This is a genomic window from Bradyrhizobium glycinis (assembly GCF_016031655.1).
Taxonomy (GTDB): Bacteria; Pseudomonadota; Alphaproteobacteria; order Rhizobiales; family Xanthobacteraceae; genus Bradyrhizobium; species Bradyrhizobium glycinis.
The window spans coordinates 57,672-147,654 of record NZ_JACCHQ010000021.1 but is presented as its reverse complement, the minus strand read 5'-3'; the positions used below and the strand labels follow the sequence as shown (position 1 = coordinate 147,654).

71 protein-coding genes and 15 pseudogenes (1 of these 86 running past the window's edge) are annotated in these 89,983 nt (G+C 58.7%); 21 read left to right on the top strand and 65 right to left on the bottom strand.

Annotation, left to right across the window (positions count from 1 at the left end; all coding sequences use genetic code 11):
* Positions 1-283: hypothetical protein (locus tag HZZ16_RS37015; protein ID WP_210342628.1), on the top strand; the 283-nt coding region annotated here is incomplete at its 5' end.
* A gap of 7 nt (positions 284-290) precedes the next feature.
* Here HZZ16_RS37015 and HZZ16_RS26550 read toward each other — a convergent pair.
* Positions 291-925, bottom strand: a pseudogene (locus tag HZZ16_RS26550) (transposase); the annotation flags it as partial.
* A 189-nt stretch (positions 926-1,114) separates the two neighbouring features.
* Between HZZ16_RS26550 and HZZ16_RS26545 the strand changes: the two are divergent.
* Positions 1,115-1,240, top strand: a pseudogene (locus HZZ16_RS26545) (IS5/IS1182 family transposase); the annotation flags it as partial.
* A gap of 396 nt (positions 1,241-1,636) precedes the next feature.
* Here the strand turns inward: HZZ16_RS26545 and HZZ16_RS26540 are convergent.
* Positions 1,637-3,493 (bottom strand): flavin-containing monooxygenase, encoded by a 1,857-nt coding sequence (locus HZZ16_RS26540; RefSeq protein ID WP_197952778.1) that lies wholly within the window; start codon positions 3,491-3,493, stop codon positions 1,637-1,639.
* An 83-nt stretch (positions 3,494-3,576) separates the two neighbouring features.
* On the bottom strand, positions 3,577-4,530 hold the full coding sequence (locus HZZ16_RS26535; RefSeq protein WP_197952777.1) for an SDR family NAD(P)-dependent oxidoreductase: 954 nt from the start codon (positions 4,528-4,530) through the stop codon (positions 3,577-3,579).
* A 609-nt stretch (positions 4,531-5,139) separates the two neighbouring features.
* Here HZZ16_RS26535 and HZZ16_RS37555 point away from each other — a divergent pair.
* From HZZ16_RS37555 to HZZ16_RS26520, 3 genes and pseudogenes are all read left to right on the top strand, one after another.
* Positions 5,140-5,253, top strand: a pseudogene (locus HZZ16_RS37555) (IS630 family transposase); the annotation flags it as partial.
* 90 nt (positions 5,254-5,343) lie between these two features.
* A pseudogene (locus HZZ16_RS26525) lies at positions 5,344-6,188 on the top strand (IS3 family transposase); the annotation flags it as partial.
* A 126-nt stretch (positions 6,189-6,314) separates the two neighbouring features.
* Positions 6,315-6,506, top strand: coding sequence for a hypothetical protein (locus tag HZZ16_RS26520; RefSeq protein WP_197952793.1), 192 nt, complete (start codon positions 6,315-6,317; stop codon positions 6,504-6,506).
* A gap of 11 nt (positions 6,507-6,517) precedes the next feature.
* Here HZZ16_RS26520 and HZZ16_RS26515 read toward each other — a convergent pair.
* The 4 genes and pseudogenes from HZZ16_RS26515 to HZZ16_RS26500 form a co-directional block, all read right to left on the bottom strand.
* A pseudogene (locus HZZ16_RS26515) lies at positions 6,518-7,788 on the bottom strand (IS66 family transposase).
* Positions 7,789-7,889: 101 nt separating this feature from the next.
* Complete coding sequence (tnpB, locus tag HZZ16_RS26510; RefSeq protein WP_197952775.1) at positions 7,890-8,243, bottom strand: IS66 family insertion sequence element accessory protein TnpB; 354 nt, start codon at positions 8,241-8,243, stop codon at positions 7,890-7,892.
* Positions 8,224-8,442, bottom strand: coding sequence for a hypothetical protein (locus HZZ16_RS26505; RefSeq protein WP_197952774.1), 219 nt, complete (start codon positions 8,440-8,442; stop codon positions 8,224-8,226). The genes tnpB and HZZ16_RS26505 overlap by 20 nt, the downstream gene beginning before the upstream one ends.
* A 75-nt stretch (positions 8,443-8,517) precedes the next feature.
* Complete coding sequence (locus HZZ16_RS26500; protein ID WP_197952773.1) at positions 8,518-8,670, bottom strand: hypothetical protein; 153 nt, start codon at positions 8,668-8,670, stop codon at positions 8,518-8,520.
* An 82-nt stretch (positions 8,671-8,752) separates the two neighbouring features.
* Between HZZ16_RS26500 and HZZ16_RS26495 the strand changes: the two are divergent.
* Positions 8,753-9,330: pseudogene (locus HZZ16_RS26495) on the top strand (helix-turn-helix domain-containing protein); the annotation flags it as partial.
* Between the two features lie 92 nt (positions 9,331-9,422).
* Here HZZ16_RS26495 and HZZ16_RS38585 read toward each other — a convergent pair.
* Positions 9,423-9,888: pseudogene (locus HZZ16_RS38585) on the bottom strand (transposase); the annotation flags it as partial.
* Positions 9,889-9,977: 89 nt separating this feature from the next.
* On the opposite strand from HZZ16_RS38585, the pseudogene HZZ16_RS37010 reads away from it, so the two are divergent.
* Together HZZ16_RS37010 and HZZ16_RS26475 are read left to right on the top strand one after the other, a co-directional pair.
* Positions 9,978-10,256: pseudogene (locus HZZ16_RS37010) on the top strand (IS3 family transposase); the annotation flags it as partial.
* Positions 10,257-10,287: 31 nt separating this feature from the next.
* Positions 10,288-10,424 (top strand): annotated as a pseudogene (locus HZZ16_RS26475) (transposase); the annotation flags it as partial.
* Between the two features lie 296 nt (positions 10,425-10,720).
* Here the strand turns inward: HZZ16_RS26475 and HZZ16_RS26470 are convergent.
* From HZZ16_RS26470 to HZZ16_RS26445, 5 genes are all read right to left on the bottom strand, one after another.
* Positions 10,721-11,506, bottom strand: a complete 786-nt coding sequence (locus tag HZZ16_RS26470; RefSeq protein WP_197952770.1) for an SDR family NAD(P)-dependent oxidoreductase — start codon at positions 11,504-11,506, stop codon at positions 10,721-10,723.
* A gap of 480 nt (positions 11,507-11,986) precedes the next feature.
* Complete coding sequence (locus HZZ16_RS26465) at positions 11,987-13,111, bottom strand: ABC transporter substrate-binding protein (protein WP_197952769.1); 1,125 nt, start codon at positions 13,109-13,111, stop codon at positions 11,987-11,989.
* Positions 13,112-13,808: 697 nt separating this feature from the next.
* Positions 13,809-14,321: a M24 family metallopeptidase gene (locus HZZ16_RS26460; RefSeq protein WP_197952768.1), complete on the bottom strand. Its 513-nt coding sequence runs from the start codon at positions 14,319-14,321 to the stop codon at positions 13,809-13,811.
* Positions 14,318-14,626 (bottom strand): hypothetical protein, encoded by a 309-nt coding sequence (locus HZZ16_RS26455; protein ID WP_197952767.1) that lies wholly within the window; start codon positions 14,624-14,626, stop codon positions 14,318-14,320. The genes HZZ16_RS26460 and HZZ16_RS26455 overlap by 4 nt, the downstream gene beginning before the upstream one ends.
* A gap of 663 nt (positions 14,627-15,289) precedes the next feature.
* Positions 15,290-15,640 (bottom strand): transposase domain-containing protein, encoded by a 351-nt coding sequence (locus HZZ16_RS26445; protein WP_246510451.1) that lies wholly within the window; start codon positions 15,638-15,640, stop codon positions 15,290-15,292.
* On the opposite strand from HZZ16_RS26445, the pseudogene HZZ16_RS26435 reads away from it, so the two are divergent.
* Positions 15,580-16,352 (top strand): annotated as a pseudogene (locus HZZ16_RS26435) (IS110 family RNA-guided transposase); the annotation flags it as partial. The gene HZZ16_RS26445 and the pseudogene HZZ16_RS26435 sit on opposite strands and share 61 nt — an antisense overlap.
* Before the next feature lie 89 nt (positions 16,353-16,441).
* Here HZZ16_RS26435 and tnpC read toward each other — a convergent pair.
* From tnpC to HZZ16_RS26395, 8 genes and pseudogenes are all read right to left on the bottom strand, one after another.
* A complete protein-coding gene (gene tnpC, locus HZZ16_RS26430) occupies positions 16,442-17,260 on the bottom strand; it encodes an IS66 family transposase (RefSeq protein WP_283815874.1) in 819 nt (272 codons plus the stop codon).
* Between the two features lie 96 nt (positions 17,261-17,356).
* Complete coding sequence (gene tnpA, locus HZZ16_RS26425) at positions 17,357-17,809, bottom strand: IS66-like element accessory protein TnpA (protein ID WP_197952765.1); 453 nt, start codon at positions 17,807-17,809, stop codon at positions 17,357-17,359.
* 43 nt (positions 17,810-17,852) lie between these two features.
* A pseudogene (locus tag HZZ16_RS26420) lies at positions 17,853-18,703 on the bottom strand (transposase family protein).
* A 230-nt stretch (positions 18,704-18,933) separates the two neighbouring features.
* Positions 18,934-19,434 (bottom strand): hypothetical protein, encoded by a 501-nt coding sequence (locus HZZ16_RS26415; protein WP_512699530.1) that lies wholly within the window; start codon positions 19,432-19,434, stop codon positions 18,934-18,936.
* A gap of 806 nt (positions 19,435-20,240) precedes the next feature.
* Positions 20,241-20,804, bottom strand: a complete 564-nt coding sequence (locus HZZ16_RS26410) for a carboxymuconolactone decarboxylase family protein (RefSeq protein WP_197952763.1) — start codon at positions 20,802-20,804, stop codon at positions 20,241-20,243.
* Between the two features lie 162 nt (positions 20,805-20,966).
* On the bottom strand, positions 20,967-21,335 hold the full coding sequence (locus HZZ16_RS26405; protein ID WP_197952762.1) for a hypothetical protein: 369 nt from the start codon (positions 21,333-21,335) through the stop codon (positions 20,967-20,969).
* A gap of 216 nt (positions 21,336-21,551) precedes the next feature.
* A complete protein-coding gene (locus HZZ16_RS26400) occupies positions 21,552-23,339 on the bottom strand; it encodes a thiamine pyrophosphate-binding protein (protein WP_283815873.1) in 1,788 nt (595 codons plus the stop codon).
* Positions 23,340-23,780: 441 nt separating this feature from the next.
* Positions 23,781-24,098 carry a carboxymuconolactone decarboxylase family protein gene (locus tag HZZ16_RS26395; RefSeq protein ID WP_197952760.1) on the bottom strand — a complete coding sequence of 106 codons (318 nt, stop codon included), beginning with the start codon at positions 24,096-24,098 and terminating at the stop codon, positions 23,781-23,783.
* Positions 24,099-25,646: 1,548 nt separating this feature from the next.
* On the opposite strand from HZZ16_RS26395, the gene HZZ16_RS26390 reads away from it, so the two are divergent.
* Positions 25,647-26,699, top strand: coding sequence for an amidohydrolase family protein (locus tag HZZ16_RS26390; protein ID WP_197952791.1), 1,053 nt, complete (start codon positions 25,647-25,649; stop codon positions 26,697-26,699).
* A 237-nt stretch (positions 26,700-26,936) separates the two neighbouring features.
* Here HZZ16_RS26390 and HZZ16_RS38440 read toward each other — a convergent pair whose 3' ends face one another.
* From HZZ16_RS38440 to HZZ16_RS26345, 11 genes and pseudogenes are all read right to left on the bottom strand, one after another.
* Positions 26,937-27,326 carry a hypothetical protein gene (locus HZZ16_RS38440; protein WP_376707597.1) on the bottom strand — a complete coding sequence of 130 codons (390 nt, stop codon included), beginning with the start codon at positions 27,324-27,326 and terminating at the stop codon, positions 26,937-26,939.
* Positions 27,275-28,756 (bottom strand): aldehyde dehydrogenase, encoded by a 1,482-nt coding sequence (locus HZZ16_RS26385; RefSeq protein WP_197952759.1) that lies wholly within the window; start codon positions 28,754-28,756, stop codon positions 27,275-27,277. The genes HZZ16_RS38440 and HZZ16_RS26385 overlap by 52 nt, the downstream gene beginning before the upstream one ends.
* Before the next feature lie 130 nt (positions 28,757-28,886).
* Positions 28,887-30,334: pseudogene (locus HZZ16_RS38435) on the bottom strand (transposase family protein).
* Between the two features lie 87 nt (positions 30,335-30,421).
* A complete protein-coding gene (locus HZZ16_RS26375) occupies positions 30,422-30,568 on the bottom strand; it encodes a hypothetical protein (protein ID WP_197952757.1) in 147 nt (48 codons plus the stop codon).
* Between the two features lie 396 nt (positions 30,569-30,964).
* Positions 30,965-31,756 carry an SDR family NAD(P)-dependent oxidoreductase gene (locus HZZ16_RS26370; protein ID WP_197952756.1) on the bottom strand — a complete coding sequence of 264 codons (792 nt, stop codon included), beginning with the start codon at positions 31,754-31,756 and terminating at the stop codon, positions 30,965-30,967.
* 250 nt (positions 31,757-32,006) lie between these two features.
* Complete coding sequence (locus tag HZZ16_RS26365) at positions 32,007-32,480, bottom strand: hypothetical protein (protein WP_197952755.1); 474 nt, start codon at positions 32,478-32,480, stop codon at positions 32,007-32,009.
* Between the two features lie 813 nt (positions 32,481-33,293).
* Positions 33,294-33,683, bottom strand: a complete 390-nt coding sequence (locus HZZ16_RS26360; RefSeq protein WP_246510449.1) for an RNA-dependent RNA polymerase family protein — start codon at positions 33,681-33,683, stop codon at positions 33,294-33,296.
* 194 nt (positions 33,684-33,877) lie between these two features.
* Positions 33,878-34,021 carry a group II intron maturase-specific domain-containing protein gene (locus tag HZZ16_RS38580; protein ID WP_446479848.1) on the bottom strand — a complete coding sequence of 48 codons (144 nt, stop codon included), beginning with the start codon at positions 34,019-34,021 and terminating at the stop codon, positions 33,878-33,880.
* Complete coding sequence (locus tag HZZ16_RS38575; RefSeq protein WP_446479847.1) at positions 34,014-34,703, bottom strand: reverse transcriptase domain-containing protein; 690 nt, start codon at positions 34,701-34,703, stop codon at positions 34,014-34,016. Before HZZ16_RS38575 ends, HZZ16_RS38580 begins: the two co-directional genes overlap by 8 nt.
* A gap of 812 nt (positions 34,704-35,515) precedes the next feature.
* Positions 35,516-35,788: a reverse transcriptase domain-containing protein gene (locus tag HZZ16_RS37550; protein ID WP_246510448.1), complete on the bottom strand. Its 273-nt coding sequence runs from the start codon at positions 35,786-35,788 to the stop codon at positions 35,516-35,518.
* Positions 35,789-35,953: 165 nt separating this feature from the next.
* Positions 35,954-36,084: pseudogene (locus HZZ16_RS26345) on the bottom strand (IS630 family transposase); the annotation flags it as partial.
* 422 nt (positions 36,085-36,506) lie between these two features.
* Between HZZ16_RS26345 and HZZ16_RS26340 the strand changes: the two are divergent.
* The gene (locus HZZ16_RS26340) at positions 36,507-36,833 is read left to right on the top strand and encodes a hypothetical protein (RefSeq protein ID WP_197952754.1); all 327 of its coding nucleotides are present in this window, start codon (positions 36,507-36,509) and stop codon (positions 36,831-36,833) included.
* Positions 36,834-37,280: 447 nt separating this feature from the next.
* Positions 37,281-38,120, top strand: a complete 840-nt coding sequence (locus tag HZZ16_RS26335) for an SDR family NAD(P)-dependent oxidoreductase (protein ID WP_197952753.1) — start codon at positions 37,281-37,283, stop codon at positions 38,118-38,120.
* A 609-nt stretch (positions 38,121-38,729) separates the two neighbouring features.
* Here the strand turns inward: HZZ16_RS26335 and HZZ16_RS37545 are convergent.
* Positions 38,730-39,257 (bottom strand): hypothetical protein, encoded by a 528-nt coding sequence (locus HZZ16_RS37545; RefSeq protein WP_246510447.1) that lies wholly within the window; start codon positions 39,255-39,257, stop codon positions 38,730-38,732.
* A gap of 51 nt (positions 39,258-39,308) precedes the next feature.
* Here HZZ16_RS37545 and HZZ16_RS37540 point away from each other — a divergent pair, with 51 nt between their 5' ends.
* On the top strand, positions 39,309-39,542 hold the full coding sequence (locus HZZ16_RS37540; RefSeq protein ID WP_246510446.1) for a hypothetical protein: 234 nt from the start codon (positions 39,309-39,311) through the stop codon (positions 39,540-39,542).
* A 37-nt stretch (positions 39,543-39,579) separates the two neighbouring features.
* Here HZZ16_RS37540 and HZZ16_RS37535 read toward each other — a convergent pair whose 3' ends face one another.
* The 5 genes from HZZ16_RS37535 to HZZ16_RS26310 all read right to left on the bottom strand — a co-directional run bounded on the left by HZZ16_RS37535 (position 39,580) and on the right by HZZ16_RS26310 (position 47,330).
* A complete protein-coding gene (locus tag HZZ16_RS37535) occupies positions 39,580-40,233 on the bottom strand; it encodes an IS4/Tn5 family transposase DNA-binding protein (protein WP_246510445.1) in 654 nt (217 codons plus the stop codon).
* 288 nt (positions 40,234-40,521) lie between these two features.
* Positions 40,522-41,721, bottom strand: coding sequence for a pimeloyl-CoA dehydrogenase small subunit (pimD, locus tag HZZ16_RS26325; protein ID WP_197952752.1), 1,200 nt, complete (start codon positions 41,719-41,721; stop codon positions 40,522-40,524).
* A 68-nt stretch (positions 41,722-41,789) separates the two neighbouring features.
* Entirely contained in the window at positions 41,790-42,977 is a 1,188-nt protein-coding gene (gene pimC / locus HZZ16_RS26320; RefSeq protein WP_197952751.1) for a pimeloyl-CoA dehydrogenase large subunit, read from the bottom strand.
* A gap of 1,062 nt (positions 42,978-44,039) precedes the next feature.
* Positions 44,040-45,173 carry a mandelate racemase/muconate lactonizing enzyme family protein gene (locus tag HZZ16_RS26315; RefSeq protein WP_197952750.1) on the bottom strand — a complete coding sequence of 378 codons (1,134 nt, stop codon included), beginning with the start codon at positions 45,171-45,173 and terminating at the stop codon, positions 44,040-44,042.
* A gap of 1,308 nt (positions 45,174-46,481) precedes the next feature.
* The gene (locus tag HZZ16_RS26310) at positions 46,482-47,330 is read right to left on the bottom strand and encodes an acyl-CoA thioesterase (RefSeq protein WP_197952749.1); all 849 of its coding nucleotides are present in this window, start codon (positions 47,328-47,330) and stop codon (positions 46,482-46,484) included.
* Between the two features lie 169 nt (positions 47,331-47,499).
* Here HZZ16_RS26310 and HZZ16_RS26305 point away from each other — a divergent pair, with 169 nt between their 5' ends.
* Positions 47,500-48,018: a hypothetical protein gene (locus HZZ16_RS26305; RefSeq protein WP_197952748.1), complete on the top strand. Its 519-nt coding sequence runs from the start codon at positions 47,500-47,502 to the stop codon at positions 48,016-48,018.
* A 317-nt stretch (positions 48,019-48,335) separates the two neighbouring features.
* Here HZZ16_RS26305 and HZZ16_RS26300 read toward each other — a convergent pair whose 3' ends face one another.
* Together HZZ16_RS26300 and HZZ16_RS26295 are read right to left on the bottom strand one after the other, a co-directional pair.
* Positions 48,336-50,129 carry an ABC transporter ATP-binding protein gene (locus HZZ16_RS26300; protein ID WP_210342627.1) on the bottom strand — a complete coding sequence of 598 codons (1,794 nt, stop codon included), beginning with the start codon at positions 50,127-50,129 and terminating at the stop codon, positions 48,336-48,338.
* 79 nt (positions 50,130-50,208) lie between these two features.
* Positions 50,209-50,640, bottom strand: a complete 432-nt coding sequence (locus HZZ16_RS26295) for a hypothetical protein (RefSeq protein WP_197952747.1) — start codon at positions 50,638-50,640, stop codon at positions 50,209-50,211.
* Between the two features lie 913 nt (positions 50,641-51,553).
* On the opposite strand from HZZ16_RS26295, the gene HZZ16_RS26290 reads away from it, so the two are divergent.
* From HZZ16_RS26290 to HZZ16_RS26280, 4 genes and pseudogenes are all read left to right on the top strand, one after another.
* Positions 51,554-52,948: an FAD-binding oxidoreductase gene (locus tag HZZ16_RS26290; protein WP_197952746.1), complete on the top strand. Its 1,395-nt coding sequence runs from the start codon at positions 51,554-51,556 to the stop codon at positions 52,946-52,948.
* A gap of 1,539 nt (positions 52,949-54,487) precedes the next feature.
* Positions 54,488-55,082, top strand: a pseudogene (locus HZZ16_RS38430) (IS66 family transposase).
* Positions 55,042-55,464: an IS66 family transposase gene (locus HZZ16_RS38425; RefSeq protein ID WP_376707596.1), complete on the top strand. Its 423-nt coding sequence runs from the start codon at positions 55,042-55,044 to the stop codon at positions 55,462-55,464. Before HZZ16_RS38430 ends, HZZ16_RS38425 begins: the two are co-directional and overlap by 41 nt.
* Positions 55,465-55,695: 231 nt before the next feature.
* Positions 55,696-55,977 (top strand): helix-turn-helix domain-containing protein, encoded by a 282-nt coding sequence (locus HZZ16_RS26280; RefSeq protein ID WP_197952745.1) that lies wholly within the window; start codon positions 55,696-55,698, stop codon positions 55,975-55,977.
* A 178-nt stretch (positions 55,978-56,155) separates the two neighbouring features.
* On the opposite strand, the gene HZZ16_RS26275 is transcribed toward HZZ16_RS26280, so the two are convergent.
* From HZZ16_RS26275 to HZZ16_RS26200, 16 genes are all read right to left on the bottom strand, one after another.
* Positions 56,156-57,499: an LLM class flavin-dependent oxidoreductase gene (locus HZZ16_RS26275; RefSeq protein WP_197952744.1), complete on the bottom strand. Its 1,344-nt coding sequence runs from the start codon at positions 57,497-57,499 to the stop codon at positions 56,156-56,158.
* A gap of 707 nt (positions 57,500-58,206) precedes the next feature.
* Positions 58,207-60,672, bottom strand: a complete 2,466-nt coding sequence (locus HZZ16_RS26270; protein WP_197952743.1) for a CaiB/BaiF CoA transferase family protein — start codon at positions 60,670-60,672, stop codon at positions 58,207-58,209.
* Positions 60,673-61,643: 971 nt separating this feature from the next.
* Positions 61,644-62,426, bottom strand: a complete 783-nt coding sequence (locus HZZ16_RS26265; protein ID WP_197952742.1) for an SDR family oxidoreductase — start codon at positions 62,424-62,426, stop codon at positions 61,644-61,646.
* 169 nt (positions 62,427-62,595) lie between these two features.
* The gene (locus HZZ16_RS26260; RefSeq protein WP_197952741.1) at positions 62,596-63,882 is read right to left on the bottom strand and encodes an 8-amino-7-oxononanoate synthase family protein; all 1,287 of its coding nucleotides are present in this window, start codon (positions 63,880-63,882) and stop codon (positions 62,596-62,598) included.
* A gap of 323 nt (positions 63,883-64,205) precedes the next feature.
* Entirely contained in the window at positions 64,206-64,364 is a 159-nt protein-coding gene (locus HZZ16_RS38420) for a hypothetical protein (RefSeq protein WP_197952740.1), read from the bottom strand.
* A gap of 39 nt (positions 64,365-64,403) precedes the next feature.
* On the bottom strand, positions 64,404-64,646 hold the full coding sequence (locus HZZ16_RS26250) for a hypothetical protein (protein WP_197952739.1): 243 nt from the start codon (positions 64,644-64,646) through the stop codon (positions 64,404-64,406).
* A gap of 727 nt (positions 64,647-65,373) precedes the next feature.
* On the bottom strand, positions 65,374-66,105 hold the full coding sequence (locus tag HZZ16_RS26245; RefSeq protein ID WP_197952738.1) for a hypothetical protein: 732 nt from the start codon (positions 66,103-66,105) through the stop codon (positions 65,374-65,376).
* Positions 66,106-66,659: 554 nt separating this feature from the next.
* Positions 66,660-67,550: a crotonase/enoyl-CoA hydratase family protein gene (locus tag HZZ16_RS26240; RefSeq protein WP_197952737.1), complete on the bottom strand. Its 891-nt coding sequence runs from the start codon at positions 67,548-67,550 to the stop codon at positions 66,660-66,662.
* A 41-nt stretch (positions 67,551-67,591) separates the two neighbouring features.
* The gene (ectB, locus tag HZZ16_RS26235; protein ID WP_197952789.1) at positions 67,592-68,854 is read right to left on the bottom strand and encodes a diaminobutyrate--2-oxoglutarate transaminase; all 1,263 of its coding nucleotides are present in this window, start codon (positions 68,852-68,854) and stop codon (positions 67,592-67,594) included.
* A 424-nt stretch (positions 68,855-69,278) separates the two neighbouring features.
* Positions 69,279-69,467 (bottom strand): hypothetical protein, encoded by a 189-nt coding sequence (locus HZZ16_RS26230; protein ID WP_197952736.1) that lies wholly within the window; start codon positions 69,465-69,467, stop codon positions 69,279-69,281.
* Between the two features lie 225 nt (positions 69,468-69,692).
* Complete coding sequence (locus HZZ16_RS26225) at positions 69,693-72,194, bottom strand: CaiB/BaiF CoA transferase family protein (protein ID WP_246510444.1); 2,502 nt, start codon at positions 72,192-72,194, stop codon at positions 69,693-69,695.
* Between the two features lie 523 nt (positions 72,195-72,717).
* The gene (locus HZZ16_RS26220) at positions 72,718-73,269 is read right to left on the bottom strand and encodes a hypothetical protein (RefSeq protein ID WP_197952735.1); all 552 of its coding nucleotides are present in this window, start codon (positions 73,267-73,269) and stop codon (positions 72,718-72,720) included.
* A gap of 541 nt (positions 73,270-73,810) precedes the next feature.
* Positions 73,811-74,260: a hypothetical protein gene (locus HZZ16_RS26215; RefSeq protein WP_197952734.1), complete on the bottom strand. Its 450-nt coding sequence runs from the start codon at positions 74,258-74,260 to the stop codon at positions 73,811-73,813.
* A 19-nt stretch (positions 74,261-74,279) separates the two neighbouring features.
* Positions 74,280-74,579, bottom strand: a complete 300-nt coding sequence (locus HZZ16_RS26210; RefSeq protein ID WP_197952733.1) for a hypothetical protein — start codon at positions 74,577-74,579, stop codon at positions 74,280-74,282.
* Between the two features lie 71 nt (positions 74,580-74,650).
* Complete coding sequence (locus tag HZZ16_RS26205; protein ID WP_197952732.1) at positions 74,651-74,902, bottom strand: hypothetical protein; 252 nt, start codon at positions 74,900-74,902, stop codon at positions 74,651-74,653.
* A gap of 355 nt (positions 74,903-75,257) precedes the next feature.
* On the bottom strand, positions 75,258-75,467 hold the full coding sequence (locus HZZ16_RS26200) for a hypothetical protein (RefSeq protein ID WP_197952731.1): 210 nt from the start codon (positions 75,465-75,467) through the stop codon (positions 75,258-75,260).
* A 197-nt stretch (positions 75,468-75,664) separates the two neighbouring features.
* Between HZZ16_RS26200 and HZZ16_RS38415 the strand changes: the two are divergent.
* A pseudogene (locus HZZ16_RS38415) lies at positions 75,665-75,943 on the top strand (hypothetical protein); the annotation flags it as partial.
* Between the two features lie 375 nt (positions 75,944-76,318).
* Here HZZ16_RS38415 and HZZ16_RS26195 read toward each other — a convergent pair.
* Positions 76,319-77,746, bottom strand: coding sequence for a hypothetical protein (locus HZZ16_RS26195; RefSeq protein ID WP_197952730.1), 1,428 nt, complete (start codon positions 77,744-77,746; stop codon positions 76,319-76,321).
* Between the two features lie 870 nt (positions 77,747-78,616).
* On the opposite strand from HZZ16_RS26195, the gene HZZ16_RS26190 reads away from it, so the two are divergent.
* Positions 78,617-79,183 carry a 3-methyl-L-tyrosine peroxygenase-related protein gene (locus HZZ16_RS26190; protein WP_197952729.1) on the top strand — a complete coding sequence of 189 codons (567 nt, stop codon included), beginning with the start codon at positions 78,617-78,619 and terminating at the stop codon, positions 79,181-79,183.
* Between the two features lie 325 nt (positions 79,184-79,508).
* Here the strand turns inward: HZZ16_RS26190 and HZZ16_RS26185 are convergent, their stop codons facing one another.
* Entirely contained in the window at positions 79,509-79,925 is a 417-nt protein-coding gene (locus HZZ16_RS26185; protein WP_197952728.1) for a hypothetical protein, read from the bottom strand.
* Between the two features lie 14 nt (positions 79,926-79,939).
* On the opposite strand from HZZ16_RS26185, the gene ybiA reads away from it, so the two are divergent.
* The gene (gene ybiA / locus HZZ16_RS26180; protein WP_197952727.1) at positions 79,940-80,440 is read left to right on the top strand and encodes a riboflavin biosynthesis intermediates N-glycosidase; all 501 of its coding nucleotides are present in this window, start codon (positions 79,940-79,942) and stop codon (positions 80,438-80,440) included.
* Between the two features lie 4 nt (positions 80,441-80,444).
* On the opposite strand, the gene HZZ16_RS26175 is transcribed toward ybiA, so the two are convergent.
* The 7 genes from HZZ16_RS26175 to HZZ16_RS26145 form a co-directional block, all read right to left on the bottom strand.
* Entirely contained in the window at positions 80,445-81,440 is a 996-nt protein-coding gene (locus HZZ16_RS26175; RefSeq protein WP_197952726.1) for a PfkB family carbohydrate kinase, read from the bottom strand.
* Positions 81,441-81,455: 15 nt separating this feature from the next.
* On the bottom strand, positions 81,456-83,384 hold the full coding sequence (locus HZZ16_RS26170; RefSeq protein ID WP_197952725.1) for a Cof-type HAD-IIB family hydrolase: 1,929 nt from the start codon (positions 83,382-83,384) through the stop codon (positions 81,456-81,458).
* Positions 83,385-83,503: 119 nt separating this feature from the next.
* Positions 83,504-84,619 carry a hypothetical protein gene (locus HZZ16_RS26165; RefSeq protein WP_197952724.1) on the bottom strand — a complete coding sequence of 372 codons (1,116 nt, stop codon included), beginning with the start codon at positions 84,617-84,619 and terminating at the stop codon, positions 83,504-83,506.
* A gap of 5 nt (positions 84,620-84,624) precedes the next feature.
* On the bottom strand, positions 84,625-86,532 hold the full coding sequence (locus tag HZZ16_RS26160) for a hypothetical protein (RefSeq protein ID WP_197952723.1): 1,908 nt from the start codon (positions 86,530-86,532) through the stop codon (positions 84,625-84,627).
* Positions 86,529-87,677, bottom strand: coding sequence for a phosphoribosyltransferase-like protein (locus HZZ16_RS26155; protein WP_246510442.1), 1,149 nt, complete (start codon positions 87,675-87,677; stop codon positions 86,529-86,531). Before HZZ16_RS26155 ends, HZZ16_RS26160 begins: the two co-directional genes overlap by 4 nt.
* Positions 87,678-88,625: 948 nt before the next feature.
* On the bottom strand, positions 88,626-88,979 hold the full coding sequence (panD, locus tag HZZ16_RS26150) for an aspartate 1-decarboxylase (protein WP_197952722.1): 354 nt from the start codon (positions 88,977-88,979) through the stop codon (positions 88,626-88,628).
* Between the two features lie 691 nt (positions 88,980-89,670).
* On the bottom strand, positions 89,671-89,983 hold the 3' end of the coding sequence (locus HZZ16_RS26145; protein WP_197952721.1) for a LysR family transcriptional regulator. The gene runs 575 nt beyond the window's last position; only the last 313 of its 888 coding nucleotides appear in the window; its start codon lies off the right edge, out of view; it ends in the stop codon at positions 89,671-89,673.

Below are 89,983 nucleotides of genomic sequence, written 5' to 3'. Positions count from 1 at the left end.
CGTCGTCGGCCCGACGCCTACACGCTCGCCAACCACGCGCGTCGAGAGCCCAGCCTCAAGGCTCAATCTCACAATCTCGCGCACCTGGCGCATGATAACCCTCCTCGTCGGCATCCAATTCTCCAAGCTGCTTCCAGCCAGAGAAATGGCCAACGATCAGGCCTCACACCATCCGAAACTGCGCGCGATCAAGTCGGAATGCTGCGCGGAGAATGCTCGGAACGCCGCGCGCGATCATTTCGGAACCCTGCGCGCCATCAACTCGGTACGGTGCGCGCGATGACCTCGGAATCGGCACGTTTGAACTGCTTGGCATGGGCGTAGCGCCGATGTTTGATCAGGGCGAACTTGCCCACCCTCAGAGGACTGCCGTAAACCCACCCCGGTGAGCTGCGCCAACCGCACCAGCTTCTCGCGCGCCCGGTTCAGAAGCTTGGCATCGGTCGGAAACATCACGTTCTTGGGCTGCACCCTCGTGTCGACGATCACCCGGGAGAACTCGGACTGTTTGATCGCCTTGGTCCTGACGGCAACCCACAGGCTCTCCTGCAGCAGCGCCTGAAGCCGCTCCTCCCCCATCCTGTTGCGCCAGCGCGTCAGCGACGAGCGATCGAACACCAGCCGGTGCTGGAAGAACTCCTCGCCGCAGAAGAGCTGGTAATAGGGGTTCTCCACTCGGCGCTCGCACAGCACCTCGTCGGACAGGTCATAGGTGTGCTTGAGGATCGCAAGCCCCGCCAAAGCGCGTCGGCAGCAGCGGCTGGCTGGGGCCGTCCGTGTAGACCGCTCCGAACTCCCGCTCCAGGAAACCCCAATCCACCGTACGCGCCAGCGTCACCAGCGAATGCTTCATGTCGATGATCTGATGGAGCTGGGAACGAAACAGATCCTGCTCGCCGGTCTCGCGCCGCGCCCGTGGCCGCATCCAAACCTCCGCACATGCGCTCTGACGAGCAGAGAATCACGACCGCTGATTCGACGGAATCCCTCATCCGATTCTGCAAGGAAATCGGCCCCGCCATCGCGATTTCCGGCGAAATCAATCGCCGGCATTCTTCGAATTTGCGCGTAACTTTAGACTGTTCGCGTTACTTCACGGGCGACTGCCTAGCACCATTTCGTCGAATGCCGCTTCTCAAAGCTCGAGCATTTCCGCCGTGTCGCAACCCGCTTCGAAAAGACCGTTCGAAATCATCGAGTGGTCGTCGCCCTGGCAGACATCATTCTCTGGTTGCGGTAATTGTCTGCACTACCTAGGAGAGGACACTTATATCCATCGGTTGCCGAAGCCGGCTAGACGTCCTTGCTTAATGAGGTTGGCGTTCAGCATTATGAGGTCGATCCGCCCGATCTGCGCCCGTGCTCACATCATGAAGGGGGGCCGCGCTGTGATCATCGACGACCTGGCGCCGAAAGCCGACATTGCGCGTGCCATCGGTGCCGAATGCTCCATATTGACAAGCGCTTGGCAGGTCGGAAGGCAAGCAATTTGGCGCGAGGGGAAGACCGCTCACGCTGCCGATGACCGGCGCCACCTGATAATCGCCGCGCAATTCCTTTACCGAGAATCATTTCCCACTTAGATGCTCTGAATGATAACTTGCCGGTTTACCGTGCAGGTTGGTGCGACGTGCTTTCATCTGGAGCGTAGGACTTCGACACCCTTCACCTCACTTGCCTTCGCCCATTCGGAGAGGACGGAGAGATACGCGATCGAACCCTTGCCGTAGCCTTCGCGCCTGAAGTCGCGCCGCTGGTCGAAGCTCCTGCCTTCATGGTTGTAGTAACCGGGCGTACAGTCATCGCCTTTGGTGCCGAGAGGTACGGCAAAGTCCTGCGCGCCGGCTTCGATCTGCTGCCCGATCCAGTCGTCCTCGGCTTCGATCGTCGGATGGATGCTGTGGCCATTGTCGAGCAACCTTCTGATCAGGCCCGCGATGACTTGCGCCTGCGGGTCGAGCGTCGAGCAATAGTTGATGCTCAGCGAGAACGTGAACAGACCGCCTACGAAGAACATATTTGGGAAGCCATGCGTCATTAGGCCCAGCAGCGTCCGCATGCCTCCGCGCCAATAGTCGTAAATCGAGACGTTATCACGCCCGTAGATCGGTATGCCGATGCGCTTGTGGAAATCACTCGTGATCTCGAAGCCACTCGCGTAGACGATGACGTCCAGGGGATATTCGACGCCGTTTGCCACCACACCGTTTTCAGTAATCCTTTCGACCCCCTGCGTGGCGCTGACGTCAACGAGTGTGACGTTGGGCCGATTGAATGCCTCGAGGTATTCATCGTTGAAGGTAGGCCGCTTGCAGGTGTAGCCGTACCAGGGCTTCAGCTTTTCGGCGGTCTTCGGATCCTTTACCACCGTATCAACATGGTTTCGAATCTCTTCCATGATAATGTGATCGGCGATCTCGCGGAGCTCGGCGAGTGCCGGGGGCGTCATAGTGGCAATATTGACCTCTTTCATGAGTCGATGCATGATCGCCAAGAAACGCATCGACGTGTCTTCCTCGAGAAGCTTGGGATTGTCAGCCTTCATCTCCCGCACAGCATCGAAATTCGCGATCATATCACGCTGCCAGTTGGGACCGCGTGTCCTTGCCCATTCGGGATCCGTATAAGCGTTGTTGCGACCTGCGACTGTTGATGGCGTGCGCTGGAAGACGAAGGTTTCTTTCGCGCTTTCAGCTACCTTGGGGATCACCTGTACGCCCGTGGCCCCCGTGCCGATGATTCCGACGCGCTTATCCGCAAGGCCGGTCAAGTTTCCGTCCGGATCGCCGCCCGTGTAGCTGTAGTCCCAGCGGCTGGTGTGAAAGGAATGTCCTTTGAAGGTCGTGATGCCGGGAATGCCGGGAAGACGGGGACGAGACGCCGGCCCCGTGGCCAAGGCGACTGAGCGTGCTCGCAACGTGTCGCCGCGATTGGTCGAGATAACCCAGCGCTGCCCATCCTCGTTCCACCGCATCTCGGTTACCCATGTGCCGAAAATTGCCTTCTCATACAGACGGAAATGTTTCCCGATCCGCTGCGCGTGCTCGAAGATCTCGGGGGCATAGGAGAAGCGCAACTTCGGAACGTAGCCGGTCTCTTCCAACAGCGGCATGTAGAAATAGGACTGCACATCGCATTGGCAACCCGGATACCTGTTCCAGTACCACGCTCCGCCGAAATCGTGGCCGGCTTCGACGATCCGGAAGTTGTCCAGCCCGGCATCGCGCAGCCGCGCTGCAATGATCAGACCAGCCCACCCGCCACCAATCACTAAGGTGTCAATGTCATCCTCAATCGCGCCACGCGTCGCGAGCGGCTCGCCGATGTGATCGTCGGTGAGGAAATGGGAAAGGTCGCTTCGTTCCGTCGCGACCTCGACGAACTGATCCTCCGCATCCTTGCGAACGCGCTTGTCGCGCTCACGCTGATAGCGCTGCTTGTTCTTCTCGATATCGAAACCGAGGTAATTCGGATCACGAAGGCGGCGTGGCAAGCGCATATTGATCCCTAAGAGGCAATTATGCTGGGGAATGGCTAAACCATTCTGCGAGGTGATACAGATCTATTGCTGTCTGCCTACCAGGCAAACCAGCCAACATCTTCAGCGACCTTCTTGTAGACCTCAGCCGCGTATGCGTTCTCCGGGCCCCGCCGAATATGTCCATCAATCTTCTGCGCGTCGGCACCAGCAAAAATGCGCCATTTCCCAGCTCTAACTCCCTCAAGGATCATCTTGACAGCCTGTTCAGCCGTGTTTGGGGCATCGTCAATGAATTTTCGAGCGCGCTCACCAGAAAACCTTCGAAGCACATCTGGAGACATATTATCGATTTGGACTCCAGCCATACGCAGACGAGCGACAACATCATCCATTAGTCTGTCAGCGCCGCCATGCACCTTTCTTGAATTACGGACTATCATCTCAGTGCCGATATAGCCTGGCATTACGACCGAACATTTTATGTGCGGCGCATTGAGACGAAGGTCGTTGATCAGCGCCTCAGTGAACCCTTTTACCGCGTGTTTTGCTGTGACATAGGCGGGTTGGGACGCATTTCTTCCGGCGGACGTTCCCCAAAAACCGGCTACGATCGACGTGTTGATGATATGACCTTCCTCCGCGTTCATTAGCAGAGGCAAAAAGATTCGAACGCCCAGGTACAGACCACCCCAGCAAATATCAAAGGTTCGTTCCCAGTCCTCGCGCGCGCTGGTAAAAAGGCTTCGACCGCCACTGACGCCGGCGTTGTTGAACAAGAGATGGATCTTGTCAGTGTCGTGCTGCTCCGCAACTTCTTGTCTAAAACGCTTGAGCTGGTCTTCCACTGACACATCAGCGAGGTGTGTGGTGATACACACAGCCTCATGCGGTCTCTCGAGTTGGGACAGCCTCTTGGTCTCAGCCATTCCGTCCGGAAAGACGTCACAAATCGCGACGTTACAACCCTCGGCAACCAACTGGTGCACGAGTTCGCGCCCAATTCCTGCCCCGCCGCCCGTGATCACTGCGGTTTTTCCGGCAAACTCCATTCGATTCCCCTTGGTGACGTGCTCGATCCTCTTGCCCGCCCCATCTCTGTTGGCGTGCAAGGTTCGATCGGGTGCAAAGTCGCTGCAGGAATTTTATCGGCGTTCCCACATCAGGTTCGTGCAAATTAGGGCCTATGAATACAGAAACGCTGCACTCGAGCGGGTTTAGGAGTGGGTTTTCACTGTCCGCCATGCGGGCAGTCGGCAGCGATCACGAGACCACCTTTTCACGATTACCGTGACGGGCATGTTTTTCAAAGCCGCAGAGATTCGGCGGGCGTATTTGCAGCAATTCTGCATTGAGCGAGGGCTTTGCATGAGTTTCGACGTGCTGCCTCACACTAGATATCGCCGAACTAGGCAAAATTGACTCGATATGAAAGCCGTCTTGCTGCACCCAGACCGCGCTGCTCGCAACTTCCGGTGCTCAACCACGCTCCGCCGCTTGATTTTGCATACTCCTTGCCGCCGCAAGGCGGCGGATTGCCTAGGCGTCGCGTATGAGTGCAAGTACCTGCAGCTCGCGGTAAGCAGAAGGAAAGCACTCTTGCTAGGGATCGCTTTGGCGGGCGTGCCGAGTGGGCAGCGTCTTGAAGCATCTGCGCTTCTGGCCAGTGGAAGACCATGACCTTCATCGCAGCGCTGTGCCACGACCGAATCAGCGCGCCCTGGGTCATCGGGGTCATTAACGGCGAGCTCTTCACGCTCTATCTCAAAGGGGTTAGCGCCCAGCTTGGAAAACTCAAGGTCGTTGAGCTGCTGCCGGTTTGATGGACACCGAGATTGGGTGTTTTATGAAGCCGGAGGTGGGCGATGAAGAGACGGAAGTTCAGTCGCGAGTTCAAGATCGAGGCGGTCAAGCTGGTGAGGGAGCGTGGGGTGTCGGTGGCGCAGGCCGGGCGCGACCTGGATGTTCATGAGAACGTTCTGCGCAAATGGGTGAAAGAGTTCGGCTCCGATCCGGTGCAGGCCTTTCCCGGCCACGGGCAGATGAAGCCGGAGCAGCAGGAGATCGAGCGGTTGCGCCGTGAGGTCGCCAGGTTGAAGGCCGAGCGGGATATCCTAAAAAAGGCCGCAGCCTTCTTCGCGAAGGAAGCGATATGAAGTTCGTCTTCATCGCGAAGCACCGGGCGATCTGGCCGGTGGCATGGCTATGCGATGCGCTGGGGGTGTCGCGGTCGGGCTTCCATGCCTGGCTGAATCGCTCGCCCAGCGCCAGATCCCGCAGCGACGAAGAGCTCGGCGGCAAGGTGAAGGCCAGCTTCGTGGCGAGCGACCGCACCTATGGTGCGCGCCGGGTGTGGCGTGATCTGCTCGCCGATGGGGCGGACTGTGGCCCGCACCAAATCGAACGGCTGATGCGCCTGCAAGGCTTGCGGGCGCCGCCGCGACGCCGGCGCTTGCCGAAGGACAGCGGCGATCGACAGCTCGAGACCGTGCCGGCGAACCTCCTTGACCGGCAGTTCCCCGCCGAGCGGCCGAACCAGAAGTGGATCGCCGACTTTACGTATCTCTGGACGGCCGAGGACTGGCTCTACGTCGCAGCAGTGATCGACCTGTTCTCACGCCGGGTGGTGGGCTGGTCGATGAGCGCCGCCATGACAGCTCAGTTGGGGACCGATGCCCTGCTGATGGCCATCTGGCGACGCGGCAAGCCGCTGTAGAAGTTTCGACTTAATCTGACGGCAAGGTGGAACTGGCGGGGAATGAAGCTGCGGGCGAGCAGGAGCGCTCACCCAAAGGGCGCTCCCGCGCAGCCGCAGCGTCTCACAGGAGACGTTACCATGACCCAGGAACAGAAGGTCATTCGCGCGAAAGTCGGAATGCTGGAATTGGCCAAGCAGCTCGGCGATGTCAGCCAGGCTTGCCGGATGATGGTAAGCGCGCATTTTACTGCACAGGCTGCGCGCAGGTGGCGGCGGCGTGGTGTGACGACGGGCCGCGGCGCGATCATCGGAACGGCTTGGTTGACCTGAGCGTTCGAACGTCAGCCGTTGTTCGCAGCTGGCAGTTGTTTTTGAGCGGTGCAGTTGAACGGCAACAGATCTTCGATATCGGCGTCGGGCGCACGCTGAGGCAATTCAGTGAGCGCGTGACGTAGCCATGCATAGGGATCGACGTCGCATGCCCGGCATGTCAGCACCAAACTGTAGATCACGGCGCTTGCCTTGGCGCGGCAACGGTGTCGCTGAACAGCCAACTTTTTCTTCCGGTGCAAAACGGCCTGATGTCGCGCTCCAGAACATTGTTGTCGATCGGGGCGAGACCGTCACTGGTGTAGCGGGTCAGATAGTCCCATTGGTTGCGCGCATAGGCGATCGCCTTGCCGGTCAAGCTTTCGGGCAGGACCTTCGGCGCCTGGTCGTCGAGCCACGTCTTGAAGGCAGCCAATACCGGCAGGCTATGCTGCTGGCGCAGCCGCAAGGTGAATGCGGCGCGCGTTTCGCCGTCGGGCGGCGTCTGGCGCGCCACCCTCTCGACCTCATACAACGCCTCGAAGAACTTGAGCGCTTGCAATGGCGGACCGCCGGGCGTCTTCCTGGCCTTGAGCGCATCGGTAAATTTCCTGCGGGCATGCGCATACAGCCCCAGCGTCCCGCGGCTGATGCTGACGTCGGCGCGCCCCAGCGCGTCCGCCACACGGTACAGCGGCGTGCCGTCGACATTTTTGTTGGCGAGCACCAGCGCCAGCGTCGACGGCGTGGCGACGCTACCCGGCAGCGGCTGCGCCGGCATCGACGCGGTCACAATCGGGGTGTTCAGCGCGGTGCGCTCGCAGTGACGGCAGGCATATTTAAACCGCACATATTGCAGCACCGACGCCTTCACCTCGACGTGCAACTGCTCGGTGACGGTCTCGCCCATCCGATGCATCCGATTATGGCAGCACGGACAGTTCTTTTGATCCTCACTCAGATCATATTCGACGCGTTGGCGCGGCAGATCGTCAGGCAGCGGCTTGCGGCCGCGTGTCTTCGACGCCGGCTTTGGAGCCTCCGGCAATCCCGTGTCCGGCACGGCGACCGCCGCGACATCGCCGCCGTCGCGGCTTTCAGCGGCGGCCTGCTCGGCTTCGTTGAAGATGCGCTCCTTGAGCTTTTCGCTATTCGGCGCGTAGCGGTGCAAGCGCTCCAGGCGCAACTGCTCCTCAAGGACGCGTTGCGCGAGTTTCTCGTTCTCCGCCTTCAGCGCCGCGATCTCGGCCGCGTGCGCCGCGATCAGGGCTTCCAGCTCGTGCGTCGTGGGCTTGCGACTCATCGTAGTCTTGGATCGAAGTCATGCCGCCGCGTCTACCGAGTTCCATGTAGTTGGCGGCGTCATCCGATCGCGCCGATGACGCCGTGCGCATCGAAACACTGTCAGCCCACGCTCTGATATTGCCGCAACGGATGGCGCCGCACCGCCGCGATGTCGATGCTGTCAAGCAGCCAGTGCAGCTCCTCCGTCGTCCGCGTCAGCACCGCCTCCTGGCTTCGGGGCCAGTGGAATCGGTCCGCCTCCAGCCGCTTCAGCAGCATCCAAAATCCCGACCGATCATAAATCAGCAGCTTGACCCGGTCGCGGCGGCGATTGCAGAACGCGAACACGGCGCGCTGGAACGGATCCAGCCCCATCGACTGCTCGACCACGATGGCCAGGCTGTTGATCCCCGCCCGGAAGTCAATCGGCGCGCGGTGAAGGTAGACTCGAAGATCAGACGCCAGCCGGAACATCGCAACGCCCCAGCGCTTCAATCACCGCCGACAACACCTGCGCGTCGCCGCCTTCCAGCGAAAGCGTCACGCCGTTGGGCATCGATGCCGTCAGCCGCCCAGCAGAGAATCGCTCCGTAGCGCAAAGGGCGATCGCGCCGGCAGATCGGGTTGGCGACCGCGACCGCGCGCTCACCGGAATAAACGCCGGCGCGATCATCGCCCGCGCCTCCGGCTGGCCGTTCCCGTTCTGAAGTTGTCGCTTGGAAACCCACTTCCGGCAGCAGGTTCGCGTTCACGCCGTGTTGCAACGCAGCCCCGCCAGCGACACGCCAGGCTGCAGACAGGCCTCGACCAGCCGCTGTTTGCTGGCTGGATCATAGCGACGCCGGCCATTCCGCAACATGCCGAGCGTCTCAAGCTTAAAAGGTTCTTCTGCAGTGATCATCGATGGTGTCCACCTTGTTCAAGGTGGACACCTCATCCCATCCGGGTTCTCAATTGCACAGGTGCGTAGAAAAAAGCGCTTACGGATGACGGGCTATAGCCGCGACAGCTTCTACCGGTTCAAGGAACTGTACGACAGGGGCGGCGAGCTAGCGCTGATTGAGATCAGCCGCAAGAAACCGATTCTGAAGAACCGGGTCGCGCCGGAGCTCGAGGCGGCCGTCGTTAAGCTGGCGAACGACCAGCCGGCCTGGGGCCAGGTGCGAGTCAGCAATGAGCTCAGGAGCCGCGGGCCTGTCCATCTCCCCGTTCGGGGCGCGGGCGGTGTGGCTGCGTCACGACCTCGCCAACGTCAAGAAGCGGCTGACGGCGCTGGAGGCCAAGATGGCTCAGGACGGCCCTGGTGCTGACCGAGGCCCAGCTCGTTGTGTTGGAAAAGGCCAAGTCCGAGAAGGAAGCGCATGGCGAGTTCGAGAGCGAGTGCCCCGGCTATTGTGGTGCGCAGGATACCTTCTATGTCGGCAACATGAAGGGAGTCGGGCGGATCTATCAGCAGACCTTCATCGACACCTACAGCAAGGTGGCGTTCGCCAAGCTGTATGATCGCAAGACGCCCATCAAGGCGGCCGAACTGTTGAATGATCGCGTGATGCCGTTCTTCTTGCGCGGAGCTTCGCCATGCCCGCCAAGCGGGGGAAGGTGCAATAGCATTGTGAAGCGCGTGGTGCGTTCGACCAACTGCCGGTCGCCGAGCTGCCAAGACCACGGCAAGTCTCTCCTCCACATAAGTGCGCAAGGCTGCGTTGCGCAAGCTTGGTCGGCTTAGGCCGGCATCGGTCTGCATGCCATTGGGCAGTTGTTGCCCGATAATCCAACCCGCCGCCGCGGGTGGCCGCGTTCCGCCGCAATTCACGGGAAACCGTCGAAGTGGCCCGCCCCAAGCGGCGCCCAATCTCCCGCATGGAACGGCCTGCACCTTTAAAAGGGCGATTTCCTCGCGTTCAGCCAATGAAAGGTAGCGCCCGGAGAGAGGCCTGGCCGAAGATCCGAACATCGCTGGTGGCATGCCGCCTACCTTTCGGAACAATCTGCTTCCGACAGGTTGCGATAATCCGGCCTCAAACGCAGCATCTTCGCTGCTCTGCCCTGTGGCAATCGCCTTCCAAAATCTATTCTGTTCATCGCGTCCGGCCGCAGACGGCCGGCCGGGCAATGGCAATGGCGCTCGTCCTGACCGCGCCGAACGTCGAGCTTATAACTTTCGTCGCAACCTCCAACTTCAGGGTGTTGCGACGACCGTTTGAATCCGCCCAGTACACCAGCGAGCAGTTCCAGCGTTTGATGGCCGACCACGGCATTATCTGCAACATGAGCCATTCCGGCAATGTCTGGGACAACGCGGCGATGGAGAGCTTCTTCTCCTCGCTCAAGACCGAACGGACGGAAGGCAAAACCTACAGGACCAGAGACTAGGCACGAGCCGATGTGTTCGACTACATCGAACGATTTTACAACACGATCCGCAGGCACTCGACCATCGGCTATCTCAGCCCGATTGGGTTCGAGCTTAAGGTGGGATTAGCTTAACTCGGTGTCCATCAAACCGGCAGCAGCTCACGTCATGCTTGACAATCTCGGCAATCACAAGGGCAAGCTTGCCAGCAACACAGCCAAGCAACAGGAGCGCATCTTCTCTTCCTGCCGCCCTACAGCTCCGATCTCAATCCGATCGAGCAGGTCCTCGCGAAGCTCAAGATCTGATGCTGGCCGCAAAGACACGTGATGTAGAAGCGACATGGCGCAAGCGCGGCGAACTCCAGAGTGCGCGAACTATCCAAAAATTCAGGCTACATCATGCTCTAGCGAGCTTTTACCGTTCTTAAGTTTGTAGCCCGGAGTTCACCCTCAATTTTCGCAGCTAATGAACGGGCAGCCTCCCGAGACAGCGATGCCAACCGCTTATGATGACAAGGTAACCCGCGCCTTGCGTTCACTTTTCAACGGTCGCGCCCATCAGTGCTAGCCGTTTCCGGTCAACGCGACGTGTAAAGTCATTGCATGATCACTCCGCCGTCTATCATGAGACACTGACCAGTCATATAGTCAGAGGCGGGAGAGATCAGGAACGCCACCGTTCCGACCACATCCTTAGGTGTGGACGTGCGACCTAGTGGAATTTTCTTGGAAAAGTTCTCCATCGCTTCGCCGGGCCTGGAGGTAACACCCAGATTCATCAAGTCCTTGTCTGTCCGCGCCCAAAGGTCCGTCTGAACGAGCCCGGGAGCAAAGGCGTTGACGTTGATACCGTGCTTGCCTAACGCCTTGGCACCTGCCTGGGTCAGGCTCACCACAGCCGCTTTGCTGGCACAATAGGAAACCCATTCGGCATCGCCACTGCGGCTCGCAACTGACGCGGTGTTGACAATCTTGCCTTTGCGGCCTGCAGCAATCATAGCCTTGGCGGCCTCTTGCATGCCAATTAGCACGCCGAGACCGTTGATCTTAATTGTGCGGTCCCAATTTTCGTCAGTCGTATCCAGGAAAGGTTGCGGACGGCAGATCCCAGCGTTGTTCACGATTGCGTGGATAAAGCCAAAGGCGTCTTCGCACGCTCTGACCGAGGCTGCAACAGACGACCGGTCGGATACATCAACAGCGCAATTGAGGGCCCTACCACCCTTGGCCCTGATCTCAGTGGCCGCTCTCGCGCCTGCCGCATCATCCAGGTCGGCGATCACCACGCCATAACCACCAAGTGCAAGTTCCTGTGCTATCGCGAGGCCGATGCCACATGCGGCACCAGTGATCATGACGCCGCCTAGGCTTTCCGATTTCATGATTTTTCCTGTTGGCACAATGAGTTTAACCAACTGCCTCTGGCAGAGCGCTGTTTTGAAAGTTCAACGGGCACTCTGCCGCGCATGGTCCGTGCCGTCCCTGGATGCACGCATCATGATCATTCATGTCGGCTCCAAAGCGCCATACGCCCTTTGTCATCCCGCGCGGAGAAGGACGCGAAAAGTCGCATCAAACGCGTATCGGACGAAGGAACCGCCCTAACAAGTGAAGCGCACGGTGTCGCGATGTCTGCAAAGAATCGTGTGCTTTAGCCATGGCGGTGGGCTGATTAAGTAGAGTGCGAACAAGTACCAGCATGAATTGCCACGCCAATGAGAGCAAGATAAATCCCGCTAGCCGCCATAACACGATATAGGAGGAAGGTGCTTCTGGCAGAAACAACCAAGGTCCATTGTGTGGGCCAGCCAATGACGCCGCCTGCAAGAACATTCGTTGCTAGCTATAGGTCGGCAACGAGACTATTGCGCCCGCCATGCGAGCCAACGGTCTTGGAGATAGTTCCAGTTGCTCTTGCCATCGGAACGCTTGCCCGCAACCCAATCAGAATCGATCCGGATTGTCTTCGCACTATTGTCAGGGTTTATGCTGATCAATGGAGCTAGATCGGCCGGCAGATACTTGAGCTGATTTGTGTTCGGGCCAGGATAGCCACTCCCCTGCGTAAAGCCGGCCGCTATGTCGGCCCGATTGACGAATGCAATGAATTTTTGCGCATTTGCGCTATTCGGACCGCCCTTAAGAACCGTCCAATAGTTATCGCCTACAACAGCGCCATCCCATACCATACGAATAGGCGCCCCCTGCCGAAGAGCTGCGAGGGCACGGCCATCGAAAGAGCTTGTCAGCGCATATTCGCGGTTGATGAGCAGCTGCATCGGTTCTCCCCCTGCCGTCCACCACTTGGTGATGTGCGGCTTGATCTTGTCGAGCTTCTTAAACGCGCGATCGATCTTGGCATCGGTCAGGGGCCAGACATCCTTGTGCGCAACGCCATCAGCGATAAGCGCGTACAAAATGGGAGCATAACCGAGTGTAGCGTCGAGCCCTCTCGGCCCTGGGAACTCCTTCACGTTCCAAAAATCCGCCCAGCTTTTCGGTCCTCCCGTCGGAAAAGCGCGCTTGTCATAAACGAGCATATTCGCCGATTGGAATGCAAGGACCGCATCTTTATGACGCGCAGACTCCGGTACACCTTTTAGCGCTTCCTCGTCCCAAAGGCTGTAGTCGATAGGCAAGAAAGCGCCGATCTCGCGCAGCTCCGGGTAACCGCGCATTGTGGCAAAAGCAACGTCCCAATCGACACGCTTGGCGGCGCTCATTGCCTTGATCTGCGGCTCGGCGAGATCGGCGGTCACATCGACAACCCGGATGCCAGTCACTTTAGTATAGGGCTCAAAAACGTATTGACGGACCCTTTCGGTAAATGATCCGCCATAGCTGCAGACAATGACTTCGCCAGTACCGGCAATCTTTTCTTCTGCCCAAGCAGTGATGGGCTTCGCGACGAAGGGTACGCTCACTGAGGCAGCCATTGATTGAAGTAACGAGCGTCGGCTTACTCGACTAGAATTCTGTTTAGTCATGAGCTTCCCCTCTAGAATTCGGCGCATTGTTTTTCGGTCCAAGGCGCGCAGGACTTGGAATTGAGCACGATGATAGCGGGCCAATCGAGCCGAATTTCACCGATTATCGGCAGCTGCTCGACGAAATGCCGCAGGCGCGGGCCAGGTCATTACGGATGAAGCTGATTCGAGACGGGTGCCGCGGCCGATCGAATCGGACACTCAGGCTGCTTATATGTAACGGTCCAGCACGCGTGTTGGAGGCGTCGCACTAAGCCAGTCCGTTTTCAAAGCGCGCGTCTGGGGCCGCCGCTGCACGCCTGAACTTCGCGAAGGGCGCAGTACCGATATGGTCCGCTTCTTTAAAGTTGGAGGCAGCGGGCCATTTTGCGGCTGTGGCCATCAGCATGATATTTTCATGAGGATCGACCTTGCAGGACGCGACTTGGAACGGTTCTCTTTTTGTGTACAGCTCTTTGCGTGCGTTCGCCGTCGCGCGTCAGTCATTGCGACGGCCTGCAATCGCTCATTGCGTCCGCCATACCAGCCAGTGCTCCTGCAGATGATCTGCATTCGACTAACCATCAGGCAGCTTGTCAACCAGTCAAACGGCGCTCTCAGGAATGACTTTAGAAGTATTCTTCAGATCGATGCTGAGCAGCGGGATCCACTCGGCCGGGAGATCGCACTGCGCGGCAGATATATTCCGAGTCTCCGCTTACGCGAGTTGAAATAGGCGCCGCGGTATCGTCGTGATCGGATCGAACCCGTTTTCTGTGACGCAGATCGTGTCTTCGATCATCATCCCGCCCCATCCTAGTTCATAGAACCGCGTTTCAACGCAGAGACACATACCCGTCTGCCAGAACGGCCTCAGACGCCTCGTTGATGAGCGGATATTCATATCCACTAAGGCCAATGCCATGCCCGAAGTGATGTCGCCGATATGAGGGGGTGCCCGCGCTGCGGGTAGCATTGACTGCCGCCAGGTGAACGTCGCGCACCTTTGCTCCGGACCGCACTGCGGCGAGTTCCGCTTCAAGCCCCTCAGCATGGCCTTGTAGCGTGCAGTGATAAGCTTCGAAGCATCCCCCGCAACAAAAGTACGCGCCATGTCAGATTTGTACCCATCAACTACGCAGCCGGCATCAAGGCGGATGATGTCTCCCGCATAGATTTTGCGCGCTGTCAGGTATGCGTCCACAAGTGCTGAGCGCGGACCCGTCGTCATACTGATGAGTCGGGGACGCCGCCGCCGCGAAGCATTTCGCTCGCACCCAGACCGGCGAGCTCCCATTCGCTCATGCCGACTTTGAACTCCCGCCGGATCGCGTCGATGCCGGCTTCAACGAGCTGAGTCGCTCTTCTAAGACGAACCAGTTCTCCCGGAAGCTTTGTCAACCGGCTACGAACAACCGCATCGCTGATGTCAACAATCGGCCTTGCTGCCCCGAGCAGCGTTTTCAGGTCAGTACCACCGCGACCGTCGACGCCGAGCTTGAGTTCTTTTGGCGCAACAGCACTCACCGCGGCCACAACCGCTTCCGCGAAGGTTCCAAAGCCTGGCGCGTCGTATTCTACGGAAGGACCATCGGCAGACCCGCTCGAAGTAAAACACCGTAGAGTCTTTCGTGAGCGTCACGAGAAGATCACTGGTGCCTGGGCTTGACTTGCGCGGAATGTTCTGGATAGCGCGGTCGGGATGATTGACGCTGCCGGGGCGCGGTGATGGGGTGATCCCGGTTCGGAGCGGGTAACGGGGATCAGAATGACCAGCAGCTGCGCGAGAAGCTCCGGAAGATCGAGGCGTTGTTCGCGGGTGCCGGAACTGCCGGTGAGCGCCTTGCGGCGGAAGCTGCGCTACAGCGGTGCGTGCCCGGGTCGCGGAGCTCGCTCGCCACGATCTGCCGATCGAGCAGCAATTCTCACTTCCTGACTAATGGTCGCGGCACCTATTTTTGGCGCTTTGCCGCCGGTACGGGCTGCGGCCGTTTCGTTATCACCGCCAACGACGCAACACGGTGGTGATCCGTGCGTCCCGAGGCTTCGTCGACAAAGTTCTGTTGCCGGAGTTCACCGAGGCTGGAGAGGGCGTTGCAAGTCTATCTGCACGAGCTGACGCTGCGCGTGATCCGGGAGGAGATCTATGACGACACCAGCGATGCGCAGGAAGTTCCAGATGCCCTGCCGTCGAACTGATCAGGCGGCGAGCTTTGCCAGCGAACTGTCGCGCTCGGCCTTCCAATTCCACGGCAACAGCATGTGCAGCTGATTGATCTTTGTACGTCCGGAGACGATGCGCTCGATAACATCGGTCAGATAGTGCCGCGGGTCGATGTCTTGCAGCTTTGCCGTGTTGATGAACGACGCGAGAATGGCCCATTTCTCGACGCCGCCTTCACTGCCGGCGAGCAAGTAGTTCTTCTTTCCCAGGCCTATCGGCTTGATGCTGCGCTCGACCGTATTGCTGTCTATTTCAATGCGTCCGTAAGCGTCAGAAGAACGATGCAGCGGATGCGGAAGCGATCGCTGAAGCCGCGTCTCGACCAACGATGCGCTTTGTCGGCGTCAAGAGCGCCGAGAAACAAGCCTCTTCCATGGCATTCAAGGTTCGTGATCTCTTGGTTCGACAGCGTACACAGGCGATTAACGCTTTGCGCGGACATCTTGCGGAATACGGCTTGATCGTTGCTCAGGCGTGAGACATATCCCCCGCTTGGATGAGCTCTTAGCAACATATCCGGACCTGCCCGATCTTGCTCGTGGCCTTTGCCAGAATCTCTTGAAGCATGTGGAAGCCCTGTCGGAGCAGATAGTAGAACTGGAGAAGGGACTTCGGATGCGCGCTAGAAAGGACCAGGTCGCCTCTCGCTTAATGACTATTCCGGGGATCGGGACAATCTGCGCCACAGCGATAGAGGCCTTGGCGCCCTCGGCGGAGACCTTTTCCAAGGGGCGTGATTTTGCGGCCTGGATTGGTCTCACGCCCAAACAGAGTTCTTCCGGAGGCAAGGACAGGCTTGGCAAAATCTCCAGGATGGCGCGGCGAGATCTCCGACGCCTCCTTGTGCTTGGTGCGACCGCCGTCGTGCGATGGGCAAGACGATATGGATCGCCAGCAGGATCCTGGCTGGCGAGAATGCTCTCGAAGAAGCCTCCAAAGCTGATTCCGGTCGCTCTAGCCAACAAATTGGCGCGTATCGCTTGGGCCTTGATGGTCCGCGGTGGCGTTTACCAAGCTCCAGCGTCTGGTGTTGCGTAACGCAGGGCCAGAAGCCGAGAGACGTCGGGAATGTGGTAAGGTCTAACGGAGGATTATGGGCAATCGGTCAGGGAATAGGATTGGAAGAATCAAGAGGTCGATGAGTGCCAGAGAGCACGCGTAGCCGAATTGGATCCAATCCACGCATTGCATAAGGGCCCGCGACGTGTAGAGGTCGCATCACGAGGCCGGACACACGTCAGCACCCGACCACATGCCTGTTCCGAACCTAGATTTTGCTTGCATTTACTGGGGCGTCCACACACGTCGACCTGCAGGATGCCGTGGCAGTCCCCGAACAGATGCTTGGCGCGGATCGCCTTGCGATCCTCGGCAAACATGTAGACCACCGCCGGCGGCGCGGGGCCGCCCCACGGGCCGTCATCGGTGGCGATCGCCCAGAACTGGCAGACTTTGGTCCTGCCACGGCCGGGATCGAGAACCGGCAATGGCGTCTCGTCGGCAAACAGCCGCGGGTAGGACATCACTGTGTTGCGCAACAGCGTGTGAAGCGGCTTCAGCCACCAGGCGGCGCGGCCCATCCATGAGGCCAGCGTCTGCCGGTCAAGCGTGCCTTGCGCGGCGAACATCTGTTCCTGCCGATACAGCGGCAGCTGGTAGCCGTATTTCATCACCGCGATGTGGGCCAGCAAGGCTTCCGTCACCATCCCGCCGTCGATCGCCTGGGCCGGCGCGGGTGCCTGCAGCACACCCTGGAGGCATCCCCGGCAGCCGTAGCGCGGACGCACAATGCGCTTGACCTGGTACTGCATCGGAATGACGTCGAAGGCTTCCTTGACGGTCTCCCCGATCTTGTGCAGCCGCTCGCCGCAGCAGGGGCAGACGTGGCTCTCGATATCGATCACGACGTCGATGCGCGGCAAATGCTCCGGAAGCCTCGGCTCCAAACGCCTCGCTTACCAGCATCGCCAGCGAGTCCATGCCGCGACGGAAATCGACCGGCTGCGTCGCGATCCAGACCGATAACCCAGCGCGGGGCCCGATCATCGGCCGACCGTCCCGACTGCAGCAAGCACCTCGCAGAGTGCTCGCCGATCGACCGTTCCCATGACACGGATGCGAACTGCGCCGACCTCGATCTCAATCGCTCCCTGCTCCTCGCATAGTGGCAATTTGCCTCCACAGTCGGTGATTGCGACCGGCACAAAGGCTGATGGCATGCCTCCATCCCTGCGTTCCGCGAGCTTCGCCCGCGTGGCCTGGCGAGGCCAAAGAAACAACAGGCTCGGGCTGATGTCGTGTCGCCGCGCCACCCCGGAAGCGCATGCACCCGGCGCAAAACTCTCCGCGACAATCGCCGCTTTCGCATCGGTCGGCCAGCACCGTCGTCGGCCGGTCCGCGTGATGATCTCGACGCGCCGCAGCGTGTCGGAGCCGTCCTCAAGGATAGGCGTATGCCTATCCTTATCGCCATCCTTACAACTATCTTTCGACATGGTGACCTCGTGACGAACCAATCCACGAGACCTTCCTAGCCGACTAGGTGTTTAGCCCCGGCATTTTCTGGAACGGATTGAGTTTGAATCGTTCTGGCTGGGAAGTCCAGGATTTGCAGATGTATTCGTAAGGCGTGAGACCCTTCAAGGTCTTCAGCCTCCGCGCGTAGTTGTAGGGAGCTGATCGTGTCGATCGAAATTTAGCTGTTGAACGCTCGCTTCCTTGATCGTGCGGTTCATGCGCTCGACCTGGCCATTGGTCCAGGGATGCTTGATCTTGGTCAGCCGATGTTCGATCCCGTTCCCTTGGCAGCGCATGTCGAACATTGTGTCGCGTATCTTGCCGTCGGGCCGTCCGCGTAGCGCGGTGGGAAAGTGAACTGGGTCCCACTGTCGGTGATCAGAGCTTCGAGGAAGGCCGCGGCGGAGGTCCGTCCCGTCTTCCTGACCAGTTGGACGAAGGCGAACTTGCTGGTGCGATCGATCGCGACATAGAGGTAGAGCTTGCCTTCAGCGGTTTGGAGCTCAGCGATGTCGATGTGGAAATAGCCAATCGGATAGCCCTTGAACGTTTCCTTTGCAGGCTTGCTGCCTTCGACCTCCGGCAATCGGCTGATGCCATGGCGCTGGAGGCAGCGATGCAGGGATGATCGCCTCAGATGCGGGATGGTCGGCTGCAGTGCATAGAGGCAATCATCGAGCGGCAGCAGCGTATGCCGCCGGAAAGCAACGATAATCGCCTCCTCCTCAATGGAAAGGACGGTCGACTTGGCTTCCTTGGGGCCTGTCGGCAGATTGGTCATAGTCCCGCGCTGCTTCCACTTCGCGACAGTCTTCTGGTTGATCCCGTAGCCCTTGGCGACGGCTCTCAGACTCTCTTGACTAATTTTGTATTGCTCGACGGACTGCCTCCGTCGTGGTGGCGCAGGCGTGTAAAACTTGTCCCTTAGCGCTTCCTTCGAATCATGCGAAATGCACCATCAAAGTCTGGGACAAAACACCTAGATCAGCCCTCAGTGCGTGGTCGCCGGATGACGCTCACAGTCTTTCTACTGCACAGCGATCTGCTCGTCTTCATCTATCTTCTCGACTTCTCCAGGAGACGCCGCCAAGCATTCGAGAGTTCATTGCGCCCGCCATGCGAGCCAACGCTCCTGCAGATGATCTGCATTCGTCTTACCATCAGGCCGCCTGGCAGCCAGCCAAGCGGAGTCCTCCGGAATGACCTTAGCATTCTTGGGCCGATGCTGAGCAGCGGGATCCACTCCGCTGGGAGATACTGGAGCTGGTGTGTATTCGGCCCGGGATAGCCAGTACCTTGAGTAAATCCGGCCGCAATCTGCGCCCGGTTCAAGAGCAAACAGTTTTTGCGCATTCGCTGTATCGGGCCCGCCTTTAAGAATCGCTGCATAGCTATACGTGAGCCAGGCCCCTTCCCAAACGAACTTGAGCGGCGCCCCTTTTCGAATGGCGGCGGTCACACGGCCGTCGAACGCACTGGTCATCGCGTATTCACCGTTGACCAGCAGTTGAGGCGGTTCACTGCCCGCGCTCCACCACTTGCTTACATACGGATTGATCTGGTTAGGCTTATCGAATGCATGATCGAGCTTCTCGTCTGTCAGGGGCCAGATGTCCTGTCTCGAGCCGTCGGCTTCATCGGAGCAGGCTTCGACTACGCCTCGGAGACAGCCTAGACGTGCTTAGACCGCGCTTCCGAATTCGATGCGAAGCTCCACAACGAACGTCTACAAGGACGTTGCGCGCTGTCCGTAGCGCCCAGGGGCTAGGCCACTCTGCCTCGCAGCGGAAAGCACCCGTCATCGGACCCGTACCCAGACAGCGCGACTAGCGGAGGCTCTGCGCCTCATATACGCATGCTCGGCATTCTGGGGAGACTTCCGCTCTCATGATTGAAACCCCGGCTGGGATGACGCGACCCGATCTGTGGAGCGCAGATTTGACGCCGGCCTCTTTCGCTATTTCCAAGCGATCCTCGATGGAGCGGAAAACCTCGGATTGAAGCCTCTCTAGCGCCCAGAGCGACTGCAGAACGAGCAAACGCTGTTTGCGTCTCGCTCTGCTCACAGCTTGATGAATACGCGCTCGCCTTCGACCTTCACCTCATTGCTGCGAAGGTCGACGAAGGCGGGCAGCCCCCTCCCCGCACGTGTCGAAGGTTCCGAGTGCTTGGGGTATTCTATGATCGGGCCGCCGACAATACCCTGAGAGATGGACCTTCTGTGGGAGCAATGGCTATCATGGCGAAGTACTCGCCGTCCGCGGCGCGGCTGACCACGAACAACCGAGCCCCCGATCAATCGAAGCGCCTCCTCTGTTCCCAGCACATCGGTGTTGCACGTGGCCATCCACGCTCCTGCGGCGCTCAATGATGATTCCTGTTGTTTAAGAGAACACGGCGGCGGTGCCCTCAGGTCGGCCTGAAGTCGGGATCCAGAGTGAGGCCCTCCTCCATCTGCACGCCGAAGGTGTTTAGGATCATCGAGAGCTGCGCGTAGAAGGCTGCCGTATAGACGACGTCCATGCACTGCTCCTTGGAGTAGTACCGCTGAAGCTCCGTCCAGGTCGGATCGGAGATGAAGTGGTTGCCCACCAACTCATCGACCGCCCGCATCAAGACGGCTTCCGCTGGCTTCCAGCCGGCGTCCGCGCCGGACTTGATGGCAGACAGCTCCTCCTCAGTCATCCCGACGCGTCTGGCCGAATTGGCGTGATGGGCCCATTCATAACCGGACTTGCACAGGAATCCCGTGCGCAGGATCACGATCTCCTTCTGCCGCAGCGGAAGGTGCATGTGCCGCGAGAGGAAGTAGCTGCACCACGGCGTAAAGCGGCTGAGGGCCACCGGACTGTGAGCGAGCGTGCGCATGATATTGCTGGGGTTGCCCCAGAAGTAGGGTTCCAGTGCCTCGGCCTGCTCGCGGGTGAGCTCCGCGTCAGACAAGGGAGCGAAACGGGGCTTCTTGAGCTTCATCGATATCGTTCTCCTTCCATCAGGACCTTCGGACTATGCGCCCGGAAACGCATAAGCCGTCATCGCGCTGACCTGGCACAGCTGATCGCCACTGCCAAGCCCCCGGCAAGCCGGAATACATCGCTATAGGGCTGGTTGGCACTTAACCCTCGGGATGCGCTGTCAGCCGCACGTATATTTTGCGTGGAGTAGGTGCGCTCGACACGATGCATTAGCCCCGCCAACGCGGGCGAACCTAACCGCAGGAAAAAGACGAAAACTCATGGATGATTCGGGCCCGCCACCAGCCCACCTTTCGGCAGCACTCTTATAGAACTCCGGCATGTAGACGTTTTCAACGTCCTGCCGGAGTCGCTGATCGAGTTCCTCGGCGTGAACACCAATCAGGATACGCCATCTGTCGGCCCTGACGCCGTCCAGGATGATGCGTGCCGCTTCTGACGCGGCGGTCAGAGCATCCTCGACGCACTTGCGGGCGCGATCAGCAGCCAAATCCTCAATGTCCTCGTCGGATAGCTTGTCAACCTCCACATCCCGGCTCCGCAGGCGGTCCAACTCATCGTCGGTTAGGCCGACCCCGCCGTGTTGGCTCAGCCACCTTCAGCTTCGATCTCACTGACTACTGCAGAGGCGGCACGCACTTGTGTCAGTGGACTACATGTCCGGTGCGGGCCAGATGTGGAACAACAGCTGACCCGATCCAACCGGCCGCCCCGTAATGAGTGCAACACGGCATCAGGCTGACGGCTATGCGTCGGGGTCCCGATAATACGGCAGGACTATCTCCCCCATTTTTCCGAGCCGGGTGTACTGCTCGGACTTCGGGCTTACGGCTGACCGCGTGAACACATTGACGCATGCGGTGCGGCCCGACTTCAAGGCGCGCGCCAGCGCCCCAGGTAGCTGATCGCTTGACGTGACGAACTCACCGTGACCACCGCATGCCTCGCATACCTGATCATAGCGCAGGTTGTCGCCGAGGTCGACCCACGTGCTGCCCCGTGGCTGATTGATCATGTAATTTCTGCTCATTCCCCAAGCGCGGTCATTGAAGACCACCGTCACGATTGGCAGCCGATGGCGAACCATCGTGTCCAACTCCTGCATCTGGAATCCGGCAGATCCATCGCCCGTGACACAGATTACTCTCAGGTCAGGTCGAGCGAGCTGAGTACCTATAGCGAGCCCTTGGTGCATCCCAAGATTCCCGAAGTATCCGATGCCAAAGTAATGACCGGGACCGGCGGCGCGTGGCCCAAGCACGACTTCCGCCCAGGCACCCGCATCGCCGCCCTCGGCGATTACAACGGTTTTCTCGTCCACGAAGTTGGCCATCTCTCGAAGCACTCGATACGGATGCATGTCGCTTCCATCATCGTTGAGTGCCTCGGCATATCGCTTCTCATGCCACGAAGTCTCGGCGGCTGCCTCCTTCGTCCACTGAGTTCGGTTCGGGTAGTGACGGCGGTCGCGAAGGAACGCCGCAAGAGTTTCACGACAGTCCGCGACGATTGGCACGTGCGCTGGGTGGATACGGCCGATCTCGCGATGATCAACGTCCACCTGGATCACGCGGGCATCTGCGGGGATGACGTCGTTGCTAGCGCCCCCCATGAACATTCCATGGCGAGCGCCGAGAATCAGGACGACGTCTGGTGAGACGGACGAGCGCGCCAGCGTGATGAAGCTTCCACAGGCGAGCGGATGAGTCCCAGGCATGAGCCCAAGCGCCTTGACGTTCGCGTACACGGGAGCGCCGATGCGTTCCGCGAAGTGAATCAGCTCTTGACTGCACCCCGAAACCAGGGCACCGCTGCCGACGAGAATCACCGGACGCTCGGCGTTTTCCAGCAGCGAGAGCGCAGAGCTGACAGCTTCAGGGGATGGAGCCGTCCTCGGCGGCCCTACCTTGGTCGGCGGCGGATGAGGTGCACAGGACCCGTCACCGAAGACAACGTCAATCGGGATCTCCAGAAAGGCCGGCCCGGGAGCACCGGCGAACATCGCTCGAAGCGCCGCCCGAACCATCGGGCCGATCACCTTTATCGAGGTCGCGCGATCCGCCCACTTGGTGACTGGCCGCGCCATCGCAACTTGATCAAAGCCTCCCTGCAGTGCATTCATCTCGGGTTCTCGAGTTGGCGCAGCCCCGGACACAAACAGCACGGGAATCCGGTCGAGGAAGGCACCGGCCATCCCCGTCAGCGAATTGGCAAAGCCTGGACCGGCCGTTACGAGGCTAACGGCCGGTTTGCCGGTGATGCGGAAGTAGCCTTCCGCGGCATAGCCAGCAACCGCTTCGTGCCGGACATCGATCATCTTCATCCCCGCCTCGCGCGCGGCGTGTAGGATCGGATCGATGTGCCCGCCCTCCAAGCCGAAGATCGCGTCGACGCCGTGAGCAAGGAGCTCCTCGACCAACAGCCGACCACCGTCCCGCGGGGGTGTATAGCCGGCGGAGGTCTGGGATGCCACAGAACTCTGCGGGTCGGTGCCGGCTGCGCGTGCAGCAGTGCCAGCTGCGACGTGGCTCATTTCGTAACTCCTTCTCTGCGTGTCATTTTGTTTCCGTGTCATGGGTCTTATTGTGTGGACTTGGGTGTTCGAACATCCAGCCCACAGAGATCAGGCTATCAACCCCATCACGGCGGCGTACCTATTGAAGGGGGCTCACCGTGCAATCCGCATCGTCAGTCGTTAGCATTTGCGCCAAGTTGCCGGGGCACGGCTATGGTGCGGCACCGTTAAGGTCTGCGTCGAGAGTTAGCCCCTCCTCCAGTTGCACACCGAATGTGTTGAGCATCATCGTGAGCTGGGTATAGAAGGCCGGTGGTGTTGACCTGAGTAATGGCTGCCAAGCTCCGCCCAAATAGCATCATTGATGAAGTAATTTGGTGAAGCTCGTCGACGGCCTGGATCTGCCTCGGCAAGCCCCCCTTTGCGTTCCCTGCTTGATCTCGACTATCTCGTCTTTGCTCATCCCACACGCCTCCCGGAATTTACATGATGGCTCCACTCGTAGCCCGACTTGCAAAGAAAGGCAGTGCGCAGGATCACGATCTCCAGTACTCTTCCGCGAAGGTGGTTCTTCGGCGACGAAAAGTGCTTGAGCCACATTGCCGAGGAGAAGTAGTTGAGCCGCGGCGTAAAGGAAGTCAGCGCCTCAGCATTGTTCGCGAGGGTGCGGACGATGTCGTTCCGTGGTCTCCAGAAAAATGGTTCCAGCGCATCGACCTGAGCGGCCGTGATTGCGGCGTCGGGTACCGGCGAGATCCGCGGCTTCTTAAGCCACATTGGCGTGAACTCCTTCCAGAGCGCTTTGGCAATCGCGCTGGGCTAGCAAGCGCCAGTGCGCGAACGGTTGGCATCGAAATTAGTGGAGCTTATAGAGATCTTATGATATCGTTTGATGCAATTAGCAGGCTTTCGGAGCATAATTCCTGCATAGGGCAGCCCATACCGAGGGCGATCACCGCGCTATCAGCGTATCGGACGAGTTTGGCATCACCCGCAAGCTCATAGCCCTCGGCTCAAACGAGTCATCTTGTACAAGCGCAGGACGAGATCTTACCCTCGAGGTTCGATCATCGTCCGCCTCGACGCCGGCACTGGCGGCGCCGATCGCGAGCTGACGTGGGCTGGCGGAAGTTATGGCTGCGTCTCGGCACCAGCTGCCGGATTCGTCCCCGATTCAGCAATGAAGCTCGCGTGGCATGGGGAGCCGAAGGCGCCAACGTCCGCGTCCGGACGTCAGGGCGGCTGATACAGCGATTTGACGCGACGAACCGGCACAACTTTGCCCACGGCCGGCGACCGCATTGAACCGGTCGTCGGCCGACTTGCACCGGCGGGTGATCTCGGCGCTTCCATCGAGAGCCCGCTTCGGCTACGGATCGGAGTTACCTGTCGGACATCCGGGCATCCATTGTGACTGTGCCAGAGTTTCTCATGCAAACCCGCCGTCCACAGGGCGCCGATCCACGGGCGTATCCATAAGGCCTAGCATGACAGCGTTGCAGCGGACGCCCTGCGTGACTTGAGATGCCGCCACGGAGGTTAGCCGATTTGCGCCGGCCCTGAAGAGCTCATAGGGGATTAAGGTGTGACCTTCGATTGCCACCAACGCGGAGATGTTCACGATCGCCGCGCCACATTCCTGATCGCGCATAAAGCCGGGTGCTGCTTAGCCAGATTCCCTTTAGGTTCACGGCGAGGATGCGGTTAGCAATGCATGGGCCCATCGCCACCGTCGAGCCGGCCGTCGGTTACAAGGCCGAGCACCCCATTGGCCGCAATTGTCTCCGGTTGAACGGCGACGCCAACAACGCCGTACTCGCGCCGCTGGCTATAACTGCCGCCGTCTCGTCCGATGGCTCAGGCTTTGCTGTGCCAAATCCAGGCCGCGCTCTTCACCGAACCGATCGCCAATCCAGCCTAAAAAATTAAATCAGGATTCTTCATCATGCTCGACTACTTGATCGACGAAATCTACCCGAACCCCACAAGACTTGCTGCTAATAGCGCGCCCGCGAGTACTTCAAGCGTAGCAGTTGGTCTCCTGGCAGGATACAAGCGTGTATCATGGACCTCATTGCAGGAATGAGGATCGAGATATCGATACTATCAATGCGGAAGAATGCAAAACGTGCTGCACGCGGCAGCCACTGGTGGCCGGCGGGAGGGTGCAAGGTGAGCAGCAAGCACCCAGTACACGGCGGCGTGGGGTTTCCCTTGATTACGCGGAGCAGCATGGCCTTTCCGAAAGATACGGGATCTTGCCTCAACCGCGATCGCCGGGCGCGACGCACGAACATCGTTTACAGCACGAATGGAAACAAGTCGATGGGTATCAGTAGCCCCCGCGCCTCAAATAGCGGGCTTTACGCCGATCCTCGGGAAGATTGGCTCGCGCAGCATACGGAGGACGTCATTGATCCCAGCCGCCCAATTGTCGATCCACATCATCATTTATGGGAGCACTATGGGCTTCGGTACATGATCGAAGAACTAGCGGCCGATCTCGCGTCTGGCCATAATGTCATTGCCACGGTGTATGTGGATGCCGGTTCCGGGTATCGAGCAGACGGACCGGAAGCGTTTCGTCCGATCGGCGAAGTGGAATTCGCGACCGGCGTGGCCGCAATAAGCGCGAGCGGCAGCTACGGGAAGAGCTCGATCTGCGCCGGCATCGTCGGCCACGTTAATCTGCTGCTGGGCGACGGTGCCAAACCCGTGCTAGAAGCCGCAATCAGCGCCGGCAGCGGCCGTTTCCGCGGCATTCGCCATTCTTCAGCATGGGACCCGGAGCCCATCGTTGCCGGCATGTATGCAACACGGCCGAAGGAACTGCTGCTCCATCCGACCTTTCGCAAGGGCTTTGCTTGCCTTGCACCGCTCGGACTTAGCTTTGACGCGTGGCTGTTTCATCCGCAAATCGGTGAACTCACCGACCTTGCGCGGACATTTCCTGACACCCGTATCGTTCTTGACCATTGCGGCGGTCCCGTTGGTCTCGGCCGTTTCGCCGGCAAGCGCGACGAAACGATGGCGCGCTGGAAAGCGTCGATCCAGGAGATCGCAAAATGCCCGAACGTCGTGGTCAAACTCGGTGGCTTGGCGATGTGGGTGCTCGGTTATGACTTTCATATGCGCCCGAGACCTCCGTCCTCGGAACAAGTCGCGGCTGCCTGGCGTCCTTATATCGAAATCTGCATCGAGGCTTTTGGCCCAAGTCGTGCCATGTTCGAAAGCAATTTCCCGCCGGACAAGGGCCAATGCAGCTATCAAGTCATCTTTAACGCCTTCAAGCGCCTCGCAGCGCAATACACCGAGGCGGAGAAGACCGCGTTGTTCTCCAAAACGGCAATTGATTTTTACAAGCTGAACCTTGACTGAACATCTGGCACCATCAGCAATGGGATACCCAGACGAGCCGCCAAACCGTAGCCAAAATGATGGAGAATTGCCAAATGCGGCCGATTCGGCATTGTAGTGATCATACGAGGCGCTGCACTGGGCCGAATGCGCCGGGGTGGATACGGAACATCGTGACCTCGGCGCAACCCACTTCGGCCGCCGGGCCCAGGGAGCACAAGGCAAACTGACTTGCCGAACGCCTCAGAAAGCCCGGCTTCAATGTCCAACTCCAGCCCTTCGCGGAGCCCGCCTGACACTCCTCTTCCCACGGATTCTTCCTGTTCGAAGCAGAAAGTCGTTCTTAATCTGAGCGCCATCGGCGGTCACGCAGGAGACCACCTCGTCCTGACCCGTGGTCTCCAGAACACCGCCTTCGGAGCGCTGGCGCATCTGGGCGGGAATGCCGTCCGCTGATCCGGGCGGAAATGCGAACCCTTGGAAGACCGCTTGCAGAGCGATTGCGTTTGCTATTGCGGCGGACTCGATCACAGGCTTCGATCCGTCGAGTAGGTCAACTCGGCACCGGCCCGCAAGGTGTGCCGGGTCCTCCTTCCTCAGCGCATGACGAAGGGGTTGGCCGGGACATCCTTCGCGGTCGAGATCCAAACACTCTTCGTTTCCAGATATTCGCGGACTGCGTCGATACCGCTCTCGCGGCCGACGCCCGAGTACTTCATGCCCCCAAAGGGCATCATGTAACTGATCGCCCGGTAGGTGTTGACCCATACCGTGCCGGCGCGCAGAAGCTTCGGCACCCGCACGGCGCGACCGAGATCTTTCGTCCAAATGCCCGCTGCAAGGCCGTAGATAGTATCGTTGGCAATGCGGACGGCCTCCTCCTCAGTATCAAAGCCGATGATCGAGAGCACCGGGCCGAAGACTTCCTCGCGCGCGATCCGCATTGAATTCTCGACGTCGATGAAGATGGTCGGCTCGACGAACTGGCCGCCCTTGATGCCGGGGCCCGAGGCGGGCTTGCCTCCGAGCAGGCAGCGCGCGCCCTCCGCCTTCGCGATGTCGATGTAGTCCAGGATTTTCTTGTACTGCACCGGCGTTGCGACGGGACCGATATTGGTGTCAGGTTGCATGGGGTCGCCGACCTTGGCGGAGCGCGCGAGCTCCAAGAGCCGCCCCGAGAACTTGTCCTTGATCGAGTTCTGCACCAGTAGGCGCGAGCCGGCAATGCAGCTCTGTCCCGTCGCGGCGAAGATGCCGGAGATGACGCCGGCGGCCGCCGCGCTCAGATCGGCATCTTCGAACACGATATTGGGGGACTTTCCTCCGAGCTCGAGGGACACGCGCTTGAGGCTGCGGGCGGCGGTCTCATAGACCTTCGAACCGGTCGTATCCGAACCTGTGAACGTGATCTTGGCGACGCCCGGATGCGCGATCAGTTCGCTGCCAATCTCGGGCCCGAAGCCTGTAACCACGTTGAAAATGCCGTCCGGAATACCGGCTTCCTTGGTCAGGGCCGCGAATTCTAGTGTGCTGGCCGAGGTGAATTCCGACGGCTTGACGATGACGGCGCAGCCCGCCGCGAGCGCCGCGGCGCACTTCCAGGCCACGAAGAGCAGCGGAGAGTTCCAGGCGGTGAGCGCCGCCACGACCCCGACGGGTTCGTGCATCGTGTAAGCGAACGTCTCGGCCTTGTCGATCGGTACCAGCCCTCCTTCGAGCTTGTCGACGAGACCGCCGAAGTACCACCACCATTCCGGATGGTAGCGGAGCTGGCCAAGCATCTCGGCCATGAGCTTGCCATTGTCCCGCACCTCGATCTCGGCCAGGCGCTCCGCGTTGGCGGCAACGACGTCGCCCAGCTTGCGCATCACCTTGCCCCGCGCCGATGCCGTCATCTTTGACCAGGGGCCGCGCCACATCGCTTTGTTGGCTGCTTTCACGGCTCGATCGGCGTCTGCCGCCGAACCGCGTGGGATCTTGGCCCAAGCTTCCCCGCGATATGGGTCGATCGAATCGAACCACTCGCCCTGGGCGGGGTCGACGTAGCGGCCATCGATATAGAGCTGGTAGGTCTTCATCTGATCCTCCGGAACTGGCTAGACAACTCAGTGGCGGTAAGTCCCGATACGACTTACCCGGATTCCAGCATTGATGCTGCCGGCTTTTCGCACGTTGTCAATCGTGTGCAAATTTTGACGAGGGGGCAATCTAGGGCTCTGACGCAATTTTCGTGCAGCTACGTTTTGTGGCGACTAATCTGGCTTGAAGCAAATCGAGTATCTCGCGGTCGTACACTTGACGTCTGACGCACTTGAGGCGCGTAATCCAGCCTTTGTCTGTCCATTCGACTAAGGCAACGTGATTGCTGCTCGGGCAGCTGCTTCGTCCTTCCACTGGCGAACGATGCAACGAGACCGGCGCGCGCGATCCACGATGTGACACAGGCTTCGACCCTGCGCTGGTCATCAAGTGGACTTCAGCGATGATCTCGCGCGCCTCGAACAAGGTTGGTACGCCAACTTCGATCGCTGCGATCGTGACGGTCTCTGCTTTCGTGAGTACGTTCCTCCCGACTATTATGAGGCGCGCGATCGCTTTGGCCGACGGAATCCGCCGAAAGTTTTGTGAACCGGCTTTTTCGGCCCGTCCTCTGCGGGATGCCCACTCGGCGAGTGGCGCCAGGGCCAGGGCCGTTTAGGCACTCGGCGGCCCATTGGTCGTCTAGCCATGGCAGGTGCTGATCGAGCGAATTCTGCCGGGTCCGGAAAAAATCGTACCGTTCGCCACGGATCACCTGCCTCACCATCTTGCCGCCGTGACTGGTCTGTCGCACGATTTGCTTGATGGGTAAGCCATTCTTCGACAGAGCCAAAATGGCCGCATTGGTCTCCTCGCGGCGGAAATAGCCTTCGTACTGCACACGCGATGACGCTACGGATGATCCGCCACTTGTACCGCATACGGAAGGCCCTTGCCGCGGCTCCACCATAGCCTCTCCCGCGGTCCCGGGGACCACCGAGATCGTGGAATAAGCAGCGAGCCAGACTCGGCCGATCACGGGCTCACGATCCGGCGCGTCGATTTGCGGACCGTATCGAGGAAGGACCGACGGGCGTTCTCCATGAGCTGCCAACAGCAGCGTGACCATCCAGCGCCTTTCCAGATTGCAGAATGATGCTGGCGTATCGGTGATTGCGCCGCCAAGCCCAATCATGAATCCCGACACCCCTGAGCGGGTCCGCCGGCGGACGGTGCCAGCGTCGGATCACGCGAAGGAGCGTATCCTTGCTCACCGGCAGCATCGGCGGTTTTGAGAAGGCTGCAGCCGGGCGTCCGCCAAGCGCCAGACGAGAATGTTGGACGATGCACTCCTGCCTCCTTGTGCGTCGTGCCGGTGCAGCAGCACCCCTTCAGCGAAGCGGTCAGTGAAAATCCGGCGCCCACACAGGACGGCGTCGCAACGGAAGCGGCGAGCGATCACCAGGAGCTGGACCATACGCCCAGAGAGCTGCAGATCGCTCACGCGTCGATATCGGCTATGGATGCGTCGGAAAACCGTTCCGCACGATGGGCAAACCGGCACTTCCGGACGCCCCGTCCGCAATAGCGGCTTTATCGCCATTGTCATACGCATTCTCTACAACAAATCCTCGGATGCCAGACTGGCGCGCAGGAGTGTTTGCTGCGTGGCGCTGATTCTATTCCCGACCAAAGCGCTAGTCCCCAGACTGTATCAAACTGAATCAGAGCCGAAAAATCTCGTATCGGTCACCAATGCGGTGAAAGCTTTTCACCGATGTTTGCTCTTCAGCTAGGAACGCGGCAGTTTCCCAAATCACGATGCGGCAATAAATCTGCTCTATCTCGCGATCAAGAATGCGTGCCTGCATGGGCGGCAGCCGGTCAAATTGACCGCTGCGATGAGCCAGTTCCCCCTTACGTTCGGCGACTGATTTCCAGGCGCAATGCGATGACGAACTGCAGGAAAGGCATGGGAGATGACCGTCTTGGTCCGCATCGTCGCTGTCAAGTCCTGCGCCTGCTGCGTACCTCTTCACCGCTTCGGGACTTGACCGCTCATTGCGACCAAGCAAAGTGGTCGACCATGCCGTTGATGCCCCGCTCTCGATGCTCAGAAGCCAAAATTATCCCCTACAGAGTTCCTCACACAAAACTCCTGACGCTCCGTCCAGAACTGCTGCGGCGTCCTGCCCAGTTATCATCGACCAGAGCCGCTGCACCGACCTCTCGCTTCTCGCGCCGCCTTATGGCTGGCTTATTGAGCATCACTTCCGCGGCTCCCATGGTTTAGTAACGGGGGGCATCGTTAGTCCGGCCGCCGCCAGACCGCCGTCAACGTTTAGCACGCGACCTGTGACGTAACTGCTCTCGTCCGAGCTCAGGAATACGACGCAGTTGGCGACCTCGTCAGGAAGTCCAAAGCGGCGGAACGGTAGCGCAGAGATAAAGGCCCTGTGTTCGTCCTCTTTGTGGAGGACTTCTCCATCTTCTCGCGAAATCGGCCCAGGCGCGACGGCGTTCGCCCGGATACCATGCGTAGCGAGCTCGAGCGCCATTTGTCTCGTCAACTGCTCCAATCCCGCCTTGGACGAGCCGTAGGCAGTGCGCCCGTAGCCCGCGCGCTGCCCAGCAACAGAAGTAACGTTCACGATGGCGCCGCCGTCGCCCTGTTCAATCATGCACCGGGCCGCCGCCTGCCCGAGAATGAACGGCCCGGTTAGGTTGACATCAAGCACGCGCCGCCATTCTTCCAGGGGCAGTCCTAGAAATGGCTGGCTGCAAAAAGTGCCTGCATTGTTGACAACTATGTCTAGCCGTCCGTAACGCTCTTGGACCCGCTTCATCAAAGCGGCTATTGAATCCGGTGAGCTGATGTCTGCGTCAATTCCGATCGCGCGCCCCCCGTTCAATGCTTTCGCCGCGCCTTCCGCGGCTTTGCCATCTAGGTCGACGACGGCAACATCAGCGCCTCGATCGGCAAGCTTGCGCGTAATCGCCCTCCCGATCAAACCCACGCCCCCGGTGACGATCGCTACTTTACCCTCAAGATTTCTCACAGTTTCTCCTCTATCATTGGACGTCGTGCTCTCCGGATCATTACAGTCGTTGCGTTTGCGCTACATCGCCGCTTAGGACCACGCCCACGGCTATGGTGTGGCGCCGTTAAGGTCGCAGTCGAGAGCTAGACCCTCCTCCAGTTGTACGCCGAAGCTGCTGAGCATCATCGTGAGGTGGGTATAGAAGGCGAAGACTAGATCCATGCACTGCTTCTCTGAGTAATGGCTGCTAAGCTCCCGCCAGGTTGCATCAGCGATGACGAAATCCCGGTGAAGCTCGTCGGCAGCTTGGGTCAACACTGCCTCCGCGTCGCTCCAGCCAGCCCGCCCCTTCTTTGACACGAGGCAGCACTTCCTCGGTAACTCCGGCCAAGATAGCGTGCCACACCCACTTGTAGCCGGATTTGCAAAGAAAGGCTGTTCGCAGGACCGCGATCTCCCGCGCCCTTCCCCGATCGTGGTTTTTCGGCCAGGAAAAGTATTTAAGCCATGGCGTAAGGCAGGTCAGCGCCTCAGGATTCTTCGCAAGCGTGAGAAGAATGTTGGCCCGCGTCGTCCAGTAGAACGGTTCGAGCGCCTCGGCCTGAGCGGCGGTGATCGCTGCGTCGTCTACCGGCGTGATCCGCGGAGTGTTAAGCCACATGGGCGCGAATTCCTCTTCTATGTTCTGCATTGACCGTATCGATATTGCGATCTTAGTTTCTGCAATAATGGCTACGTGCACGCTCAAATCCTGCTGCCAAGCCTGCTCCTACGCTCGAAGTATTCGCGGGCGCGAGCTCAACAAAACGCGCCTCATGGAGTTCGGGTAGAAGCGAACCTGATTCCAAACAGGATGGATCAAGGGCGGGGCCTGCGTGTCGCGCTGGATGGAGAACCTCGCCATGCGGGCTCATCGGTGAGTTTTTGAGCCCGGTCGATTGCCAAACCTGCAAATGAAAAATATGACGGGCCGACCTTGCCGATGTAGGGGCTCTAAAAGCTGTCCGAACATTGCCGGCTAGTCACCTTTCTCGCCTCCGCTGACGCTTCGTGGATAACGGCAATGGCCGCGTATATCTTCGCCTTGCAGCTTTCCATCCGTCCGGAATAGTTCTCGACGGAAGCCGTGATGCAGGGCTTCCCTTCGCCGAGCCGCAGTGGCGTGTCATTGCCGGAATGACACGCCCCCCACACCCAGGTGAGTTCACGAGCGCGCCCCTGTCGCGCAGAAAATATCGCAACATGCCGTCCTCGGCTGCGTCTATTGCTGCCGTATTGAAATCGGCGTTACGGCGAGTCGTACGTCAGGCGGAATCTTCCGTCCGTCCAAAACCTCCGCCGCGGGCTTGAGATCCTCCATCCTTCCGCCCCGAGCACGACCCGGTATACGCGGCCTGGACCTTCGTCCCTCGCACTTCACTGGGCGGCTGAATCTTCGAAATGTCCGCAGGCCCAGAAACCAAGGCTTTGAATGTGGACAAATCGTATGCGCAAGACGCGACGTAGGCGGCGTCAGGGGATCGTGGTCGAGTAGCTCGGCCATTCGGCTTTGCCCTCACAAATCCGGGCGGGCGGCAGCGGCCTGCCATAATAGCCATAGTGCCCGCGCAGCACGGCGGCGAACCGCTCGTGCTGCGTGGCCAGAGGCGCCTGGATGAACCGCCGGGCCTCCTTGCGCCGTCAGCTTGTGGGTCAGGCGTTTCCCTTCCGTTTTGTGCTTCACGATGAACCGACCATCTCGGGTCCGCCCGCAGTAGTGGGTGAAGCCGAGTAAGGCGAAGGTCTCTGGCCGCCGCTCGCCCCGCCGCTGACGCGAGAGGGCGGCGAACCGGCCAAACTCGATCAGCCGCGTCTTGTCCTCATGAAGCATCAGGCCGAAGCCGGCCAGCCGCGCCTTGAGAGCCAAGAGCATTTCCCGCGCATCTGCCTTGTTCTCGAAGCCCATGACGAGTCGAGTCGCCCGGGGGAGTTTCACCCCCAGGCGCACCCAGATCCGGACGTGAACGTCTCCGCTCATCCGGCTCTTACCGTCCAGCCGCCGTTTTGTGCAGCATCGGCCAATGGACCAACAGCGTGGGGGTGCGGCAAGCAATTTCCCGTACCCAGTGCTCTGCCCGTCTTCGATGTCGCCGCAGACGTTTATATTTCGACATCGCCCATCGCGCAAGACATCGGTCCACGTGTCCGGTAAAGCGCCGACTCGTAGTACCGGCCATAGTAGTTCATCCAGCCTCGAATGATCGGGTTGAACATCCTCGCTAGGTCGTCGATCCTCTTATCCACCCGGCAGCGTAGTTCCCAGGCACGGATTTCCTGTCGGATTGCCTTCGTCGCGGCATTGCTGACACCGGGAGTTGACGAAGTGCTTTCCCCAACGGTTTTTTGACCGGCGGGCGCGGAACGTGTAGCCCAGAAAGTCGAATTTCTGTTCAGGATAATCACCTCGCCGGTCGTCATCCTTACAATAGACTATCTTCGTCTTGTCCGGATGAAGCTCCAGTCCGCATTCGGCAAAGCGCTTCGCAAGCGCCTCCTTCAGTTCTTGTGCCTGCCGCTCACTGTCGCAATGGCAGAGAATATCATCGGCATAACGCTCGAACGGGATGCTCGGATGATTTCTTCGCATCCACATGTCGAACGCATAGTGGAGAAAGAGATTCGCCATCAGCGGTGATACCACCGAGCCCTGCGGCGCGCCCTTCTCTCGGGGTTCAGGGGTGCCGTCTTCCAGTTGAACGGGAGCTTTAAGCCACCGTTCAATGTACAACAACACCCAAGCGCAGTCCGTGTGCTTCCGAATCGCCTTGAGCAAAAGCTCATGCGATATTGAGTCAAAATAGGCCCGAATGTCGAGATCGAGCACGAAGGGATGCCGCCAGCATCGCTGGCGAGCAACCCCAACGGCATCGAGCGCCGATCTTCCGGGTCGATATCCGAACGAGTCTGGATGAAAGTGTTTCTCCAAATCCGGCTCCAGATATTCTTTGACGACCGCCTGAGCAACGCGCCGACACCGTAGGAATTCCTAGCGGCCTCTTTCCGCCGTCGGGCTTGTCGATCTGCACACGCTTGACCGGAGGTGGAAAGTAGCTGGCCGAAGACATTCGATTCCAGAGCTTGTACAGATTGCTCTGCAAGTCTGCCTCGAACACCTCGATCGACTGCTCGTCCACGCCGGCTGCGCCCCGATTTGCTTTAACCCGTTTGTACGCCTCCCAAACCCAGCGCTTGGGGATGTCATACGGCTTTGCTTGACCCAAAAGAGTCCTCCCGTTTCCGGTTGTTCTTCCAATCAAGCGGGACAGTGCCGTGCCTTCGCTCCGCCACCATTACAGTGCCTTCGTCACTACTACACACGGCTCCGTCCCTGCATCGCGCATTGGTACTCAGACTCTTGTGGGGCTTCCACTTGAACCATTCCTTGGCATCGCGATACAGGTTCCCACGTTCCGCACAGAAGCCTGGACCGAGGTCACGCCACCTCGCCTGCCGGACGCCGCCTGAGCCGTAAACAGGTATCGCTCAGACTGATCCCAAGATAACGACTACCCCTTGGTTTTGACGTCTTCCCTACGCTTTCGACAGTTCATCGGTGGTTCGCTTGCGCTCGTCTCCTCAATCCTTACCTGACAGAGTCTTGCTCTGCCTTTTCCGGTCTCGCTCACCACCTCGACCATTGGGCCGAAGCAGCAGCCTGTGGTTTGAACCCTGATCCTGCAACCCGAGTTCGAGGGGCCAACCCCCATCTTCTGTGCAGCAAGGCTGCTCAAAGGTGCTCTACATCACACCTCCTTCGCGCCGTCGTGGCGCACCGTCGTCCGCGTAGCGCACGATCACGATACGACTGCGTGCGTGGCGATGACGCCATTTCTGGGTCCAGAGATCGATGATGTAGTGCAGGAAGATGTTGGCAAGCAGCGGACTGATGCCTGCCCCTTGCGGTGTGCCCCTGTCCGTCTCTTGCTTCTCGCCGCTCTCAAGAACGCCGGCTCGCAGCCACAGCCCGATGAGCTGCAAGATGCGAGGATCGGCAATCCTGTGCACCACCATCGCAACAGCCACTCGTGGTCGACCGAGTCGAAGGAGCTGCGTATGTCGGCATCGACTACTCAGTTGACGTGCTGGCTCATGATCGCTGTATGCAGAGCATCAAGCGCCACATGAGGATTCCGCCCGGCCGGAAGCCGTAGGAGAACCGGAGGAAGTCGGCTGCTGCGCCCATCGCCAGCAGGACGATCCGCACCCGCTTCAAATCGCGCTGCAACGTCACCGGCGAACGGCAACACGCCTTAAGCACCTTGCGATCTTTCGTCGAAAGGCCGGACTTCTCTTGCTTCGGGTATCATCACGACCTTGAATCGCGACTCACGATCTAAGAATAATGGGTACTAGAATGGAGAGACGCAATCCGGGCAGCCGAGGGGCTCGTCTTACGGATTGGATGGGGGCGGCGTGCTCTATAAACCGCGTTATCGAGCCACCGGCGGAATTATTTCCTAAAAACGGTGATCAGCCTTTGCGCGTTTTTGGAGACTTGTCAATGCGGAGTTTGGAGCTCATGTTTGCGGCTCCCAAGCGCCCAGCGGCGTCCATGTGATCGCAGGCCACCGATCTCATTCACGCCAACGCGCCATCGCGCTGCCGAAAGCGCGCAACTGCGACGGATCGGTCTGACCACGCTGTGCCTGTTTATCAGTATTTACGAAGAGGAATCTGAACCCGGCCGCGTGCCGCAAAGGCATCAGAGCGTCCGGCGGTCAGCGAGCACATGAACGAATTCGATCTCGCCTTCGGCGTTACGTTGTTCAAGCGAGTTGCCAAGGCCATCGCTGACGACGGCAGGCGAGGCCGTTTTTGCATCGCGCGCGCGGCTGACGCGTTGAATGTCGAGAAAATCGCCGCCAAGAGGCCCACGGACATGTGCCCCTGCTCGCCAGCTCTCGGCGATGGTGCAGTTGCTCCGACGATCTTTCCGGCTTTTCACCGACCATCAGGTCCTGAAGGTCTATCCACAAGAGCGGCGCACCTGGCAGGGAAGCGGGGCATCGAAGAAGGCGCGACTGAGACGGCATCTGTTCGGGCGAATCAGTCATAAGCCTCCATTTATTGCGACCAGCTCTACCGCCCATGCGCACGTGCCTCCGCGTGTAAAGAACAGAGAGGTTGGCGCTATTAGTCTGAAAAAACTAGCCGCCGATCGCCGTCCCCAGTCGCACGAGATCAACCCATAAGGAAAGGTAGGTGCGCCGGCAATTCCGAACAACTAACAATGGCCGTTAGCGAACATGAGGCGATATGGAAGAAGCCGCAACGGTTGACCACAAATCCAGGAGGGTCGCCGAAATTGATGCTCGAAGCGTTCCGCATCGAGCAATACAACCTCTTCTCACTGCTGGGCGGCGCTTGCTGGATTGCTTCGTCGCGATGCTCCTCGCCCACGCGCTAGTTGGAAGAGCAGACTCCGGGTGTTCGAGAAAAGCATCGAAGCAGGGATAGCCGGCGACAATGCTTGTGGGATCGACATCAACGCGGAGAGTCAACTATGACAAATCTTGAAGGAAGGGTCGCGCTCGTTACGGGCGCGTCGCGCGGCATTGGGCTCGCTATCGCTTGCACCCTCTCAAGCCGAGGCGCCCGTGTGGTGCTCGCAGCTCGCAACGGCCCGGCCGCAGAGGCGGCCGCGAAGACCCTGGGCGAAGCCAGCGACGCGATCGGGGTCGCAGTGGATGTGGGGTCTCCTGATTTGGTCGGCGCCATGATGAGGCAGGTCGACGAGCATTACGGACGATTAGACATCGTTGTGAACAATGCGGGCACTTGGGCAAACCGCCCGATGCTTGAGCTGCCGCTGGAGGACTGGGAGCGGGTTATCCGTACTAATTTAACGGGAACCTTCCTGGTCGGACAGGCCGCGGCCCGTCGGATGATTGCCTCTGGCGACGGAGGTGCGATCGTTAACATTAGTTCCATTGCCGGACAGCGTGCAGGTGCCTACCGCGCCGCGTATGGGTCATCCAAAGCCGGGCTCGACCAGCTGACCCGACAAATGGCCCTAGAACTCGCTCCCCACAACATCAGAGTGAACGCAGTTGCGCCGGGTCCAATCGAGCGCTCGCCTGGAGTAATTGCGATCAATGAAGCAGAGCACGCTGCATACCTTGATCGGTTGCCGATGCAGCGCTTCGGCTCAAACGAGGAGGTCGCCGACACGGTCCTATTCCTAGCTTCAAGTGAGAGCAGCTATATGACAGGACACGTCCTGAATGTCGATGGTGGCATGACGGCAGCCGGGCTTATGCTTATGCCCAATGAGCAGACTCTGCTGAGCGCCCGCACCATCCAGCAGACCACTAAAAAGCTCACCACGCCGCCTACTCCCTAGCGCGGCTCGGCGGGCTTCGTCGTGGGGGGGGGGGAATCGGCTCCAACCGAGACGTGCTGTACGTCCGGCGCGGCGGAGTAGCCAGTCAAGATCTCTCAATTGCATTGTCGCTTGCAGAGGCCGGCGCGCAACTGCCAGAGAGGCTTGCTGTCGTACTCGGCGAGCAAGGCATTCGATGAACCTGGAACGGGTTTGCGAACGAGGTCGGGTCCTTTGCCGCGGGGCTGCAGGGTCTCTGCAAGGCCGATCGCGTCGGAATCTGGTCGCCTAACCGCCTTGAGTGGCTGGTGTAGCAATCGGAACGGCGAGGTTCGGATTCGTTCTTAACCTCGATCCATGCCTACCTGGTGGTATTGCAACCATCTAATCTGGATCTCGATCTGGATGCAAAAGCTCAGAACAAGCACATGCGAAGGCCTCCGGACAGGCCTACGCGTCCACCATCCGCAAGACAGCTCGAACTTGCCGCCTGCTGCGAATGAGATCAAACGCCTACTGCGCCAACGACGGACATAGATGCAATGCTGCCGAAATGCCGATCTACGAGCGCTGATATTGGAACCTGGCGCAATCTATGGAAAGAGCACGGATCACCGATGAAGATCACAGTCATCCGCACCCACATCCTTGAAGCCGCGCTGTCGCAGCCCCTTGCATCTTCGCGCGGCTGGTATGACATGCGTACCGCGATGCTGGTCGAGATCGAGACGGATCAGGGTGCGTCGGCTGGGCGAATGCTACGGCCCGGCGCGGATGACCGCCGCCCAGCGCGATGTCAGTGAGGCGTGACAGCTCGCGCCACATGACCGTATTGCCGGGCGGCGGATCGCTGGCGCGGGCGAGGTAACCGCCAAGCCGGGCAATCTTGATCAGATAGTGCGAGAGCGCTTTCCGTCTTGCTTTTGGTTTATCGTTGACGAGGCGATCGAGCACGCCGATTTCAGTCGCAGTCAACGCGAGGGTTGGCGGCGCGTCTGGGGCGGAACGGTTGAGCATCGTCATCCAGAAGACCCGCCAGCTCAGGATATAAAAGAGCGAAATCAGATTGGTCAGACGCTGGGCGGTCCTGAGCTTCGACTCCTCAGCTTTGCAGCCCGATTTGAGCATCTTGTGGAACACCTCGATCTTCCAACTCAAACCATAGCATTCCACTTCTCAATGGCGTCGGTGGAACCAACAGGCAGGTCGGTGATCAGCTTCCAATCGATCTTCTTCCTGTTTTTCGGCGTCCCGCGCTTCGGCATGGATCACCGTCAGCGTCAGAGCAGGATAGCGCTTCTGCTTTCCAATCGGCGGCAGGACGCGAATCTTGCGATACCTGATCTCAAGAATGGCCTGGTCGGGATCGCCGTTGCTATCGCTGATTCGATGCGATGGAGCCCTTTGACGGCGACCTCGTCCATTTCGTCGGCGATCGTGTGATCCCCGTCTCCAGCCAAGCGGTGGACGCAGGTCCTGATCAGGAAATGGGTTCCGATCTCTCCTGTGCTGCGCAGAAGAGCTCGTAGATGCTCACTCTCGCGATCACCAATAAGGATGCATCGTCCCGGATGATCCAAGAGTTGCGTAGACTGCCTGAGATTTTCCAACAACCGGACGCTTTCCTTTTCTCGATGGGAATCCGGGTCGGATTGATCTTCTTTTTAAGCGCTGCCGTCCCGTTGAATTTCTTCCGGGTCCAGAACTTAACGGCCGCCAACCCCAGCGGTACCCCCTCGATTGTAACCGCGAGGCTCGAATGCATCAGGATGCCGCAAACCGTGTGCGGTCTGAGGCGACCTGCCTTATCCGTCCACTGTTTATGCTCTTGGTGATGCCGATCGCTTCTGACTTCTCGCGTTGATGCTGAACTCGGTTGTATCGTGCAGCACAAGAACGAGACCTTCAGTGGCGGCGGCACGATCACGTGTCGATCGGAAACGTCCGGCCAGAATGTCCAGTTCGTGACCCGGTCGTTAGAGAAGAAGCGGTAGGCTGCCATGGTGTTCGCCCAATCCTGGCAGACGAGCGGAATGCTTTGCCCCATGGCGCTTCCAATCTGCGAGAGCAGTTTGCGGAATCTGTCGCCGAGCCCGCGCGCCCCTAAACTCGCATCCACTACTCTCTCGATCAATCCAACATTCACCTTCCGAGGACGGCAAACAGCCTTTGCCGATCGATCCCTTAATGTCAGCCCCATAGAGCCCCCCTCGCGAATCAGGTGCTCAGAAAGCAATCACAAGTGATTCTTGCGATTCAAGTTTTCGCCGATCAGCGGATCAGCCCGAGTGGTCAAAGTTATGGGTAATTGAAAGCCTCGCCGGAGGGATACTGTGAAGCCCCTCCGAACGAACTGTCTCTCTGCGTCAGGCAGTGTCAGAACGCGTTCACGTGTCTTACGAAGAGCGTGGCATCATCTATGCTAACCCTCATCCTCTAGAATTGAGTTCGAGGTGGAATTCGCTGACATGCCCTGAAATCTCGCAAACACGCCTGTCTCGCTGACCCGGCGGAGGTGATAGTCCGCATCGCCAAACGTGTGCTCGATCATTGTGAGCCGCTTAAAATAGTGGCCGACCTTAGCCGCCATGGTCATTCCGATCCCGCCATGAAGCTGGATCGACTGCTGACCGATGAATTTTCCGCTCCTGCCGATCTGCACTTTAGCCGCGGCGACGGCTTTTGCACGTTCGGCAGCATTATCGATATCCGCAGCCATGGTGGCGTACATCGACATCGAGCGCGCCTGTTCGAGCGCCACAAACATGTCGGCGGCGCGGTGCTGCAGACTCTGGAACGAGCCGATTGGCACTCCGAACTGCTTTCGCGTCTTCATATAATCGACTGTCACCTTCAGCGATTCGTCCATCAGGCCGACCGCTTCCGCGCAAAGCGCGGCGCGGGCGTCGTCGACCACCCGCTCGATCAGCGGCAACGCGTTCTCGGCCTCGCCGATCGCAGCTGCGCTGCCCACCTCGACACTTGTGAAGCTCACGTCGGCGGCATGCAGCCCATCTTGGGTCAGGTAGCTCCTTTTGGAGATGCCTTGCGCGTCGGTAGGCACCAGAAGCACCGCGATGCCGCTGCTATCGCGCTGAGCGCCTTTGGTGCGCACGGTGACAATCAACGTGTCGGCGTTCTCGCCATTGAGAACAACAAACTTTTCGCCGTCAATGACCCACCCATCGCCGCTCTTCTTCGCGGAGGTAGTCACGTCATTCAGATCATAGCGAGAGTTCTTTTCAAGTTGCGCGAATCCAAAGGTCTTGCTGCCGTCAATGATCCCAGGTAGATGAGCTGCCTTCTGCACGTTCGAACCGCCATGGCGCAGGAAGCCGCCGCCGATTACAACGGTGGCGAGATAAGGCTCGACCACAAGCGCTCGGCCGAACGCTTCCATGACGATCATAGTCTCCACACCGCCGCCACCAAACCCGCTATCGGCTTCGGCAAAAGGAAGTCCGAGCAGACCCTGCTCAGCAAAGCGCCTCCAGACCACTCTGCTCCAGCCGCCCTTCTCCTTCAAATATTTCTTGCGCTGGTCGAAACCGTAGACATCGGACAAGAGTCCATCGACGCTTTCCTTGAGGAGCCGCTGCTCCTCGGACAAATTGAAGTCCATATTTTAAGGTTCTCCAGGCGACAGATGTGGACCTCTTGCCGGTCCCATTTGCCGGTGTAAAAGAAGAGTTAGAGCCCAAGCACCGCCTTGGCAATGATGTTGCGCTGGATCTCGTCGGAGCCGCCGTAGATTGAGACTTTGCGGTTGTTGAAGTAGCTCGGCGCTATCTGCGTGGTCCAGTCCATCCCTTCATCCGGCGAATCGGGATGTTCGTTATAGGGCGCAGCGAATGGCCCGATCATCTCCATCAAGAGTTCAGTCGCGGTCTGCTGGCTTTGTGAGCCCTTAATCTTAAGCATGGAGGACGCAGGATTTGACTTGCCCTTACCGTGCTTGCCTTCGTCCGCGACAATGCGCAGTTGCGTGAGCTCGAGTGCCTTCAGCTCAATCTCGGAGATGGCGAGCTTCTCCCGGAACATGGGATCGTCGATCATAGGCCGGCCGCCACTTTCGAAGTTTGCGGCCAGCTCCCTAATGTGCCGGATGCGCTCCTTGGAGACGCCAACCCGCGCAATGCCGGTGCGTTCGTTGCCGAGCAGAAACTTTGCGTAGTCCCAGCCTTTGTTCTCCTCGCCGATTAGGTTTTCGTAGGGCACCTCGACGTCATCGAAGAAGACCTCATTGACCTCATGTCCGCCATCGATGGTCTGAATCGGACGCACTGTCACACCCTTGGAGTCCAAGCAGAACACGATGAAGGAAATGCCCATCTGCTTCTTAGCGCTTGAATCTGTGCGGCAGAGGCAAAAGATCATGTCAGCATGCTGCGCGAGCGTCGTCCAGGTCTTTTGGCCATTGATGATCCACTTGTCGCCCCTGCGTTCGGCCTTTGTCGTGAGCGAGGCGAGATCCGAGCCAGCGCCGGGTTCCGAAAACCCCTGGCACCACCAATCATCCACGTTTGCGATGCGCGGTAGGTAATACTGTTTTTGCGCCTCATTACCGAAAGTATAGATGACAGGACCGACCATGCCGACGCCAAAGGCGAGCGGCGTCGGCGCCGGATACATCTGCAGCTCCTCCCTGAAGATGTAATGCTGAACCGAACTCCAGCCTGTGCCGCCGTATGCCTTCGGCCAGGGACCAACGTTCCACCCCTTCTTGTTGAGGATGCGCCACCACGTCACCATTTCCTCCTTCGACACATGGCGACCTTCGATCATCTTGCGCTGCACCTGCGGCGATACATTGTCGCGCAGAAACTGCCGTACTTGATGTCGGAAGGCTTGTTCTTCCTCGGTGAATACAAGATCCATCGAATTCTCCTGCAACCGAATAAAGTTTGGCCGCGTTAGGATGGCGCCGCCCTCTCCATGCATGCCAATTGGAAGGGGTCTCGAGTACAGGTGGAGCTGAACGCGAAGTCTACCGAGAGGGCTGACGAGGGGCGAAGCATCCGCCTGTTACCAGCGCCCTTGCGTGGCGATACCAAAGATTCCCCCTCCTGGCCCCTGCGAACCCGTTAGACAATGGTGCCCCATGTCCGGCTTCGAGTTCTCGTTGTTCAGTTTGTCGCAAAGTGCGATCAACTAGAGGCGTCCTGCTTCCCGTCAAGCGAGCCCGAAAAATTGCTTAGCTATTCCCGCATTCTATCTCGCCAGGAATGGGCATTCTGAATTTCGGGAGCGAGAACTCGCCAAATGCATTCAGCCGCCCCCTTCTCAGTGTTGCCGCCGCTCTGCACCAACGTCTGTAGCAACGGTCGTGCCAGTTGAAAATGGTCTGTAATTTGCGAACAATCACCGGCGTTATGAACCGAACATACATCGTACGCTGTGCGAGATCGGACAAGCACTAACAATCGACCGTCGCTTCCACAGCCGACCGGCTGATCCAAATTTGTTGGCGTTCATTATCTCTCAGGTCGATGCGAATAGATGTCGGCTAACGCTCGCCTGCCGTCCCTAGTCCCGTGGGTGCGAACGCTCGACAGGCCTCGGGTTTGCGCTAGCCAAACGCGCAGTTACGGCGTTTTCGAAGCGATGGCTCACGAGCGAGGAGATTCCAGTACGGCATCCGACGCTGGCGCAGTCCTTGATACTGCCATCGTCGACCTGCCAGCTCGTACGACGAGCAGCGCACCGCAATAGCCGGTCCTAAGCGGACCACCGACGTCATCATCTAGCTCGACGGCTCTTCGATCAGCCTTCGCTTGATCAATGCTGATCCGGGACCGGGGGTGATCGTGAACGTGAGCGAGGACGAGAGAAGCATCGCTTGCCGTCTGCCCGAATCATCAGATGCGTGGCAGGGGTCGTGAGAGTTGGGTGAGTAGCGCCCTGCCAATCAGCAATGCTGCGAACGCACGCTGCAGCAGATCACCGCCTAGAAAATCGGGCCAGCGCCTTGCGATCGATCTCGATGCCCAATCCCGGCCCTTTAGGCACGGGGACGATGCCGCGAGTGTGCTCGATGGGCTCGGTGACAATCGCTTGCCGGAGCGGGTTTTCGGTTCGGTCGAACTCTAGCAACGGCGCCACTGGTACGGGCGAGGACCGCGTGTGCGGCGGCAGAACGGCGAGCAGATGCAGCGACGCCGCAATTGCAATCCCGGTGCCCCAAACATGCGGAGTATAACGGACGCCGAACACCTCTGCCATATCGGCGATCTTCTTGCATTCGGACAACCCGCCGGCCGCGCAAATGTCGGGCTGCGCGATATCAAGCGCGCGCGAGACGAACAGGTTGCGGAACCCGAAGCGGGTGAACTCACATTCTCCGCCTGCGATCGGGATCGAGATTGCCGCCTTTACCGCGCAATAGCCGGCAAGATCCTCCGGCGGTACCGGCTCCTCAAACCAGCTGATATCGTATTTCTCGATCATGCGACCCAAGCGGATCGCGGCGACGCTGTCAAAGGTGTGGTTCGCATCCACCATCAGCGACACAGTCGGCCCGATCGCCTCGCGCACGACGCGTGTCGCGACCACATCCTCCTCCACACCGAAGCCGACCTTGAGCTTCACCGCCGAGAATCCCTCCGCGACGTAGCCCGCTGCCTCCTCGGCCAGATACCGGGTCGGATCTTCAGCTTGGCGTCGCTGGAGGCCAGTCGCGTAGGCGACGATGTGAGTCCGCAGCGCGCCGCCGAGCAACTGATGCACCGGAACGCCAAAATGCTTGCCCTTGATGTCCCAGAGCGCGATATCGATACCGCTCAAGCCCTCTATCACGACACCCTTCTGGCCGTGATCGCGCAGGCGCGCATAGATCATTTGCCAGAGATACTCTGTGCGCAGCGGATCCCCGCCAATTAGCCATGGCGCGACGCTCTCGACCACGGCGGCCGTTATCCCCGCCGGTCCATAGCATTCGCCCCACCCGACAACACCCTGGTCGGTCTCGATTTCGACCAGCATCGCTGTACGCGTGTCGTACCAGCCACGCGCGGAGGCGAGAGGCTCCGATAGCGCGGCTTGAAGGACATGAGTGCGAACGTTCGTGATCTTCATCGGCTTTGTCTTGTTACAGTGCTTCTGCGTCCCTCACTCGGGGTAGTAGCTTCTAAATGGGTAAGGGCGCGAGGCGGCGTCTAACGCATTAAGCTTTTGCTTAGGGAATATTCACAGATAGGAAACGATGATCGGTGCATTGGAGTCATTCTGTCAGGAACGGGACAGAGATACCGGCCGTTCGTGCACGAAGAGCGCCGGTAGTCACCATGGTGGGGCAATGGTTGTCGTCCAGGCAGCGGCCGTCGGAGCCGCGCAGCACGGCCTCTCGCTGTGCATCCCCGGACAGCACAAGGCCTGGTTGCCTGGGTTGCGATCCGCTTTGAGGCGCGCAGTGCTCGTGGACACGATCATCGCCAAGATAGCGAGTACTGGACGTCTTGCGAGCCTCAGCCGATATCTCTGGCTTCATTGAGCGGCCTGTCCGTATTGCGCAACGACCGGTCCAACTGCCATCGCTGCTACAGCGCCAAATTCGAAGACATGGCAAAGAGCGATCGCATGCTACTCCTCCCAGACTTTGGGTATGCCTTCGAAGAGGTTGGACCGTGAAGGCTCATACTCTCGAAACTGCTTGCAAAAGGCCACGTCGCCGCTTTTTGTCGAGGCCTCTCCTCTAAAGCTTGTCCCGTCATCGTTGAGACGCAATCAAACTTGCAAGTTGGAGACGCGGGGGCCTCTGTTGACGTGGTCAGTACGATCGCTTGTCGTTTCTTTTGTGGAGGCGGCATGATCATATACCTGCAGCAAATCTGGATGTGCAGCGGATCAAACAGGCTATCCATGGGTGCACTCGAGTTGCGTCTTGCGGCCTAGCGTAAGTCGCGACAGTATTGCTGTACACCGAGGATAAGGAATCTCGACACTACCTACTCTGGTGAAGACTCTAATCGATAGAACGACTATTGCTATTCTGGCGCGGACCGTGGCGCATGAGATCGGTTCAACGAACTAAATTGAAGACCTGCGATATTCGAGCCGTATAGGCCAGTTTCCGCTTGGCAGGGCCATCGCGGCCGCACGTCATCGAGTGTCTCTAGAGCTACGTTGTATGCATGACGGCCGCGGCCGCACGCCGGTGAGACCACCATGCCACGGACGCCTATACTTGAAGAGATACGAAATCAATCTTCTCATCTCTCACCGGAAACAACGTTGCGCTTGCTGTCAGACTGTCAACATAGAATTCAACCTGACACAGCCGAACACCGCAATGCACCTGGAAGAGGTTTACCCCCTCGTGCCGGGATCGACGGCACAGGGTTCTTCGGAAACTTGCATCACGTTTATGCGCACATGCTAAAAGGTTCAGCGTCCCTCGCGCACCGAACCTTCCTGGACGACAGACGCGACCAGCGTGCCGTCTGGCTTGAAGATTAAGCCGCGCACGAGACCGCGTCCGCCTTGCGCGCTCGGCGACTCTTTGGCGTAAAGTAGCCACTCGTCGGCCCGACAGGGGCGGTGGAACCACATTGCGTGGTCGAGACTTGCAATCATCATCCGCCTGTCGAACAGTGGGCGCTCATAGCGAGCCGTCACCGCATCGAGCAGCGAGTAATCGGAGACATAGGCCAGCGCGCACATATGAAGCGCTGGATCGTCGCGCAATCTTCCTGCGGCCTTGATCCAGATATGAACGCGACCGTCATCAATTTTCTGCCCGACATAACGACCGATCTCGACCGGGCGTAGCTCTATCGCGTAATGGCGCCGGATGAATTCCGTCGTTTCACAAAACGGCGGCTGCTTAGGCAAATCCTCCTCTACGAGCTTTTCCGGTAGCGGCACCCGGGGCATCTCGTCCTGGTGGTCAAAGGCGCTCTCCTCGCGAGCATGGAACGACACCGTGATGGAGAAGATTGCATTACCATGCTGGATTGCGGTGATGCGACGCGTCGAATAGCTCTTGCCCTCACGCACCCGTTCGACCTGGTAAATGATCGGCACCTGGGGGTCGCCGGGCCGGATGAAATGGCCATGCAGCGAGTTCGGTAGCCGACCTTCGACCGTACGGCATGCCCCGACCATCGCTTGCCCGACTACCTGGCCGCCAAACACCCGTTGAGCGTTGGTGTTCGGACTCTTGCCACGAAATAGGTCTGTTTCGATCTGTTCCACGTCGAAGATAGCGAGCAAGTCGATCAGGTTTTGGGACATTGACGTGGTTTCTGTTTCTTCGGCGTTATTTCCGGGCACAGCCACGAACCTAGAATCTCGAGATTCCAGGGCGTTCCTTCGAATCGCTTGCTGCAACCGCAATATGCGGAACGGCAACGCGACAGTGCTGCTGTCTATGGCATCGATTTGAAGAAATCGGGCCCTTCGCATGAAACTCCTGGACGTGGGCATTTCGCAACGATGCTCTATGGTCGCTGCAGCAAGCGGTGTGCCAAAAGAGCTGTGCATGCTGAGGAGATGCAATCCATCTATTCGTGTCGCCTCGACGAATTTTACCCTGCCGGCGCGCTCCAAACACAGAGAGTTGAAAGCGGACACGGCTGAGCACGACAACGAAGCGCCAAGGAAAACCGCCGCCTCTCCTGCCCAACGTTTGGCGATGCCCCTCGTCCGCGCTGTCATAAGCAGAAATAGACCGAACACCGGCCGCAACTTTCGTAAGCGCCTTCTGCCCCCTGGGTCTCCAGGCATGCCGCCTGACCCGCGAGGGATCGAATGCCCCTTCTGCGCGCGACGGGCTGACGCCAAGTATTTCTTTGCCGATGTCGAGCACATTCTGGTTCCCATGCTGCGCAATGGTAATCCTCGACAATTGTCGAAACATACGAACGAAGAGGCGGCGCGCCTCCTCGCCGCCGACGCGCGCCTCCTGCTCTTGCCGCTATAGGCCGATCTCAATTTACCAAAATGGCCTTTGGTGAAACTCAAGGAATATTGCGACAGGTCCTAGACGCCGACGCCGTTTGGGATTTGAACGGCCACGTCCACTTCTGACGAATGCACCAACTAGATCCGCCGATATAGTCCCTGCCTGATCGCAACTTGCCCTAGAGCTTGCGTGGAAGCAGGAACGTCACTCGGAACGACCATCTGGATAGCGCCACCCAAAGATAGTCGTATTCAAGTTGACGCACCATGCAGCCGTGACCTGAAGGCCTCTGGTGGTCGGATTTCGATGCACCGCTTAGGTCAGGAATTGACCGGCTAACTCGTCGCCGAGGCCCTACCGCTGGCCTGCCGTTCGAACAACCATCGATAGATGCCGCCGGCCCGCGCCAGGGAGTCGTGCGTGCCCTGCTCGACGATCTCACCGCGATCGAACACCAAAATGCGATCGAGGTTGCGTACCGCCGAGAGCCGGTGCGCGATCACGATCGAAGTGCGCCCCCTCATTAATCGCTCCATCGCCTGCTGAATCAGCGCCTCCGATTCCGAATCGAGGCTCGAAGTCGCCTCGTCCAGAACCAATATCGGCGCGTCAGCGAGGAACGCCCGGGCCAGCGCGACCCGCTGCCGCTCCCCCCCCGACAGCTTTACACCGCGCTCGCCGACCAGCGTACCATAACCCTTCGGCAGCCGCAGGATGAAGTCGTGCGCATTGGCGAGCCGCGCGGCCTGCTCGATCGCCGTCACGTTGGCCCCGGGCCGGCCGTAGGCGATATTCTCCGCCAGCGAGCGGTGGAACAGGATCGGCTCCTGCTGCACGATCGCGATCTGACTGCGAAGCGATTGCTGTGTCGCTTTGGCAATATCTTGACCGTCAATCAGGATTCTCCCGCCCGAGAGATCATAGAGCCGCTGTATCAACTTGACAAACGTGGTCTTGCCCGAGCCAGATCGGCCGACCAGCCCAACGCGCTCGCCGGCGCGGATGTCGATCGACAAGCCGTCGTAAAGCGGCGCGCGGTCCTCCCCGTAGTGAAAGGTCACATTCTCGAATGTTATTCTTCCGCCCTGGATATCGATTGGTTTGGCTCCCGGACTATCGATGATGTCGATCGGCTCACTGCTAATCGTAACAAGCTCCACCATGTCGTTCACCGAACGCTGCAGATTGTTGATGTGCATGCCGACCTCACGCAAATAGGCATGAATGAGGTAATAGCTCGTCAGCACATAGGTGACGTCGCCCGGGGAAGCGCGCCCCGCAATCCACAGCAGGATAGCGCCGCCGATTACCGAACCGCGCAAGCACAAGATCATCAAGTATTGCAACAAACCGCTTGCGTTGCCACGCAGCCACGTGCGCGATACCCGTGCCTGCCACCGGTTGATGACACTGTCGAGCCGCGCATCCTCGCGCGCCTCCGCGCCGAATGATTTCACCACGGCATTGCAGGTGAGCGCATCCGCCAGGGTGGCGCCGATCTTTGTATCCCAAGCATTGGATATTCGTGCACTTGGCGCGATATAGCTGACCGTCATCGCTATCGTGATCGCCACATAGATTACCGCGCCGACCGCGATCACGGCGCCGAACGCGGGCCAGTGCAGCCCCAGCAGGATCATCGCCCCCACAAGCACGGCGAGCGAAGGCCACAACGCCATCAGAACGGTATTATTGAGCAGGTCGAGCGCCCACATGCCACGCGTGATCTTGCGCACGGTCGAGCCGGCGAAGGAATTGGCGTGCCAATCGGTCGAGGAGCGCTGCACCCGCATGAAGGCTTCGCGCACCACGTCGGACATCGTCTTGAGCGTGAATGGTACAATCGCCTGCAGGCCAGTAAGCCGCAGGATGAGCGAGACGAGAGCCAGCGCGACGATGCCGCCGAACGCAACAAGCGCCGTATGCCGTGCGGCCAGATCGTGCGGACCCACCGTTAATGCATCGACCAAATGGCCCGAATAGACTGGGACGAACAAGTCAGCGACGGATGCACCTAAGAAGCTGGCCAAGACGATCGTGAGGCGGACAGGCTGCTTCAGCCAGCGCTGGAACACGAACGGGATCACCTCGCGGAAAGCGACGGGTCGTTTGCCGTCGGAAACAATCATGGCGCAATCCAGCCGCACTCACAGCGCGGGCTGTCTCCGTCTAAATTGACGCATGGCAGCACAAGGCACGACAGGAGTGTCATCGGAAACGGTGCGTTGTTGGGTACTTCGGGAGAGCGGGACGTCGGTCCCGATCAACGTAAGCGGTCAACGGCCCAACCGAAAATCCTGCAAGAACAGCTGAACTAAGCGCGCGATCGTTGAATAAGACATGATCACGGAAATCCTCGCCGGGTCGAGTGAGGCCGCCGCGGCGGGCTCGTTTGTCGCCGATCTGGTCATCTTGCAAAGACACAGGGGTATCGATGATGTTGCGGTAGATTGATGGGTAGTCACTGAAGGATTTCCGGTCATCGTCGCCGCCGAAGGGCACGCCAATAGATTCTCCGGTCCAGCTCCACAGTCCGTGCAGGATCTTCACTGCGGGGCCGATATCCGCTGAATTGGCAGTACTGCTTGCAACGAGCGTACCCGCCGTGGAACGCCAAAGATGAGCTTCAGATCGCATCATAAACTTTCATAACGTGGGTATGCCCGATTGCACCCACGTCTTTTTATGAACCAAGTGCGACATCCCCGCTCCAGGCTTGTCGCGTCAGCGCACGCATACGGCGTCCCGTCTTACGGCCGCAGGATTTGCGAACCCGAAAGATCGCATCGCCTCCGTTCCTTCCTCCAGGACGTGGAGTTCGAAAACTGTGTGGTGACGTCGAGATAAGCCGCGAGTTTCCTTTCAGATAGAAGGAGTTGTGCACGCGCCCGTTAATTCTGGCGGCAACAGATTTGCTCGGTCTGGCCGTTGCATCGTCTCTTGCTCCAGCATCCATGCAACAGTGCAGCGGAACTAGCGTTGTCGGTGCCGGCCGCAGCCAAGAACACTTGTGTCCAATAGTTCGAATGTCCACCGTGTCGAACACCGTCTAGAAAGAGCACCGCTCGTCCAGCGCCGCAATCGCTGCCTTTGAGTAGCAACAACCGTGCCAACACCTTGCAACGTGTGAAGCTGTTGTTGGGGATTAGAAAAGCCGTAGATCGGCAGGTGACGCTTGGTTGTTTTAAACCCAACGGCCGTCATCCCCTCGTCAGAAACCGAACAGGAGCGGCCGCCGTTTGCGCCGAGAAGAACGCCTTGCGGCGAGCGTCGTGCAGGGTTTGAGCTGACCCCACCGGCAGACCCAACCGAAGCAAGGTGCGCATCAGATTCCACGAGTGGCACGTTGATTGCTACTGGGGAAGACACGGCAGCCCGAGAGCAGTGAGGTTCTTTCGGGGGTTGTCGATGAAGATTGCTAGATCGGCACAAATGCGCGGATAAGATTTATGGCTTCCGACGAACATCAATAAGGGTTGGCCGGCAAGGCAACGAGAGCGCTGCATCGTTCCAACAAGGGCCATGCCATCATGATTAAATCGAGTGAGGGGAGATGGCCGATAACTTCGTCGACCGACTATGCAAGGCGCTCCGGAAGGGTTCGGTGCTGACTGGCACGGACATTGACTCTCGCTATTACCATGATTTGGCCGGCAGACCGGTCGCGCAGCCGCGAGCGGTCGTCCGACCTAGGACGACGGAAGATGTCTCGGCGTTGCTTCGGTTCTGTCAACGCGAAAAAGTGCCGGTGACGACGCAAGGCGGCATGACTGGGCTGGTGCGCGGCGCCCTGCCGAATCCGAATGAAATCGTGCTGTCGATGGAACTTATGAATGCGGTCGAGGAGGTGGACACCTCGTCAGGCGCAGCCGTGGCGCAGGCCGGCACGCCGCTGCAAAAGATACAGGAACGGGTCGAGCAGGAAGGTTACATGTTCCCGCTCGATCTTGGCGCGCGCGGTAGCTGTACTATCGGCGGCAACATCTCGACAAATGCTGGCGGCAATCGCGTGATTCGATACGGCATGACCCGTGACTTGATCCTCGGCCTCGAAGTCGTTACCGCCGATGGCATGGTGCTGCAGGGATTGCGCAAATACATCAAGAACAATACTGGCATCGACCTGAAGCAGATTTTCATCGGCAGCGAGGGGGTTCTCGGCGTGGTGACGCGAGCAGCCTTGCGCATCTTTCCTGCTCCTAGGGAGCGGCAAGTGGCGCTTTGCGCCCTTCCCTCTTTTGCACGAGTCATCTCGATCTTGGGGATGGCGCGAAAACTTCTGGGCGGAGAACTGACTGCATTTGAGGTGATGTGGAGCGAGTACTATCGCCTCGCGCTCGAGCGTGTGAACGGTGTGGTTCGGCCGCTGCCGGTCCATTATCCCTTCTATGTGTTGATCGAGGCCTCTGGGGACGATGCCGATCGTATCCAAGCCGATCTGGACAAGCTGCTCGATACGGCAAAGCGCGAGAACATGATCCTTGACGCGACGCTCTCGACGTCGAATGCATCTGCAGAAGCGATATGGCGTATTCGCGATTGCAGCTTAGAACTTGCCCGGACGTTTCCTTATGCCGCACGTATCGCTCTCGACGTCAGTATCGCCATCGACCGGATGGATCAGTATGTGAAGACAATTGTCGCGCGAATTAAGGAGACCGACCCCGGCGCTTTCGCGATCGTCATGGGTCATGTCGGCGATGGTAACCTGCATATCGAGCTACATCACGAGCACACGCCCGACAGGAGGCACGAATTAGAGAGGCTTGCTTATCAGATCACCGGCGAATTCGGCGGATCGATCTCAGCCGAACACGGCATCGGCATAGTTAAGCGACCGTATCTGAAGATGAGTAGGACATCGGAGGAAATCGAAGCGATGCGTACGCTCAAGCGAGCGCTTGATCCGAACAACATCCTGAACCCGGGACGAATTTTCACGATTTGAGAGGATGCGAGGACCGCGCGGGCCATCTCGGTCGGAACCAGGCGTTTCGGCAAGGGGAGGCCCAACACTGTGTCATTGCCCTGCCCCCTCGCGGGGTACCGGTTGCACCGGCAGCCATGAGATCGCCGGGATGCACGCGCCCGAACTGGTCGCGTTACCAATGCGATACGAAGCCCACCTCTCACCGTTTGGCGCAGAAAGAGTTATCCCTGATCGACGGAGGCAATGCGCAAACAATTCAGAAATTTGAATCTGCTAACCGTGCCGTTCCGTCCTCGTGGCACCCTTGCGCGATGTCGCGGCTGCTCGCCACGGGCTACAGCAAATTCTCAATTGTTGTTTGCCATGGCGTACAGTTGCGGCTGGCGAGCACGTCCCAATCAAGATCATCGACTGATCCTGCAAGCACTGCGATCGCGCCACGTCGATCAGGCTTGTAACCTGCTCGCGCGCCACGTTCAACGATCGAGCGGCCAACCTCCTGACGGGAATGAGACTGGTGAGTTCCCTTGCATGCCTCGAGGACATCTTAGGCGTGGGAGGACCTCTTACGGCACAAGGCGCTGGCACCAACCACCGCGATAGGCAGAGGCCGTTCAAGTAGAGCTTCGATCCAGCCGCCTCCGGGTCTGGAGCGCACCTTTGTTTAACAGACGCCGTTACGCCGCTTCTTGACCAGGGGGCGCCCGATAGGATGCGTACTGTTTCGTTTGCGAACCGAACCGATCCTCCCCCGCGGTAGACTTCTGCTTAGCCGTCGGGCCATGCCAGGCCTACCCGGCACTAAAGATGGTTGGATCTGCCGCGGTCGCAGCGAGAAGCCGGAGCCGCTATGGACCAATGCCGTGAATGGAGCAAAGAAACTTCGCCATCGGATTTATTCTGAGGATCCGAGCCAGCTCTCGCTCGGTGGCATTCACCTTTGGTCCCGGTTTCCTCAGTTGGTTCACAAGAAAAGCCAGTGCCATACGGCCAGTGGCTGGTAGCTCAGCCCATCGCAATCCAGCAGGGCCACCGCCCCCTCCTCCCTTGCCGCCCTGTCCAGTCAAGAATGCAAACTCAGCAAAAATGAGCTCGGATAGCGCAAGGCATCATGGTTCTCTGTCGCACCATCAGCCCTCTTGCTAATGACGCACCACGACGCTGGGTTCGAGGCGGAGGCTAATACTACACGGCCAGCGTCACTGGGGCTGCCGGACTCACTCCAGCGGACGCAGCATGAATCGTCATCGGTCCAAAGCAAACGCGGAAACGAGGCCGGCTGAGGTACGGGACCGGACTCGTGAACAACAAGTGCCAATACGGGGTGGCTAGCTGATCGAGAAGCCCCCGCGCTAGTAAAGGACCCGCAGATCACCAGGCGCGCTCTCGTCAACCTGCACCAAAATGGATCAGGCGTGACCCAGCTTCGCACCATCAAAGATGAACACGTGCAGGCCGCGCGTCGACTTTGGCTAGCGCTTGGGCGTGGGCCGCTCGGTACGCCTCCCCTTGCTTTGCCGGCTTTGAACAGAACTGGCCCGCCGCTGCGCTTGAACGGTGTCCAAATACGCCGATCATCTGCCGCTCTACCGGCAGGCCCAGATCTATGCCCGCCAGGGCATCACTCTCGATCGATCGACGTTGGCGGACTGGGTTAGGCATGCTGCCTTCCATCTGCGCCCGCTGCATGAGCGCCTTCTCACGGCCTTCGCGAGAGGTCCAAGCTGTTCGCCGACGAGACGACGGTGCCGGTGCTCGATCCCGGTCGAGGGCGCACCAAGACCGGTCAGCTCTGGGCCTATGCCGCCGACGAGAGGCCTTGGGGCGGCCTCGACCGCCCGGCATCGCCTATGTTTATGCACCCGACCGCAAAGCCGAGCAGCTGTTCAGCCATCTTGCCGGCTTCAAGTGCGTTTACAACGCCTATCCAAAGCTTGCCCAGCGTGGCGAGGTCGAGCTCGCCTTCTGCTGGGTGCACATGCGGCGCAACTTCTACGAACTCGCGACAGCCGGCCCCGCTCCAATCGCGAGCGAGGCGCTGAAGCACATCGCCGCGTTTCTATGCGATCGAGAAGGAGATCCGCGGCCGCAGCGCGGAGGAGCGTCGCCTCGTGCGGCAGCAGAAGAGCCGACCACTGGCCGATGCCTTTGAGGTATGGCTGCCCGCTAAGCTGGCTCTCATCAGCCAGAAGATCAAGCTCGCCGAGGCCATCCGCTATTCCCTCTCGCGCTGGCAAGGCTTAACGCGCTTCATCGATGACGGCCGCATCGAACTCGACAACAATAGGTTCGAACGATCAATCCGTGGCATCAAGCTCATTCGCAAGAACGCGCTGTTTGCCGGATCCGACGGGGGCGCCGAACATTGGGCCGTCGTCGCAACCCTGCTCGAGACTTGCAAGCTCAACGACGTCGATCCGCTCGCCTATCTCACCGACGTCCTGACCAGAATCGTCAACGGGCATCCAAACCGCGACATCGACCAGCTATTGCCCTGGGCCTACCGCGCTCAAGCCCTCAAAGCCGCGGCCTGAGAACGACGCTTACGAAAAAGCCGCAGGACCTCTGCGGCCATTTTGCTCTCCCGCCCGTAGCGAGCTCTCGCGCCGTGAGCGCGCCTGATGCCTCCACGAGATCTTCATCTCACGGTGCCCTGCTTCCTGGAAGCAACAGTGCTAGGAGAGCCAAATGCCTGGGTGTTAGCTTACGTAATAGTGTGGCTATACCCTGTGGTTTCATAATCGTCTGAATGGCTTCCTTTGCGCATGAACGCTCGTGCGCTTGTGGCCTGGAATGTGCGCCGGATCCGCGTAGAGCGCGGCATTCCGCAAGAGCAATTGGCCTATGATGCCGGGATCGACCGCTCACATATGGGGCGCATTGAGCGGAAGAAAGAGAACCCAACCATTGATCTTTTGGACCGTATCGCCGCGACTTTAGGTATTCACTTGTCCGAATTGTTCGCTGAGCCGGCCAAGGGTGCAATGCCCCCCAAGCCGATGTCTACAGGACGCAAGCCGGCCCGCCAGTGCCGGGATAGGAAGTAACTGTTCCAGAGAGCCACGTTTGTAGCTAACCACGGGCGCAGACGAGCCGGAGAGCCTCACGTGCCCGCTTCGAACCTGCGGCGGCGATTCCGACCTCCGGCTCCAGCTATGCCGCATCAGCACGGTTCCGCTTAAACAGCGCTCAGCGCGCTCTGCCTTCGACTAGTCAAAGCATGGCTTACGCCGCTCGTGTAAACTGATTGTGTGGCCGCTTGAGCCCGAGGTTTTCTCTAAGAGTCTGCCCGGAGCTTTCGGACCTAAACTTACCGCGTCGGCGCAGTTCAGGAACTACGAACTCCACAAAATCTTTGAGCCCGCTCGTAACGATCGCGGGAATGAGGTTGAATCCATCGGCCGCATATTGATCGAAGGCGTTGATCATGATGTCGGCTATCTCATCAGGCGTCCCGACCACCATTAGATGTCCGCGCGAATCCGATATCGAGCGGATCAGCTGTCTCCAGGTCATTCCTTGGCGTGCAGCTAGCTCGAGGAGCACCTTCTGGCGGCTCTGAATGAAATTCGTCTCCGGCAAAGTGGCCGGAACTAACGAGTCCAAATTGATCGCACGCAGGTCGGTGACGAAGCCCAGCCACCGATCTGCCGTCTCCATCATGACGTCTGTATCTGTATAGGACTGCAGTTTCTTAAGCTTGTCGGAGGCCTCCTGCTTGGTCCTCCCAACAATCGGAACAATGCCCGGCATCACCAATATCTGATTGCCTTCGCGCCCCAGCCCGCGAGCCTTCTCCTTTAGATCTGCGTAGTACTGCTTACCGCTTTCAAGCAAAGGCTGGGCGGTGAACACAACTTCGGCAAATTCTGCAGCGAATCTGACTCCGGCCTCGGATGAGCCAGCCTGGACGAGTACAGGGTAGCCTTGGGGCGGCCGTGCGATATTCAGTGGGCCTCTGACCGAGAAATAGGTTCCACGGTGATTGAGGAAGTGCAGCTTCCTCGTGTCGGCGAAGATCCCATTTTGCTTGTCACGAACGAAGGCGTCGTCTTCCCATGTATCCCAAAGCCCCTTCATGACGCCTACGAACTCTCTAGCTCGCTCATATCGCGCGTCATGCTCTGGAATTTCCTCATCACCAAAATTCGCCCCTTCGAACTTATTTCCGGAGGTAACGATATTCCAAGCGGCACGCCCGTGCGAGAGGTGGTCAAGGGAAGCAATCATACGTGCGAGATGATACGGCTGGTGATACGTCGTGGTCGCCGTTGCAACGAAGCCGATATTTTTTATTTTTGATGAAAGAGCCGACAACAGGGTGATCGGCTCAAACGTATCGTTTCGGCCTGCCCGCGCTATGTTTGCATTGTCTCGTTCGACGACACTTGGGCTATCTGGAAGAAACACGAAGTGAAATGCCGCGCTTTCGGCAAGCGCCGCAAGGTGCGCATAATGGTCGATCTCGACTCCGCCAGTCACCGGCACGCTTGGATCGCGCCAAGCGCCCTCGATGTATCCAGCCTGTAAGACGTATAGTCCGAGCGCCATTTGACCATTACGTGCCATGCCGTACTCCTCTCTCAAACGCCTCTTATGTTAGAGCGACCGGGCCATCGGTCGAAAACCCACATTCTACGACCTAAACACCGCGCCATGTTCTTTCAGAGCAGCAGGCGGCAACAAAGCAGCCGAAGGAAGGCTCCGTTCGGAACAGATTACAACTCGCTGTGCAAGCGCTATTCCTTCAGCTTAGCCTTCGCGCAAAGCTATTTTGCAGCAGTCTCGCTCTTTTGCAGCAGACGTCGAAAGTATAAATGACACGGGTACATATCCGGAGCAACAGCGAGCACTGGTAGTTGACTTCAGTGCCACTTTCATCTCGTTATGGCCTTGCCCCCGAATAGCAGCCGACTTCCAGGCGTTCGATCTTACCAGTGTCGGCGCCGTGCAGAAGTCGTTCGATCGAGTTCATGGACGACAAGATGTCATTTACACTGTAGGCCAGCTAATCCACTCAGGACGACCGGCGATCTTTGAGCCCGCTCCTCAGGCCAAGGTAGCAGTCGGTTCGCGCCAAGGCATGCGGATCTCCACATATTTTCTATCTAGCGCCTGGGACTCGAACCGACGCCAATGACTCAAATGCAAGTGCAATCGCGCAGTTATTAGACAATCCAGTCCTCCCTTGACCCAGCAAATTCTGTTACATCTGCGACTGTGTAAGCATACACTTTGTCCTCACGCCTCCCTGAGAGCCAAACGTAAACGCGAGGCTATGTCGTCGAGGTTTCTTGAGAGCTTCGTCTTTGGCTCAGCTCCTCCTCCGAGAGCATTCTCGTCCCGATGATGCCCTTCCTCTTGAGATCAGCGATTTCCGCCTCGCAGAGCCCTAAAAGGCCGGTCAGAATTTCCGTATTATGTTCTCCCAGAACCGGCGCCGCTCGGCGGATCGAATGAGGCCGTGCCCCCTCACGAATCGGGATTGACGATTGGGGGTGCAGACCGATGAAAGCGCGTTCAACGTCCTGAAAGAATGAACGATATCTCAGTTGCGGATCCTTTAGCAGGTCGATTGGCAGGCGCACAACGCCGGAGGCGATGCTCGCGGCCTGCAGCTGGAACATCGCCTGATCTGCATCACGTGTGCGCGTCCAGGCTTCGATTGCCCTCTCGATCGTATCCTCCATTGAACGGCGGCGGTCCGCAACTTTCAACGAGGGGTCAGCAGCCCAGTCTCTTCGGCCGATCACGCTCGCAAGCCTCTGCCACATACCCGCGTCGGTCGCAGCTATTGCAATCCAGCCGTCTTCTCCGGCGCACCGGAAGCAGCCGTGCGGCACAAACTGAGGATGCCGATTGCCGTACCTTATCGGCGTCCCGCAAAGCGATTGGATAATGATCCATGGAGCAGCAAGCGGCATCATGCATTCGATCTGCGCGAGATCGATAAACTGCCCCTGTCCAGTCTCGCGAGCGTGGATCAGTGCAACAAGAACTGCAGCGCAACCATTCAGACCGCCTACAGCATCCCCGAACGCAACGTGGCTCATTACCGGCGGCCCATTGGCACTTCCGACCACGCTCGGCAACCCCGAGCCCTGCTCCAGCGTCGAGCCGTATGCCCGGCAATCGCGAAAAGCGCTGTTCTTGCCAAAGGCCGACATGGACATCACCACGAGGCGCGGGTTGATCATTCTCAGTACTTCGTAACCAAGCCCAAGCTTTGGCAGCACATCCACCGAATAATTGTCGACAACAATGTCGGCGCCCGCTATCAGCCGCTTAGCAAGGGTGAGGCCCTCGGGACTGGTCAGATCGAGTGTGATGCCGCGCTTGTTTCGGTTCATCATGCAGAAGCGCAGCGTCTTCTCGTACATCTGACGGTTTACGTATTCAGGCCGGCGATCGACACCGCGCCACCAGTCCGGGTACTGGATCGCCTCGATCTTGATCACGTCCGCACCGAGGTCAGCAAGGGTCCGCGTACACAACGGGCCAGCCCAGCCCATGGAAAAGTCAATGACGCGCGTTCTCAGCAAAGGTTGTTCGGCTGCACTGCTGCAGTCGACCAACATCGACACGCCTGTTGCGGAGTTCGACCGGCCATTCGTCAGAGCCTGCCGCTCGCCGGGATACGGAACCTTTCCGCCCCGGCGCGGCGGTGTCAATGTCAGCCGCTGCATCGAGCCAGCCGTCAGCGCTCTTTCCTTGCCGAGCAGAATTGGGACGATTGCACTACGCTCGATCTTCTCCTTATCCTGGAGAAGATCGGACATCTCTGGCACCGGTACGATCGGGATCTTGCGCTTTAGTCCCTCGGCAAACCACTGCTGCGCGGTCCGCTTTCTGAGCCTTGGGATGAGCAGTCGCTCGATCTGCTCCATATGGTTCAGACGGTCGGCACCGAGCACTAGAGCCGGATCGTCACGCAATTGAGGAAGGCCGAGCATGTCGCAGAACGCACGCCACTGGGATGGGGTTATTGTTGTGACGCCGAGCCACCCTTTTTTTGTTTCATAGATGCCTACTGGAAAATTCGGCCAGAAGCGATTGATGCCGATCCGGCGCATCACGTCGCCGCGCTGAAATGCTTCAAATAGCTGATACTCGCTGAGCGAGATACATGCTTCGAAGATGCTGAGCGAGTACGAGCGACCTGCTCTACTCTGCATTCGCGCAAACACTGACGAGGCAGCTGCGATAAAGCCCCATAGACCCGCCAGGATACCGGTCTGGAAATCCGGTGCGTGCAAAGGAGGTCCTTCGACTGGTCCAACCAGCTTGATGAGACCGGCAAGGGCGCGAACGATCGAGTCGCTCGCGGTGAATTCAGCATAGGGCCCGTCCTGGCCGAACCAGCTCACATCCAGGTAGATCAACGCAGGTCGCCGCTGTCGGATTGCGGTGACATCAACGGGCGGGCAGTTCGCGCCATCGACATCACGGCCATCGACCAGAATGTCGCAATCATCAATCAACAGTGTCAGGCGCTCGACCGCTCCTGGGTCGGCAGCGTCGATGACGATACTTGACTTGTTGAAGTTCAGGAAGCCGAACCACGCGCTTTGGCCACCTGGGGTCAACGGAGCGCTCGAACGAAGTGGATCGCCGGTCGGCGGCTCGACCTTCCAAACCTCGGCGCCGAAGTCGGCAAACAGCCGTGCACAATAGCTTGTCGCAGCTGAGCTACCAATTTCGACCACTCGCAACTGCGACAACGCCTCTTTGGTTGGCTTCATTCTCTTCAGCCATATATGCTTTGGAACTTATTAGCCTGCGGACGCAGTGCCCTTAAGCACTGAGAGCTGACACATGACTTTCGCGATGCATGTCTTCTGATCAACCTGCTCGCCTTCGTTGATTCTCTACCGACCTGCTGAACAGAAGCTCCATGGGACCAGCAAAGACCGTGCCGCTGCGCAATGTCTCGAACAATTTCACTTCGACACGACAGGAGACGCTTTCGACGGGATCTATCCCAAGCGGCGAGAAAGCGCAGCTAGAGGGTATGCGGGCCGATTCTGAGCCACGAAATGCGCCGTCCGCTCCCCCTGCGCCATCAGAACCCGCCGCTGTGGGAGATTGGGACACAGGCCGCGCTACACAGACGAGATGTCCCGACACGTTCTGCATATGAACGCGCTGACACTCTTCATCAGCAGTTCGAGAGTGCTGGGAACAGTCGTGAATGGCCCCTACGCTTACTCGCTCGATCACAGCCCGCTTGCGTCATTGGGGTGCAGGCGCTCGTATGCCGAACCATAAAATAGCACCATCATCTCGACTCCGATGCCGGACTTCAGCGACGGAGTTCCACCAGGCAATTTCTGCATCCGAATGGCGCGAGGCTTGTGTCGGAGCTCCAGCATTGTGCGCTCTACCGGACAGGAATGTCGCGTTGAGGGCTCCGGACAGCTCCATGTCGGTCTTCGCTAAATTGGAAGATGTTACACAAGTGGGACGCAGCAGCACGTCATCGCCAATGCATCTCCACCACGCGCAGCGATCAAGCTGTCGTCTTTCTAACGTATTCACCGCTGTTCCAAGTACGGCTTTCCCTTCTGGAAAGCATGGCACGGCCAAGTCGACGACGTCAGCGACCGCAGAAGTGTGGTGCTTGCATCTTTGTAGACTATTTTTCGTGGCTGATCCCATCCGAACTCAATCTAGGGCATGAAGAACGCTATTGCGCCGTAACGACGCTCATCAGCTAGGCAGCGAACTCGCCACCCGTGATATCGATCGTCGCACCCGTAATAAAGCCCGCCCCCGGTGACGCAAGAAAGGCAACGAGGTCCGCCACCTCTTCGGGTTTTCCAAGACGACCGACAGGAATGCGGCTGAGGGCGGAACGATTCACCGCCGCCTCTGGCGGTCCAGTTAGATCACTAAGAATCCGACCCGGGGCGATGCAATTGACCGTAACACCGTATGGAGCGAGATCACGTGCAGCAGCGCGGGTTAACCCGACCAATCCCGCTTTCGATGCAGCATAATGCGGACCTGCGATCATCGGCACGGCACGGCCCGCCAGAGACCCGACGTTAACGATGCGCCCATAGCCCTTTGAAATCATTGAGGGCGCTAAGAGACGTATTAGAAAGAACGGGCCACTCAGATTGACATCAATGACTCTTGCCCATTCTTGAGTCGACATTTGCGAAAGCCAGGGAACGTTCTGGTCCACACGCTTTGGAGAGATTCCGGCATTGTTTACCAAAGCCGTGATTTCGCCCCACCTTCGCCGGATCTGGTCAACAAAACGGGTCACCTCAGTTTCCTGAGTGACGTCAACGACCCCCGCACAGAGGAGATCTTCCGAATAGCTAAGACTTTCGAGCGCATGCTGCACGTTCTTCGTCTGTGTCGCCACGAAGGCCACTCGATAGCCATCCGTCAAGAACCGTCGCACGATCTCAATTCCGATGCCGCGTGCTCCTCCAGTCACGAGGACAACGCCCGGATCACCTTTTCTTAGCTTTCCTGTTACCATGGTTCAGACGGTCGAAAGGAGCGCCTTCCGTCGCGCTCAGCGAGGGGGAGATGGCCTTGGAAGAGAAACACAGTGTGCACAGCTAAATGATCGCTTATCTTCTGCGTCGCCACAGGCACCTCAGTCGCGGCCGCCTGCTTCGTGGCCTCCCTGCCGACGAGCGACCCTATCATTGCGCCACGGTCCTTTCTGCTTTGTCGACAATGGCCTTTGGTACTCTCTCCAGAATGCAGTCACACAGCCGTTCTATGTCGCCAACCTCATGATCTGCCGTAACACACACTCGAACGCCTGCGTTTCCTTGGGCAACAGTCGGAAAGAAGATGACGGAGGTGTAAAAGCCAGCGTTCAGAAGCTCTCGTGCCACTGCAATAGCCTCGCCCTCCGATCCAATAGAAACCATCCTGATTGGAAGTGAACTCCCTTGCTCGACCGTCGCTACACGATCGTCAAACACCTTGATGCGTTGCCCCAACTGCTTCTGACGCTCGCCGAGTTCTGCCGAGCGGTGGATCTTACACGAGCCCAGCGCCGCACCAACTGCTGCCAAATTGGGAGCCACCGAGAATGCATAGGGAATAGAGTAACGTCGAAACAGAGCTTCCTGCTCGGCCGTTCCTAGCATCAACATGCCGCCCGATGCTCCGAATCCCTTGGCGAGCGAGGCTGCGATGATCGTGCGATCGCCCAAAGCTTCGGGGAACTGAGTGCGCGCAAATCCTTCCCCATGGCGTCCGAACAGCGATATGCCGTGAGCATCGTCAATATACAAAAAGAGCTTATAACGTTCCTGGAGCTCGCGCAGCTCCTTGATGGGCGCGTTTCCGCCCATCGAATAAACACCATCGCAAACATAGGCAACTACCGGGTGTTTGCGGCACAAGGCTTCAAGAGCCTCAATATCATTGTGCGCAATGGTTTCCACTCGCGTTTCGTCCGCAACGACTGGCTTGTGATACGCAAGCGAGAGGTGCGCGTTACGATCAAACACGACAACCGGCTTCGCGCCTCCTGTCAACATGCCAGAGGCTAGAATGGGCATGGCTCCGAGATTAGCGAGCATGACGGTTGAAAAGGCGATCACCCGCGCGCCGAACATTTCCGACAGATTGGCCTCGAGCTCTGCCAGCAAATCGAAGTTGAGTCGGGTTCGAGCGCAAGACCAGTGCAATGATCGATGCGCCTCGATCGCATCGATTGCGCCAGCCACGATCATAGGATGATTGTCCAGCCCCAGATAGGAACACCGCACAAAATCAATTATCTCCCGCCGATCATCAAGTGGACCGGTGCCTAACGCAAATGCGCGTCCGGTCGTAGAACGTCCTTGAACAGCCATGAGACCAGCGGTGTGAGCTGCATCAAAAAATGACCTGCTCTTGTTGATGACGTACGCGGTGTTCCGAAAGTGGCCCTTCGAGCGACCACCTTCAGGAGGCACGATCTGCTGCTTCATGTCGCTCTCCGTTCCCTCTTCAGGCGTGCGTGCGCTCCAGGCTGCTGAAATTCGGCGCACTCTCTATACATCCCGAGAAACAGCCTTGTCGGATCTTAAGAGCCGGGAGCCCGGACCTTACACATGGCGGGCCGATCTCGCAGCTACTCGATCAAATAGGGCGCTGCAGTTCTCAACGGGCTTGCAAATGAGCGCCGTCCGGAGAAATGAGCTATCAAGTCGTTTCGCCCGGCGCATTCTTGTTGAAATAACTCAAGCAATCCCGTCCTGAACAACATACCCGAGCTCGTCAACGTTTGGGAAAGCCGCATAATCGATATGCTTCATTGCGGAAGACCAGCTGCTATAGACAGAGGATTAGTTGAGACTCTTCCGCCTTTGGGAAGTAGAGCTCGGCCTGCTGAGGCGCCGAATACTCTCATCACCTCCTCCCGTCCCCCGATTGCTGCAATTGGCAAACCGCTGCCGATGATCTTGCCCATCGTGATGAGGTCCGAAACAACGCCAAACAACGCGGACGCTCACCGGAAACTCTGGCCGAGATTCAGAACCTCATCAGCAACGACTAGAACGCCGTTCTTGCGAGCTGTCTCTTGAACCGCGGCAACAAATTCAGGCTTGGGCGCAGCTAGACCACCACGGCTTGGCATCCGGTCTACAATCCCTGTAGCAAGGCCGCGCCCATCAAACGACAGCAATTGGCGTGCGCTCTCGGCATCATTGAAACGAAGCACCACGAGTTCATCCAGCACGCTCGCAGGCATACCGCGATAGACCTTGGCGCTGCGAAATGGCCCCAATTGTCTGGGGTAGCCGCGACACTCACCTCAGCCCGGTCGTAAGCGCCATGATACGCGCCCTCGAGCTTGGCGATTTTCGAACGACCAGTGAACGCACGCGCAGCCTTAACCGCGAACAGCACGGCCTCGATCCCGGTGTTGGCATTGCGAACGCGCTCAACCTGCGGAATGCAGAGGACAAAGTAAGCCAGCTCTAACTCGCCCTCGGTTGATTTGCGAAATAGGTACCGCGCCGAGTTGGCGCGTCAGCACATCCACCACGGGCGCGAAAGCGTGGCCGCGTATCAACGTCGTAAAGTTGCCATTGAGATCGAACAATTGGGTATCGTCGATATCAAATAGAACATTGCCCATTCCGCGCGCGATATACAGTGGACCCGGATTTCGCTCGATCGTACTCGCAAGGTACCGTCAGGGAACACCCTCCGCACGTGAGCGAAGCTGTCTTTGACTTTTCGCCCGAGCTGCGAGAGTCCCACCACTATACCTCACTGGTACGCTGTTCCCGCTACTAGTTGACTCAGATCGAGCGCGCACGTTCGCCAGCCAGTCGCGAATTGCCTCCGGAGCATCAGCGCTCCTTCTCCTTGCGAGGCGCGACATTTCCGTCCGTACCGCAAGCCGCCGACATTTCCCCGTGTATGCCCGAGCGTTGATAGACGAGGCGGCTAGCGTGGCTTATTTCCTGTCTTTAGCAATGTAGTGCCGAGACCCCCCAGCACAATGCCACTTCACTTCTTTCGTGACGATTGATAAGATTTTCCAACTCTTCACCAGTTAACCAGACAAATAGATCGTCGGCGACGATATTCTCCCGTACGAGATGCAGCACCGACCCGCCTGGCTCACAATGCAAATGTCCGTACTGCGCAAGAACGCCCTTAGTCAGTAGCCAGCGCTCTGGAAGTCCTACGAGGAAGTCGGGAGCCCACATAGAGAACGACACGCCACGCAAAACTGCAGCCATGATTTCAGGCATGCGCTGCCCTCGAAAGTCTTTGCGCAACCAAAAATCTCCGTGATACGCTACTTTTCCATTAATCTTCTTCGCACTTGGCGCCGTGCAACTACAACGATCCTCAGGGTGTGCCTGTGTCGCAGGATCAGCATAGAATGCCTTCAGGGATTCAAGATGCTCTGCAAAATTGCTGTGCGAAAGGTCAAACAGCCGCGCGGCCTGCACAAGCGCGACTTCATCGTTCTTGTCGAGGCCGATCATCCAGTATCCCTCACCCGGTTTAATGGGCGAGCGATCCGGGCGGAAAGTTGGATATGTCGGCGGTTTAGTCGGTAGCGCTTTTGTAATCGATACATACTTGTGAAAATCGAACCCGATCGAGAGCTTGATGCCTTTCTGAGCAGCGGCTTCGTCATATCTTCGAAGGAAGCGCGAGACGTTCAAAGGGTTAACTAGGCGTTTCATCTGCAAACTATCCTGTTGTGATCAGCCGCGCCACAGACTGAACGGCAAGTTCACGATACAGGCTGGTCATGGATCAGGTCACTACCAACTCCGGTAAGGACGACGGAGAACGAGGAAATGAAGTTGGTACGATCAAACATCAGGCGAGCTACGGCATGACTCGCCGGTGCACAGGTCGATTCGGGCAATCGGCTATGGCGATGATGTGTCCGAAGCAACCTCAAATATGGCGCTTTGATCGCTCTACATACGTGAGAACAGCGGCATTCCTGCGTTAGACTGCTAGAACACCATCCTTCTCGGAACCACAAAGCTTTCTGAACGCGTTTGGTTTCGCGAAGGCAGCGCGTGAGATCCGGCTGAATTCAAAGACAATCAATCGTGGCCCGCAGCGCCTCTGTTTTGGATAGCCGGACGCGCTGTTCCGTTAATCGAAAGGTCTGCTCAAACTTCAGTCCAAGGGGGTATCACTCTTTTTTGACCGTTTTATTCAAGCGTCACGTGTAGAAGGCGGTCGAGCAGTCAGGATAGGCCGAACAACGAAAGATCAATGGTTATTGGTACTCCCGCTCAGTCCACCATGGAAAGAAGTCAGGTAGATCGGCCGGTACCCTATCCTTGAACACCGCCGGCCGCTTTTCCAGGAACGCCATGACGCCTTCCTTGGCGTCGGCGGAGCGGCCGCGCGAATACATGCTGCGGCTTTCGATCTTATGGGCTTCCATCGGATCATCGGCGCCTAACATGCGCCACATCAGCTGCCGGATCATCGTGATCGATACTGGCGAGGTCCTGTCCGTGATCTCGTGGGCGAGGGCACGAGCGGTCGGCAATAGTCGATCGGCAGGCACTATCTTGCTAACCAGGCGGCCGGCAAGCGCTTCCTTCGCCGTAAATATCCGCCCAGTGTACGACCATTCGAGTGCCTGCGCTATGCCGACGACGCGAGGCAAAAACCAGCTAGAGGCTCCTTCTGAGACTAAGCCACGCTGGGAGAACACAAAGCCAAAGCGTGCGGCGTCAGACGCGATCCGAATGTCCATCGCAAGCTGCATGGTTACGCCCATGCCGACGGCGGGTCCGTTCACAGCAGCGATCACAGGCTTGAGAGACCTGAAGATTCGCATAGCAATTTTGCCGCCACCGTCGCTGACTGCGGGATCGCTGTAATCCACCCTGCCATCGGGCAACCGCTTCACTGGCCCGCGCCGCACGTCACGATCGAACGTATCGGCTCCAAGGGAAAGGTCGGCGCCAGCGCAGAAGGCGCGGCCTTCGCCGGTCACAATTATCGCGAGGACGTCACTGTCTCTGTCGGCACGGTCGAAAGCATCTACAATTTCGCGCTCCATAAGGGAATTGCACGCGTTTAGCTTCTCCGGCCGATTCAACGTAAGCGTGAGGATTCGCTCGGCAATCTCATACTTGATCGTCTCGTACGCCATAGCATTTCTTTCACCTATTGGAGACTCAACTCTTGACCAGGTCACGACGGCCTAGTCTGTTTCAGCGCTTCGTCCAATGAATGCTCGAATATCTCGAGACCATCATTCAGTGTTTCAGAGTCGATCGTGAGTGCAGGCAGGAATTTAATAACCTGATCGACAGGTCCGCATCGTTCAACAATCAATCCTTTTTCAAAGGCCTTGCGTGCGGTAGTTGCCGCAAGTTCTGGCTTTTCACAATCAAACCCCAAGGCCATTCCGCGTCCTCGAACGGAAAATCTGTTTCCATACTGGGTCGCTATGGCCTCAAGTCGATGGCGCATAACTTCTCCCGTTCGCTGAACTCCCTGTGCGAAGATATCGTCCCGCCAATATAGATCTAGTGCTGCCGTTGCGGATACGAGCGCGAGGTTGTTTCCTCGAAATGTGCCTGTGTGCTCGCCTGGCTGCCATGCGTCACACTCCTCCTTGATCAACAACATGGATAGCGGCAGACCGTAGCCACTCAGCGACTTCGACAAAACGACAATATCTGGCGACAACTCTGCGAACTCGAAGCTAAAAAAGTCGCCTGTGCGACCACAGCCCATCTGGATGTCGTCAACTATGAACAGCGCGCCCGCGTTCGTCGCAATCGTTTGGATCGACTGCAGCCACTCCTTGCGCGCTACGTTTATGCCGCCTTCACCCTGAACGGTTTCGAGAAGAATGGCGGCTGGACGATCAAGGCCACTGCTCTCGTCTCTCAGCAATTTTTGCAAATATTCCGCTGCATCGACGTCCGGCCCAAGGTAACCATCGTAAGGCATGAAAGTTACGCCTGACAAGGCGACGCCGCTGGCCGTGCGATAATAACGATTACCGCTCGCCGCAATCGCTCCTAAGCTCATTCCGTGATAGCCATTCGTGAAAGAGATTATATTCTGACGTCCTGTGACTTTGCGCGAGAGCTTTATTGCTGCCTCGATAGCATTGGCGCCGGTCGGCCCTGTAAATTGGAATCGGTATTGCAGATCACGCCTTCGAAGTATGAGAGAGTTGAAAGTCTCCATGAACTCTAGCTTCGCAGGAGTGGCCATGTCCAGGCCGTGGATTACGGCATCCGATGCCAGGTAGTCGGCAATAGCAGCTTTGAGCCGGTGATTGTTATGGCCGTAGTTGAGAGTTCCAGCACCGCAGAGGAAGTCGACGACCTTTCGGCCATCCTCCGTCAGCATGATCGAGCCGCGTGCTCGGGAGAAAATGGCCGGAAACGAACGTGAATACGCGCGCACGCGAGATTCCAACGCTTCCAACGTTTCCATGTTGCGTGACACGCTTGTCGCTCCAGCCATGTGTCGCTCCCACAAGCGAGTGGTTAAACGAATGGGCAGGCCTAACACAGCATCATCACGCTCTCCGGAGGCCTTCCTCTACGTTAATTACCTGAGATGGGGAAACAAAGAAGCTACCAGGGCTTGTAGGGGCGCTGTGGCAAGAGCCTGGCACGACCGGTCATTTACCGGATGCTTTCAACTTCGGACAATTGGACCATCTTCATGAAAGGCACCCACGAGCTCGGAGGTCGCCATGGTGATTACATAGTTTAAGGGCCGGCCTGGTCATCCCCGGAAGCGGCGAGCTTGCGACCGCAAGCCCCGGCTGTTTATATGAATAATGCCCTGAGTTTCTGAAATAGCCTGCAGCCTCAGTTGCTCGAGCAGACAAAGGTCCACACCGCAAGGCGCCTCATCTGTACGCATGCGCTTCCGCAACAGCCTGCATTGGCGCAGATAAGATCGACGTCTTGTGACCGCCGATGTTGTCGGGCGAGCGGCCGCTCGTGTCCTTGCTCCGGCTCGCCCATTTCGTCATTCGCGGGCGATTGATCAGAAGCGCTTCGGCGATCGAGCAAAACGGGCTCATGAGCATCGGCACGCCTCAAGGCTCCTCGGCGGACCTCTTCCAAGTTGGCTTGTCCCACCCATTGCCGGCCATCTTTGCCCAGCATCGGCGGTCATTCAGATATCGCGCCCTGGTAATCCTGCTCCGATGGAACAACGTGCCAGAGCAGCATACCACGGGCTTTGCAGAATACGTGTAGGACGGACGGCCGATCCAGCAAGCGTCACTGTTTGTGATTCGTGCCATCGCGCAGTCCTCTCAATACAAGGTGTGTCCAGGATTTGTGAGTTCCGCTTCGGAAAGCATCGACGTACCAATAATTTGGTCCCTGGCCAATTGTTCGATCTCGGTATCGGAGAGGCCGAGAAGCCCTGATAGGATTTCCACGTTATGTTGTCCGAGGGTCGGCGCCGCCGTACGGATCGGATACGGGGTCGCGTTCTCACGAATTGGCATCGACGGCTGCGGGTGCAATCCTACGAAGGCGCGGTTCACTTCCTGCAGAAATGAGCGCGAGCCAAGATGCGGGTCCTTGAGCATATCAATCGGCAGGCGGGCTGTACCCGCCGCAACCGTTACCGCCTGCAACTCAAACATGGCCTGATCCGCATCGCGGGCGGCGGTCCAGATTTCGATGCCTCTCTCGATATCATCCTGGATGGCGCGGCGGGCTTCGGGTGACTTCAGAGATGGGTCCTTGGCCCAGTCCGGTCGGCCGATAAGGGTGGCAAGCCTCTGCCACATGGCCGGGTCCGTAGCCGCTACTATGATCCAGTTGTCCTCACCCGCGCATCGGAAACAGCCGTGTGGAACGTGCTGCGGATGCCGATTTCCATACTTAGGCGGCGGCATACCATCGATCGAGTGAATCGTCATCCATGGGGCTACGAACGGCATCATGCATTCGATTTGCGCCAGATCAATGAATTGGCCTTGCCCGGTCTTGCGGGCGTGAATCAAGGCGACCAGAACTGCAGCGCAGCCATTCAACCCGCCAACGGGATCGCCAAAAGCGATGTGGCTCATGACCGGCGGTCCACCGGCGGTTCCGATCACGCCAGGAAGCCCTGAACCCTGCTCAAGAGTCGAACCGTACGCCCGGCAGTCGCGATTGATGCTGTTCATGCCAAAAGCCGACATCGACATCATGACCAGCCGAGGGTTGAGGGTTCTGAGCACGTCATAGCCCAGCCCCAGCTTCGGCAGCACGTCCACTGAATAATTGGCGACAGCAATATCGGCTCGTTCCAACAACCGCTTGGCAAGCGCAAGGCCCTGCGGACGCTTCAGATCGAGCGTCATGCCGCGCTTGTTGCGGTTCATAATGCAGAAGCACGGCGCCCTTTCGTACATCTGATCTTCCAGATAGCCAGGGGGTCTATCAACGCCACGCCACCAATCCGGATATTGGATCGCCTCGATCTTGATTACATCCGCACCAAGATCAGCCAGGGTGCGCGTACATAATGGTCCTGCCCAGCCCATCGAGAAGTCCACCACGCGAACCCCCTGCAAAGGGAGCGGGTACGAATCTGTGCAACCCCGCAATGATCGCGGAACGCTCGGCTCGGCTGGTCGTACATCGCCACGACGCTGTTGTTCGCCCACCTCCGGAACCTGTCCTCCCGGACGTGGCGGCGTCAACGTCAGCCGCTGCACCGAGCCCACGGTCTTTCCCACCTCTTCGTCAAGGCGAACGCACACGACTGCACCGCGGTCTATCTTTTCTGCATCCTGGAGCAAATCCGACATTTGGGGTACTGGAACGAGTGGAAGGTTGCGTTTCAGTCCTTCTGCAAACCACTCTTGGGCTGTCCGCATCTTCAGCCTCGGGACAAACTGTCGATCGATATGATCCATGTGCTGAAGACGACCTGCGTTAGAGGCAAGATCTGAACGATCGCGTAGCTCAAAGAGACCGAGCATTTCGCAGAATTCGCGCCACTGTTTTGGAGTTACGGCTGAAACGCCGAGCCAGCCTTCTTTTGTGGCATAAATGCCGACCGGGAAGTTCGGCCAGAAGCGATTAACGCCGATCCGACGCATCACATCGCCGCGCGCAAATGCCTCGAACATCAGATACTCGGTCGGAGCGAGGATCGCTTCAAAAATGCTGAGTGACCACGACCGGCCCCCCCCACCCTGCATTCGCGCAACCGCCGAAGATGCCGCCGCGATGAAGCCCCATAAACCGGCTAGGATACCCGCCTGAAAATCCGGGGCGTGCAGCGGCGGGCCTTCGGACGGTCCAATCAGCTTTACGAGACCGGCTAGTGCGCGCACCGTAGAATCAGTCGCGGCGAATCTCGCATACGGCCCCTTGCCGCCAAACCAGCTGGCTTGGAGATAGATCAAGCCGGAGCGTTGCCGGATGGCAGCGATATCAATAGCCGGGCAGTCAGCGGCATCAACATCGCGTCCATCGATCAGAATGTCGCACTCTTCAATCAATGCCGTCAGCCGTCTGATCGCATCTGGGACAGTGGGATCAATGATAACGCTGGACTTGTTGAAATTCAGGAATGCGAACCATGCGCTCTGCCCACCAGGCGTAAGCGGCGCACTTTGGCGAAGTGGATCACCCGCCGGCGGCTCGACCTTTTGAACATCGGCGCCGAAATCGGCGAACAACCGCGCGCAATAGCTGGTCCCGGCCGAGCTCCCAATTTCGACGACCCGCAGATCGGATAAGACTTCCATCGTAAACTCTATTTTCGAGCCATGGTGACGCTTCGAACGTGATTGGCTGCCGCCTACCAAGAGCGCAGCCTCCCCTGTTGATAACCGATGTGACAGACTTAAATGACTCCGCTACATGTTGCATCTTTGACGTTCCCGATCCTGGGCAGCTGTCGCTGCGTCGCATCTTTGGTAGATGGATCTAAGCTACCTTTCTTCCAGTAGATCCGTTTACTCTTTAATCAGCCACGAGCTGCATCTCATCAGAAAGCCGCACTGCCGACTCGATATTTACAATCTCGCGCATACTGAATGGTTTGCGAAAATGACTAGACCATTGACTTCACCGCTCGGACAGCTACCAAATCAGATAGAGATGAGGTCCGCAGCAAGCGCCTGGTAATCGCGCCAACTACATCGCTTCAAAATAGATTTCGTTTCGCTGCTCGCGTTTAGCCGATGCGATCCGTCTTCCCGTCCCCTACCAGTTTTTCTCTACGTCTCGGGGCGTTGGAGACGGCGCGATTCCGCAGGCCGCTGCTGCAACCTGCAGCACGCGCTTTCGGAGTGCCATTTCGGTGCACAGCATCAACCGATCACTGATCTACTGATGCGAGCTGCCAAGCCGCCAGAGCGTGGCACGACCACGCTGGGGGATGGCACGCTTAAACAATTTGGCGTCAGGATCAGCAGCGGTGGTGCAAAGTCCTTCATCATTCTGTTGGGCTCTGGGCGGCGCCAGGCAATCGACCGCTATCCGACGATCACACTCGCGAAGGCTCGCGAGAGCCGCGCCATCCGTGGCAAGCCATTTGGCAAACACCGATGGATCGCTGTCGGAGTAGTGGATCGAGGGCCGAAACGCCCGCCAAGCCTTCGCGGTTGCGCGGGCGGTCGAAATGAACTCCTCGTCGACTTCGATTTGTCTTGCCGCCCTCCCCGTTCGATCGGCGACTTGGGGTATCACGTGATGATGCAGCAAGACATAGCCCGCGGCGGCGAAGACGTCTGCCGGCATGATCGGAGGAGTGGCATAAGCATCCGGGGTCCCGCCATCCTGAGTGGGCCACGCAATATAGGGCGACAGGCGAGCTACGGCCTCCCCGGCCGCATCCGAAGGAAAGATCCTTTGCAAGCAATCGAAAAGTCGCTCCATTGCGCCTCCGGCACCTAGCCCGCCAATCCTGCGCACGCCTGAAGATGAGAGGATCAGCCGCTCAGAGGCGAATGCCGCAGGAGCGAATGGAGCGCAAGCTAGGGATTTCCTGAGGTTTCTCGAGGGGTCATCTCCCGATGCTAATCCTCGGGCTTTCCTAGTGTCTCGGGCTGATGCACACCGACATACTGAAAACATCGACCGCGTTCCGACCGACCCGAAGTCGATCATGAAAAACGATAGCCCTGTCTACGACGCGCTGCTGCTGGATTCCGCCGCGCCGGATCCCATTTGGACGGGCAGGATAGGGACACGAGAAGCCATCGCTAGGGACGGATTGCTCGGCGATTGCAGCTCGCTCGCCTATTGTCCTCACGAATGGCTCGACGAACGAGGGTATGTGGATATTGCACTGGTCCGGAAATATCCCCGCCCGCTACCGACTTAGCCTAGCGATCGATGATGCCCGCTTGGCACCAAAGGAGGGCGCGGTCAGGCGGAGCGGCTCGATCTGCTCCTCTACTAATGACGAACGGCCAGTTCAATCGCTGCTCGACTGCCGGTCCATCTTCAGGCTTTGCGGATGTAGCAGCAAAGCTACGCCGCTGCCTTCTCCTTGCTCGAAGCCATATTCCTCGAGATCTTCCACCTTTGCACGGACGTCGAGAGGCTCGTAGCTCTTTGACCGGTAGCGCCAGATAGGGTCGTTTGTGTATTCGAAGCCGATCTTCGCGCAGTAGGTCAAACTCGCGTGCCCGAATGAGCAACTTCTGAACAGCAAGGCTTCAATGGGACCGGGGCGGCCGTCACCATCGAAATTCTCGAGTCGCATCACCGGCTTTGGATTCACAAGCACTTCGACCGCCACTTGCGCCTCGTCGGCCTCCCAGATTTCATCGAAGTTGAAGCTGCCGCCAGAACCGACTCCAGCCATGGACAGCACCGTCTGCCAGCCGTCCAGGAATTTCGAGATTGCAGGCAACTGGTCCACGTACGGACCACTTAGAACGTCACCCAATGGCAGCGCTATGGGAGGAATGCGCGAGTTTTCCGAAATCGAAAGCTCCGCCTGCCTGCTGGCCATCAGAGAAAGAGCTCGCGCCCCAAGGAGCAAAATTCGAAACAGAACGCGGATTGGACGATGTAGAGCGTTCTCTTGAGGAGCATGCCGAGCTGAATTCAACGATGAAATCCCAGCCCATCACATCCACGGTGCTTTTGTTACAGATTAAACCCGCCTGTGCGCAGAAAAGCTGGAACTGCTGCTCACCGACGAGTCCGATACGCTCCGATTCGAGGTCACGCTCCATTTGAATTCCGATTTCAGGAGGGCTCTCCCGGCCACCGTAAGATCGTGCTTAGCCGGTGAACGAGCTCGTGTCTACTTGACTCGGTCGATCTCCACCCGATTGCTGCCGCGAATGACTCCGCCAAATCGTCCGGGAAACGTCTCGGAAAGTGTGACGCCCTCCGGATATTGCAGCGTAACATGGACGTTCAACGGGCCCTCGAAACGATGTCCATGCTTGCGGATTTCGTCCTCGAATGCCTCGACCAGCGTATTGGCAGGCGAGTCAAACGGGGTGTCAAACCGGCAACCGGCCCCCGCCGGAGCGTCCTCATTTCCCGCCACATCACGGCATCCAACAAAGACGGCCGGACACGAAGCGCTCGAGCGAAGGAAAGAAATCGCTCCTCCATCACGGCATAGTCACGCGGAACCTTCTGGCCCCGACTGAAGAGACCGATCAGCAGACCGGCGCGAATGATGTGGATGTCGAGTATGGCGACCTCGTCGCTCCCGAGCCAATTGCGAGTGATCCACGAAGCCGTTTTTTGGTCCTATCCCGGGAATCTTCGTTAGCTCGTCCCGAAACGCTTTCGGTTCGCCGATGTTTGGCGGCGTCCGCTCGATCAAAGCCAGCGCGTCCGCTAGGCGAACCGATCGCTGCCGTGGGAAACGACACCGCCTGGAGCGCCTCTCCACTTTACCGGGTTCTCTGAGCAGGCGCTCGATCTCCCGCGCTTCGAAGAACCGTCCGTTTCCCGAACACGCCGGCCAAATGCACCTTGTCGTAAACAGCGTGGTTCATCTCGGCCGTAATGCCGAATCCGCCGAGCAGACAGAAGCCGACCTGCTCCTTCAAAGTCGCCTGAGTACAGACGAAATCGTCATCATCGTCGGCCAGCTGCGTCATGGGCGACCAGTAGGCCGCGCTCGGCACCACTCGGGGCGCCCCCACTTGACGCCCAGTCTTTCGGCGCCGGCACTCCAGCGTCGCCAACCATCAGCATGCTCTCCACGCGATCAGCGTGTGGAATTTTTTATATTTTTATGTTTTCTTATGCAAATGGCAACTGATCGGTTTGTTTTGGAGCTGAGCGCTATCGCGTCAGCAGAGGCATGGCTCAAGCCGAGCTCGCACGATCGCTACGGATCACCCAGCCACATGTCTCGAGACTGCTGTCTAGTCGCGTTCGCCCAGGCGTAAAGCTGAGAGCGCGGGCGACTAAGCTCGTCGAGAGTGGAAACGCTCGCCCAATAGACAAGTGGCTTACCGACGACGCCGAGGCGGCCACCCGGTCGCCGAGTTTCAGAAAGTTGGTGGACGCGGCATTGAAGATGGTCGGTCGACGGGATTACAGGACGAGGGAGAGCGGCCACGATCGATAGCCTTCTGAAGGCTGCAGCAGTCGGAAGGCCGATGCCGCGCGGGCTGGTCGAGCGCCGTGCTGCGAAAGGTCCCGAAGCGAATTCGTACAGATTAGAAGGGCAGTCAAACGTTGGGCAGAACGGTTCACAAGACTTCTCATCCAAATACGTCACCCTGATCTTCCTGCTCAGGAACTTCAGGTCGAAAAGCTCATGCGCGTTTTTGAAGTGGAAGCGCTCGGCACTTCGAACGACAATGAGCCGCACGCTCAGATCGCAAGGCAGGTCATGTAGTGACGGTACTGGGTTGCGTGAGTGACTTAGGCACTACTTCGATAACGATGTCGTGGGCAGGCGGGAAGATGTCGCGAGCGCGGCCACCCAAGTGCCTCGGTCTTATTCGCTCGTGATTGGACCGAAGCGCAAGTCCTTCCAGAACTGGAAGTTCACCCCTTCCCGCGTTTGGAACTTCGGGTGCTCGTCCGTGCCAAATCTGTCCGCTATCGCCTCCTCGATTAAATGCTTATGCAGCGGGGTCTTGGTGATCGCTTGCTGCCGATTCAGCTCGAAAAAGCCAGGTGGAGATTCCCAATCAGCGGGCGCATTGTTGGCTAGTTCAGCGATGCGCCTTGCGGCATCCTTGGCCTCAATTTCGAAACGACCATAGTCGGCTCCGGCAAGCTCACGTTCAATACGCGCGTCGCCGGCAATGTCCTGTTCGAGAGATGTCGCGGGTATCGCGTCGAGCTGCATCTCGTCGGAATGATGGACTGGAGTGCATCTCAAACCTATCCTGGAAACGAGGTTCGTCCCCAGATAGTCGGCAGACATCACTAGGCCGCCGAAAACGCGCTCACGGACCTTCACGGCAGTCCATGGAAGAACCACTATCTTGAGGTTGGTGAAGGGAACCGTCCGCTCCTTCTTCGGCGCCAAGTGCCGCTGGCCGCCCACCAGACAGACACCGTTCTCCAGCGGCAGCACGGCGCCGATACTGATTCTCTTCTGATCACCTTTGCAAGGCATCCGGTAGACGTGAACGAACGAAAAATGATCTCTTCCGGGTACGGGAGGGCGGATCGCCAGAAAGGACTTCACCAATTGGTTCGGCCACTCATTTCGCGGGCGGTAGCAGATGAAATGCGCGTTTCCGTCGAGAGCTGAAGCAAAATGATCCACGAAGGACCTGAACTCTTCATGCAGACTACGATGGTAGGTGTAACCGACGTTGACGATCGGATACTCGTGCCTTTTCGCCAGCTGATCTTTTTGCGTCGGCAAGGCCCGCGAAACTGAGGCGATCCTCACTAGATCCGCAATGCGGACTTGAAAATCACGCTCGCCTTCCGGAGTGGCCATTGCGACGAACCTCAGGTCGGATTCCGTCAATCCACCTTCTTCGAGCAAATCCACGTAGAAAAGCACAATCGCCGCGTAGAAATGCTTCTTCTGGCTTCCTCTCCGCCTGGTCGATAGGTCGCACAATCCAAGAAGGTCATCGTCGGTAATCGTCACCGGAAGCATATTTAGCTTCGGATTGCGCGCATGGAAGTCCGCATAGAGATCCAGGACGTCCTGCCACTGAGGTTGCAGTTTCTTTGGCAAGCCCTTGCGCTTCTTCTCGTGCAGCGCGAGTCCGAGATACAGAATGCTGCGAGCTACCGTCGAAAATCGTAGCGGATAGCTTCCAGCACCGTCCCTTCCGTCCGTTCGGATCTTTGAGTCCAGAAACTCGATAAGCTGCCGACCAAATGCTTCGTCAGCTTCGAGAATTTCGGAGAGTAAAGTCGCCGTGCGGGACGGCGTGGCCGCGGCAATCGACATCAAGGAAGAACCGTGAGGAGCTGAGCAATGAAATAAACATTACCTGTACATCGATTTTTCACCCGCTGCCAAGCCCGGCGGAAAACGCTCCCCGTTTTTCCGGCGCCTGGCATTCCGAGAAAAGACTCGCTGCGAATTGCCGTCTGGTCAGCTCGAGCTCGATATCCTTTTCACCGGAAGCAGTGAATTCAGTGCACTGCAGCACCGAAAGCCCGAGCACGACGAAAAAGCCGGCGCGATCGGAGCTATCTTTCAGTTTCTACAATGCAAATGGAATTGCGATGCTTCAAAAAATGACCGGCGGAGCCTCGAGGACAACCGCCGGCCGAAGGAAGAGTAGCCGCAGCTACCCTACGCAAGGCTGCCTTGGCACAACGGTACGTGAGAGTAAAGCCGACTCTTCGTTCGTCCTGAACCCGCCCCGCGTCGAGGCGACGGGCATCAACCGAAGTAAAGGCAGGACTGGCAATGGATATTCCACCTCTCATGCTTCCCCTGGCGGTATCGCCGACGGCCGAAAGTCATCTTTCGACCGAGGCCATGCAGGGGTTGATCGAAGGCATCAGAACCTCGTCTCCCTCGCTCGATGAGCAAATGAGGGTTCTCGCTCACACTTTGGGGGAATGCGGAGGATCAAGTCGCTCGCCTTCCCAAGGCCTCCACGACAGGGTCCAAGCTGGACCGCTACGACTGGTTCTTCGCGGTCGAGCGCATAGAGCGGGACTCCGAGCTGTCGGGGCTTGTCGCGCTGTTGCGCACGATGAGCGACTACACTGACCTTGTCGCCCGCAAGAACATGATATCCGAGTTGGAGCAGGCGGCGCTCGCAGAAGCCGTGCAGGCCATCATCGAAAACTATGGAGAGCGAGCATGAGCGGTGCGGCGATGTACGCGGAACTACGGCAAACCTACGCCAGCGAAGCGCTCACGGTCTGGATCGTCGGGCACCGTGGATTGTTTGTGCTCTGCCTGGAGCTCGAGCGGAGCTTGAAGCTCATGGAACGTGCCATCACGTTTCAGGACCACGGAGCCACAGCCCGGCAATTTCAACGTCTCTCGTCCATCACGCGAGCTTGCGCCGTCGCGTTCAAGGTTGCCGGAGACATGAGCGCAGAAGAGTACGACAAGATGGTCGTAAGGCCGATGGTCGAGGCCGATGAATCGTTCACGGGCTTGTGGGCCCGCGATCATTCGTCGATGCTGCAGCAGCTCCGTTCGACATTCGCGAAGCTCAAGGGCTTCGAGGCCGAGCGAGCAGCTATCAAGCTGATCACCGCGGTTATGGTGAAACAGCACGAACGGATCTGCGAGCGCTTCGCCAAAGGCCGCCCCAGCCTGAACCGTCAGGCGAGAAGCGGGACGGCTGCAAATGACCCCGAGGGTTACCAACTGCTCAAGGACCGTTTCGGCCCTCGCCATATCGGATCGATTGGATAAACCATCACAACCACAAACGGAAGGACCGGCGCGAGCCGGTCCTTTTAGTGTCGCGGCCCCCACTTGGCGGGCGTACGGAGGGCTCCCTAGGGCTTTCCCGAGTAGGACGGGCGCCCTCACGAGAACATCGAACAGCGCCTGAATGCTCGGACAGGCGGCAGCAATCGGAGCGTCGGCCTAAAGGCGAAATCCAAGAGCGAATGCGTCAAGTACAAGAATGCCTATCACGCGAACGAGCGCATGAAGACCCTAATAAGACTTTAGACGCCTCGAGACGAATTCATCCAGGAGTTCCGGTAGCCTCCTTCGGCTGAACTCGTCGCGCTCAGCTCCGGGAAACTAGCGTGCCTAGATCCCGAAGCAGGACCAGGAGCCTGTTAAGACCTTCGGGCGAGCCATCCCACACACCTTCGACAGCCGTAGCGAGCTGTTGTTTGGCGCTTTGGACCTGGCGTCCGCCCTCGATCCGCATCACCTTTTTCGCATAATCGCATAATTTTTGCAATGTCGGCGTGAGTCGGGGCGGTTGTCGGCTAAGCGCGCGGTGGACACTCGACTGATTGACGCCGATCAGGTCGCCTAACGCTTTATCGCTGATTTTTCGCGCTCTCTTGAAGCTCTTCACGAGCGCGACGGCTTCGACGGCCCCCTCCTCGGGGCTGATCGGCCGTCCTGCAGATCCACGATTTTGATCTTTTCTGCGCGCCATGATTATGCAATAATGCAGAAATTGGAAGTTCACACAAGAGGTCGGCCATGAAGGAAATCCGGTTCTATCGTGCGAGCGAAAAGCCGTACGGTGTGTTCAGCAACCTTTACAGGCGGGCGATCACGTTCGAGGGACGCGTCTTTCCAACGTCCGAACATGCCTATCAGGCCGGAAAACCTCGCAAGGAAGAAGTGCGGGAGTGGCTCATGGCGGCACCCTCGCCCGCGTTACTCGCGATGGCGGCGCACGGTCTCTACCAGTGGGACATCGTTCCCGATTGGTCGAAGGTGAAATTCGACCGCATGAGGGGCGTCCTCATGGCGAAGTTCACTCAACACTCCGATCTCGCGACCATTCTGCTCGACACGAAGAATGCCGTGCTGATCGAGACTGCGACCGTGGACAACGCAGTGAACAGGTTGTGGGGAGAGGTGCCAGGCAAGGGGGGCAAGAACATGCTGGGAATCATGCTGATGGAAGTCCGCCAGCATCTGGCACAGAGCGGCAACAAGCGACGCCGCAAGATCACGATGCAGGCTGCCGAATAGACTTTCAGCGAGTTCGGCATTCGAGCCTCGTGACGAAAGAGCTGCACACCTCGTCGACGCCGCGATCGAGCATCTCGCGAACGTGACCGGCACCGGCCGCTTGGAAGAGCCCTCGAGCACCGGTAAACGCGCAATTCAGCGCTGCCAGCCGCTGTCCGACGGCTACTCCGTCGAAGATATCTTCGAACTTCCAGCTTCCCTCGCGACGCCATCGCTTCAAGACAAGGTCGAGCAAACCCGTCGTCACCATGTCGCCCGAACCGCATGTGTCGACCACTTGCGGAGCCAGGCTGGCCGGGAAATGCCGCCGGACCTTGCCGTTCGAGACCGTCAGTCCGCGGGCACCGTGCGTTCTGATCACGATCGTTCCGGGGGCGAGGCCGTCGTCGGCGATGTGCTTACCCGCCGTTTCGTCGGACAGTTTGATCACGGTAGCGCAGCGGACGGCCCGTGCGAATAAGGGATCGTCGGCGCTGGCGGGCTCGAAAAAGACCAGAGCCCCCGCTCCCTTTGCCTCCTCCATCGCCAGGATGATCGATTCCGACACCCGATCGGCGTAGAAAACGGAGACCGACTTCAGTGTCTCGGCAGCCTTGTAAACGTGATCGTGATTGATCGAGCGCCACTTCGGAAAACGAACGGAGGTATGAGGGCACGTCGAAGTGAACCGGTGGGTTGCACTCGCCCTGTCGAGGATCTGCACGATGACGGGAGAACTTCCCGTATCGGCGATCGAGACGTAGCGGGTCTCGCAACCTGCTCTCTCGAACTCGTCGAAAAGAAACCGACCATGGTCGTCGTCTCCGAGATTGACGACCGGAAAAACCGGGTGGCCCAGCATGGCAAGCGACAGCAGAACGTTGCCGCACGAGCCGCCGAGAGCTTCCTTCGGACTTGCATGGGCGTCCGCGTAGATCCTATCGACGGCCGTCAGCCCGGTGCCCGCGACCGCGGGGCGCGCCGCCGACAGCCTCTGATATCTGGAATCGAATTGGACCATAACGTGAACAATCTATCAAGGCCGCCGCAACATGGAAACGTCCAATTGCGCGCGGCCAGCACCCGCCAAGCGCATGCCGCCCAGTATCCTTAACAGACCGTCAGGCCCGGACACGTGACTGGGCAACAGATTCCAACAGGAAATCTCGCGCTCGCAAACCTGGTCGACACTGAGCCCGAATTCGCCTCCGAGCAGCTCGTAGTCGTTGCCGTGCCTATCACCGCTGTCGCCGACTGCGAGCATTTGAAGCTTGTCATCGACCATCCTGCCCCGAACCGCGTCGAAGACGCGCGGCTTGGCCGCCCATTCCGGACAGATGTCGATCGAGTGCCCGGAACGAACCATCCTCAATCCCGGACAAGCATCGACGATCTCGCGAAGTTTCCCAAGACCGTCCGCCGTGGACACGAGCTCGTCGACGCCAATGGTGATCTGAAAAGGGCTTTTCTTCGGGAGCCAGCCGTTCCGGAACATCGTGGCCCCGGCTTGAATACGATCGAAAGCCTCCAGGATAGCGGGATCTGGCTCGAGCGGTGTCGTTCGGATATCGACGGACAGCGGGACGATGTGCGCACCGTTGTAGTAGCCGACCAGCACCCGTTCGCAGTGCTCCGGCGAAAGACAGCTTCGTAATTCCTCTCCGACCGATCCACCTCTGCCTGTCGCAAGCGCGATCGCGACGCCGCCGTCCAGAAGTCTTCGCAAGCCCTCCATGATCGGCTCGGTGGGCGGCTTGCCTCGCCTGTTCGTAGCGACCATCGTCCCGTCGTAGTCCAGGATAAGCGCGCCGAACTCGGCGGCTTCGAGGCGCCCGATGAACTCGTCGCGGCGAGAGCTCCAAGCCCGCCCCGCTCTGTCCGGTTCATCGGCTCTCTGCTCGGATCTCCTTTTACGGCGCGTGGCTGCATCTTCGGATTGGACGGCGACGAGGAGATCCCGGCTATCGTAGATCAAACGACCGAAGTCTGCGACTCCGGGTTTGCCGGGGTCGATGCCTGTCACCGCGCCGATGCCTTCAACGACGCCGAAAGATTTCAGAACGGCGTCGAAAAGGGTGTGTCGCCCGGGTGCGCCGAAGGCGAAATGCACGCTTGGGATCGTCGACGGAATGCATGATCGGATGGTCTCCCAGAACGGAAGACTGCGATCGCAGGTGAGCGCCAGCAAGACAGTCCTGTCGGCATATCGGTCGAGCCAGACATGCCGACCATGGGCGAAGTTGCGGAAATCGGTGCGCTGCACCTTGCAAAGACCCGCCTCCCAGCAGCTGGTCTCGATCATGACGGCCGCAGCGGTTAGCGCGGGATCGTGCAGGATGATCAGCGTGTCGCGCTCGACATTCCAAGCGCTTGCGATCGCCTCGATATCACGCGTTCGATTCGCCGCGGACAGGATGTTCTCAGACCTCGCCCGAACCTGATCGCATCTCTCCCTCCCGCGATGTCCCGCGACCTGATCGCTCGCCAGCAGCAGCGACGTCAACGTCGAAGTGAGCGAGTGCGTCGCCAGAAACCCATCCTTCTCATCGGCTACCGGCACCGTGTGTAGTCTGGCAATTTCGGCACCCACGCCGGCGACCAAGTTTTTCCCGCGCGCGGTCACCACGTCGATCCGGCGAGCATGCTCGTTGACGGCGGTCTGAAACGCCGCCCGGATGTCTGCATTCTTGCCCCCCGCAGTGAAAAGCCAGACGCCCCATTTCGGCAACACGGGGTCGAGGGCAAACGCCATCGGCGTCGTCACCGCTGTGGCGGAGTGCTGCAGCCACGTCCTGCAGGACGACAGGAACTCGGCGGAGACGGCGGAGCCTCCGCTTCCGACCGCCGCGACCGGGTAGTCGGCAGCGCGCTCCAGAGCCTCGGTAAGGACGCCAAGTTCGCTTGCGCATGCCTCAGAGACGGTTTTCAGAAGTCCGTTCACCTTGACGGAGAAGACAGTGGTCATTGCTAGCGCGTCCTTCAAGCCGTGAGATGATCCACTGTACGAGAGCCGAACCTCTCCGTATCCGCAACTGTCATTCTAGAGAGCTCGGTCCGGCGCGAGACCGTTGGCTGCTTTCCGAGCTACCCGGCCACTGCCTCCGATTCCAGATCGTAGCTGCCGTAGATGGGACCGTGGAGCCAAACGTGAACGGCCATGTCCGGAGGCGCCTCGGATTCGTCCGGCGCTGTGGGCTCGAATTCGTACCGCAGTGTCTCGACGTATTGTACCGAAAGATTGTGTTCGATCGCAGCCATCATCGCACCGACCGCGATCACTTTACTGCCGAACGGTGACAGGATGATTTGCGGGAAGAATACGTCCTTCACCGTCTCATCATAGCGCGATTTCAGAGTCGAGATCGTGCGGTAGCAGTCGAGCGGGTTGCGTTCCGACACGTAGATGAGATCGCGCGCATCGACCTGCCATTCGTTCAGCAACGGCGCCTGATATTCGGCCAGGAGCTCGTCGGCGCGTCGCGGGTTGCGGGCTGGGAAGGGAACGACGGGGCATACCTTGTACACGTTGTCCAGTGTTGTTCGGATTCGTCGCAAGGTCTCGACACGGCCGCGTCCGAGCTGAGGCAGCCAGATTCTGGCCACCGGCAGCGATTCGTAACCTCCGGAGGGGCCCGAGTACCCACGAACCGCTTGGACCTGCATCGAAGGTTCTCCGACAATCCGATCGTCAAGCTCCGGATTGGATACGACCATCACGTGCAGGCTTAGACCAGGCTTTGCTTCGGCGTATTCGAGCAGCATCCTGGCCAGAGGAAAGCCGACGCCCGTGGAGAGCGCGCTCATGTCGAGCACGATATCGGTCACCTCGGCAGGCCAATCGTATTTCTCGAGAGCGGCGCGCGCGCCATGGCCTCCGATCGGTGCCCCGTCATCCGCCGAGAAGATCTGCACGTGGGAGACCTTGCAGTCGGCAATGATGCCTTTGAGGCGCGCTTCGTTCTCGTCGGCGAGCTGCTGGAGATTGACCGCCGGGTCGCCGCGATCCTCGCGAATAAAAAGACCGTGTACGCGGTCTCCCATGGTGGCGGCAAGCCAGTGGGCGATGCTTTTGGCTCGCGGGTCGAAGCCCGCTCCCGCCACGAGAACGCAACGACGGGACGTCTGGGAAAAGTAGTCGTCGATGAAGCCGGAGACGCCCTTGTCGAAGTGAGTGATGCAGTTCTCCCAGTGACGGCGCATGATCGTCAGACCTTCTCTTCGGCCAAGACGAGGTCTGGAACGCGACGCTCGAGGAAACCGCCGCGATTCAAGGTCAAGCCGTATGCGAGGCATACCGGACCGGACAGCTCCAGAAGGCACCAGTTCTTTCCCCCCTGACCGTAGTCGCGGATGGCGACGATGGCCTGGTACGCGATCGCATACTTGAGCACGAGAGCGATTTCGCTGTCGCCAGCAAGCAGATCTTGCATCTCTGTCTCCAGAATGCCCACGGCATTTGCTCCGGCTCCGAGAGACGCGTTGGGCTCGGCAGAGACTTCCAGACAGTCCTGCGCTAACCGATCGATCAAGGCGCGCACCTTTCTTGCGAAGGGAAATCGCCAGTCCTTCAACATTTCCTTGGATTTGTCGCGGAGCGCGCTCTGCTGCTGCGCCGGTGTCAATGCCGGATCCTGATTCCTGATCGCCTTCGTTTCCATTCGCTCCACGAGCGCGCCTGCGAGCTGCAGAAAAACCTCTGCGTTTTCATTGCTTGCATCACAAAGAACGTCCAATCCGAAGTGGAACGCTCGATTGAACTTGTGATTCAAGATCAGGCGAGCCGCATCGGCAATCGTGCTTTTGACCCTGAGCGGCTGCCTGGGCTCGGGATCGTCGGCGAAGAGATCGCTGGTCTGGCCCGTGGTGCGGACCACGTAGCGATGCAACAGCACGCGAAACATCATCAAGCGGACGTCTTCGCCGAGGTCGAGCGATTTCGCTCCTTTTACGTAACGGTCAACGATCTGCCGGATCTTGTGCTGACGGTCGTGCGAGATCCTGAGGCTCTTCTGCTCGCGATCGATCAGCGCCCGCAACTCGTTCATCTGGCCGGCAGAGAGGCTCGGCGGCTCTTCGCCGAGGAGATCCTTGAAGCGGGTGTAGTTTCGATCTCGGAGCGGTTGCACGAGACGGAGGTAGCGATCCGCCATGTCGGTCGCCATCTTGCGGAACTGACGGCGCTCGTCGGAGCGGGCGCTATCGGTCTGCATGAAGATATCGAGATAATCGCGTTCGACCTTGAGCCCGGGAAGAGCATCTGCGTCCGCCGATCGGAAGACTGCGCTGGGCGAGAGGGCATCCATCCTCATCATCAACCAACGCGCAAATCGTATCTCGCGTCGCGCGAGAGCTCTGAAGAGCGCCTCGAACTGATCCGGATGCAGCGTGTGCACGTCGTCCAGGATGGTCATGGGGCGAAGGCGGCACGGCGCACCGTTCCATTCGATCTCGATTTCCTGAATGGCCTCGAACGGCTGATACGGCTCGCGCGCCTCCTCCGGGATGTTGTCGAGCGACGGAGGGAGAAGACTTGCTCCGATGGAATAGACCGCGCGTTCGACGCTGCGGGCGCGTGCGACGATGCTCTCGGCGTCAGCGCCGCCGATCTGCTCGAGCTGCGCCCCCGCGCCGTCGCGTGGAATGAACCTGATCTCGTTGATCGCGCGCCGCCGATTGGAAGTGAGATTTCGAACGAGTTCCAGGATCGTGCGAGCCTGAATGAGGGCCAGGACCAGCTTGGTCTTCACTGCCGGGTCGTAAGGAAGCTCCCAGAAATCGCGATATTCCGATTCCATCGGGATCCTGACCGCCGCAACACGGGGCCGCTCGTCCTCCGTGAAGCCACAGCGTGCAAGGACCGAGGCAAGCGAGCGATTGTTCTCGCTGCTCTGGTCGCGGAGGATCGACTCGATGAGCCGAAACTCGACCAAGCCCGCCATCATGGTCTTGCCGCTTCCCGGAGTTCCGATGACCCGGACCGGATAGTCGAAGAGAAGCTCGCGCTTCTTGTGTTTGGCAACGAACGTGGTCAGCGGCTCCGGGCTGACGATCGCCAGAAAGGCGGAGTCGTCTCGGATGTATTCCGTCGCCCGCCTGAGGAAGGGATTGGTCATTGCAGGGATCCGTGCCGGTCACGCCGGTGGAACAACGGGCGCATCTTGTGTGAACCGCCCTTCCCCGCCGTTTCTGCCCACAACAATGGAATGCTGTTGTTCGGCGTGTTGTGCTCGAGGACGATAGGCAGGGCGCAATTCGCGTATCCGAGCTTCATATCGGTCTGGCCGGCCTCGCGGCAATGCCTCTCGGCGCGTTTGAATATCTCGTGGTCGTAGTACTTGTCACCCAAGTCAAGCATCGGACCATCGAGGGGGCGGGTCAGAGGCAGGGAGTTCGGCAGCAGAAGGCTTTCCGTGGCCGTGTACGCCGAGCACGTCCATTCGCTCCATTCCGCCTTCGCGAGTTCCAAGCGTTCGACCAGAGCCAGTCGGGCCTGATCGCTCGATATGTAGTGGTGTATGTGCAGCTCGTAGTCCCCGGCGATGGGGAAGTCTTCATTCAGGTCGACGCGTGCGGACCGGATAAGGTCGTTGAACTTCTTCAGCTTACCCTTCCATTCACCTTTCTCGTTGCGGCGGATGAATGTGGTACCTGACGCTGTGAAGTCGTCGATGAGATAAACGCAATCGAACTTTTCGGAAGGTGACATTCCTGGCGCCTCCCTGAGGTTCTTGCTGAGATCGAGCCACTTCTCCCGGTCGACGTTCATCATAGGGATGACCTGCTCGGTCGAGATCCGACCTGCGTTCGCGCGCCGGAGCATGTCGATCCGGCTGCCGTCGCTCATCCCGACGAAAAGTGTCTTGCGCAAGCTCCGCTTGAACTCATCGGAGCCCTTTTTGTCTGCCCAGACCTCATAGGCCTTGATACCGAGGCGCGACGCGACCGTCTGGCGCAGGTGCGGCGTCACGACCTCCGGCACGAACGTTTCGACCAGACACTGCATCTCGGCTAAAGATATGTAGACCAGTCGCCACTTGATGAAATCGTATGCGGCCTGTCGATCGGCCGCCTCGAATTGCTTGAGCCAGGTCGCCAGTGTCTCGAGGAAGCGGACGCCGGCGCGGAAATACGAGTAGCCGTCGTATTTGACGGCGGACATCATGCGCAGCCAAGCATATTCGTCGGTGGCGATTCTTTGATCGTCCTCCGGCCAGCCCATCACTTCGGCCAGAAGACTCAAGGCCATCCTGTCGTTCAACTGCGCCTCTCCGGTGGGGGACAGCCCGAATTGGGAGGCGAGAATCGATGCCTCGGCCGCCTACACCCGCTGCTCGTTATACTGGCGAAGGCCTGCCTGGCAACTGTTGGCGGCTGCCTTTCCCGTGCCGACAAGGGATCTCCCGGGTCCTCGACATTGGAAACCACGGCTGATCAACCATGTGCTGAACCAATTGGCGCAAGCGGATCAACGTCGGCTGCAGCTGCGCATCGAAGATCGTTCTTGCGCGCAAATTCGCTGACCGCGGTGCGATCTTGTGACCCAGATGTGACCCAAGCCTTGAGCCGGCCAGAGGACCTCGCAAGTGACAAGCAATCCATTGATTTTATTAAAGGATTGTGGGCGCACCTGGGCTCGAACCTAGGACCCGCTGATTAACAGCCAGATTTTTTTGCTGCCACACACAGCAGCACATGGCATACGTAACCGACACAGCACTTTCTTTCTGACAGAGCCAGGCCTGCCCCCTCATCCTGACAATGCCTGACGGTCGCTTCTGAGGCATTGGCTTCGGAAAACAGGCTACCGCCGACCTTCAACTCAAACAATGTCGCCAGCCCGCTCAGCTCCTTCGCTGCAACGGGTGATTTGGCATTATCAACCGCTCAGCTGGACCGTCGCTCGCCCCTTGCAAAGCCTCGATGCCCCGAGGGCTTCTCGGGTAAGGGCCCCACGCTGCAGCGAGGGCGGTTCTCGTTCCAACGCATCGGCGCCAGCTCTCTTAACGCGCGGCGCATTGGCAGGCGCAATATAGCCGTTTGCGATGGAATCGATACCTGCGGCGCGGCTTGGACTCGCAGCCGGCGCTCGCGTATCGGGCTCCCCAAGTCTGCGGCGTAGCTACTCTCCTTAAACACAGTCCGCCTTCATGCGAGCGCTTCGGACCGCTTGGGTGGGTTCTGCGAAACTGCTCGAGGCGATCTTCCCTCAATCCGACAAGATCCGGTTATCCCGATCAACTCTCACGACGCGCGGAGTAAACATTCGTGCCTCGTTGTCGTTGAAAGAGGCGTATGCCACGATGATGAGCTTGTCTCCCGGTATGGCCAGCCGCGCAGCTGCACCATTCAACCCGACTATTCCTGACCCCGCGGGTGCCTCGATGACGTAAGTGGCAAATCGTGCGCCGGTCTCGATATTATAGATTTCCACGTGCTCGTTGGCTAAGAACCCAGCTGCGGTGAGTAGGTTACGATCAATCGAGATCGCACCTTCAGGGTGCAGGTCGGCCTCAGTGACCGACGCGCGATGGATCTTTCCCTTCATCAACGTAACCTGCATGTCTGACCTACAAGCACCTTTGCACACAACCGGTTGCTAACGTCACCGGCATAAGCCGGAGGTGATAGAGACTGCCCAATCGGTATCCGGTTTGCATCGAAATGGTCGCGATGAGCACTCTGTGCTTGGAACGTTAGATCGGAAGGCAAGCTATACAGGCTTTCGGCCTCTACGCGCGTCCAATCACTGCGGACGGACCGGCTGTCGCCGGCCGGCTTCGCTCCCACCAATACACGAACGTTCATCAGTCTCGCTTCTTCATCCACGACAGAGGATACTCGGGATGTCGACATTCTCGGATCGGATGGATGCGGCTAGGACGTCGAAAAACAGCCCTTGGCAAACGTGCCGCCGAATGCCCTTGTTCGTTACCCCCCAAGCTAAGCGCCACTCTAACGTCGGCGCGATGCGAAAAGACTTCGAAAGCCGAGCAGCAATTGCAGAAATTCTGCGCGGACGCTCTTGTCCGGCTCTTCCGGCCAGGCCAATGTTGCGCAGAGCTTCACGGCTCGCCTGTTGCTCGTTCCATCCGCTCGCTTCTACGGTCGCTCCTGGTGAAACCTGCTCCTTGTACGGCGGGCTCACCATTGCATCGAGCTCACCGGAACGTTTTCGCAAGCTCGATGGGCGGACTGTTGAAACGCGGGCCGATCAAAGGCACGATCGCGCACTCCGGCGCGGCGCAACCCGGTTAGTGCGCATCAAAGCTGGGGCGATACGACTTTACAGAAGCCACTATGAAGCGAAGAACTTCCTGAACCCGCCGCACGTCGTGGGTATCCGGATGCGAGGTGAGCCAGTAGCTTCGAACGAACCGCACATCAGGTAGCAGACGCTGAAGCTCCGGATAGCGACGGGCAGCATAGTCGTGCAGGATGCCAACGCCATGGCCGCTTCTCACCGCTTCCATTTGAGCAACGACGCTGCCACACTCGTAGCGGCGCGACATCAGCCGACCGAGTGCTGAGGCGTAGTCCAGCGCTCTGCTGTAAGCGAAATCCTCA

Coding starts and splice junctions, on each gene's coding strand:
- HZZ16_RS26535 (WP_197952777.1), bottom strand. CDS start 4,530: ATGGAGTTTGCCGGAAAAACCGCAGTGATCACGGGCGGCGGGGCAGGA.
- HZZ16_RS26520 (WP_197952793.1), top strand. CDS start 6,315: ATGACCCAGGAACAGAAGGTCATTCGCGCGAAAGTCGGAATGCTGGAA.
- tnpB (WP_197952775.1), bottom strand. CDS start 8,243: ATGTTCCGGCTGGCGTCTGATCTTCGAGTCTACCTTCACCGCGCGCCG.
- HZZ16_RS26505 (WP_197952774.1), bottom strand. CDS start 8,442: ATGATCGCGCCGGCGTTTATTCCGGTGAGCGCGCGGTCGCGGTCGCCA.
- HZZ16_RS26500 (WP_197952773.1), bottom strand. CDS start 8,670: ATGATCACTGCAGAAGAACCTTTTAAGCTTGAGACGCTCGGCATGTTG.
- HZZ16_RS26470 (WP_197952770.1), bottom strand. CDS start 11,506: ATGAAATCGGAAAGCCTAGGCGGCGTCATGATCACTGGTGCCGCATGT.
- HZZ16_RS26465 (WP_197952769.1), bottom strand. CDS start 13,111: ATGACTAAACAGAATTCTAGTCGAGTAAGCCGACGCTCGTTACTTCAA.
- HZZ16_RS26460 (WP_197952768.1), bottom strand. CDS start 14,321: ATGACGACGGGTCCGCGCTCAGCACTTGTGGACGCATACCTGACAGCG.
- tnpA (WP_197952765.1), bottom strand. CDS start 17,809: ATGTCGAAAGATAGTTGTAAGGATGGCGATAAGGATAGGCATACGCCT.
- HZZ16_RS26410 (WP_197952763.1), bottom strand. CDS start 20,804: ATGAAGCTCAAGAAGCCCCGTTTCGCTCCCTTGTCTGACGCGGAGCTC.
- HZZ16_RS26400 (WP_283815873.1), bottom strand. CDS start 23,339: ATGAGCCACGTCGCAGCTGGCACTGCTGCACGCGCAGCCGGCACCGAC.
- HZZ16_RS26395 (WP_197952760.1), bottom strand. CDS start 24,098: ATGTGGCTTAAGAAGCCGCGGATCTCGCCGGTACCCGACGCCGCAATC.
- HZZ16_RS26390 (WP_197952791.1), top strand. CDS start 25,647: ATGGGTATCAGTAGCCCCCGCGCCTCAAATAGCGGGCTTTACGCCGAT.
- HZZ16_RS26385 (WP_197952759.1), bottom strand. CDS start 28,756: ATGAAGACCTACCAGCTCTATATCGATGGCCGCTACGTCGACCCCGCC.
- HZZ16_RS26375 (WP_197952757.1), bottom strand. CDS start 30,568: ATGCAGGCACGCATTCTTGATCGCGAGATAGAGCAGATTTATTGCCGC.
- HZZ16_RS26360 (WP_246510449.1), bottom strand. CDS start 33,683: ATGGGCTTCGAGAACAAGGCAGATGCGCGGGAAATGCTCTTGGCTCTC.
- HZZ16_RS37550 (WP_246510448.1), bottom strand. CDS start 35,788: ATGGTGGTGCACAGGATTGCCGATCCTCGCATCTTGCAGCTCATCGGG.
- HZZ16_RS26340 (WP_197952754.1), top strand. CDS start 36,507: ATGAACGAATTCGATCTCGCCTTCGGCGTTACGTTGTTCAAGCGAGTT.
- HZZ16_RS26335 (WP_197952753.1), top strand. CDS start 37,281: ATGACAAATCTTGAAGGAAGGGTCGCGCTCGTTACGGGCGCGTCGCGC.
- pimD (WP_197952752.1), bottom strand. CDS start 41,721: ATGGACTTCAATTTGTCCGAGGAGCAGCGGCTCCTCAAGGAAAGCGTC.
- pimC (WP_197952751.1), bottom strand. CDS start 42,977: ATGGATCTTGTATTCACCGAGGAAGAACAAGCCTTCCGACATCAAGTA.
- HZZ16_RS26315 (WP_197952750.1), bottom strand. CDS start 45,173: ATGAAGATCACGAACGTTCGCACTCATGTCCTTCAAGCCGCGCTATCG.
- HZZ16_RS26310 (WP_197952749.1), bottom strand. CDS start 47,330: ATGTCCCAAAACCTGATCGACTTGCTCGCTATCTTCGACGTGGAACAG.
- HZZ16_RS26305 (WP_197952748.1), top strand. CDS start 47,500: ATGAAACTCCTGGACGTGGGCATTTCGCAACGATGCTCTATGGTCGCT.
- HZZ16_RS26300 (WP_210342627.1), bottom strand. CDS start 50,129: ATGATTGTTTCCGACGGCAAACGACCCGTCGCTTTCCGCGAGGTGATC.
- HZZ16_RS26295 (WP_197952747.1), bottom strand. CDS start 50,640: ATGATGCGATCTGAAGCTCATCTTTGGCGTTCCACGGCGGGTACGCTC.
- HZZ16_RS26290 (WP_197952746.1), top strand. CDS start 51,554: ATGGCCGATAACTTCGTCGACCGACTATGCAAGGCGCTCCGGAAGGGT.
- HZZ16_RS26280 (WP_197952745.1), top strand. CDS start 55,696: ATGAACGCTCGTGCGCTTGTGGCCTGGAATGTGCGCCGGATCCGCGTA.
- HZZ16_RS26275 (WP_197952744.1), bottom strand. CDS start 57,499: ATGGCACGTAATGGTCAAATGGCGCTCGGACTATACGTCTTACAGGCT.
- HZZ16_RS26270 (WP_197952743.1), bottom strand. CDS start 60,672: ATGAAGCCAACCAAAGAGGCGTTGTCGCAGTTGCGAGTGGTCGAAATT.
- HZZ16_RS26265 (WP_197952742.1), bottom strand. CDS start 62,426: ATGGTAACAGGAAAGCTAAGAAAAGGTGATCCGGGCGTTGTCCTCGTG.
- HZZ16_RS26260 (WP_197952741.1), bottom strand. CDS start 63,882: ATGAAGCAGCAGATCGTGCCTCCTGAAGGTGGTCGCTCGAAGGGCCAC.
- HZZ16_RS38420 (WP_197952740.1), bottom strand. CDS start 64,364: ATGGGCAAGATCATCGGCAGCGGTTTGCCAATTGCAGCAATCGGGGGA.
- HZZ16_RS26250 (WP_197952739.1), bottom strand. CDS start 64,646: ATGCCTGCGAGCGTGCTGGATGAACTCGTGGTGCTTCGTTTCAATGAT.
- HZZ16_RS26245 (WP_197952738.1), bottom strand. CDS start 66,105: ATGAAACGCCTAGTTAACCCTTTGAACGTCTCGCGCTTCCTTCGAAGA.
- HZZ16_RS26240 (WP_197952737.1), bottom strand. CDS start 67,550: ATGGCGTACGAGACGATCAAGTATGAGATTGCCGAGCGAATCCTCACG.
- ectB (WP_197952789.1), bottom strand. CDS start 68,854: ATGGAAACGTTGGAAGCGTTGGAATCTCGCGTGCGCGCGTATTCACGT.
- HZZ16_RS26220 (WP_197952735.1), bottom strand. CDS start 73,269: ATGGAGCGACTTTTCGATTGCTTGCAAAGGATCTTTCCTTCGGATGCG.
- HZZ16_RS26210 (WP_197952733.1), bottom strand. CDS start 74,579: ATGGAGCGTGACCTCGAATCGGAGCGTATCGGACTCGTCGGTGAGCAG.
- HZZ16_RS26200 (WP_197952731.1), bottom strand. CDS start 75,467: ATGACGCAGCTGGCCGACGATGATGACGATTTCGTCTGTACTCAGGCG.
- HZZ16_RS26195 (WP_197952730.1), bottom strand. CDS start 77,746: ATGTCGATTGCCGCGGCCACGCCGTCCCGCACGGCGACTTTACTCTCC.
- HZZ16_RS26190 (WP_197952729.1), top strand. CDS start 78,617: ATGAGCGGTGCGGCGATGTACGCGGAACTACGGCAAACCTACGCCAGC.
- ybiA (WP_197952727.1), top strand. CDS start 79,940: ATGAAGGAAATCCGGTTCTATCGTGCGAGCGAAAAGCCGTACGGTGTG.
- HZZ16_RS26175 (WP_197952726.1), bottom strand. CDS start 81,440: ATGGTCCAATTCGATTCCAGATATCAGAGGCTGTCGGCGGCGCGCCCC.
- HZZ16_RS26170 (WP_197952725.1), bottom strand. CDS start 83,384: ATGACCACTGTCTTCTCCGTCAAGGTGAACGGACTTCTGAAAACCGTC.
- HZZ16_RS26165 (WP_197952724.1), bottom strand. CDS start 84,619: ATGCGCCGTCACTGGGAGAACTGCATCACTCACTTCGACAAGGGCGTC.
- HZZ16_RS26160 (WP_197952723.1), bottom strand. CDS start 86,532: ATGACCAATCCCTTCCTCAGGCGGGCGACGGAATACATCCGAGACGAC.
- panD (WP_197952722.1), bottom strand. CDS start 88,979: ATGCAGGTTACGTTGATGAAGGGAAAGATCCATCGCGCGTCGGTCACT.